Source organism: Povalibacter sp. (assembly GCF_036735925.1).
In the GTDB taxonomy this organism is placed as follows: domain Bacteria; phylum Pseudomonadota; class Gammaproteobacteria; order Steroidobacterales; family Steroidobacteraceae; genus Steroidobacter.
Genome location: NZ_DAINNK010000004.1, coordinates 56,589 through 146,924, shown reverse-complemented (window position 1 = coordinate 146,924; position 90,336 = coordinate 56,589). Strand labels below are relative to the sequence as shown.

The 90,336-nt window shown below is 64.5% G+C and carries 87 protein-coding genes and 2 tRNA genes (1 of these 89 cut by a window edge); 47 read left to right on the top strand and 42 right to left on the bottom strand.

Annotation, left to right across the window (positions count from 1 at the left end):
• The 3 genes from V7D81_RS02905 to V7D81_RS02895 all read right to left on the bottom strand — a co-directional run.
• The coding region (locus V7D81_RS02905) for an MAPEG family protein (protein WP_324314351.1) at positions 1-350 on the bottom strand (350 nt) is incomplete at its 3' end.
• Between the two features lie 85 nt (positions 351-435).
• Positions 436-600 (bottom strand): hypothetical protein, encoded by a 165-nt coding sequence (locus V7D81_RS02900; RefSeq protein ID WP_324314350.1) that lies wholly within the window; start codon positions 598-600, stop codon positions 436-438.
• A gap of 132 nt (positions 601-732) precedes the next feature.
• On the bottom strand, positions 733-2,289 hold the full coding sequence (locus V7D81_RS02895; protein ID WP_324314349.1) for a fumarate hydratase: 1,557 nt from the start codon (positions 2,287-2,289) through the stop codon (positions 733-735).
• A 123-nt stretch (positions 2,290-2,412) separates the two neighbouring features.
• Between V7D81_RS02895 and V7D81_RS02890 the strand changes: the two genes are divergently transcribed.
• Entirely contained in the window at positions 2,413-3,009 is a 597-nt protein-coding gene (locus tag V7D81_RS02890; protein ID WP_324314348.1) for a GNAT family N-acetyltransferase, read from the top strand.
• Between the two features lie 38 nt (positions 3,010-3,047).
• Here the strand turns inward: V7D81_RS02890 and V7D81_RS02885 are convergent, their stop codons facing one another.
• From V7D81_RS02885 to V7D81_RS02825, 13 genes are all read right to left on the bottom strand, one after another.
• A complete protein-coding gene (locus tag V7D81_RS02885; RefSeq protein WP_324314347.1) occupies positions 3,048-3,413 on the bottom strand; it encodes a hypothetical protein in 366 nt (121 codons plus the stop codon).
• 109 nt (positions 3,414-3,522) lie between these two features.
• On the bottom strand, positions 3,523-3,963 hold the full coding sequence (locus V7D81_RS02880; protein ID WP_324314345.1) for a DUF1841 family protein: 441 nt from the start codon (positions 3,961-3,963) through the stop codon (positions 3,523-3,525).
• A gap of 90 nt (positions 3,964-4,053) precedes the next feature.
• On the bottom strand, positions 4,054-4,782 hold the full coding sequence (nth, locus tag V7D81_RS02875) for an endonuclease III (RefSeq protein ID WP_324314344.1): 729 nt from the start codon (positions 4,780-4,782) through the stop codon (positions 4,054-4,056).
• A complete protein-coding gene (locus V7D81_RS02870) occupies positions 4,779-5,390 on the bottom strand; it encodes an Rnf-Nqr domain containing protein (protein WP_324314342.1) in 612 nt (203 codons plus the stop codon). The genes nth and V7D81_RS02870 overlap by 4 nt, the downstream gene beginning before the upstream one ends.
• Positions 5,387-6,034 carry an electron transport complex subunit RsxG gene (gene rsxG, locus V7D81_RS02865; RefSeq protein WP_324314340.1) on the bottom strand — a complete coding sequence of 216 codons (648 nt, stop codon included), beginning with the start codon at positions 6,032-6,034 and terminating at the stop codon, positions 5,387-5,389. Before rsxG ends, V7D81_RS02870 begins: the two co-directional genes overlap by 4 nt.
• Positions 6,018-7,061, bottom strand: coding sequence for an RnfABCDGE type electron transport complex subunit D (locus tag V7D81_RS02860; protein WP_324314339.1), 1,044 nt, complete (start codon positions 7,059-7,061; stop codon positions 6,018-6,020). The genes rsxG and V7D81_RS02860 overlap by 17 nt, the downstream gene beginning before the upstream one ends.
• Positions 7,058-8,554: an electron transport complex subunit RsxC gene (gene rsxC, locus V7D81_RS02855; protein ID WP_324314338.1), complete on the bottom strand. Its 1,497-nt coding sequence runs from the start codon at positions 8,552-8,554 to the stop codon at positions 7,058-7,060. The genes V7D81_RS02860 and rsxC overlap by 4 nt, the downstream gene beginning before the upstream one ends.
• Before the next feature lie 3 nt (positions 8,555-8,557).
• The gene (locus tag V7D81_RS02850; RefSeq protein WP_324314337.1) at positions 8,558-9,091 is read right to left on the bottom strand and encodes an RnfABCDGE type electron transport complex subunit B; all 534 of its coding nucleotides are present in this window, start codon (positions 9,089-9,091) and stop codon (positions 8,558-8,560) included.
• Positions 9,092-9,095: 4 nt separating this feature from the next.
• Positions 9,096-9,665 carry an Rnf-Nqr domain containing protein gene (locus V7D81_RS02845; protein WP_324314336.1) on the bottom strand — a complete coding sequence of 190 codons (570 nt, stop codon included), beginning with the start codon at positions 9,663-9,665 and terminating at the stop codon, positions 9,096-9,098.
• A gap of 21 nt (positions 9,666-9,686) precedes the next feature.
• Positions 9,687-11,807 carry a methionine--tRNA ligase gene (gene metG / locus V7D81_RS02840; RefSeq protein ID WP_324314335.1) on the bottom strand — a complete coding sequence of 707 codons (2,121 nt, stop codon included), beginning with the start codon at positions 11,805-11,807 and terminating at the stop codon, positions 9,687-9,689.
• Positions 11,808-11,966: 159 nt separating this feature from the next.
• On the bottom strand, positions 11,967-13,094 hold the full coding sequence (locus V7D81_RS02835; RefSeq protein WP_324314333.1) for a type IV pilus twitching motility protein PilT: 1,128 nt from the start codon (positions 13,092-13,094) through the stop codon (positions 11,967-11,969).
• Between the two features lie 22 nt (positions 13,095-13,116).
• Positions 13,117-14,211: a type IV pilus twitching motility protein PilT gene (locus tag V7D81_RS02830; protein WP_324314332.1), complete on the bottom strand. Its 1,095-nt coding sequence runs from the start codon at positions 14,209-14,211 to the stop codon at positions 13,117-13,119.
• A 178-nt stretch (positions 14,212-14,389) separates the two neighbouring features.
• A complete protein-coding gene (locus tag V7D81_RS02825) occupies positions 14,390-16,813 on the bottom strand; it encodes a HEAT repeat domain-containing protein (protein ID WP_324314330.1) in 2,424 nt (807 codons plus the stop codon).
• Positions 16,814-17,167: 354 nt separating this feature from the next.
• Here V7D81_RS02825 and apbC point away from each other — a divergent pair, with 354 nt between their 5' ends.
• Together apbC and dcd are read left to right on the top strand one after the other, a co-directional pair.
• A complete protein-coding gene (gene apbC / locus V7D81_RS02820) occupies positions 17,168-18,262 on the top strand; it encodes an iron-sulfur cluster carrier protein ApbC (RefSeq protein WP_324314329.1) in 1,095 nt (364 codons plus the stop codon).
• A 65-nt stretch (positions 18,263-18,327) separates the two neighbouring features.
• A complete protein-coding gene (gene dcd / locus V7D81_RS02815; RefSeq protein ID WP_324314327.1) occupies positions 18,328-18,891 on the top strand; it encodes a dCTP deaminase in 564 nt (187 codons plus the stop codon).
• Positions 18,892-18,993: 102 nt separating this feature from the next.
• Here the strand turns inward: dcd and V7D81_RS02810 are convergent, their stop codons facing one another.
• From V7D81_RS02810 to purM, 3 genes are all read right to left on the bottom strand, one after another.
• Positions 18,994-19,665: a DUF3108 domain-containing protein gene (locus V7D81_RS02810; RefSeq protein WP_442958329.1), complete on the bottom strand. Its 672-nt coding sequence runs from the start codon at positions 19,663-19,665 to the stop codon at positions 18,994-18,996.
• A 114-nt stretch (positions 19,666-19,779) separates the two neighbouring features.
• A complete protein-coding gene (purN, locus tag V7D81_RS02805; protein WP_324314324.1) occupies positions 19,780-20,457 on the bottom strand; it encodes a phosphoribosylglycinamide formyltransferase in 678 nt (225 codons plus the stop codon).
• Positions 20,454-21,485 carry a phosphoribosylformylglycinamidine cyclo-ligase gene (gene purM / locus V7D81_RS02800; RefSeq protein ID WP_324314322.1) on the bottom strand — a complete coding sequence of 344 codons (1,032 nt, stop codon included), beginning with the start codon at positions 21,483-21,485 and terminating at the stop codon, positions 20,454-20,456. Before purM ends, purN begins: the two co-directional genes overlap by 4 nt.
• Before the next feature lie 164 nt (positions 21,486-21,649).
• Between purM and V7D81_RS02795 the strand changes: the two genes are divergently transcribed.
• The 3 genes from V7D81_RS02795 to hda are packed head-to-tail and all read left to right on the top strand — an operon-like array spanning position 21,650 to position 23,929.
• Positions 21,650-22,630 carry a DUF2066 domain-containing protein gene (locus V7D81_RS02795; RefSeq protein WP_324314321.1) on the top strand — a complete coding sequence of 327 codons (981 nt, stop codon included), beginning with the start codon at positions 21,650-21,652 and terminating at the stop codon, positions 22,628-22,630.
• Between the two features lie 28 nt (positions 22,631-22,658).
• The gene (locus tag V7D81_RS02790) at positions 22,659-23,237 is read left to right on the top strand and encodes a CDP-alcohol phosphatidyltransferase family protein (RefSeq protein ID WP_324314319.1); all 579 of its coding nucleotides are present in this window, start codon (positions 22,659-22,661) and stop codon (positions 23,235-23,237) included.
• Positions 23,234-23,929: a DnaA regulatory inactivator Hda gene (hda, locus tag V7D81_RS02785; protein ID WP_324314318.1), complete on the top strand. Its 696-nt coding sequence runs from the start codon at positions 23,234-23,236 to the stop codon at positions 23,927-23,929. Before V7D81_RS02790 ends, hda begins: the two co-directional genes overlap by 4 nt.
• Position 23,930: 1 nt before the next feature.
• On the opposite strand, the gene V7D81_RS02780 is transcribed toward hda, so the two are convergent.
• Positions 23,931-24,281 carry a DUF2069 domain-containing protein gene (locus tag V7D81_RS02780; RefSeq protein WP_324314361.1) on the bottom strand — a complete coding sequence of 117 codons (351 nt, stop codon included), beginning with the start codon at positions 24,279-24,281 and terminating at the stop codon, positions 23,931-23,933.
• A 5-nt stretch (positions 24,282-24,286) separates the two neighbouring features.
• On the bottom strand, positions 24,287-24,880 hold the full coding sequence (gene wrbA, locus V7D81_RS02775) for an NAD(P)H:quinone oxidoreductase (RefSeq protein WP_324314317.1): 594 nt from the start codon (positions 24,878-24,880) through the stop codon (positions 24,287-24,289).
• Between the two features lie 173 nt (positions 24,881-25,053).
• Here wrbA and V7D81_RS02770 point away from each other — a divergent pair, with 173 nt between their 5' ends.
• Together V7D81_RS02770 and V7D81_RS02765 are read left to right on the top strand one after the other, a co-directional pair.
• On the top strand, positions 25,054-25,371 hold the full coding sequence (locus tag V7D81_RS02770) for a DUF4398 domain-containing protein (protein WP_324314315.1): 318 nt from the start codon (positions 25,054-25,056) through the stop codon (positions 25,369-25,371).
• Between the two features lie 31 nt (positions 25,372-25,402).
• On the top strand, positions 25,403-25,690 hold the full coding sequence (locus V7D81_RS02765; protein ID WP_324314314.1) for an acylphosphatase: 288 nt from the start codon (positions 25,403-25,405) through the stop codon (positions 25,688-25,690).
• A 190-nt stretch (positions 25,691-25,880) separates the two neighbouring features.
• Here the strand turns inward: V7D81_RS02765 and V7D81_RS02760 are convergent, their stop codons facing one another.
• Positions 25,881-26,447 (bottom strand): transglycosylase SLT domain-containing protein, encoded by a 567-nt coding sequence (locus V7D81_RS02760; protein ID WP_324314312.1) that lies wholly within the window; start codon positions 26,445-26,447, stop codon positions 25,881-25,883.
• A gap of 189 nt (positions 26,448-26,636) precedes the next feature.
• Between V7D81_RS02760 and pssA the strand changes: the two genes are divergently transcribed.
• The 6 genes from pssA to V7D81_RS02730 all read left to right on the top strand — a co-directional run bounded on the left by pssA (position 26,637) and on the right by V7D81_RS02730 (position 32,724).
• Positions 26,637-27,449 carry a CDP-diacylglycerol--serine O-phosphatidyltransferase gene (pssA, locus tag V7D81_RS02755; RefSeq protein WP_324314310.1) on the top strand — a complete coding sequence of 271 codons (813 nt, stop codon included), beginning with the start codon at positions 26,637-26,639 and terminating at the stop codon, positions 27,447-27,449.
• A gap of 3 nt (positions 27,450-27,452) precedes the next feature.
• The gene (locus V7D81_RS02750) at positions 27,453-28,259 is read left to right on the top strand and encodes a uracil-DNA glycosylase (RefSeq protein ID WP_324314309.1); all 807 of its coding nucleotides are present in this window, start codon (positions 27,453-27,455) and stop codon (positions 28,257-28,259) included.
• Positions 28,256-28,762, top strand: coding sequence for a ribosomal protein S18-alanine N-acetyltransferase (gene rimI / locus V7D81_RS02745; protein WP_324314308.1), 507 nt, complete (start codon positions 28,256-28,258; stop codon positions 28,760-28,762). The genes V7D81_RS02750 and rimI overlap by 4 nt, the downstream gene beginning before the upstream one ends.
• A 113-nt stretch (positions 28,763-28,875) precedes the next feature.
• Positions 28,876-30,471, top strand: coding sequence for a peptide chain release factor 3 (locus V7D81_RS02740; RefSeq protein ID WP_324314307.1), 1,596 nt, complete (start codon positions 28,876-28,878; stop codon positions 30,469-30,471).
• Positions 30,472-30,627: 156 nt separating this feature from the next.
• A complete protein-coding gene (locus tag V7D81_RS02735) occupies positions 30,628-31,911 on the top strand; it encodes an MFS transporter (protein ID WP_324314306.1) in 1,284 nt (427 codons plus the stop codon).
• 150 nt (positions 31,912-32,061) lie between these two features.
• On the top strand, positions 32,062-32,724 hold the full coding sequence (locus tag V7D81_RS02730) for a PEP-CTERM sorting domain-containing protein (RefSeq protein WP_324314305.1): 663 nt from the start codon (positions 32,062-32,064) through the stop codon (positions 32,722-32,724).
• A 64-nt stretch (positions 32,725-32,788) separates the two neighbouring features.
• Here V7D81_RS02730 and V7D81_RS02725 read toward each other — a convergent pair whose 3' ends face one another.
• The 5 genes from V7D81_RS02725 to V7D81_RS02705 form a co-directional block, all read right to left on the bottom strand.
• Positions 32,789-33,637, bottom strand: a complete 849-nt coding sequence (locus V7D81_RS02725; RefSeq protein ID WP_324314304.1) for a zinc-dependent peptidase — start codon at positions 33,635-33,637, stop codon at positions 32,789-32,791.
• 22 nt (positions 33,638-33,659) lie between these two features.
• On the bottom strand, positions 33,660-35,615 hold the full coding sequence (locus V7D81_RS02720) for a transglutaminase TgpA family protein (RefSeq protein WP_324314303.1): 1,956 nt from the start codon (positions 35,613-35,615) through the stop codon (positions 33,660-33,662).
• A complete protein-coding gene (locus V7D81_RS02715) occupies positions 35,612-36,586 on the bottom strand; it encodes a DUF58 domain-containing protein (RefSeq protein WP_324314302.1) in 975 nt (324 codons plus the stop codon). The genes V7D81_RS02720 and V7D81_RS02715 overlap by 4 nt, the downstream gene beginning before the upstream one ends.
• Positions 36,587-36,725: 139 nt before the next feature.
• Entirely contained in the window at positions 36,726-37,682 is a 957-nt protein-coding gene (locus tag V7D81_RS02710) for an AAA family ATPase (RefSeq protein ID WP_324314301.1), read from the bottom strand.
• Between the two features lie 291 nt (positions 37,683-37,973).
• Positions 37,974-40,754: a valine--tRNA ligase gene (locus V7D81_RS02705; protein ID WP_324314300.1), complete on the bottom strand. Its 2,781-nt coding sequence runs from the start codon at positions 40,752-40,754 to the stop codon at positions 37,974-37,976.
• Positions 40,755-40,863: 109 nt separating this feature from the next.
• Here V7D81_RS02705 and V7D81_RS02700 point away from each other — a divergent pair, with 109 nt between their 5' ends.
• Positions 40,864-41,628: a sulfite exporter TauE/SafE family protein gene (locus V7D81_RS02700; RefSeq protein ID WP_324314299.1), complete on the top strand. Its 765-nt coding sequence runs from the start codon at positions 40,864-40,866 to the stop codon at positions 41,626-41,628.
• Positions 41,629-41,744: 116 nt separating this feature from the next.
• Positions 41,745-42,197, top strand: a complete 453-nt coding sequence (locus tag V7D81_RS02695) for an acyl-CoA thioesterase (RefSeq protein WP_324314298.1) — start codon at positions 41,745-41,747, stop codon at positions 42,195-42,197.
• 128 nt (positions 42,198-42,325) lie between these two features.
• Here V7D81_RS02695 and V7D81_RS02690 read toward each other — a convergent pair whose 3' ends face one another.
• Entirely contained in the window at positions 42,326-42,757 is a 432-nt protein-coding gene (locus V7D81_RS02690) for a DNA polymerase III subunit chi (RefSeq protein ID WP_324314297.1), read from the bottom strand.
• Positions 42,758-42,761: 4 nt separating this feature from the next.
• Positions 42,762-44,243, bottom strand: coding sequence for a leucyl aminopeptidase (locus V7D81_RS02685; protein ID WP_324314296.1), 1,482 nt, complete (start codon positions 44,241-44,243; stop codon positions 42,762-42,764).
• A gap of 35 nt (positions 44,244-44,278) precedes the next feature.
• On the opposite strand from V7D81_RS02685, the gene lptF reads away from it, so the two are divergent.
• Genes lptF through V7D81_RS02670 form a run of 3 tightly spaced genes read left to right on the top strand, consistent with a single transcriptional unit; the run spans position 44,279 to position 47,082 of the window.
• A complete protein-coding gene (gene lptF, locus V7D81_RS02680) occupies positions 44,279-45,481 on the top strand; it encodes an LPS export ABC transporter permease LptF (protein ID WP_324314295.1) in 1,203 nt (400 codons plus the stop codon).
• Between the two features lies 1 nt (position 45,482).
• On the top strand, positions 45,483-46,550 hold the full coding sequence (gene lptG, locus V7D81_RS02675) for an LPS export ABC transporter permease LptG (protein WP_324314294.1): 1,068 nt from the start codon (positions 45,483-45,485) through the stop codon (positions 46,548-46,550).
• Entirely contained in the window at positions 46,540-47,082 is a 543-nt protein-coding gene (locus V7D81_RS02670) for an RDD family protein (RefSeq protein WP_324314293.1), read from the top strand. The genes lptG and V7D81_RS02670 overlap by 11 nt, the downstream gene beginning before the upstream one ends.
• A 149-nt stretch (positions 47,083-47,231) precedes the next feature.
• On the opposite strand, the gene V7D81_RS02665 is transcribed toward V7D81_RS02670, so the two are convergent.
• The 5 genes from V7D81_RS02665 to V7D81_RS02645 form a co-directional block, all read right to left on the bottom strand.
• Positions 47,232-48,284 (bottom strand): DUF4340 domain-containing protein, encoded by a 1,053-nt coding sequence (locus V7D81_RS02665; protein ID WP_324314292.1) that lies wholly within the window; start codon positions 48,282-48,284, stop codon positions 47,232-47,234.
• 10 nt (positions 48,285-48,294) lie between these two features.
• Positions 48,295-50,196 carry a GldG family protein gene (locus tag V7D81_RS02660; protein ID WP_324314291.1) on the bottom strand — a complete coding sequence of 634 codons (1,902 nt, stop codon included), beginning with the start codon at positions 50,194-50,196 and terminating at the stop codon, positions 48,295-48,297.
• A 1-nt stretch (position 50,197) separates the two neighbouring features.
• Positions 50,198-50,935: an ABC transporter permease subunit gene (locus tag V7D81_RS02655; RefSeq protein WP_324314290.1), complete on the bottom strand. Its 738-nt coding sequence runs from the start codon at positions 50,933-50,935 to the stop codon at positions 50,198-50,200.
• On the bottom strand, positions 50,928-51,659 hold the full coding sequence (locus V7D81_RS02650) for an ABC transporter ATP-binding protein (RefSeq protein ID WP_324314289.1): 732 nt from the start codon (positions 51,657-51,659) through the stop codon (positions 50,928-50,930). Before V7D81_RS02650 ends, V7D81_RS02655 begins: the two co-directional genes overlap by 8 nt.
• 555 nt (positions 51,660-52,214) lie before the next feature.
• Complete coding sequence (locus V7D81_RS02645; RefSeq protein ID WP_324314288.1) at positions 52,215-52,970, bottom strand: hypothetical protein; 756 nt, start codon at positions 52,968-52,970, stop codon at positions 52,215-52,217.
• 163 nt (positions 52,971-53,133) lie between these two features.
• Here V7D81_RS02645 and V7D81_RS02640 point away from each other — a divergent pair, with 163 nt between their 5' ends.
• Positions 53,134-53,880 (top strand): hypothetical protein, encoded by a 747-nt coding sequence (locus tag V7D81_RS02640; RefSeq protein ID WP_324314287.1) that lies wholly within the window; start codon positions 53,134-53,136, stop codon positions 53,878-53,880.
• Between the two features lie 34 nt (positions 53,881-53,914).
• Here the strand turns inward: V7D81_RS02640 and V7D81_RS02635 are convergent.
• Positions 53,915-53,990 (bottom strand) — tRNA-Glu (locus V7D81_RS02635).
• A gap of 80 nt (positions 53,991-54,070) precedes the next feature.
• Here V7D81_RS02635 and pcnB point away from each other — a divergent pair.
• The 5 genes from pcnB to panC all read left to right on the top strand — a co-directional run bounded on the left by pcnB (position 54,071) and on the right by panC (position 58,483).
• Positions 54,071-55,444 (top strand): polynucleotide adenylyltransferase PcnB, encoded by a 1,374-nt coding sequence (gene pcnB / locus V7D81_RS02630; RefSeq protein WP_324314286.1) that lies wholly within the window; start codon positions 54,071-54,073, stop codon positions 55,442-55,444.
• Between the two features lie 12 nt (positions 55,445-55,456).
• Positions 55,457-55,951, top strand: coding sequence for a 2-amino-4-hydroxy-6-hydroxymethyldihydropteridine diphosphokinase (gene folK / locus V7D81_RS02625; protein WP_324314285.1), 495 nt, complete (start codon positions 55,457-55,459; stop codon positions 55,949-55,951).
• 18 nt (positions 55,952-55,969) lie between these two features.
• Entirely contained in the window at positions 55,970-56,635 is a 666-nt protein-coding gene (locus V7D81_RS02620; protein ID WP_324314284.1) for a deoxynucleoside kinase, read from the top strand.
• A 166-nt stretch (positions 56,636-56,801) separates the two neighbouring features.
• The gene (gene panB, locus V7D81_RS02615) at positions 56,802-57,629 is read left to right on the top strand and encodes a 3-methyl-2-oxobutanoate hydroxymethyltransferase (protein ID WP_324314282.1); all 828 of its coding nucleotides are present in this window, start codon (positions 56,802-56,804) and stop codon (positions 57,627-57,629) included.
• On the top strand, positions 57,629-58,483 hold the full coding sequence (gene panC / locus V7D81_RS02610; RefSeq protein ID WP_324314280.1) for a pantoate--beta-alanine ligase: 855 nt from the start codon (positions 57,629-57,631) through the stop codon (positions 58,481-58,483). The genes panB and panC overlap by 1 nt, the downstream gene beginning before the upstream one ends.
• A 24-nt stretch (positions 58,484-58,507) precedes the next feature.
• Here panC and queG read toward each other — a convergent pair whose 3' ends face one another.
• The gene (gene queG / locus V7D81_RS02605; protein ID WP_324314278.1) at positions 58,508-59,602 is read right to left on the bottom strand and encodes a tRNA epoxyqueuosine(34) reductase QueG; all 1,095 of its coding nucleotides are present in this window, start codon (positions 59,600-59,602) and stop codon (positions 58,508-58,510) included.
• 51 nt (positions 59,603-59,653) lie between these two features.
• On the opposite strand from queG, the gene V7D81_RS02600 reads away from it, so the two are divergent.
• From V7D81_RS02600 to V7D81_RS02545, 12 genes are all read left to right on the top strand, one after another.
• A complete protein-coding gene (locus V7D81_RS02600; RefSeq protein ID WP_324314276.1) occupies positions 59,654-61,144 on the top strand; it encodes an NAD(P)H-hydrate dehydratase in 1,491 nt (496 codons plus the stop codon).
• On the top strand, positions 61,141-61,602 hold the full coding sequence (gene tsaE / locus V7D81_RS02595; RefSeq protein ID WP_324314274.1) for a tRNA (adenosine(37)-N6)-threonylcarbamoyltransferase complex ATPase subunit type 1 TsaE: 462 nt from the start codon (positions 61,141-61,143) through the stop codon (positions 61,600-61,602). Before V7D81_RS02600 ends, tsaE begins: the two co-directional genes overlap by 4 nt.
• A gap of 77 nt (positions 61,603-61,679) precedes the next feature.
• Entirely contained in the window at positions 61,680-62,996 is a 1,317-nt protein-coding gene (locus V7D81_RS02590; RefSeq protein WP_324314272.1) for an N-acetylmuramoyl-L-alanine amidase, read from the top strand.
• Positions 62,997-63,070: 74 nt separating this feature from the next.
• Positions 63,071-64,870: a DNA mismatch repair endonuclease MutL gene (gene mutL, locus V7D81_RS02585; RefSeq protein ID WP_324314270.1), complete on the top strand. Its 1,800-nt coding sequence runs from the start codon at positions 63,071-63,073 to the stop codon at positions 64,868-64,870.
• Positions 64,871-64,874: 4 nt separating this feature from the next.
• Complete coding sequence (gene miaA, locus V7D81_RS02580) at positions 64,875-65,846, top strand: tRNA (adenosine(37)-N6)-dimethylallyltransferase MiaA (protein WP_324314268.1); 972 nt, start codon at positions 64,875-64,877, stop codon at positions 65,844-65,846.
• Between the two features lie 159 nt (positions 65,847-66,005).
• Positions 66,006-66,263, top strand: a complete 258-nt coding sequence (hfq, locus tag V7D81_RS02575) for an RNA chaperone Hfq (protein WP_324314266.1) — start codon at positions 66,006-66,008, stop codon at positions 66,261-66,263.
• A gap of 95 nt (positions 66,264-66,358) precedes the next feature.
• Positions 66,359-67,702, top strand: coding sequence for a ribosome rescue GTPase HflX (gene hflX / locus V7D81_RS02570; RefSeq protein ID WP_324314264.1), 1,344 nt, complete (start codon positions 66,359-66,361; stop codon positions 67,700-67,702).
• A 31-nt stretch (positions 67,703-67,733) separates the two neighbouring features.
• Entirely contained in the window at positions 67,734-68,894 is a 1,161-nt protein-coding gene (gene hflK / locus V7D81_RS02565; protein ID WP_324314262.1) for an FtsH protease activity modulator HflK, read from the top strand.
• Positions 68,894-69,766, top strand: coding sequence for a protease modulator HflC (hflC, locus tag V7D81_RS02560; protein WP_324314260.1), 873 nt, complete (start codon positions 68,894-68,896; stop codon positions 69,764-69,766). The genes hflK and hflC overlap by 1 nt, the downstream gene beginning before the upstream one ends.
• A 48-nt stretch (positions 69,767-69,814) precedes the next feature.
• A complete protein-coding gene (locus tag V7D81_RS02555) occupies positions 69,815-70,006 on the top strand; it encodes a DUF2065 domain-containing protein (RefSeq protein WP_324314258.1) in 192 nt (63 codons plus the stop codon).
• A gap of 23 nt (positions 70,007-70,029) precedes the next feature.
• Entirely contained in the window at positions 70,030-71,322 is a 1,293-nt protein-coding gene (locus V7D81_RS02550) for an adenylosuccinate synthase (protein WP_324314256.1), read from the top strand.
• Between the two features lie 66 nt (positions 71,323-71,388).
• Positions 71,389-72,726: a glycerate kinase type-2 family protein gene (locus tag V7D81_RS02545; protein ID WP_324314255.1), complete on the top strand. Its 1,338-nt coding sequence runs from the start codon at positions 71,389-71,391 to the stop codon at positions 72,724-72,726.
• A 15-nt stretch (positions 72,727-72,741) separates the two neighbouring features.
• Here the strand turns inward: V7D81_RS02545 and V7D81_RS02540 are convergent.
• Positions 72,742-72,826, bottom strand: a tRNA-Leu gene (locus V7D81_RS02540).
• Between the two features lie 218 nt (positions 72,827-73,044).
• Here V7D81_RS02540 and rnr point away from each other — a divergent pair.
• The 8 genes from rnr to alr all read left to right on the top strand — a co-directional run bounded on the left by rnr (position 73,045) and on the right by alr (position 80,846).
• Positions 73,045-75,294: a ribonuclease R gene (gene rnr, locus V7D81_RS02535; RefSeq protein ID WP_324314254.1), complete on the top strand. Its 2,250-nt coding sequence runs from the start codon at positions 73,045-73,047 to the stop codon at positions 75,292-75,294.
• The gene (gene rlmB, locus V7D81_RS02530; RefSeq protein ID WP_324314253.1) at positions 75,291-76,028 is read left to right on the top strand and encodes a 23S rRNA (guanosine(2251)-2'-O)-methyltransferase RlmB; all 738 of its coding nucleotides are present in this window, start codon (positions 75,291-75,293) and stop codon (positions 76,026-76,028) included. The genes rnr and rlmB overlap by 4 nt, the downstream gene beginning before the upstream one ends.
• A 221-nt stretch (positions 76,029-76,249) precedes the next feature.
• Entirely contained in the window at positions 76,250-76,630 is a 381-nt protein-coding gene (rpsF, locus tag V7D81_RS02525; RefSeq protein WP_324314252.1) for a 30S ribosomal protein S6, read from the top strand.
• Positions 76,631-76,653: 23 nt separating this feature from the next.
• Positions 76,654-76,878 carry a 30S ribosomal protein S18 gene (gene rpsR / locus V7D81_RS02520; RefSeq protein WP_184329267.1) on the top strand — a complete coding sequence of 75 codons (225 nt, stop codon included), beginning with the start codon at positions 76,654-76,656 and terminating at the stop codon, positions 76,876-76,878.
• Between the two features lie 50 nt (positions 76,879-76,928).
• Positions 76,929-77,828 (top strand): hypothetical protein, encoded by a 900-nt coding sequence (locus V7D81_RS02515; protein WP_324314249.1) that lies wholly within the window; start codon positions 76,929-76,931, stop codon positions 77,826-77,828.
• 42 nt (positions 77,829-77,870) lie between these two features.
• A complete protein-coding gene (gene rplI, locus V7D81_RS02510; protein ID WP_324314248.1) occupies positions 77,871-78,320 on the top strand; it encodes a 50S ribosomal protein L9 in 450 nt (149 codons plus the stop codon).
• A 25-nt stretch (positions 78,321-78,345) separates the two neighbouring features.
• On the top strand, positions 78,346-79,770 hold the full coding sequence (dnaB, locus tag V7D81_RS02505; RefSeq protein ID WP_324314247.1) for a replicative DNA helicase: 1,425 nt from the start codon (positions 78,346-78,348) through the stop codon (positions 79,768-79,770).
• Positions 79,767-80,846 carry an alanine racemase gene (gene alr, locus V7D81_RS02500; RefSeq protein WP_324314246.1) on the top strand — a complete coding sequence of 360 codons (1,080 nt, stop codon included), beginning with the start codon at positions 79,767-79,769 and terminating at the stop codon, positions 80,844-80,846. The genes dnaB and alr overlap by 4 nt, the downstream gene beginning before the upstream one ends.
• Positions 80,847-80,951: 105 nt before the next feature.
• Here alr and V7D81_RS02495 read toward each other — a convergent pair whose 3' ends face one another.
• From V7D81_RS02495 to V7D81_RS02485, 3 genes are read right to left on the bottom strand one after another with little or no spacing between them, the layout of a single operon-like run.
• A complete protein-coding gene (locus tag V7D81_RS02495; RefSeq protein ID WP_324314245.1) occupies positions 80,952-81,716 on the bottom strand; it encodes an FHA domain-containing protein in 765 nt (254 codons plus the stop codon).
• Positions 81,717-81,760: 44 nt separating this feature from the next.
• Positions 81,761-82,579 carry a Stp1/IreP family PP2C-type Ser/Thr phosphatase gene (locus V7D81_RS02490; RefSeq protein WP_324314244.1) on the bottom strand — a complete coding sequence of 273 codons (819 nt, stop codon included), beginning with the start codon at positions 82,577-82,579 and terminating at the stop codon, positions 81,761-81,763.
• Complete coding sequence (locus V7D81_RS02485) at positions 82,579-85,143, bottom strand: CHASE2 domain-containing serine/threonine-protein kinase (RefSeq protein WP_324314243.1); 2,565 nt, start codon at positions 85,141-85,143, stop codon at positions 82,579-82,581. The genes V7D81_RS02490 and V7D81_RS02485 overlap by 1 nt, the downstream gene beginning before the upstream one ends.
• A gap of 160 nt (positions 85,144-85,303) precedes the next feature.
• Here V7D81_RS02485 and radA point away from each other — a divergent pair, with 160 nt between their 5' ends.
• Complete coding sequence (radA, locus tag V7D81_RS02480) at positions 85,304-86,656, top strand: DNA repair protein RadA (RefSeq protein WP_324314242.1); 1,353 nt, start codon at positions 85,304-85,306, stop codon at positions 86,654-86,656.
• A gap of 206 nt (positions 86,657-86,862) precedes the next feature.
• On the opposite strand, the gene V7D81_RS02475 is transcribed toward radA, so the two are convergent.
• The gene (locus V7D81_RS02475; protein WP_324314241.1) at positions 86,863-88,149 is read right to left on the bottom strand and encodes an HlyC/CorC family transporter; all 1,287 of its coding nucleotides are present in this window, start codon (positions 88,147-88,149) and stop codon (positions 86,863-86,865) included.
• A gap of 12 nt (positions 88,150-88,161) precedes the next feature.
• Positions 88,162-88,971 carry a cytochrome C assembly family protein gene (locus tag V7D81_RS02470; RefSeq protein ID WP_324314240.1) on the bottom strand — a complete coding sequence of 270 codons (810 nt, stop codon included), beginning with the start codon at positions 88,969-88,971 and terminating at the stop codon, positions 88,162-88,164.
• Positions 88,972-89,119: 148 nt separating this feature from the next.
• Between V7D81_RS02470 and ffh the strand changes: the two genes are divergently transcribed.
• Positions 89,120-90,336: the 5' portion of a signal recognition particle protein gene (gene ffh / locus V7D81_RS02465; RefSeq protein WP_324314239.1), read on the top strand. It continues 136 nt past the right edge of the window; only the first 1,217 of its 1,353 coding nucleotides appear in the window; it begins with the start codon at positions 89,120-89,122; its stop codon lies beyond the right edge, outside the window.

Genomic DNA, 90,336 nt, shown 5'->3' with positions numbered 1-90,336 from the left:
AACCGGCGGATCACCTTGTTGCTGGTGAGATGAATCCAGGTGTGGCACGCGCGCAGGGAAACGAATCCCCAGGCGCAGGCCAGCAGCAACAGCGTCGTCAGCTTCGTGATCGCCAGAAATCCGCACAGCACATAGAACAGCACGGGCACTTCGAACAGGTTGCGGAAGTGATCGGCGGACTGTGTGTTCTCCAGTTTCTCGGCCATTTGCTTCGACGTTGCGACCTGCTGCGGATGGATGCGTCGTGTGCGAAGTTCGCCCAAACGATCTGATCCGAGGCGCAGCCAGACGAAGCCCGTCAGGAAGGCGAGGACGGTAGGCGGCAGCAGGATGGCGTGGTCGAATGGCATGGGACATCCGTCAGGTATTTCTTGCCGTCAGCGGCGGTCATTTTCAGTTGGTGAGTGTCGCTCACCAACTGACTTCGTTCGGCGGTCAGCCACTTCCAGTAGTTGCGTGCTTTGATGTAGTCGGGTCGGTCAGAACAGCAATGATGTCCACCACCGAGAACCACCATTTCTCTGCGGCCTCATCCCACTCGGTGCGAACCTGCTGGCTTTCGAACAACTTGAGCCTGCCTTTCACCTCGATTCCTGCCATACGTCCTCCAGGTACGTCACGATGGCCTCAACCTCCACAAGAGGCCGGCTGAAGCCGGCCCCACAGCACAGCACAGAAAAGAATCGATCATCTTGTTCTCTTTTATGCGGTCTTTCGCGGCTGCTGTTCTTCTTATACGACCTTCACCGGAATCTTCCCGATCCGCTTCTGCCATTCCGCCGGCCCCGTCTCATGTACCGATGTGCCCTTCGCATCGACGGCTACCGTGACCGGCATGTCCTTCACGTCGAATTCGTAGATCGCTTCCATGCCGAGATCCGCGAAGGCGACGACGCGGCTCGACTTGATCGCCTTCGAAACGAGATAGGCGGCGCCGCCGACGGCCATGAGGTACGCGCGCTGGTATTTCTTGATGACCTTGATCGCTTCCGGACCGCGTTCGGACTTGCCGATCATGGCGATCAGGCCGGTCTTGCCGAGCATCAGTTCGGTGAACTTGTCCATGCGCGTCGCGGTCGTCGGGCCTGCAGGGCCGACCGCTTCGTCTTTCACCGGATCGACTGGACCCACGTAGTAGATGACGCGATTGGTGAAATCGAGGCCGGCGGGCAGCGGCTGGCCGCTGTCGATCAGCGTCTGCAGCCGCTTGTGGGCGGCATCGCGGCCGGTGAGCATCTTGCCGTTCAGCAGCAGGCGTTGGCCGGGTGTCCAGGCGGCGACTTCTTCCGGCGTCAGCGTGTCGAGATTGACGCGCGTCGCATCCGCCGATGCCTGGAACGTGAGCTTCGGCCACAGATCCAGATCGGGCGGATCGAGTTTCACCGGACCGGAACCGTCGAGGACGAAGTGCGCGTGGCGGGTCGCGGCGCAGTTGGGAATGACGGCGACGGGCAGCGAGGCGGCGTGTGTCGGATACGTCTTGATCTTGACGTCGAGTACGGTCGTGAGACCGCCGAGGCCCTGCGCGCCGATGCCGAGCGCGTTGACCTTGTCCATGATTTCCAGGCGCAGCGCTTCGAGCTTGTTCTGCGGGCCGCGTTCGCGAATCTCGTGGATGTCGATCGTCTCGAACAAGGACTCCTTCGCGAGCACCATGGCCTTCTCTGCAGTCCCGCCGATGCCGATGCCGAGCATGCCCGGCGGACACCAGCCGGCACCCATCGTCGGCACCGTTTTCAAAAGCCAGTCGACGATGGAGTCGGAGGGATTCAGCATCGTGAGCTTCGATTTGTTCTCTGACCCGCCGCCCTTGGCCGCGAGTGCGATCTCGACTTCACTGCCCGGCACGACTTCCATGTGGATGACGGCCGGCGTGTTGTCCTTCGTGTTCTTGCGCTCGAAATAGGGATCGTTGACGATCGACGCGCGCAGCATGTTGTCGGGATGGTTGTAGGCGCGGCGCACGCCTTCGTTGATCATGTCGGTGAGACTCATCGTCGCGTCCCATTGCACGTTCATGCCGACTTTCACAAAGATCGTGACGATGCCCGTGTCCTGGCAGATGGGGCGATGGCCTTCGGCACACATGCGCGAATTGACCAGAATCTGTTTGATCGCATCCTTCGCCGCGGGGCTTTCTTCCCGTTCGTACGCCGCCGCCATTGCGCGGATGAAATCCGGCGAGTGGTAGTAAGAAATGTACTGCAGGGCATCGGCGACGCTCTGGATCACATCGTTCTGGCGAATCACGCCGCTGGAATCTCGGGTCGGTGCTGGCTTGGCGGACATGGGCTGGGCACGGGAAATTGCGGGGCCGGCAATCTAACATCGGTGCCGGGAGGGTGGAAGAATGATGCAAATGCCTGCGGTTCTGCTGCAGGATCGCCCGATACGCAACGAAGAGGAGTCCCGATGATCGACCCCAGGCCCGTCGTGCTCGAACGATCCGGCATCCGGCTGGAACCGCTGACCGAAGAACATCTGCCGGGCATCGAACAGACGGCGGCCGACGGCGAGCTGTGGAAACTGTGGTTCACGGGCGTGCCAGGGCCGGGCGAGGTGCAACGCTGGTACGACCTTGCCATGACGGGCCTGCGCGACGGCACGCGACTGCCGTGGATCGTGCGCGAGCTGAGCACCGGCCGGATCGTCGGCAGCACCAGCTATCACGACATCGTGCCGGCGGTCGACCGGGTCGAGATCGGTTACACGTTCTATGCGCAGAGCCGGCAGCGCACCTCAGTCAACACGACGTGCAAGCTCTTGCTGCTGTCGCATGCGTTCGACACGCTTGGCTGCAAGGTCGTGGGATTGCGCACCGACAATTTCAATTTCCGTTCGCAGCGCGCCATCGAAGCGCTGGGTGCAAAGAAGGATGGCGTGATCCGCCATCATCAGTCGCGCAAGGACGGTTCGGTGCGCGACACGGTGATGTACAGCATTCTCGCGAGCGAATGGCCGGATGTGAAAAGGCATCTGGAATTGCGGCTGGCCAGACACCGACAGTGAAGCGGTGAGCGGGCGGAATCGCCGCTCACCGCTGCCTGTTATTGCTTCTTGCCGGTGAACTTGCCTTCGCCCATGCCGCCGAAGTCGACGGTGCCGCTCATGGTGTCGCCGTCGACCGTGCCCGTGTATTTCACGTCGAGGCCGGTGCCCTGCATTTCGAGCGTGTAGTTCAGCTCGAGCGCATTGCCCTTGAGCGTGCCCTTGACCGGCGTTTCGCCGCGCTGACCCTTGAGCGTGCCGGTCAGTTCTTCGCCGGACTGGGTCAGTGTCAGGGTCGATTCGCGTACGCCGCGCGGGCTTTCCACGCTCAGCGCCCACGTGCCGGCGATGTCGGCGGCATAGACGCTGGCCGCGGCGATGAGACTGGCTACCGATGCCAGCAAGGTCTTGTGCATGGTCTTCATGTCGTCCCCTGGATGTGAGTGATCGAAACCGGTGGGATTGCCCACGCTGCGCAGTGTGCCCGCGCCGCTGCAGGCGGCGACGGGCTTTGCGATTCTTTTTTTCCGCGGGCTATTTGATCGCCCGCTGTCGGGCGCGGCCGAGAAAGGCCTGTTCGTCCGGCGGCAGGCCGCTGCGTTGGGCCTCCCACAGCGTTTCGGCGAGACATTCGATCAGCTCGTGCTCGGCGTCGTGCGCATTGCCGGTTTTGCGCACGAGCGCATCGAAGGCCTGTCGCACGCCCGTGGGGCGGTCGGTGGCGAGCTGATCGCGCACGGCCAGGTGCAGTCCCATGTGCAGGAACGGATTCGATTGGCCGCCTTCGGGCGAGTAGTCGCGATCGAGCACGCTGTCGGGATCTTCGAGCGCGCGCTGGTACTCAGGATGCAGCTCGATGACGTCGGCGATCTGCATTTCCAGCGGCTGCATCGGCAGTCGCTCGCGTCGCTTGCGCCAGGCCTCGAGATAGGCAGCGCGGAGCTGGTCGCGGGATTGGGTATCGAAGAAGGGCATGGCGGGAGTTTACTGCTGCTTTCTTCTGTAGGTCAGGCTTCAGCCTGACAGTTCTCAGGCCGGCTGAAGCCGGCCCCACAGCAAGAACATTCAGCGGCTTCCCGATCGTCTGCTCTGCTTTCGTCCAAGTTGCGCAATCTTGCGCCGGATGGATTGCTTCTTTGCCGCCGCCGTTTGCGGCACCTCCTTCTTCGTCTTCTCCTTGAACTCGCACAGATCCGCGATCAGGCATTCCGGGCAGCCGGGCTTGCGCGCGAGGCACACATAGCGGCCGTGCAGGATGAGCCAGTGATGAGCGTCCTGTTTGTACTGCTCAGGCACGACTTTGTTGAGTCTCTCTTCCACGGCCCGCACGTCCTTGCCTTTGGCGATGCCGGTGCGATTCGAGACACGAAAGATGTGGGTGTCGACGGCAATCGTCGGATGACCGAACGCCGTGTTCAGGATCACGTTGGCGGTCTTGCGGCCGACACCTGGCAGTGCTTCCAGTGCTTCGCGCGACTCCGGCACTTCGCCGCCGTGGCGTTCGATCAGCAGGCGGCAGGTTTCGATGACGTTCTTCGCCTTGGTGTTGAACAGGCCGATGGTGCGGATGTACTGCGACAGTCCATCGACACCGAGCGCGAGAATCGCCTGCGGCGTATTCGCATGCCGATAGAGCACCTGCGTTGCCTTGTTGACGCTCTTGTCGGTGGCCTGCGCGGACAGGATGACCGCGACCAGCAGTTCGAACGGCGTGCGGTATTCCAGTTCGGTCGTGGGATGCGGTCGCGCCTGTTTCAGACGTTCGAAGATTTCAGCGATCTTGACTGCATTCATGGGCTGGGTTCATGCCGGTGTCGTAGCCAGTTGCGTGCCGCCAGCAGCACACCGAAGGCGATGAAGGCGCCTGGCGGCAGCATCGCCAGCAGGAAGCCCATGTCTGCGGGGAAGAGCTGCAGATCCAGCCCGGCTGCGCGCGGTCCGAGGGCGTCGGCAGCATCGTGGAACAGCGAGCCGCGTCCCACGAGTTCGCGCGCGAGGCCGAGCACGATGAGAATGGCGGCAATGAAGACACCGTAAATCAGCGCCGAGCGCCATGCAGAGATCAAGCCGGTCTGTCGGCTGCGGTCCGCGAGCGCGACGATCGCGAAGTTCACGGACAGCAGCGGCAGGAACACACCGAGCGAACCGCGCAATTCGTGAGCCGCCGCGCTCATCCACAAGCCGAGCAGGCTGACGAGCGCGGCGAGGACGAGCGTCGTCAGCACGTGATGCAATGGTGAAGCGATCGTGCGGGTCAGCCAGCCGGCCGTCGTGCCGATGAAGCAGGCAATGATGGCGGATACGCCGAGCGCGATCGCATTGGTTGCCAGATCGCTGGTGGCGAGTGCCGGACAGAGCGCGATCAGCAACCAGATCGACGATGGGCGGCTGGTGGTGTTCATTTTCCCGCTTCGGTGGCGAACAGCCGGTCGCGCTGCGATCCGTAGTATTCGAGCGCACGCCGCGTCGCCTTGACGATGGCGCGGGGCGTAATGGTCGCGCCGGTGAAGGCATCGAAATCGCCGCCGTCGGGACGCACGCTCCAGCGCTGCTGCGGCGGATCGGCGAGCGACTTGCCGCGGAAGGCATCGAGCCAGTCGGTGCGGCGATTCTCGAACTGGTCGCCGAGACCCGCCGTCTCCGAGTGACGCACGACCTGCACGCCCAGCAGCGTGCCGTCATGCGCAATCGCGACCAGCAGTTCGATCGGGCCGTGGTAACCATCGGGCGCCACGGTCTGGACGATCGCCGCGACCGGCGTGCCGTTCCTGAAGGCGCGATAGATCCACACCGGCTCGGCAATGCCGAGAATGTCGGGCGAGGTGACCTGGATGCGGTCGGCGAGCAGATCGTTGTCATGGCTGTCCGGCGGCACCAGGACATCGAGCCGTTCCAGCAGCCATGCCTGTTCGTTGCGACGCGTTCGTTCGTGCGTCGCGCTTTGCATCATCGCAACGAAGGCCGCCAGCAGTATCGCGACCGCGACCACGATGAGCACCGCGGTGGTCCGCTGCGGACGCCGGCGGGTTTCAGCGTTCGTGTCCATAGATCCTCGGAATGGTATAGCGGTCGATCAGCGGCACCGCGAGGTTCATGAGCAGCACGGCGAAGGCGACGCCATCGGCATGGCTGCCCCAGGTCCGGATGACGTACGTGACCAGTCCGATGCCGGCGCCGTAAACGAGTTTGCCCTGATCGCTGGTCGCGGACGAGGTCGGATCGGTGGCGATGAAGAAGGCGCCGAGCAACGTGGCGCCCGCGGTGAGATGGAACAGCGGGCCGGGATAGGTGCCGGGATCGATGGCGTACATGAATGCCGCCGGCAGCATCAGTCCGGTGAGCATGGCGACGGGGGTGTGCCAGCGGATGATGCGCAGCGCCAGCAGCCACACTCCGCCCGCGGCGATGCCGAAGTTGATCCAGTCCCAGCCGCGGCCGCCGAAGGGGCCGAAGATCGGACTCGCAACCGCTTCTTCGAGCGTGCGGCCCGAGGCCAGCTTGATCGCGCCCAGCGGCGTCGGTGAGGTGATGGCGTCCCAGCGCAGCGCATCGGGCAGATGACCCATGAGGATCGCGTGCAGCGTGTCCATGAATGGGATGTCGATGGTCTGCAAGCCCGCGACGTCCGGCGCCAGCCAGCGCGACAGATGCGTGGGGAAGGAGACCAGCAGCACGGCATAGCCGACCATCGCCGGATTGAACGGATTGGAGCCGAGTCCGCCGTAGAGATGCTTGGCGATGACGATCGCGAACGCGGTGCCGCTGGCGATCAGCCACCAGGGCGCGAGCGGCGGCAGACACAGCGCGATCAGCATGGCCGTGATGATGGCGCTGCCGTCGGTGAGGAAGGGGCGCAGCGGCTGACGGCGCAATCGTAACGCCACCGCTTCGGTGGCGAGCGCCGTCGCGATGCCGAGCGTCATCTGTACGAGGATGCCCGGCCCGAACACCACGACGTGCAGCGCCGTGGCCGGCAGCAGGGCGTAGATCACCAGCCGCATCACGCGGGCTACGCCCTTCGGTGCGACGTGCGGTGCGACGGTGTGCGGTGCGCTTGCCGTCGGGAACTTCATGACTTGCGCCCCGCCAGGTGCCGGCGCTTTTCTTCCAGCCGGGTGCGCTGTTCCTGTTCGATGCGCTGCAGGCGGTCGCCGCGCGCTTCGTAGTGCGCGCGTGCGGTAGTCGCATCACGACGGGCCCGCAGCGTTGCCAGCAGCGCGGGCTTGGCTTCGCGAAAGCGCTGCGTCAGCGGGATCTGGCTCGGACACACGTAGTCGCAGCAGCCGCATTCGATGCAGTCCATCAGGCCGTAGCGCTCGAGGTTCGCGAGGTCGCCGGCTTGTGCATGCCAGTGCAACTGCTGCGGCAGCAGTGTCGCGGGACAGACTTGCGCGCAGTCGCCGCAGCGGATGCAGGGCATCTCGGCGCCGCGCGGCTGCAGATCGGCGGCAGTGGCGGCGATGATGCAGTTCATCGCTTTGACCACGGGCAGCTGATCGCTGGTCAACGCCTGGCCCATCATCGAGCCGCCCATGATCAGCTGCTGCACGTCGGCAACGTAGCCGCCGCAATCGGCGATGAGACTGGCGACAGGCGTGCCGAGGCGCACTTCGAGATTGGCGGGTTCGCTGACGCCGGCGCCGGTGACGGTCACGATGCGACTGATCAGCGGTTCGCCATCGCGAATCCAGCGCGCGGCCGCGGCAGCGGTGCCGACATTCTGGACGACGATACCGATGTCTGCGGGCAGGCCATCGCTGGGAACCTCGCGCCCCGTGATGGCGAGGATCAACTGGCGCTCGCCGCCGGCCGGATAGATGTCGCGCTGAATGCTGATCGCGATGTCGTTGGTTTCCCGCAGCGCCGATCGCAAAGCCGCTTCGGCCTGCGGCACGTCATCCTCGATGGCGATCGTGCACTGCGTTGCGCCGGTGGCGTGTTTGAGGATGCGTGCACCGAACACGACATCGGCAGCGCGCTCGCGCATGAGCATGTCGTCGCAGCTGATCCAGGGTTCGCACTCGGCGCCGTTCAGCAGCAGGTGAATGCCGTCGACATCGGCCGATCGCGCCAGCTTGGCGGCAGTCGGAAACGTCGCGCCGCCGAGGCCGACGATGCCGCCGCGCGCGATGTGTGCGCGCAGGTCGGCGGCGGAGAGCGACGGATAGTCGACGGGGGATTGCGCGTAGCGTGCATCGCGGCCGTCGTTGGCGATCACGATGCTCCTGGCTCCTTCCCCCGCTTGCGGGGGAAGGTTGGGATGGGGGGCTGCGGTGCCGCCGTCGCCCCCTCCCTGGCCCTCCCCCGCAGGCGGGGGAGGGGATGACAGAATCGTTCCCGACACCGGCGAATGCAGCCACGCACTGATGTCGCCCTGCGGCTCGGCGATGGGCTGTCCCAGCAGCACGGCGTCGCCCGGTTGCACGATCGGTCGGGACGGCGCGCCGGCGTGCTGATCGAGCGGCAGGATCAATCGTTCCGGTACGGTCGCGGCGCGCAGCGCAAGCCGCGTCGAGCGCGTCTTGTTCGCGTCGAGCGTCAGGCCGCCCCGGATGCGTGCGCCCATGCGCTATCTCGCCGCCATGAGTGGCGGGAATTGCTGCATGCCTGCCGGCGCAGGACGCATGTCGATGCAGTCGACGGGGCAGGGTGGAATGCACAGTTCGCAGCCGGTGCAGTCGGCAGCGATCACCGTGTGCATGAACTTGGAACCGCCGACGATGGCATCCACTGGACAGGCCTGGATGCACTTCGTGCAGCCGATGCAGGTCGTCTCATCGATGACGGCGACCGCCGGATACACCGGCATGACGCCGTATTGCGGATCGACGGCGCGTCGTTCGCGTCGGAGCAGAGTCGCCAGCGCCGCGGCCGTGGTGTCACCGCCGGGCGGGCACTGATCGATTCCCGCTTCGCCGCGTGCGATGGCGGTTGCATAAGGCAGGCAGCCATCGAACGTGCAGCGCCGGCACTGCGTCTGCGGCAGCAGTTCGTTGATGCGTTCGGCGAGGATGTCTTCGCGCCGCTGCGTCGCGGGAAGCCACAGCAGCACCAGTCCCAGGCAGGCGGCAAAGGCGGCGGTGATCAGCAGCGCTGCGACCATGACGTCAGTCGCGGATGAGCCCGGTCAGTCCCATGAGCGCCAGCGCCATGAGTCCCGTCGTGACCAGGGCGATGGGCGTATCGCGAAACGCCAGCGGAATTCGCGCCGCGGTGACGCGGGCGTGCAGCGCGGTGAATGCGAGCAGCATGACGGCGAAGGCGGTGCCGATGCCGACGCCGGACCACAGTGCCGTCGTGATGTCGGCGAAGTCCGCCGACATCAATGCCGTAGCGAGCACGGCAGGGTTGCCGATCGCCACCAGAACGAATGCCGGACGGACGGGCGTCCAGGGTCCCAGTCGCGGCAGCAACAGTGCCAGCAGCGGCGCGAGGATCATGACGAGAATGACCAGCACGTAGGTCCGCAGATACGCGGTGTCGAACGGCCGCAGGAGCGCGTGTTCGATGAGGTAGCCCGCCGGTGCGATCACCGCAATCAGGATGAACGAGGCGAGCGCCCAGCCGATGCTGTTGGAATGCTCGTCGGTCTCCTCGAACAGCCGCGTGCCCAGCAGCGCCGGCGCGTAATGACTTGCCAGGACGGCACTGAGCAGGATGAGGAGGAGGGCGGACATCATGGTTTGATGCCGATCTCGCTACTTCACCTTCATGCCCGGCGTCGCGCCTGCATCCGGCGACAACAGGAAAATATCCTTGCCGCCCGGTCCCGCGGCGAGAACCATGCCTTCGGACGTGCCGAACTTCATCTTGCGCGGTTTGAGATTCGCCAGGACCAGCGTGAGCCGACCGGCGAGTTGCTCTGGCGTGTAGGCCGAACGGATGCCGGCGAACACGGTGCGTTGCGCGTCGCCGATGTCGACGGTGAGCTTCAGCAGTTTGTCGGCACCATCGACCGTCTCTGCAGCGACGATCTTCGCGATGCGGATGTCGAGCTTCGCAAAGTCGTCGACGGTGATTTCGGCAGCGCTCGCGGCTTGAGGCGTGGGGCCTGGGCCAGAAGCGGGAGCCTCTGCAGTTTTCTTCGCGGCTTCGTTGGCGCTTTCGAAAAGCGCGTCGAGCTGTTTCGGATCGACGCGCGTGATCAGCGGCTTGAACGTGCCGAAGTGATGGCCGGCGGGCAGCAGGCTCGCGGCGTCGCCGCGCTCGAACAGGTTCCAGTCGAGCGGGCCGCTGTTCAGATAGCCTTCCGCCTGTTCGGCCAGCGCCGGCAGGATCGGCTTCAGGAACAGCGTGAGCGCCTTGAACGTCGCCATCGACGACGCACAGATCTCGCCGAGCTTCTTCAGGTTGTCCGGATTGTTCGCCGCATCCTTCGACAGGATCCACGGCTTGTAGACGTCGATCTCGGCATTCACCGCGTCGGCGACTTCCATCGTGAGGCGGATGGCCTTGCCGAACTCACGCTCGTCGAAGGCGGCGCGGATCGCAGCCTGATGTTCGAGGGCTGCGCTGATGCCGCGCGATCCGGCGGGCAGTGGCGGCATGCGGTTGTCGAAGAACTTCGCGATGAACGGCGCCATGCGGCTGGCGATGTTCACGTACTTGCCGACCAGATCCGAGTTCACCCGCGCGATGAAGTCTTCCGGATTGAAGTCGATGTCCTCGACGTTCGCATTGAGCTTGGCAGCGATGTAGTAACGCAGCCATTCCGGATTCATGCCGACGTCGAGATAACGCAGCGGACTGATGCCGGTGCCGCGCGACTTGGACATCTTCGCGCCGGAGACCGTGATGAAGCCGTGCACGTAGACGTTGTCCGGCACTTTCTCGCCGGCGAATTTCAGCATCGCCGGCCACAGCAGGGTGTGGAAGTAGATGATGTCCTTGCCGATGAAATGAATCTGTTCGACGTCCGGCGCGGCGAGGAATTCGTCGAAGCTGCGTTCTTCGCCGTTCGCGCGGGCCTTGCCGCTGTCGAAGTAGTTCTTGAGCGAGGCGAGGTAGCCGATCGGCGCATCGAACCAGACGTAGAAATATTTTCCGGTGGCGCCGGGAATCGGGATGCCGAAGTAGGGCGCATCGCGCGAGATGTCCTTGTCGGTGAGCGCCTGATCGCCTTCGCCTTCCAGCCATTCGTTGGCCTTGTTCCTGACGGCCGGCTGCAGGCGCGGCTTGCCGTTCTGCTCGGCGTTGAGCCACTCGCGCATGAACTGCTTGCAGCGGGGCTCGGAAAGTTTGACGAAGTAATGATCGGAAGTGCGACGCACGGGCGTCGCGCCCGACAGCGTGGAATACGGGTTGATCAGATCGGTCGGCTCGTAAGCCTTGCTGCACACCTCGCAGGTGTCGCCGTACTGATCCTTGGCATGGCAGTTGGGACACTCGCCCTTCACGTAGCGATCCGCCAGGAACATGTTCTTCACGGGATCGAAGAACTGTTCGACGGCCTTGACGTAGACGAGCCCCGCCTCCTGCAGCTCGCGGAAGATCCGCTGGGTCAGCTGCGTGTTTTCGGGCGAATGCGTCGAATGCCAGTTGTCGAAGGCGATGTGGAAGCCTTCGAGATACTTCGGCCGGTCGGCAGCAATGCGCGTGACGAGCTGTTCGGGCGTGATGCCCTCGCTCTCGGCCTTGAGCATGATCGGCGCGCCATGGGCATCATCCGCGCCCATCCAGTGGACCTTGTTGCCGACCATGCGCTGGAACCGCACCCAGATATCGGCCTGGATGTACTCCATGATGTGGCCGATGTGGAACGGGCCATTGGCGTAGGGCAACGCCGTCGTGACGAACAGGTGGCGGGGGCGGGAAGTCATTGGGAAAGCAGGCAAATCCGGGGGAAAGCGGGGGCGGATTATGCCATGGAGGAAGTGACGAAGGTCACGAGGGTCACGGAAGTCACGAAGGTGGGAGAAGCCTCTACCCTCTGACCTTCGTCACTTTCGTGACTTCCGTGACCCTCGTGACTTTCTTCGTCACCCCACCTCTTTCAAATGCTCGAACTTGGCCTTGTTGATGGCCTTCTTGTAGGCCTCCTTGCCCGTGATCATGGCCTTGTCGAGCAGGTCCTGGATCGCCGAGTCCATGACCTTCATGCCGTGGGCGGCGCCGCTCTGCATGGTGTTTTCGAGCTGGTCGAGCTTGCCCTGGCGGATCAGGTTGGCGACGGCTGGCGTGTTCACGAGGATTTCCAGCGCCGCGACGCGCCCCGGCTTGCCGGCGCGCGGAATGAGCTGCTGCGAAATCACGCCGCGCAGCGAGGTGGAAAGCATGGCGCGCACGTGCGACTGCTTGTCGGCGGGGAAGGCATTCACCATGCGATCGACCGTCCGCGCCGCCCCGCTCCTATGCAGCGTGCCCATCACCCGAATGCCCATCTCCGCCGCGGCGACGGCGATGCTCATGGCTTCGTAATCCCGCAACTCGCCGACCAGGATGACGTCGGGATCTTCGCGCAGTGCCGAGTGCAGGGCGCTCGCGAACGAGGGGCTGTGATTCCCGATCTCGCGCTGGCTGATGAGGCAGTTCTTGCGCGGATGCACGAATTCGATCGGGTCTTCGATGGTGAGAATGTGGCCCTTCAGGCGCGCGTTCATGTCGTCGATCATCGCGGCCAGCGTGGTCGACTTGCCCGAACCGGTCTTGCCGGTGACCAGGATAAGGCCGCTGTTGACCTTGCACAGGTTGCGCACGGCATCCGGCATGTTGAGCTGGTCGAGCGTCAATGCCTTCGATGGAATCGCGCGGCACACGCAGCCGAGGCCATACAGGTGGCGCATCACGTTCACGCGGAAGCGCGAGACGCCGGGAATGATGTAGGCGAAGTCGGCGCCGTGCTTTTCTTCGAGCCGCAACTGTGCGGCGCGCGGCATGATCTCCATCAGCACTTCCTGCACGAAATCGGGCTTCAGCGGCTCCGGCCGTAGCGCATGCAGTTCGCCGTAGAGACGGACGCGCGGCGGATCGCCGGCGATGAAATGCAGGTCGGAGCCGTTGCGGCTCAGCACTTCCTTGAGGAATTCGTCGATCTTGCGCGGGACGTACTGGTTGGCCGTGGTGGCTGCGACCGCGCCTGGATTCGTGCCGGTGGGTTCGGTGCTCATGCTGACTTCGTCACTCCGTCGCTCAACCCGGCGCCAGATCCAGCTTCGGCAGCACGCTGGTATCGGTGACGTACCGCGCGAACAGCTTCTTGTCCGAGGCATAGACGTACGCATCGTCGGCGTCGATCTCTTTCGCCTGCACGCCTGCTAGCAGCGCTTGGTCGAGCATCTGCATGCCCAGTTCCTTGCCGGTCTGCAGCTGCGAAGGAATCTGATGGGTCTGGTCGGTCATGATCAGTTTTCCGATCGCGCGCGTGACGATCATGATTTCGCACATGGCCTTGCGGCCGCGCTGATCGGGCGTCTTGACCAGCACCTGCGTGACCACGGCGATCAGGCTCTGCGACAGGAAGCTTTTGGTCTGTTCGCGCTCGTCGGCCGGCAAGGCATCGACGATGCGGTCGATGGTCTTCACGGCGCCGGTCGTGTGCAGGGTGCCGAGCACGAGATGTCCAGTTTCGGCCGCGGTCATGGCCCAGCGGATGGTTTCCGCATCGCGCAATTCGCCGACCAGGATCACGTCGGGATCTTCGCGCATCGCGGCGCGCACGCCTTCGGCGAAGGAGGGCAGGTGCGTGTTCAGCTCGCGCTGGATGACCTGGCCCTGCTTGCTCTTGTGTACGAACTCGATCGGGTCTTCCAGGCTGATGATGTTGGCGCGGCGGGTCTGGTTGATGTGATCGATCATGGCCGCGAGCGTGGTCGACTTGCCCGTGCCGGTCGAGCCGGTCACCAGGATCATGCCCTGATGGTTGTCGCACAGCTTCTTGATGATCGGCGGCACCGCCAGCCGGTCGAGCGATGGCACTTCGGATGGAATTGCCCGGAACGTCGCGCCGACGCCAGTCTCCTTGCGGAAGACGTTGACGCGGAAACGGCCGCCGTTGGCGGAAACGTACGAGAAGTCGACGTCGTGTCCCTTGCGCAGCAGGTCCAGGTTGGGCCGGCTCATGATCTCGCCCACGTAGCCTTCGAGTTCGGCCTGGCTCAGATCGCGGAATTTGATCGGCAGCAGATCGCCGTACATCCGCAGCATCGGCGGCAGGCCGACGGCGAAGTGGATGTCCGAGCACCCCTGGTCGGTACCCAGCTTGAGGAAGGCGTCGATGCGGGCCATGCGGCGATTGACGTTCTGTAGCTTGTCTGCCGACAGACTACAGTGAAGCTGCCGCAATTCGCCAGACTTGAGGCCGGATCGCGGCCTTCGATCTGGCTGTAGGTCAGGCTTTAGCCTGACTTGCTTCGTGAAGAGGCCGGCTGAAGCCGGCCCCACAGAAGAGGGGGAAGAGGCTTTGCTACAGCGCCTTTTCCAGCGCCAGGCGCATCTCATCCATGCTCTGGAAGCGCTTCTGCTTGTCGACCGCCATCGCCTTCACGACGATGTCGGCAAGCGGCTTGGGCAATGAGGGATTTACCTCAAGCGGCGACCGGGCCTTGCCCTGCACGTGCTGGTACATGACGGACATGTGATCGCCGCGGCTGTAGGGCGGCTGGCCCGTGACCATTTCGTAGAGGATGACGCCGAGACTGTAGATGTCGGCGCGCTCGTCGACCTTCTTGCCCAGGATCTGCTCCGGCGCCATGTATTTCGGCGAGCCGATGACGTAGCCGGTCTTGGTGAGCTGCGTGTCGCCTTCCTTGTGCGCGGCGGCGACGCCGAAGTCCACGATCTTGAGCAGGCCTTCGTTGTTGATCAGCACGTTCGCGGGTTTCAGATCGCGATGCACGATGCCAGCCTGGTGCGCGACCGTCATGCCCGTGGCGATGTCGATGCCGTACTGCACGGCGCGGCGCAGGTCGAGCGGCTTTTCGTTGACGATCTCGCTGCCCAGCGTGTGCGACGGGAAATACTCCATCGAAATGGCGTAGTTGCCGCGCATGAACAGGAAGTCGTAGATGCGGATGACGTTGCGGTGCGTGATCTTGCGCGAGTAGCGCAGCTCGTGCACGAAGCGCTTCATCATCTCCTCGTCCTGCGACACGTTCGGGTTCAGGAACTTGAGGATCAGGCGTTCTTCGACGACGGTGTCTTCGACCAGCAGCACGGTGCCGAAGGCGCCCTTGCCGATCTTTTCGATGTACTTGTAGCGGCCTTCGAGGATTTCGCCGGGTTTCAGCGCGGCGATGTCGAGGCGCGCGGTGCCGATCGCCGATTCCTCGGCCTTCTTGATGACGGCATCGACGTCGCCCTTCTCGATGAGCAGCGTGCGTGCTGCGGCGGGCGTTTCCGCCGGAGCGCCCGGACGCGTGACGCGGGTCTGGGCCTGTGCGGCAATGGCGCTGCTGGCGTAGCGGCCGTCGATGTCGTCGACGGCCTGGATCGCGGCGTTGACGAGCGTCTGGTCCGTCGCGGTCGTGGTGATCGAATGAATGCGGCTGCGCACCGTGTCGGCGCGCTTGTCGTCGGCCAGGCGCGCCAGCGCATTGATGGCCTCGACCTTGATCTCCTTTTCCGGCCGGTCGAGCAGCTTCACCATCTGATCGACGACGCGCGCGTCGCCGATCTTGCCGAGCGCGCGGATGACCGCCGGGAGCGCGCGGGCATTGTCGGAATTCATGATCTCCAGCAGCACCGGCACCGCGCGCTTGCTGCCGATCTCGCCGAGGGCATCGATGGCGCGCTCGCTCACCCACCAGTCCTTGTCCTTGGTGGCTTCGAGCAGGAAGTTGACGGCGCGCTCGTCCTTGGTCTGGTTCAGGATCTCGATCGCGGCGCGGCGGACTTCCTCGTCCTCGTCCTTGATGAGTTCGATGACGGCGTCGACCACGCGCGGACCGCCGATCTTGCCGAGCGCGTCGGCGGCGCGCGTGCGCACCCACCAGTCGTCGTCCTTGATGACCTGCAGCAGGTGCTTGATGTCGCGCGAGGTGCCGAGGTGGTTCAGGACTTCGACGCCGGCGCGGCGGGCGTATTCGTTCTCGTCCTTCAGCACCTCGATCAGGTACTTCATCGTGTCCGGATCCTTGGCCCGGACGACGACGTCGATGGCGCGGTTCTGCACTTCGATGTCCGGATCGCGCAGCATGTGACAGACCGCGGCGATGTTGACGGGGCCGTCCATCTTGGCCAGTGCATTGAGCGCGGCCTGACGGATGAGCTTGTTGGAGTCGCGCAGCTGGGTCTGCAGCGCTGCCGACACGTCGGGCCGGTTGAAGCGCGAGAGGATGCCGATGATGTGCATCCGCGCGGTCGAGTCCTTGCCGTCGATGCGGCTGATGAGTTCGGGTACGGACGCGGCGTCCGTCAGCTCGCCGATGATGCGGAACAGGGCGGCCTTTTCGTTGGCTTCCTGGTTGTAGGCGTGCTGCAGCAGTTCGCGGACGCTGAAACGGTTCTTCTGGGCGGCGATGATCTCGATCACGGCCGGCTTGGAAACGTCTTCGCGGGAGAGCAGGTCGATCAGCAGCGATGAGCTGTAGTTGGTGCTGGCCGTGAGCGCCCACCCGACCGCGGCGATCGTGCGCGGGCTGCCGTCGATGAGACCCTGCGCCAGCAGCGGGAACGACTTGTTGTCGACCAGCTGCGCGAGGATTTCGACGTACGCGGCGGTTTCCTTCTTGTCCGCGGCGGCGACGGTGTCGAGGATTTTCGGGATGGCACCGGGACCGATCTTCGCCAGCTTCTGGAACGCCTTCTGGGCGTCCGGATGCAGCGGATCGCCGATGTTCCTGATCTCCGCAATCAGGCGTTCGGCTTTCAGGTCGGAAAAGAAACTCATCGAGTCGTCTCGGTATCCTTCGCGCTGCTGACCGGCCTTGGAGTGCGACTCTGATTCGCCCCGGTTTCTTGAGCCAGATCCTCGCGAGCGTAACCGCCTCTGGCTGGGGCGAAAATGAACCTTTTGTCCGGTGCATTAACGCGTTGCGCGGCATTATGCCATGTCTGCTGCGCAGCAACTCCTCAGGAAACATGAGAATTTCCCCGAATCCGGGAGATTCGTCACTCTTGCAATCGCGGGTCGGTGCGCCTGCGGTCTCGATTACAATGCGCGCCCGCCGCGATCCGGCTTTACTCGGTGCACAGGCACGCGACGAAGCCACTTCTGCGGCAGATTCCGTAACGGGACGATTGCATGACGACTGAGCGAGACGTGGCGGTGCGCCACCTTGTCGAATCCTTTCGCGAGCCGTACCTCGGCATGGAACTGGGGGCTGCGGGCGCCGTGGTCGGCGTCGCTGCCTCGCAGCCCGATGTCAACGTGCAGTTGCGGCTGGGTTTCCCGGCGAAGCGCTACGGCGCCGAACTGGCGAAGTCCTTGGGCGAGCGCATTCGCAGCCTGGACTGGGTGCGCTCCGTCGACGTGCAGGTCGACTGGCGCGTGGAGTCCCAGGCGGCCCAGGGCAACCTGCGCCCGGTCCAGTCGATCCGCAACATCATCGCCGTCGCCTCGGGCAAGGGTGGGGTGGGCAAGTCCACGACCGCTGCCAATCTCGCGCTCGCCCTCGCGCAGGAAGGGGCCGCGGTCGGGTTGCTCGATGCGGACATCTACGGTCCCAGTCAGCCGCGCATGATGGGGCTGGAGGGCGAGCGGCCCGTCAGCCCCGATCAGAAATCGATGCTGGCGCCCGAGGCGCATGGCATCAAGGTCATGTCGATCGGCTTCCTGATCGACGAAGAACAGCCGATGGTGTGGCGCGGGCCGATGGTCACGCAGGCGCTGGTGCAGCTGCTCGAAACCACACGCTGGGGCGAACTCGATTATCTGATCGTCGACATGCCGCCGGGCACCGGTGACACGCAGCTGACGCTGTCGCAGCGCGTGCCGGTCAGCGGCGCCGTCATCGTCACGACGCCGCAGGACATCGCGCTGCTCGATGCGCGCAAGGGGCTGCGCATGTTCCAGAAGGTGGAGGTGCCGGTGCTCGGGATCGTCGAGAACATGAGCACCCACGTCTGCTCGAACTGCGGTCACGAGGAACATATCTTCGGTGCCGGCGGCGGGCGTCGCATGGCCGAACAGTACGGCGTCGAACTGCTGGGCGAACTGCCGCTGGACATCCGCATCCGCGAGCAGATGGACAGCGGCACACCGACAGTAGTCGCCGATCCGGACGGCTCGCTGGCGCACGCCTACTTCGATTTCGCCCGCAAGACCGCGGCCCAGCTGGCCCGCCGATCGCTGTCCGCGGCTCCGGCGTTCCCGTCGATCCAGATCGAAGACACCTGATACCCGTTGACCGTCGTCTGCGCCCTCGTCACTCTCGCCACCTTCGTTACCTTCGTCACTCCTCTATGAGCATCAAATCCGACCGCTGGATCCGTCGCATGGCCGCCCAGGGCATGATCGAACCGTACGAGCCGGGGCAGGTCCGCGTCGCCAACGGCGGCAAGATCGTTTCCTACGGCACCTCGAGCTACGGCTACGACGTGCGTTGCGCGAACGAGTTCAAGGTGTTCACCAACATCAACTCGACCATCGTCGATCCCAAGAACTTTGATTCGGCCAGCTTCGTCGACCAGGTGTCGGACGTGTGCATCATTCCGCCGAATTCATTCGCGCTGGCCCGCACGGTCGAATATTTCCGCATTCCGCGCAGCGTGCTGACGATCTGCCTCGGCAAGTCGACCTACGCGCGCTGCGGCATCATCGTCAACGTGACGCCGCTGGAACCGGAGTGGGAAGGGCACGTGACGCTCGAATTCTCGAACACCACGACGTTGCCGGCGAAGATCTACGCCAATGAAGGCGTGGCGCAGATGCTGTTCCTGGAATCGGACGAAGTCTGCGAGACCTCATACAAGGATCGCGGCGGGAAATACCAGGGCCAGCGCGGCGTGACGCTGCCGAAGACCTGACTCGCTCTTGCTGTGGGGCCGGCTTCAGCCGGCCTTTGAAGAAGTCAGGCTGAAGCCTGACCTACAGTCAGAGGCCGGCTGAAGCCGGCCCCACAGCAGGAATCAAGGCCCGGTTTTCTCGACGCTCAGCAGCGTCATCACCGTCTCGACCTTTCCCTTGCGGATCTGCTCGGCACGGGCCGGCAGGTAGTCCAGCGATGGCACATGCCAGACGCGCGAGAGCCGGTTCGAATTGGCGCGCGTGCTTTCGTAGACGACGGTCTGCAGCGGGCCGAGTTTCGATTGCACCGTTTCTGATTGGCCGCGCGTGTAGGTGTAGTGGCGGATGCTGTCGCCGTTCACCATGGCGATCGTCCCCGGTTCCGCGCCGCCGGCCAGTGCGGCCATCACACCGATCTGGATCGACAGCCGGTCCTGCATTCCCGGCTCCAGTGCCAGCTTCACCGGCTCCCCTTCGTAGGTGCCGCTCACGGTATTGGCGTTCCAGTCGAACTGCAGCTTGCCGTCGCCTTTGGCGCCCGAGCGGCCGTCATTGGCTTCCCAGGAGAGCGGACGCAATCCCTGCGGGGTCAGTTCCAGCGTCGTGCGTTCGAAGGCATCGGAGCTGATGACGAATCGCGCCAGGGCCGAGGGGCTGGCGCGGGTTTCGAAGACGTAACGGTTCTGGCCTTCGTGCCGCCATTCCATGCGCAGCGTGCCGCCGCTGAGGCCGCGAAACGTGACGGCGTAAGTGGCGACGAACGGTTGCGGCACCGTCGGCTGGGCGTGGGACATCATTGCGAGCAGGAGCAATGCGCAGCCCGCGAAGGTCTGGCGAAGGAAGCCGGAAACATCGTGCCGCAATTCATTCTCCTTGCAGTGACCCGCATCCGGAGTCTGGAGGCGGCGTCAGGACGCGATGACGACCGGTGTCCGCAGCGCCTGTCCGTCCAGCCAGGGCTGTTCGCCCTTCAGTTCCAGCCGTCCGCGCGCAAACCAGTCGATCGCCTGGGGATAGATGCTGTGTTCCTGCCGCTGAACTCGTGCTGAAAGCGTGGCTTCCGTATCGGAGGCCAGCACCGGAACCGTCGTCTGGATAATGACCGGACCGCCGTCGAGTTCCTCGGTGACGAAATGCACGCTGACGCCGTGAACCGTGTCGCCTGCTTCGAGGGCGCGTCGATGCGTGTGCAGCCCACGGTATTTCGGCAGCAGCGACGGATGGATGTTGAGGATCCTGCCGGCAAACGGCCCGATGAAATTCGGCGTGAGGATGCGCATGAAGCCGGCCAGCACCACCAGTCGCGGCGCATGGGATTTCACCAGCGCAGCCAGTGCGGTGTCGTAGGCAGGTCGATCGGCAAAGCCTTTCGGTGACAGTGCGGCGGTCGGCAGGCCCAGGCTCGCGGCGAGCGCGAGTCCGGCGGCCTCGGGCCGATCGCTGATGACGGCGCGGATCTCGATGGGCAACTCGCCGCTGGCTGCGCGTTGCGCGATTGCCTGCATGTTGCTGCCGCGACCGGAGATGAGGATCACGACGGGAAGGCGCGATTCGCTCGTGCCGTTCCCCGAAGTCGATGGCGTCATCCGTGAATGACCACGCCACCATCGCCGCGCCGGATCTCGCCGATGACGACGGGCTGTTCACCGTGATCGCGCAGTAGTCTGAGCGCCTTGTCGACGTGCTCGGCCGCCACCGTCACGGTCATGCCGATGCCGCAGTTGAAGGTTCGATACATCTCCGCCGCGGCGATGCTGCCGGTCTTCTGCAGCCAGTCGAACACTTCCGGCCGCTGCCAGGCCTGGGCGCTGAGCAGCACTTCGAGACCGGCCGGAATCACGCGCGGAATGTTTTCCGTGAGTCCACCGCCGGTGATGTGCGCGAAACCGCGCACCGGCACGGCCTTCGCGAGCGCCAGCAACGGCTTCACGTAAATGCGCGTTGGGGCGAGCAGTGCGTCGTAGAGCAGGCCGCTGCCGAGTTTGGTGGCGGGCGTCGCCTTGCCGACCTGCAGCAGTTTGCGGATCAGTGAATAGCCGTTCGAATGCGGACCGGAGGAGGGCAGTCCGAGCAGCACGTCGCCGGGGCGCGTGCGACTGCCGTCGATGATGCCGTCCTTCTCGACGATGCCGACGCAGAATCCCGCGAGATCGTAATCGCCGGCGGCATACATGCCGGGCATTTCTGCCGTTTCGCCGCCGATCAGCGCGGCGCCGGCCTGCACGCAACCTTCGACGATGCCTTTGATGACGGACTCCGCGACGTCGATGCTGAGCTTGCCGGTCGCGTAGTAGTCGAGGAAGAACAGCGGCTCGGCGCCCTGCACGACCACGTCGTTGGCGCACATGGCGACGAGATCGATGCCGATCGTGTCGTGACGGCCGGTGTCGATGGCGAGGCGCAGCTTCGTGCCGACGCCGTCGGTGCCCGAGACCAGCACCGGCCTCTTGTAGCGGTCGACAGGAATTTCGAACAGCGCCCCGAATCCGCCCAGACCCGCCAGCACCTCGGGCCGCATGGAGCGCTTCACGGCCGGCTTGATGCGCTCGACCAGTTCGTCTCCGGCCTCGATGTCCACGCCGGCGTCTTTGTAGGTGATCGAATCGGAAGACATTGAAACCTCGCGATGATGGCTGCGGCGCACGCCCTTGCGGGGAGTTCGGGCTGCCGGGGGACTGCCGGGTATGAAATCGGCGTGTGGTATTTTACACGGCCACATCCTCCAGGCGGAGCCGCCGACCGTTTTCGATGCGCCCGACGAGTCCTTTCAGAAGCCGGTTGTTTTCCTTGATCGTGCTGTTCGTGGCCGGGCCGGCCTTTGCCGTCACGGTTCCCGATCTGTACGAGGCCTCGGTGCCGGTCACGTCGAATCGCGATGCCGCCTTCGTCGATGCGCTGCGCACGGTAGTGATTCGTGTGAGCGGCCGTGCCGATGCCGCAGCGCGTCTCGGTGGGGCGCTCAACAATCCCCGGCAGTACGCCCAGCGTTTCGGCTTTACGTCCGACAACATCCTGCAGGTCGCCTTCGATGACGTGTCCGTCGATCGCCTGCTGACCGAGGCCGGGCTGCCGGTCTGGGGGCGCGAGCGGCCGGCGACGCTGGTGTTGCTGAACGTGACGACGGCCGGCGGTTCGTCCTACTGGATCGATGCATCGGCCAGCTCCGCTGAGCGCGAAGCCATTGCCAGAGCCGCGCGGGTACGCGGTGTGCCCATCGTCTGGCCGGACATGACGACCCAGGACCGCACCCAGATCAATGCGGATGCCGCAGCCACCGGCGGCGACACCGCGGCGTTGCTGCAGACGGCGTCGCGCTACAACGCCAATGCTGCGCTGCTTGGAACGGCACGCAGCGATGGCGCCGGCGGACTGTCGGTGCGCTGGACCCTGGCGTCGGCCGACGGCACGGCAAATTCCAGCGGTTCGCTCGAAGACGGCATCAATCTCGCCGCCGATACGTTCGCCCGCGTGTATTCCGCTTCCGGGACGACTGTCGACAATCTCACCGTCGAGGTCTCCGGCATCAACACGCTGGGGGCCTATGCCACGACCCTGAACTATCTCGAAGGCCTGACGGTGGTGCGCGGGGTGGCCGTCGATCAGGTGCTGGGCGATACGCTCAGATTCCGCGTCGCCGTGCGTGGCGATGCGGCCACGCTGCGTCGGGCACTGGCGCTCGACGGCAGGCTCGTTCCGGCGACTGCGCTGGATACCCAACCGCAGTCCGCGGAGGGGCTGCGCTTCCGGTATCAGCCCTGAAGTTGCACGCAGCTACCGGCTACGACGGATGATGTTGCCCAGCCTGCGTTTCATTCCGAATGCACTGTGTTTCCTGCGGATGCTGCTGGTCATCCCGGTGGCCTGGCTGCTGTTCGAACATGAATTCCGCGCCACGCTGTGGCTGTTCGCCGTCGCCGCGGCCACCGACGGACTCGACGGTTTTCTGGCGAAGCGCTGCGGCTGGACGTCGGAACTGGGCAAGATCATCGATCCGCTGGCGGACAAGATCCTGCTGGTCGGCGTGTTCCTCACGCTTGCGATCATGGGGCTGATACCGCTGTGGCTCGCGATCGCGGCGATCGGACGCGATGTGATCATCACGGCCGGCGCCATTACCTACAACTCGCTGTTCGGCGACCTGCAGGGTCATCCGACCTGGATCAGCAAGCTCAACACGCTGTGCCAGATCCTGTTTCTGCTGCTGATCGTCGCAGCCCATGCCGTCGGCGATGTGCCGCAGACGGCCGTCACGATTCTCGGCGCGCTGGTCTTCGTCACGACGGTGGTCAGCGGAATCGACTACGTGGTGACGTATTCGCGCAAGGCGATTGCCGTGAGTCGCCGCCGGCGCGGCCTGCCGGCGTGAGCGGCCAGCTCGCTCTCGGCCTGAAGCTGCGCGACAGTTCCGTTTTCGCGAGCTACTTCGCCGGCCGCAATCAGGCAACGGTCGATGCGCTGCGTGCCGCGGCGATCGGCGCGCCGCCCACGTGCCTGTTCCTGCATGGACCGACGGGCGGCGGCAAGACCCATCTGCTGCAGGCACTGTGCGCCGAGGCGTCGCAGCAGGGGTATTCCGTTGCCTACCTGCCGCTGGCGGATGTCATGAGCATGGGGCCCGAACTGCTGTCGGGATGCGGAGAGATTGCGTGTGTCTGCATCGATGATGTCGAAGTCATCGCTGCGCAGCCGGCGTGGGAGCGGGCGCTGTTTCGTCTCCATCAGCAGCTCGACGAGCGTCAGGGCCGCCTCGTGGTTTCGTCGTCCCGTCCGCCTGCGGCGAGCGGCATCGAACTCGCCGACCTGCGTTCGCGTCTCGGCGGCGGACTGGTGCTGAGCCTGCAACCGCTCGATGAAACCGAACAGATCGCCGCCCTGCAGTTGCGCGCACAGATCCGCGGCTTCGACCTGCCGCTCGATACCGCGCAATACCTGCTGCGTCGTCTGCCGCGCGACATGGCCTCGCTGTGCGCGTTTCTCGACGAACTGGATGAAGCCTCGCTCGCCGCGCAGCGCCGGCTGACCGTGCCGTTCGTGCGCGAGATCGTCGACGCGCGCTGATTCAGCGCGGTCGCGTGGCTCGCAGATACGCGATCAGCGCCACGAACAGCAGCAGCGCCAGCGCCAGACAGGCGCCGGACCAGAGCCGACCGTGCGGATTCGCAACCGATTCGGTCAGACCCATCACGAAGTAGGGAATCACGCACAGCGTCGCCCAGGCATACGTGCGCCGCTCGCGACGAACGAGTCCGCGAAGCGGCGCGCACAGCGGCAGTATCAGGACCAGCGCGAGTACGGCTCGTCCTGCCGAGAGTCCGGCGCTCAGCGTCCACGACACTACCAGCGCGATCAGCAGGCCGATCAGGGTCAGCGTCAGCAATCGCAGCGTTGCTGCGGCCTGCGGCTCGCCCATCGCACTCACGCGCGCAACTTCGCGGCGAATTCGGCGACGCGCCGCCCGAGCAGTTGCGCGAGCGTCTTTTCTTCGTCCGACAACTTCGGCTGCATCTCGCCGAGCGCCACGTGACTTGCGCCGTAGGGCGAACCGCCACTCGTCGTGTGGTTCAGCGCCGGCTCGGTGTAGGGAAGCCCGACGATGACCATGCCGTGATGAAGCAGCGGCAGCATCATGCTCAGCAACGTCGTCTCCTGACCGCCGTGCATGGTCTGTGTGGAGGTGAATACGGCCGCAGGCTTGTTGGCCAGCACGCCGCTGACCCACAGCGAACTCGTCCCGTCGAGAAAATGCTTGAGCGGCGCGGCCATGTTGCCGAAGCGCGTGGGACTGCCCAGCACCAGGCCGTCGCATTCGCGCAAGTCATCGTGCGTGACATAGGGCGGGCCTTCAGAAGGAATCGCGGGCTGCGGCTGTTCGATGCTCGTGACCACCGGCGGCACCGTGCGCAATCTCGCACGCGCGCCGTCGACCGATTCGATGCCGCGACACACCTGCCGCGCCAGTTCGGCGGTGCTGCCTTTGCGCGAATAAAACACGACGAGAACTTCGGTCACGCGAAGAAACTCCGGGAATGGTCTGCGAATTGCGATTCCTGTTGCTGCGCGCGGCCATCGATGTGGGTTGAGCGCAACGCAACAGCCTCTGCAGGCGTGCGGGATTGTATTCGGGGTCGCCTTGACGGTGTAGGCTCGCGTTGTTACGGTCGGGCGAAAATTCCAGCCCAATCATGGCGTACTCCTCACTGCCTGCAATGCTGCGCGGTCTGTTGCTGACACTGCTGTGTGCGGCGGCAGCCGGGTGTGCGGGCGCGCCGGCTCAGGAGATGAGCAATGCGCGTCAGGCCATCAAGGCAGCGCGCGATGCGGGGGCCGATCAGGTCGCGCCGCAGACACTGAACGAGGCGCAATCGCTGCTCGAACAGGCCGAAGCGAGTCTGCAGAAGGGCGACTACAAGGGTGCGCGCCGCAGCGCCGTGGCCGCGAAGGGGCGGGCCACCGAAGCGCTCAGCGCCGCACAGCCCGTCAATCGCAAGGAATCCGGCTGACGCCCGGACCGCTGCGTTCCCGTCACTGCGCATGCCCGTTCTCGTCGCAAGACGGTGTTTCGTTTCCGGCCGCGTCCAGGGCGTGTTCTATCGTGGCTCGACCCGCCAGAAAGCCATCGAACTCGGCCTGAGCGGCTACGCCCGCAATCTTCCGGACGGCCGCGTCGAAGTGCTCGCCGTGGGCGACGCGACCGCCGTCGTATCGCTCATCGACTGGCTCGCCATCGGCCCGCCGGCAGCGCATGTTTCCAACGTCGATGTGATCGAACTCGACCTGGATGCCATCGATGACGTGCCTGTCGGCTTTGCTACACGGTAGGAAAAGAAGGTTTCACACGGAGATCACGGAGGCCACGGAGGTCGGAAGGGAGAAGAGAATTTTCCACGGGGGAAGAATGGGAACACGGGGAAAGAAAATTTCTGCTCCGAGACCCCGTGCTCCCCGTGTCCCCCGTGGAAAATTCTCTTCTTCTGCTCCGTGTTCTCCGTGATCTCCGTGTGAAACCTTCCTAGTCGTACCGCCAGCGGTTCGCGAGTCGTTCGAGGACGAGATCGGAGTAGTTGCGGCGTCCGACGCTGCCGTTGTAGCGCGCGAGGGCGCGCGTGTAGTCGCCTTTCTCGCGATCCAGGTAGAACTTGAGGATCGTGCAGCCCATGCGGATGTTCTGCGGGATGCGCACGAGCTGTTCATTGGTCATGCCGAGCTGGCGTGGCCAGAACGGCATGATCTGCATCAGGCCGACTGCGCCGGCATGCGAGACGGCCCAGCGATCGAAGCGGCTTTCGACATCGATGACCGACATCACCAGTCCCGGCGGCAGGTTCAGACGCTTCGCCTCGCAGTGCACGTGATAGAGGATCTCGGTGCGCTCGGCCTGATCGGCAACGATGCGCTTGAGTTTCGGCTCCATCACCGCGTGCCAGACCTGCTGGTCGTACTTGTCTTCGAAGCATCTGTCTGCGGCGACCGCCTGCTGCAGCAACTTGCCGAGTTCTGGATCCTGCTGGCGATCTGCCAGCGCCACGCCGCTCACGGCGCAGAAGCAGGTCAGCAGAATGAAACGCAGCAAGGTCATGACGGGCTTTCCGGGCACTGAGTCTCGTTAGTTGTACGCGTCGCGGGCCGCACCCTATCATGTCGAAAACCGCTGCTGAACCGTCGCCGGTGCCGCTTTGTCGCAGGCCCGGATGCGGATCAGGCAGGAACTCACGTCACGAGTGGGCAATTCCCCCGGCAACAGCCTCGCGTTGGGATTCGATTCGAAATGAATGCAGAACGGGATTCGGGAGAACTGCCGCCGGCCGCCGATGAAGCGGTGCGTCCGGGCCGCGGCGTGTACTGGCTGCCGAACCTGCTGACCACCGGCACGCTGTTCGGCGGTTTCTATGCGATCGTCGCCGCCATCGACGGCAATTTTTCGCGCGCCGGGACGGCCGTCTTCATTGCCATGGTGTTCGACGGTCTCGACGGTCGCGTCGCGCGCTGGACCAACACACAAAGCGAGTTCGGCAAGGAATACGACAGCCTGTGCGACATGGTCGCCTTCGGCCTGGCGCCCGCCATCCTCGTGTACCAGTGGGGCATCGAACGCATCGCCGACTACGGCCAGTTCTGGGAACGCTTCGGCTGGCTTGCTGCGTTCTTCTACGCCGTCGCCGCGGGCCTGCGCCTGGCGCGATTCAATTCGCGCGCCGCGGTGGCAGACAAGCGCTATTTCGAAGGACTGCCGAGCCCGTCGGCGGCCGGCACGGTCGCAGGATTCATCTGGCTGGTCAGCGAAGTCGAAGTCGATAGCCTGGCGCGGCTGGTGCTCGCATTCATGGTATCGATCGTCGCGGGCGCACTGATGGTCAGCAAGTTCGCCTACTGGAGCGGCAAGGAGCTGAACCTGCGCGGCCGTATTCCCTGGGTGTACGCGCTGGTCATTCCGCTCATCTACGTGCTTGCATCACTGGCCCCGCAATTGTCCCTGGCGCCGCAACTGCTGCTGGCCTTCTTCGGTACCTATGCGATTTCCGGCCCTGTGGTCTGGGGCTGGCGCAAGCTGTTCCGCAAGAAGCGCCACGCCGAACACTGATCGATGGACTCGCGACGACTCAACTATCTGCGCGCGCTCGACATCGACGTCTGGCAACGGCGCGAGCTGCAGGCGACGCGTGCGGAACAGCCGCCAGCGGCTGCAGTCCCGGTCGTTGCACCGCCGACGGTTGCCGCTGCTCCCGTCCGACCGCCGCGGCCGGTCGCTGCAGCACCGAAAGTCGAGACCGTCGTACCGCTGCGTTCCATGCCGCGCGACGATGCCGTCGCGGCGATGGGCTGGGACGAACTCTTCAACGCCGTGCGCACCTGCACGAAGTGCCCGTTGCATGAAACCCGCACCCAGGGCGTGTTCGGTGTCGGCGATCGTCAGGCGCGCTGGATGATCATCGGCGAGGCGCCGGGTGCCGACGAGGACCGGCAGGGCGAACCCTTCGTCGGCCGCGCCGGGCAATTGCTGAACTCGATGCTGCGGGCCATGGGCCTGGCGCGCGAGCAGGTGTTCATTGCCAACATCCTCAAGTCGCGGCCGCCGGGCAATCGCGATCCCAGGCCCGACGAGGCCGCGGCCTGCCTGCCCTACCTGTTCCGCCAGATCGAACTGGTGAACCCCACGCTGCTGCTGTGCGTCGGCCGCATAGCCGCACAAACCCTGCTCGAAACCGACACGCCCATCGGTAAACTCCGCGGCAGGTTGCACACTCTGCCGTCGGGACGGCCGCTGATCGTGACGTACCACCCCGCCTATCTGCTGCGCAGTCCCGCCGAGAAGCGCAAATCCTGGGCCGACCTGGTGCTGGCCATGCAGACCTTCGAACGACTGTCGGATGCAGCGGGGCAGACGACGTGAGCGCCGAACCCGATCGCTCAGCGGGCTTGCGCGACGTACGGTTTCGTCCCATGACGATTCCGGACGTGCCGCTGGTCGGCGCGGTCGAGCAGGCGTCATACCAGTTTCCCTGGAGCGAAGGCGTGTTCCGCGACTGCGTGCGCGTCGGCTACCTGTGCCGGGTAGTCGAGTTCCGCGGCGAGATCGGCGGCTACGGCATCATGTCGTTCGGCGCGGGTGAGGCGCACATCCTCAATGTCTGCATCCGCAACGACCTGCGCGGCTACGGCGTCGGCCGACAGCTCATGAACTACCTGCTCGACCGGGCCCGCGACGAATACATGCAGGACGTCTTCCTCGAAGTCCGCCCGTCGAACAAGGTCGCCATGGGCCTGTACGAATCCATGGGTTTCGAGCGCATCGGCCAGCGCAAGGGCTACTACCAGGCCGTCGGCGGCCGCGAAGATGCCCTGATCTACAAACTGGCGCTGGAGCCGAAGAGCGCGATTGAAGGACGGCAGTAGCTTCTTGTTGTGGGGCCGGCTTCAGCCGGCCTTTCGGGGAGTCGTCAGGCTGAAGCCTGACCCACAGGAAGACCGGCTACAATGCGCGCCCCGCGCTTCCTGCCCGATGACCCATGCCCGAGCTGCAAGACGAAATCGCCCGTCGGCGTACCTTTGCGATCATTTCGCACCCCGACGCCGGCAAGACCACGCTCACGGAAAAGCTGCTGCTGTTCGGTGGCGCGATCCAGCTCGCCGGTACGGTGAAGGGCCGCAAGGCCGCGCGGCATGCGACCTCCGACTGGATGGCGCTGGAGCAGCAGCGCGGTATCTCGGTGACGTCGTCGGTGATGCAGTTTCCCTACGACGGCCGCATGGTGAACCTGCTCGACACGCCGGGTCACGAAGACTTCTCCGAAGACACCTATCGCACGCTGACCGCCGTCGACTCGGCGCTGATGGTCATCGACTGCGCCAAGGGCGTCGAAAACCGCACCATCAAGCTGATGGAAGTCTGCCGGCTGCGCGACACGCCGATCATGACCTTCATCAACAAACTCGATCGCGAAGGCCGCGAGCCGATGGAGCTGCTCGACGAGATCGAGAAGATCCTGAAAATTTCCTGCGCGCCGGTGACCTGGCCGATCGGCATGGGCCGCGACCTGCGCGGCATCTATCACCTGCTGGAAGACCGCATCTACATCTATCAGGCGGCGGAGAAGGGCCGGGCCGGTACGGTGGCGACGATCGACGGTCTCGACAGCGCCGAGGCGGGCGAATTCCTCGGCGATCGCGCGCAGGCCTTCCGCGATGAAGTCGAACTCGTGCGCGGCGCCGCGCCGGAGTTCTCGCGTGACGAATATCTCGCGGGCCGCCAGACGCCGGTGATGTTCGGTTCGGCCATCAACAACTTCGGTGTGACCGAACTGCTGGCGACGTTCGTCAAGAATGCGCCGGGTCCGCTGCCGCGCCCGACGACCTCGCGCACGGTCGATGCGCAGGAAGAAAAGCTCTCGGGCTTCGTCTTCAAGATCCAGGCGAACATGGATCCCGGCCATCGCGACCGTATCGCCTTCATGCGCATCTGCTCGGGCAAATACAGCAAGGGCATGCGCCTGTTCCACGTACGACTCGGCAAGGAAATGCGCATCAGCGACGCGCTCACCTTCCTCGCGGCGGACCGCCAGCACACCGACGAAGCCTTCGCCGGCGACATCCTCGGCCTGCACAATCACGGCACCATCAACATCGGCGACACCTTCACCGAAGGCGAGTCGATCATGTTCACCGGCATCCCGAACTTCGCGCCGGAAATGTTCCGCCGCGTCGTGCTGCGCGATCCGCTGCGCATGAAGGCGCTGCAGAAGGGCCTCGACCAGTTGTGCGAGGAAGGCGCCACGCAGGTGTTCCGCCCGCTGCGCAACAACGACCTCGTGCTCGGCGCCGTCGGCCAGCTGCAGTTCGACGTGGTCGCCTTCCGCCTGCAGGACGAATACAGCGTGCAGGCGACGTTCGACAACGTGAACGTGTTCACCGCCCGCTGGGTGTATTGCAACGATGCGAAGAAGCTCGAAGAGTTCCGCACCAAGGCCTACGACAACCTGGCGGTGGATCACTCCGGCGCGCTGGTCTACCTCGCGCCGACGCGCGTGAACCTGCAGCTCACGCTGGAACGCTGGCCGGATATCACGTTCCGCGAGACGCGCGAGCATCTGGCGGCTGCGGCGTAGGACTCGGGTATCGCCAAGAAGAAGAGGAATGGCCGCAAAAAGGCGCAGAACACACAAGGTCAGAAAAGAAATTCTTCTTACCTTTGTGTTCTTTTGCGTTTTTTTGCGGCCGTTATTTCTTTCTCAGTTGCTTGTGGTTAGTTCCGGAGCGCTCGATTGAAGACGAAGCTGCTGAACAAGAACGTCGTTGCCTGGGCGCTGTACGACTGGGGGAATTCGGCGTTTGCGACCACGGCGATGGTCGTGTTCTTTCCGGTGTTCTTCAAACAGTACTGGAGCGCCGAGGTGTCGGCGACCGAGAGCACGTTCTGGCTCGGTATCACCAACGGCGTGGCGAGTTTCCTGCTCGCGATCCTGGCGCCGCTGCTGGGCACGCTCGGTGATCGCGGCGGATCGCGCCTCAGATTCCTGCTGGGTTTCACGGTGCTCGGCGTCCTGTCCACGGCGGGACTGGGGCTGGTCGCGCAGGGGCAGTGGCAATGGGCCGCGGTGCTGTTCGCGCTGGGTTCGATCGGCTTCTGGGGCGGCATCATCTTCTATGACTCGCTGCTGATCGACGTCGCGCCGCGCGAGCGGCTCGATACGGTGTCGGGCATCGGCTATGCGGTCGGCTATCTCGGCGGCGGTGTGCTGCTGGCGATCAACGTCTGGATGACGCTCGATCCCAAGTTCTTCGGCTTCGCGGATGTCACGGCCGCCGTGAAGGCATCGTTCATCTCGGCCGCGGTGTGGTGGGGCGTGTTCGCGATTCCGATCTTTCTGGTCGTGCGCGAGCAGGCGGCGGCGCCCGGCGACCCGTCGCGCTCGACGTTGCGCCAGAGTTTCGCGGAGCTGGCGGCGACGGTGCGCGAGGTGCGCAAGTACCGCGCCATCGTGTTCTTCCTGCTGGCGTACTGGATGTACATCGACGGCGTGAACACGATCCAGAAAATGGCCGTGGACTACGGCCTCGCCATCGGCCTGGAATCATCGAGCCTCATCCAGGCCATCCTGATGGTGCAGTTCATCGGCTTTCCGGCGGCGCTGCTGTTCGGCTGGATCGGCCAGCGCATCAGCCCGATCGTCGGCATCTTCACCTGCATCGCCGTCTACGCGTGCGTGACGATCTACGGCACGCTGCTCGATACGGCAAAAGAGTTCTTCATCATGGCCGCCGCCACGGGCTGCGTGCAGGGCGGCATCCAGGCCCTCAGTCGCTCGTATTTCGGCAGCCTGATTCCGCCGGGTCGCACCGGCGAGTTCTTCGGCTTCTACAACATGATGAGCAAGTTCGCCGCCGTGCTGGGTCCGTTGCTGATGGGCGTCACGGCGCTGGTCACGGGCAATTCGCGTACGGCGATCCTGTCGATCGTCATCCTGTTCCTCGCGGGCGGGGCGCTGCTGGTCGTCGCCGCGCGCCAGCCGAAGTCCGTGGCAGGCTCCGTTCGAGCGGCCGAGTGAAGTCGGGAATGTGTCGGGCCAGTTGACATGTCCTTCCCGGTTCTCCCTGTCGATAGTTCGTATGTAATTGATACTAATGCAGAAATTATGCAGGGCACGCCCCATGCATTATCCAAGGCGGAACAAGAAACTCATTACCGAGGTATCCACGTGAAAAGGAATCGATGGCTGGTCATGGTCGGACTGATGGCATGTGCCGCCAGCGCCCAGGCAGGTTTCATCCTGGTGGACTCCGCCAACGGCAGCTCCACGAGCAGCATCTCGCCGCTCAACGACTTCGTGTCCGAGCTGAACGGCAATCAGGTGACGAACTACACGCTCGGAACGTCACTGGGTGTGGATGCCGCCGGAAGCGTGACGTACTACTACTACGGCAAGGAAGCGGGCTACCGCAACGATTTCCAGGCCGGAGCGATCGGTCATAGCTCCGACTACGCGCCGCAGACGCAGAATCTGTTCGGCAACCCGCTCGCACTCGGCACGGTTCAGGTCGGTGCCGGATTGCTGGATTTCGGGTTCTGTTCTTTCAACGGTGGCGCCACGGCCTTCGGATGCCTCACGAACGCCGATAACGATCTTGTGCAGCTGAGCAATCCCTGGCAGTCGATTGCCATGAGCATCGTCGATAACGCCGCCTGGCTGTTCTGGGACGATTCCGGCGCAGGCCCCGATGACAATCACGACGACATGCTGATCAAGGCCGTGTTCACTCCGGCTACGTCCGTGCCGGAGCCGGGCACGCTCGCTCTCCTGGGCGTCGGATTGACGGGAATGATGCTGAGCGCGCGCCGGCGCCGTCAGCCGAAAGCCTGAAACAATCGTCGCTTGCAGCATGAAGAAGGCCCCGATCGGGGCCTTCTTCGTTTGTGCATCCGGATCAGGAAAGGATGGCCGGTTCTGACTCCCACCGCGCCGGATCCAGCCGGTAGTACTTGCGCAGCTGCCGATAGAGCAGTGGATGCTGCTGCTCCAGTTCCTGCGGCCTGCCGAAAAACACTTCGGTGACGACGGCGAAGAACTCCGCCGGTGCCGTGGCGCCATAGGGATCGATCAGGCCCGGAATCCCCACCTGCAGGTTGGCGCGCAGACGGTCGTATTCGTCCCAGAAGACGCGTGACCATTCGTGGAAATCGGCGGCCGTGGCGAGTCCCGGCGCGCCGTCCATGGTCTCGTCCTCCATGTCGAGATAGTGCGCGAACTCGTGCAGCACGACGTTGTGGCCGAGACTCGGCGCCTGTTCGATGTCTTCCCACGACAGGATGATCCGTCGCGAATCCCACGCCTGGCCCGACAGCACGCGCGCGCCCTCGCTGACCAGGCCGTCCGAGTGACTATGGGTTTCCGGAACGATGAAGGGCGTCGGATAGATCAGGATCGAATACAGATCGTCGTAGAGCCCGTCGCGCGGTACACCCGGCCGGTTGAGCACGAGCAGGCAGGCATTCGCAGCGATGACGACCTTCATGCGTTCGGTGACGTCGAGGCCATTGCAGCCGACGAAGGATTTCTGTCGCACGAAGATCTGGATCAGTCCGTGCAGGCGTCCGCGCAGCGGCGCGGGCAGTCGCGGGTACGCCGGCACTTCCTGTCGCATCCATTCCTGCCATTGCGCGGGCAACGGCTCGCGACTGAGGGCGAGCCGTCGTCGCGCCTGCAAGGCGGGCACGCCCAGCCACCAGAACAGGGCGCCGACGACGATCGCGATGGCCAGGAGGAGTGCAGGCATCAGCGCTCCATGGCTCCCGTCCTCATGCTTTCAACTGGCTGACGAGAAATTTCAGACGGCTGAGCTGGCTGTCGAGCGGCGCAGGACCGTAGCGCAGACCGATGTACAGCGAACGGATCTCTTCGATCTGCGCGGCCAGTACCGGCCGGGCCTGGGCGACGCGGCTCAGATAGTCTTCCGGGCCTTCGTAGGGCGCGCGCACGAATCCGTCCTTCGCCAGTCGTCGACAGAGCTGCGCATAGGTCTGGACGATCGGATCGCGCTCACGCGGCCGGTAACGCCAGGCGAGCCAGCCCGTCAGCGCAGCGAAGAACGTGGCCAGCGCGATGACCATCGCCATGCCGAGCGCTTCCCAGTCCGCGTCTTCGATACCGAACCATTCGAGCAGCGAGCGCTGCTGGCCCGCGCCGAACTCGACGATCTGGTTGTTCCAGAACGTGTTGAGCGCATCCCAGGCGAGCCGCATCTGCGCCAGCGCATCGAAACGTTTCAGCAATCGACCCGGCACCGGTTCGTCTTCGTCGAGGGCGGCGTCCATGCCTCGCTCCACGCGCTCCGGTGCGACCGCGGCGGTGGGATCGACGCGCACCCAGCCCTGGCCGTCGATCCAGATTTCCGACCAGGCGTGCGCGTCGGCCTGACGCACGATGAGGTAGTCGCCCATCGGGTTGTATTCGCCGCCCTGGTAGCCGAGTACCACACGCGCAGGAATGCCGGCGGCACGCGCCAGCATCGTGAACGCCGAGGCGAAGTGTTCGCAGAAGCCACGGCGTGTGTTGAACAGGAAGTCGTCGATGGAATCGGCTTCGAGCCGCGGCGGTTCGAGCGTGTAGAAGTACTCTTCCTCGCGGAACTTGTTGAGCACTGCCTCGACGAAGGCTTCGGGACTGCCGGCGCGCGCGTAGAGTTCCTGCGCCAGCAGTTTCGAGCGCGGATTGTGATCGCCTGCGCGCGTGTCGACATTGCGGGTCGTCGTGGGCAGTGGACCCTCGGTGCGGTAGCGGGGTCGCGATTCCAGCTGGAACGAACTCAGCGCCGACAGGCGGCCCATGGCGAACAGCTGGCGATCGGACCACAGTCGCGCCCGTTCGCGCGGCCAGTCGGTCACGGCCTCCAGGCCGAAGATCCAGGAGCGGTTGTTCGGTTCCTGCGTGACGGTGTAGCGATAGACGGGGCCGCTGGGCGTCACCGGTTGCTCCGGCAGGAACTGCTGCAGTCGTCGCCATGTCCGGCCGTCGAAATCATGCAGCACCGGTCCACGCCAGTAGCGCTCGCGCGGCGGCGGCATGTCGCCGTCGAATTTCACGCGAAACGCCGTGGCACTCGACAGGCTCAGTTCCGAAATATCGCCCGGCGACATTTCATCGTCGATGCCTGTGGCCGCCGCGCTGCGCCCCGGCACCGCCCAGAACTGACCCGGCAATCGCGGGAAGAACAGGAACAGCGCAATCGCCAGCGGCAGCGACTGCAGCACCATCTTGCCCGTCAGCTTCAACGCCTCGCGCATGCTCATCGGCGCGGTCTGATGCGTGCGCATCAGCGTGACGGTCAGCAACCATGCAGTCGCAAGCATCCAGGGCAGGCGCAGCAGCGACTGGTCGTAGAGGAATCCGGCGAACAGCAGGAAATAGGAAACGAACACTACGACGGTGAGATCCCGCCGGTTGGCGGTCTCGAACAGTTTCATGCCGCCCATCAGCACCAGCAGCGCCGTGCCCGCTTCCAGTCCATTGAGTGTGCGATAGCTGGCGAGCACGCCAAGCATCGCGGCGAAGGCGACGGCAATGCGAACCGCCTTCGGCGGCAGCTTCCAGTGGCGCAGCGCAATGACCAGTCGCACCGCCACCGCGATCAGCGCCAGCAGCACGATCCACAGACGCAGGTCGGGAATGTGCGGCAGCAACGCCAGCGTGAACGCGCCCACCACCCAGAGCAGCTGCTGCGTGAATCGGGGCGACGAATCGAGGGTCGCGCTCATGCGCTCGCCTCCTCGATGCCGAACAGCGCCAGCGCCGTCAGGCAGCGCTGGCGATGCGCCGGCCCGATGTTCGGAGGAATGTCGACACCCGGCAGCTTCACGCCGAAGGCATGGCCTTCCGCGTAGGCATCCTCGATCCAGCGACACAGCTGCGATAGCCGCGCCTCGGTCGCAAGACCCGGCAGACTCTCCCAGTCGAACAGATGGGACGTGACTGCCGTGCCCGCATACACCTTCACCTGCAGGCCCTGACCCCGCGCATACGCCTTCCACGCGACGTGGCGCGGCGAATCGCCGGGATGAAAGCTGCGCAGACCGGCGAAGTCTTCATCGCCGCGCGACGATTCCTGTGCTCCGCCGACATCGGTTTCCACCGGCGGCGGCGGTCGTCCGCGCGGCGCGGGCCGCGGATACACCACGCATCGCACGCCCATGTGCAGATAAGTCCAGGCCCGGAACAGACCGAAGGGGTGCCGGGTGGCGACGTCGAAATGTTCCAGCGGCAGCCAGCCGCGTTCGCGCGCCGGGACACGCAACGTGAGCACCGCACGCTCGCCGGACTCGATGCGAACCGGCGGTGCGAAACCGTGATCGTTGCCGATGGTCAGTTCGTGCCGCGCCAGCGGCGCATGGTTTTCCAGCGCGATGCGGAAGCGCGCCTCGTCGCCTGCGAAGACCGGTTCGCTGGCGGCGGAGGCGACACGTATCGCAGCGAGATTGCGATGACAGTAGTGCATCGCCGTGAGTCCGAGCGAACCCAGCACGAACGCGAGGCCGAGCGCGAGATTGTTGCCGTAGTTCATCGCGCCGAGAAACATCGCGAACAGCATCAGCGCGAACGCGAGGCCGAGGCCGGACGGCACGATGTAGATGCGGCGCGCCGAGATCTCCGTCGGATCCGGATCGATGCCGTGGCGCTTGCGGGCCCAGGCACGGGTTTTGTGGCGCAGCTTGGTGAGGAGCGGAAGCATCGGAGGGCGACAGGCGACAGGCGACAGGCGACAGGCGACAGGCGACAGGCTACAGGCTACAGGCTACAGGCTACAGGCTACAGGCTACAGGCAGACCCGTTCTCTGGCTGTCGCCTGTCGCCTGTCGCCTGTTTCCTCTTCATGGAACTGCCACCGCCTTCAGCACCCTCTCTCCAATCTCGCCCGCCGAAATCGCCGCTGCGTTATCTCGCAGCTTCAGTCGATGACCGACGACCCCCGGCAGCACGGCCTGGATGTCCTCGGGCAGCACGCCCGGATGGCCGTGAATCAGTGCCCACGCCTGCGCGGCGCGCAGCAGCGCAATCGCGGCGCGCGGCGACAGGCCCGACTCGAAGTGCGGCGATTCGCGCGTGTGACGCACGATCGCCTGCACGTAGTCGAGCAGTGCATCGGAGGCGTGTACCGACGGCACCATCGTCTGCATCAGCAGCAGTTGCTGCGGCGTGAGCATCGGCGGCAGTGTCGCCAGCATGTCGCGGCGATCCTGGCCGATCAGCAGTTCGCGTTCGAGCGTCGCGTCGGGATAGCCGAGTTCGATGCGCAGCAGGAAGCGGTCGAGCTGCGATTCGGGCAGCGGGAACGTGCCGATCTGATAGACCGGATTCTGGGTGGCGATGACGAAGAAGGGCGCGGCCAGCGGATAGGTCTGGCCGTCGACCGTCACCTGGTGTTCTTCCATCGCTTCGAGCAGCGCGCTCTGCGCCTTCGGCGTCGCGCGATTCACTTCGTCCGCGAGCACGAGCTGCGCGAAAATCGGACCCTTGTGGAAGCGGAATTCGCTGGCTTCGCGATCGAAGATCGACACGCCGATGATGTCGGCGGGCAGCAGGTCGCTGGTGAACTGGATACGCTGATAGTGCAGCCCGAGCGTTTCCGCCAGCGCATGCGCCAGCGTGGTCTTGCCGACGCCGGGAATGTCCTCGATCAGCAGATGCCCGCGCGCCAGCAGGCAGGCGAGGCTCAGGCGCAGCTGGTGTTCCTTGCCGAGAATGATCCGGCCGAGCTGTGCAATGGTTGCCCCGACGAGCTCGACGGGGTTTGCCTGCGTAATGAGTGTCGGAACCGGTGAATCCATGAACACTGCGCCTTTGGATTGGGTCGCCGGCTAGTGTCCCGGGTCGGGGTCAAAACGCAAGTGCGTGGGGCCGGAATTCAGAGTTCACACGGAGATCACGGAGGCCACGGAGGTCGGAAGGGAGAAGAGAATTTCCACGGGGGAAGAATGGGAACACGGGGAGCACGGGGAGCACGGGGAAAAGAAATTTTCTGTCCGAGCCCCGTGTTCCCCGTGCCCCCCGTGGAAATTTTCTCTTCATCTTTTCCGACCTCCGTGGCCTCCGTGATCTCCGTGTGAAACTCCGATTCCCTATCCCTTGAGCTGCCGCACCCGTCGTTCCTGTTCCTCGATCTGCGCGACTTCGGTCTTGAAATCGGCGATGCGCGCGCGTTCCTGTTCGACGACGGCAGGCGGGGCGTTGGCGACGAAGTTCTGGTTGCCGAGTTTCGCCTCGCACTTGGTGATTTCCTGCAGCGTCTTCGTCCTGCGCTTCGCGAGCCGCGACAGCTCCGCGTCAGGATCGTCGATCAGGCTCGCGAGCGGGGCATGGATGACCTGGCCTTCGATGAGTTGCATCGCCGTGGGCGGCAGGGTCGATTCGTCGGCAATGGCGTCGAGGCTGGTGATGTTGGCGAGCGAGCGGATCAGGTCCGCGTTGGCCGCGATCAGTCGCCAGTCCTCGTTCGACGCCGCCTTCACGAACACAGGAATCTGGCGCGAGCGCGCCACGTCGAGCTGGCCGCGGATCTGACGCACGCCGAGGATGACGGCCTTGATCGGCGCGATGGCATCTTCCGCCGCCTGATCGACGGGGAAGTCGGATTCGCGCGGATACGGCTGCAGCATGATGGTCTCGCCCTGGCGGCCCGCGAGCGGCGCGACGGCCTGCCAGATCTCCTCCGTGACGAAGGGCATCAGCGGATGCAGCAGTCGCAGATACGCTTCGAGCACTTCGAGCAGCGTGCGGCGGGCGCCGCGTTTCTGCGCCGCGCTGGCGGACTCCGACTGCAGCGCCGGCTTCGACAGTTCCAGGTACCAGTCGCAGTATTCGTACCAGGCGAACTCGTACAGCTTCTGCGCGGCGAGGTCGAAACGGTATTCGCCGAGCAGGCGGCGCACGTCTTCGACGGTCGAGCCGAGGCGCGAACGGATCCAGCGGTCCGGGATCGAGTACTCGATGTCGCCGCTGAGGCCGTTGTCCTGGCCTTCCGTATTCATCAGCACGTAGCGTGCGGCGTTCCAGAGCTTGTTGCAGAAGTTCTTGTAGCCATCGACGCGTCCCAGGTCGAAGCGGATGTCGCGGCCCATGGTCGCAAGCGAAGCGAACGTGAAGCGCAGCGCGTCGGTGCCGTAGGAAGGAATGCCGTCGGGGAACTGTTTGCGCGTCGCCTTCTCGATCTTGCCCTTGAGCTGCGGCTGCATCATGCCGCTCGTGCGCTTCGCCACCAGCGATTCGAGGTCGATGCCGTCGATCAGGTCCAGCGGGTCGATGATGTTGCCCTTGGACTTCGACATCTTGTCGCCGTTCTCGTCGCGGATCAGGCCGGTGATGTAGATCTCGCGGAACGGCACGTCGCCTGCGAACTTCATGCCCATCATGATCATGCGCGCGACCCAGAAGAAGATGATGTCGAAGCCGGTGACCAGCACCGAGGTCGGATAGAACTTCTTCAGTTCCGGCGTTTCATCGGGCCAGCCGAGCGTCGAGAACGGCCACAGCGCGGAGGAGAACCAGGTGTCGAGCACGTCGTCGTCGCGCTTGAGCACGACATCGTTGCGATTCAGTGCGCCTTGCGCCTGCTGCATGGCATCCGCTTCGGTGCGCGCGACATAGACATTGCCCTGGTCGTCATACCACGCGGGGATCTGGTGACCCCACCAGAGCTGGCGGCTGATGCACCAGTCCTGGATGTTGTTCATCCACTGGTAATAGGTTTTCGCCCAGTGATCCGGCACGAAGCGGATGCGGCCGTCTTCGACGGCTTTCGTCGCCGGCTCGGCCAGCGGTGCGATGCGCACGTACCACTGATCGGTGAGCCACGGTTCGAGCACGGCGCCGCTGCGGTCGCCGCGCGGCACCTGCAGCGTGTGCGGTTCGATCTTTTCCAGCAGGCCTTGCGCTTCGAGATCCGCGACGATGCGCTTGCGGGCTTCGAAGCGGTCGAGGCCGCGATAGGCTTCCGGCACCGCATCGTTCAGCGCGGCGTTGTGGTCGAGCACATTGATCAGCGGCAGATCGTGACGCTTGCCGATTTCATAGTCGTTGAAGTCGTGCGCCGGCGTGATCTTGACGCAGCCGGAGCCGAACGCCGGATCGACGTACTCATCGGCAATGATCGGAATCAGGCGCTCGGTCAGCGGGAGATGGATCTTCTTGCCGATGAGATGTTTGTAACGCTCGTCTTCCGGATGCACCGCGACCGCGGTATCGCCGAGCATCGTTTCGGGACGCGTGGTCGCCACCACGAGCTGTCCGGTGCCGTCGGCGAGCGGATAGCGCAGGTGCCACAGCGATCCCTGCTCGGGCTCCTGCATCACTTCGAGATCGGACAGCGCGGTGTGCAGCACGGGATCCCAGTTCACGAGGCGCTTGCCGCGATAGATCAGGCCTTCCTCGTACAGGCGCACGAACACTTCGGTGACGGCGACCGATAGTCCTTCGTCCATCGTGAACCGGTCGCGCGTCCAGTCGACCGAGTTGCCGAGGCGGCGTTCCTGCCGCGAGATCGTGTCGCCCGACTGCGCCTTCCATTCCCAGACCTTCTCGACGAAAGCTTCACGCCCGATGTCGCGACGATGCGTGCCGGCCGCATTGAGCTGGCGCTCGACCACCATCTGGGTCGCGATGCCGGCGTGGTCGGTGCCCGGCTGCCACAGCGCGCTGCGACCGTCCATGCGATGCAGGCGGGTGAGGGCGTCCATCAGCGTGTGCTGGAAGGCATGGCCCATGTGCAGCGTGCCCGTCACGTTGGGCGGCGGGATCATGATGCAGTAGGGCTCGCCGGTACCGCGCGGCGCAAACCAGCCGTTTTCCTCCCAGCGCTGGTAGATGCGCTGCTCGATGTCGCGGGGGCTGTAGGACTTTTCCATGGGAACTGTGCGAGTCCGGGACAAAACGGGGCGGCGATTATAGCCGCAGGTCCTGTTCCGGGCCGGACCGGTTTGCCCGGCCATCCACGGCTCCCCGATACTTCCGCGGATGACTGCCTCCGAACTCTTCATCGCCGCCGTGGCTGCCGCCGCGGCCGGCCTGGTCAACGCCATCGCCGGCGGCGGCACGCTGATCAGTTTTCCCGTGCTGCTGGGCCTCGGCGTGCCGCCGATCGCCGCCAACGTGACGAATGCGGTGGCGCTGTCGCCGGGTTATTTCGGTGCGACCCTGGCACAGCTCGGCCAGCTCCGCGGTCAGGAAAGGCGGTTCCGGATCTGCCTGCCCGCGGCGATTCTGGGCGGAATCGCCGGTGCATGGCTGCTGCTGCGGACCCATGAGCACACGTTCCAGAAGCTCGTGCCCTTCATGCTGCTGTTCGCGTCGCTGCTGCTGGCTTTCCAGAATCGCGTGCGCGAGTTCGTCGTGCGGCGCCTCGCTTCCGATGGCGACGGGCATGAAAACCTGGCGCCGGCGACCGTCGCCGTCATGCTCGCGAGCATCTACGGCGGCTTCTTCACCGCCGGCATGAGCGTCATCGTCCTGGCCGTGCTCGGCGCGACGCTGCACGATTCGCTGACCCGATTGAATGCGCTCAAGCAAGCCGTCGCCTTCAGCGTGAACATCGCCGCGGCCGTGTTCTTCGTGTTCTCAGGCCAGGTGCTCTGGATCGTCGCGGCCGCGATGGCCGCCGGCGCGGTCGTCGGTGGCATGATCGGCGGCCGTGTCGCCGGCCGGATGAATGCCGACCCGCTGCGCTGGACCGTCGTCGCCGTCGGTGCGGGACTCGCGGTTTATTACTGGGTCAGGGGTTGAGACGAAGAATCAAGGAATGGCCGCAAAAAGCGCAGAAGACGCGAAAGTAAGAAATCCGGAGTTCTGACCTTGCGCCTTTTGCGCTTTTTGCGGCCATTCTCTTCCGAGAGGTTCACATGTCTGCCGATCGTTTCCGTTACTACCTGCGTGTGCGCTACGGCGAATGCGATGCGCAGAAGGTCGTCTTCAACGCGCGCTACGCCGACTACGTCGACCTCGCGACGGCGGAATGGCTGCGGGCACTCGGCTTCGAGCACGAACTGCAGAGCGGCGAACTCGACTACCAGCTCGTCAAGCAGACGCTCGAATGGAAAGCCCCGGCGCGCTACGACCAGGTGATCGAAGCCTCCGTCGCGGCGAAGCACATCGGCAACACGTCATTCACGCTCGCAACGGAATTCCGCATCGCCGGCGCCGAGCCGGTCATCGCCACGGCCGAAACCGTCTATGTCCATGTCGATACCCGGACCCTGACGAAGCGCTCGCTGCCGCAGTCGTGGCGCGATGCGTTCCAGCGCGGTGCGACGGATACGGTGGATCATGCCGGGTGGCTGGGGATCAGGAAGTAAGAGGGGGATTGGTACGCAAAAGGCGCAAGGAAGAACGCAAAAGGCACAAGTTTCGAAAGTCCCAGAGAGAACTTTTTGCGCTTCTTGCGTTCCTCATTGCGCCTTTTGCGTACCAATCCTGTTCTTCCTCAAAGATTGTGCGTATCCAGCTCGCACCCGCGCTCGCGATACACCTTGTAGCGCTCGCGTGACAGCCGCTTGTTCTCGGGATCGACGTCGACGATCTCGGCGACACGTTCGAAGTGTTCGAAATCGTCGGGCAGGCGGTTGACGAGGTTGATCAGCAATTGTCGATGACTCTGCGGTGCGGCCGCTTCGCCGATCAGGACCACGACGCGTTCGTGCGATGCACCGTTGCCGGTGTTGATCTCGTGGGGAATGAAGGCGCGGTCGTTGAACGTCCACAGCAGTTCGTCGAGGCGCTGAGCTTCCGCCTGCGACGATGTCTGCACGTAGACCTTCAGATTCTGGTCGTAGGCTTTCTCCACCAGGCGGCAGGCGATGCGCAGGCGGGCATCCGGGCCCTCCTGCGACAGCACGTAGAAATCGACGCGGGCCACGCGACTACCGGTTGATCAGGTAGTCGACCAGCAACGGCACCGGGCGGCCCGTGCTCGACTTGTTGGCGCCCGACTGATACGCGGTGCCGGCCACGTCCAGATGCGCCCACTTGAGTCCTTCCGTGAACTTGGCGAGGAAGCAGGCCGCGGTGATGGCGCCGCCTTCGCGGCCGGCGACGTTCGCCATGTCGGCGAAGTTGCTCTTGAGTCCTTCGGCGTATTCCTCGCCGAGCGGCAGCGGCCAGGCGCGATCGTCGCTGCGGTTGCCGGCCTCCTGCAGCGCTTCGCTCAGTGCGTCGTCGTTGCTGAACAGGCCGCAGTAGTGACTGCCGAGCGCCATGACGCAGGCGCCGGTGAGCGTCGCGATGTCGATGAGCGTGTCGGGCTTGAAGCGGCGCGCGTAGGTGATCGCATCGCACAGGATCAGGCGTCCCTCGGCGTCGGTGTTCAGCACTTCGATGGTCTGGCCCGACATGCTCTTCACGATGTCGCCGGGCTTGGTGGCGCGGCTGCCGGGCATGTTTTCGCAGGCGGGTACGACGCCGACGAGATTGATCGCCAGTTCCAGTTCCGCGATCGCCTTGAACGTGCCGAGCACGCTGGCGGCGCCGCTCATGTCGAACTTCATTTCATCCATCGCGGGCGGCGGCTTGAGCGAAATGCCGCCGGTATCGAAGGTCACGCCCTTGCCGACCAGCACGACCGGCGCCTTGCTGCGCTCGGCGCCGTAGTACTCGAGCACGATCAGACGCGCCGGTTCTTCGGTGCCCTCGGTGACGGACAGGAACGAACCCATCTTGAGCTTGCGGCAATCGGCTTCGTTGAGCACTCGCGTCTTGATGCTGCGGTACTCGCGCGACAGGGTCTTCGCGGCATTCGCGAGATACGAGGGCGTGCAGACATTGCCGGGCTGATTGGCGAGGTCGCGCATGAGCGACATGCCGGCACTGATGCCGCGGCCGTGTTCGATGCCGCGTTCGACGCTGCTGCGGTCGCTGCGAGTCGCTGCGACACCGAATTTCGCGAGCCGCGACTTCGGCCGCTTGTTGGCCGTCTTGTGATCCGGAATGCGATACGCCGAGTTGCCGGCGACTTCCGCGGCGATGCGCGCGAGCGTGTAGGTGTCCGCGTCCTTCGCGCCGTCGAGTGCGAGATAGCTGACCGCCTCCCGTGCGTTCGTCTTGCCGATGGCCGTCAGCGCCGAGTTGAGCGCGCGTCGATACTGTTTGCGATTGAACGCGCTCTTGGCGCCCAGACCGATGGCAATGATGCGTTCGCACGGGCCGCCATCGAGATCCGCGAGCGTGACGACATCGCCGGTCTTGCCGCGCAGATCACCTTTCTTCACCAGCTTCGCCAGGCGTCCGCCGCTGCGGGCGTCGATCTCGGCTGCCGCATCGGACAGGACGCCTTTGTCGTACACGCCGACGATCGCGCATTCGGTGCGCTGCCGCGCGGGCGCGCTGGTGGTCGCAAAAAATTCCATGGGCCGTCCTCTTCTCAAGGTTTACGCAGGATGCCGTGTCGCTTAACGTATGCGCCGGCAGAACGAAGGCCGGAGATTGTATCCGCCCTGTTCGCGCTGAGGTATCCGCGCTGCGTACGCTCGATCGCTATGTCTTTCGCGAAGTCGCCGTCACCTGGCTGGCCGTGACGGTCGTACTGCTTGCGATCCTGCTGGCGAACCAGCTCGCACGCGTGCTGTCGCAGGCGGCCGCCAACGACTTTCCGCGCGAAGTCGTCTTTGCCCTGATCGGACTCACGACCACCGGCAACCTCTCGATCATCATGCCGATCGGTTTCTTCCTCGCCATCATGCTGGCGCTCGGCCGGCTGTATCACGAGAGCGAGATGGCGGCGATCCAGGCCTGCGGCGTGGGACCGGCGGGCCTGTTCCGGCCGATCACCTTGCTGGGCATCGTCATCGTGGCGCTGCTCGCCTGGCTGTCCTTCATCGCGATTCCGGCGGCGAGTGCGCGAGCGCAGGCCATCCGCGCCGAGGCGCTGCGCGATGCGCAGTTCGGACTGCTCGAACCGGGCCGGTTCCGTACCTTCGGCGGCGGCAACATCGTGTTCTATGCCGAGCGCGTGGACGAGAACGGCATCCTGCACAACGTGAACGTGTTCATCGAACGCCCCGTGAAGACGGATGAATCAGGCGACGCGCGCGAAGTGCAGCCTGCGAGCCGTTTCGAGATCTGGACGGCCACGCGCGCCGAGCAGCGCGGAGCGGGGCAGGCGGAGCAGACCTTCGTGCTCTATGACGGCGAGCGCTACGAAGGCGTGCCCGGCGAGGGTCAGTTCCGCATCATCAGGTTCAGCGAGGGCGGCATTCCGATCCGCCTGGGCGATCCGGCCGGCCGGGCCTCGAAGGCGGACATGAAACTGACGGCCGAACTGCTCGATTCGACCGACCTGAAGGACGTGGCCGAACTGCACTGGCGCATCGCGACGCCGGTGAGCGCGCTGGTGCTGATGATGCTGGCCGTGCCGCTCGCGCGTCTGCGGCCGCGACAGGGCCGCTTCGGCAGGATGGGCATCGCGATCCTCGCGTACTTCATCTACTACAACTCGCTGGTGGCGGCGCGCACCTGGATCGAAAACGGCGTGGCGCCGCAGTCCCTCGGCCTGTGGTGGGTGCATGTCATCGCGCTGGTCGCTGCGGCGTTGCTGCTGCTCAGGGCCTATCCGATCGGGCGCGTGCGGCCCGCGGCGGTGAGCTGACATGTCGCTGCTGTCGCGTTACGTGATGCGCAATGTCATCGGCTACACGCTGCTGGTGCTGCTGGTGCTGGCGGTACTGAACGGCCTGTACCTGCTCATCTCGCAGCAGGACGAAGTGGGGGTCGGCAACTACACCGGCGTGAGCGCATTGATGTACGTCGGCCTGAACCTGCCGCAGACGGCATTCGACATGCTGCCGATCGCCTCGCTCATCGGCGCGCTGCTGTCGCTGGGGAATCTCGCTCGTTCGCTGGAACTGGTGGTGATCCGGGCGGCGGGCGTGTCGGTGGTGCGCATCGGCGCGTGGGTGTTCGGTGCCGGTGTGCTGCTGATGGCGGCGACCTGGGCGCTCGGCGAGTACGTCGCGCCGCCGCTGGAGCAGTACGCGCGCGAGATGAAGACCTTCCAGAAATTCCAGGACTACAGCATGGCCGGCAACCGCGCGGCCTGGGCGAAGGACGGCGACACCATCCTGTCGGTGCAGCGCCAGAGCGCCGAGAACAGTTTCGGCGGCGTCTATGTATTCCAGTTCGATGCGCAGCGCCGGCTGCTGAGCGTCGGCAAGGCCGGCAATGCCAGCATCGACAAGCAGAACCGCTGGACCCTGGGCGACTATCGCCAGTCGAAAGTCGAGAACGATCGCATCGTTCCCGAGCAGCATGCCTCCGCGACCCTCGAGACCAATCTCTCGGCAGAGTTCCTCGGCCTTGCAGCCATCAAGCCGGATGCGATGCCGGTGCGCGCGCTGACGGGATACATCGCGCACCTGAAACGTAATGGGCTGGATGCGAATTCGGCCGAGGCTGCCATGTGGGCGCGCATCGCCCGCACGGTGGCCGTGTCCATCATCGTCGTGCTCGCGGTGCCGTTCGCGTTCGGACCGATGCGCTCGACCGGCACGGGTGCGCGTACGGTAGTGGGCATCATGGTCGGCGTCCTGTTCCTGCTGCTGGCGCGCCTGATGGACAGCAGCGGCGCGATCTTCGATCTGCCGCCCATCGTCGTCGGCTGGACGCCGACGGTGGTGCTGGCGCTGATCACTGGAGTTGCGGTGTCCCGTGTCCGCTGAGGTTGCGATGATCCAGACGCCTCCTGCCGGCCTCCTCAGGCGTCTCGGTGCGATGGTCTACGACTGCCTGCCGATCTTTGCCTTCATGGTCGTCGCCACGGTGCCGTTCCTGCCGTTCCTGAAAGGCCGCGTGCTGGTGGCGGAAGAGGTGGGCTGGCTGGCGCACCTGTATCACCTCGTGCAGATCGCCGTCGTCGCCGGATTTTTCATCTTTTTCTGGACGCGACGCGGCCAGACAGTGGGCATGCTCGCCTGGCGTCTGCGCCTGGAGCGGCACGATGGTGCGCTGCTTTCCGTCGGCGATGCCCTGCGGCGGCTCGGCGCCGTCTTCGTGCTGTGCGTGCCGTTCCTGATCGGCTACTGGTGGATCTGGCACGACTGGCCGAAAACGCCGCGCGTGGCGGCGAACTGCATTGCGCTCGCGCCGCTGGCGATTGCCTACCTGTGGATCTGGATCGATCGCGACAAACAGGCGTGGCCGGATCGGTGGACGAAGACGCGCGTGGTATTGCTGCCGAAGCGCGCCCGCTGAATTTCCTGTGGGGCCGGCTTTAGCCGGCCTCTGGAAAGATGTCAGGCTGAAGCCTGACCTACAGGCAGAGGCCGGCTGAAGCCGGCCCCACAGGCAGAGCAAATCCTTATGTCAGGGCCATTGGGCTGAAGCCGGCCCCACAGGCGGCCTTACTTCTTCACCAGCGAATCCGCCGGCTTGAAGATCAGCTCGTACTTGTAGTCGGCGATCTCGTACACCCAGCCCTGCAGGCGGGCATTGGTTTTGCCGGACTCTTCCTCGCTGCTCGCCTTCGGCGCATTGCCTTCACCATCGGCAGGCGCCTGGGTCTCGACGTGGAACTGCTTTGCCAGCGCATCGTCGTAGGACGTCTTCGCGGCGACATAGTGCTTGTCATCCTTCGAGAATCCGTCGAGTTCCACGACCAGGCCGTCGAACGTCCGGAAGGTCGCATGCGCGACGGACTTGTCGGCAGCGAAGTCCTGGGCCGGACGTACGTCCGAGAGCGTGAGGCCGGCGAGTGCGGTGGCCATGTTGTTCGCCGCGAACGTATCCGCTTCCTTGCCTTTCGGCAGCCCCGCAACCTTGAAGTCGGCATCGGCGCGTGCGGCCTTGGCGATCGTGTATGGCTTGCCGCTGCCGACGGTGATCGCCGCGGACTGCACGCGATCGGCGCCGATGTCGAGCACGGCAGTCTGCAGCCAGTCGTGCGGCGTCGCCGAGGCTTCGATGCTCTCGTTCGTCTGCCAGCTGGCCGGTTCGCCCGTGCGGCGAACATAGGAGCCCTTCGTGCCGGCGTTCTTGCCGACGATCAGATCGACAGGCTGTGCCGTGCCGACGAGTTCGACGCGCGTGCCGGCTGCCGCGGCGTCCGCGACATCCTCCACGCCGAGCGCAGGGTAGTTGTCCGGATTCGAGGTTTTCTCTTCGATCGACCTGGCGTCCGCCAGCGACTGCAACAGGCGCCGCACTTTCGCCGCATCGGCGGGATAGCTCGAGCGTTGCGCGACCTGCCAGTGCGATTCGCCGCGCGTGAGTTCCACGGCGGGTTCGTTGCCTGCCTTGTAGAGGCGGATCGCGGTGATTTTGTCGAGATCCTGCTTCAGTCCGGGATAGAGCAGATCCGATTTCTGCGCGGATGAACGTGGATTCGCCAGCCACAGGCCAGCGGCGAGCACGACGATTGCGATCAGGCCAAGGAGGGAAAGATTGCGTGACGTCATGGGAGCTTTCTCAACCGGTATGCGCCGCGGCCCGGCCGGCACGCAGCCGGCGCCGTCGCGTGATCGCGAGCGCAATGGCGGCGATGGCGATCAGGGTCGGGATCAGCGCGATGTTGATCAGTTTGAGCCGGGAGCCGAGACCTTCGATTTCCACGTCGAGGCTGCGGCGTACTTCGCGCAATTCCTTGCGGATGCGCCCGCGTTCCTGGGTGAAGCGGGTCAGCTCGGCTTCCTGTTCCGGCGAGAGCGTCAGTTCTTCCTGGTTCGCGCGGCTCGCCTGCAATTGAGTGAGTTTCTGTTCGGTGTCGCGCAGTTCCTCGTCGAGCTGCTTTTCGGTCGCGCGCAGCCGGTCGTCGGCACGGCGACGCAGTTCATCGACCTTCGTGAACGGGCGGAAGAAGCTCTGGCGGCCGCGGATGCTGATCAGATCCGAACTGCCGGCGAGGTTGTCGATGGCATTGGCGAGAAAGTCGCCGTTGTTCGCCCAGGCCATCATCATGCGCTGACCGAACACGTTCTGGGTGCGCACCCACAGCGGGTCGGCAAGGATGTCCGTGTCCGCGACCAGAATGATGTTCGCATCGCCCGCAGTTTCCTTCAGCGCCTGGCCGGCGGTGGCGCCTTCCGGCGCGCTGGGAAACGCGGACTTCAGCTTGCCGTGGATGCGCGCCGCGACAGCGTAACGCTCACCCGTTGCCTTGAAGCCATCGAGCAGCGACTGGCTGTCGGGCAGGAAGGCGAGTTTCGCCGCCGGTAGCAGCGCTGCGTTGGTGCTCGACTGGATCAGCGGTTCGAATTCGATCGTCGCGCCTTCCTTCCTGCCCAGCACGCCGGCCGTCATGACGTTGATGGAATCCAGCGCCGAGGTCACCACGTCCTTGCCGTTCATGCTGGCGCGATTGAAGCCGACGATGGCGATGTGCTGCGAGGGCGGCTGATTGGCCTGCAGCGACACGGTCAGGCCCAGTTCGCGATCGCCGAGGATCTGGCCCGGATCGTAGGTCACGCCCCAGGCATCGAGCAGCGGGCCGAGCGTCGAGGAGCGTCCGCCGGCCATGCCGCCCATCTGGGCCATCTGCGCCGCCTGCGGATCGTTCTCCGACTGCGGGTCCATGAAGGCGATCAGCTTGCCGCCGCGCATCACGAACTGATCGATCGCGTAGAGAGTCTTGGGCGACAGTTCGCGCGGATGCACGATCATCAGCGTGTCGATGTCAGGCGCGATCTCCGCAATGTCGGTTGCGAGGGTCTGCACATCGAACAGCTGATGGATCTGCGCGATGCTGGCCCAGCCCGGACGCATGCCACCGGAGGCGGGATCGAACGAGGCGTCGACGGGCAGGGCCGCGATGAGTCCGAGCTTGGCGCGCTTCGTGTTCTCCAGCCGATGGATCAGGCTGGCCACGTCGTACTCGAGAAACTCTTCCTTGTCAGGCTGGAAGAACGGAATGATTTCGCGTCCGTCGGTCGAGTTCGTGCCGGCGAGGCCGAAGTACAGTGATTCGCCCTGGCCGCCGAACGGCACGGCCTGCAGTCCGAACTCGGTGGCACGGTCTTCGTCCTCGGAGAACGGCTGCGGATCGACCACGTTCAGCCGCAGCTTGCCCTTCGAACGCTGCGCCATTTCTTCCAGCAGTTCCTGCACGCGCTGCGCGTAAGCGCGGATCTGCGGCGACTGCCGGCTCGCCTCCTGCGAGAAGAAGAAATAGAGATTGATGGGTTCCTGAAGCGACGCAAGGATGTTCTGCGTGCCCGGCGCGATCGAGTACAGCTTGCTCTCGGTGAGATCGAGCCGTGCGCCGCGCAGCGCGAACGTGAGCAGGATCGTCACGCCGATGAACAGCAGGGCCAGCGCCACCAGGGCGCCCAGGCCGAACACCTTGCGTCCGGCAGTCGATTTGTTGTTGCTCATGTCAGTCGGCCTTCTTCATTTCCAGCACGATGGCGGTCGCCGCCAGCCACACGACGATGAGCGTCGCGAAGTAGAGCAGGTCGCGCAGGTCGATCACGCCCTTGGCGACGGAGGTGAAGTGCGTGAGGAACGACAACGAGGCGAGCGCGTCGACGATCGTCTGCGGCAGCCAGCCGCTGAACACGTTGATGACCGGACCGAAGCCGGTGAGCAGGAAAAAGAACAGGCAGAGCACCGCGGTCAGGATGAAGGCGATGACCTGGTTGCGCGTCGCCGCCGACAGGCAGCTGCCCACCGCAAGGAAACCGCCAGCCATCAGGAAGCTGCCGATGTAGGCGCCGACGATGGTGCCGTTGTCCGGGTCGCCGAGATAGTTGACGGTGATCCACATCGGGAACGTCAGCGCCAGCGCGACGCCGGCGAAGGCCCAGGCCGCGAGGAACTTGCCGAGCACGGCCTGCCATAGCGTGACCGGCAGCGTCATCAGCAGTTCGATGGTCCCCGACTTGCGCTCTTCCGCCCACAGCCGCATCGACAATGCCGGCATCAGGAACAGGTACAGCCACGGGTGATAGTTGAAGAACGGCGCCAGATCCGCCTGGCCGCGCTCGTAGAAGCCGCCGAGGAAGAACGTGAACGCGCCGGTGAGGATCAGGAAGATCACGATGAACACGAAGGCCAGCGGCGTCGCGAAGTAGCTGGCGAACTCGCGTTTGAACAGGGCACAGACGTTACGCATGGGCGACTGCTCCCTGTGTAGTGATCGTGCGGAAGACATCGTCAAGCCGTCCGGACGGCGCGCGCGCGGCGAGCTGCTGCGGCGTGTCGTCGGCGAGGATGCGGCCGTTGGCGATGATGATGGCGCGATTGCAGACCGCATCGACCTCTTCGAGGATGTGGGTCGAGATCACGATGATCTTGTCCTTCGCCATCGCATTGATGAGCGTGCGCACTTCGTGCTTCTGGTTGGGGTCGAGACCGTCGGTCGGTTCGTCGAGGATCAGCACCGGCGGATCGTGCAGCAGCGCCTGCGCGAGTCCGACGCGGCGCTTGAAGCCCTTGGAGAGGGTTTCGATCGCCTGGTCCAGCACGCTGCCGAGCGCCAGGCGGCCGATCACGTCATCGAGGCGGCTGCGGCGCCGGTCGGCGGTCAGCTCGCGGATGTCGGCGATGAAATCGAGAAAGGCGCGGACGTTCATTTCGGCGTAGGCCGGGGCGCCTTCGGGCAGGTAGCCCATGCAGGCCTTGGCGGCGATCGGCGCGGAGTCCACGTCGTGGCCGCACACCCGGATGCTGCCCGAGGTCGGCGCGAGGAAGCCGGTGATCATTTTCATGGTGGTCGACTTGCCGGCGCCGTTCGGGCCGAGGAAGCCGAGCACCTCGCCCGGCGCCACCTGGAAGCTGATGTCATCGACCGCGGTGAGCGGTCCGTAGCGTTTGGTCAGATGATTGATCTCGATCATGTCGCTAGCGCTTTGTTCTTGATGGAAAAGCCTGTCGTGTGACCGCACCGTTTCCCGCGGAGTTCACGATGGCTCGTTGAAGTTTGGTGATTTCGATGGCGGGGTAGCCAACGAAACCGGCGGCGATTTTTCTACGGGGCCGCCGGAGTTTTCAAGAAATGTCGCGGCCGACGGCCGGTACATGACGTCGACTTAATCGCCGCCGTGCGGGTGAAGGCGCCCGGCGGGGATGGATTATTTGGCAGTGCGAAAAATCCTGAATTACCCCGCCCTGGCGTCCGACCGTCTCCAGAACCTCGTTTTTCCGGGGATTCTTGTGGAAGAAATCACATCGCGGCTGTTGTGCTGCGATACAGCAATCTGTATATTTGGCATCGCAAAATGACGCAGCGGCAGCCACCGGACGAAAGTCCGGGAACTGAATGAGCTCCGCCGGGTCAATGCACAGGTTGCTGACGGTTGTGACGATCCAGAGATGACACGACCGATTGCTCGAATCCCCCTGATTGGCCGGACTATCGCAAGATACCCGGCCTTTTTTTTGCCCGCGTTTTCCTAGCTCCTGGCGGCGCGCGCTTCGATATCGGCCTTGTGCGTGCGCAGGAACTTGCGGATCTCGGGGACCGCGGGGCGATCGGCAATGCGGCCGATGAGTTCGGCCAGTTCATGCCAGGGCTTGCCCCATTTCAGCAGGCGCACCGCATCCGCCAGCATTTTTTCCTTCAGGTCGGCGGCGACGGCCTTCGGGGCTGGCTCGGGCCTGGCAGTCGCTGCCGCGGGTCGACTGGCAGGCCTGGCTTCGGGACGGGATGCCGATTTCGCAACGGGCGGAGCCGCTTTCGGGGCCGGTGCTGTCGCGGCTTTCCCTGGCGTCGGAACCCGCAGCTTCGGCATTTCGCGGGTCGCATCGTCCGCCGGCCGAACCGTCCTGACCGGCGCGGTCTTGACGATCGTGGGCGCCTCGACCGTCTGGCTGGCGCCTGTGCCGGTGTTTGCCTTGTCCGGATCGGCGAGCGGCACGAAGCGCTGGATGTGCTGGATGCCGACGAGGTTCGCCAGAAAGGCCATCAGTTCCAGGGATTCGGCGAATCGACCGTCCCCCATGGCCTGCCGCGTCTCGCAGTGGGATTTCAACTCCAGGATCTTCTGCCGCGCCACTTCCAGTACCCAGCGGGTCGGCCGGTCGTGTTTCGGCCACGGCTGCACTCGGGCATAGGCCGCATCGCTGAGTTCGACGTATTTGAGGTGCAGATCGACGCTCGTCAGCCACTTGTCGATCTGCTCCGTGATGCGGCGATCCGCTGGGGTCATGACAGCTCCGGTTCAATGCGCCGGATTATGCAACGGCCATTTGCCGCCATTCTGAGATGGCGCTCCCAGAGGAAGGGCGAAAGCTGGGAATCCCCAACCCGAAGTAGCTCCGGACGGGGCTCTGCCTTAGGCTGGGCATCCGGCAGCTGACAGGGATGTGGCCATGCGCGAATGGATTGCAGGGGTGGCGTTGTGGAGCGTCATGGCTTCGGCGCCCGCACAGGGCGATTGCGACGGCATTCGCATCGACTACGAAGCGTCGATTCCTTCGATCAACACGGCGATGGCGCCCTGGTCGGAAATTCCACGGAATTTTCCGCAGGCGCGCGGCATCACGTCACGCACGATCCATGTGACGGCCGGGCGCCTCATCGAGATCCAGCGCGGCACCGCCATCAAAGCCACCATCAGCAAGGACATGCTGACGCCAGCGCCCGGTATTCACTTCCGCGACAGGGAAGGACGGGAAATCCTCTGGGTCGGCTACGAGCAGGTGCCGCTGCATCTCCTCACGATCCGCTCCGCCGACGAACGCATTCGCTACAGCAGCCTGACGGGCAAGGCTCGACGCACGGCGATCGACGAGCCCGACGATGACACCGCGGATGCGCTGCTGTCGCTGGAGTCGTCGGCCGAGATGATCGGCGAGCGCGAATATGCAGGGGCCCGCTGCATGGCGAAGCGCATTCCCATGCTCGGCGCCCGGACCGAGACCTGTGTGCGCCAGTATCACGGCTGGCCGGTAGCGCTGTACCTGCAGTTCGACATGCCGGAGAACGGCGGATTGCAGTGGTTTCGCGCAACGAAGATCGTTCAGGGCGCCTGCATGCCTGAGCACGAAGCCGCTGTGCCTGCCGATGCGCAGTTCGTCGACCGGCTCGCGAAGAAGAAACGCCGATCAGGCGCCTGATGAGCGTAAGCCCTTGATCGCGCACGAGAGGGAATGGCGCTCCCAGAGGGATTCGAACCCTCGTACCAGCCTTGAGAGGGCTGTGTCCTAGGCCTCTAGACGATGGGAGCGCAGATGAACCGTCCGGTAGGAACGCCGGCCGAGGCTGTATTATAGGCGGCGCTCTCACTGTCTCAAGCGGCGGCGCTCATTGAACGACCATACCTCTAAAGAACTTCCGACTGACACCGGCAAGCCGCTGATCGTTGCGCGCGATGGTCACCCGATCTCCCGGGCGAATATTTCCCCGAATGCATTGAAGGTGCTGTATCGGCTGAAAGAGGCCGGTTACCAGGCATTCCTCGTCGGCGGCGCCGTTCGCGATCTGCTGCTCGGCATCGAGCCGAAGGACTTCGACGTTGCCACCAATGCGCATCCGGATCAGGTCAAGCAGCTGTTTCGCAACTGCCGGCTGATCGGCCGGCGCTTCCATCTCGCCCACGTGCGTTACGGTTACGAGATCATCGAAGTCGCGACCTTCCGCGCCGCGCATACGCCCATCGACGAGGACAACAGCGTCGATGAAGGCGGCCATCGCGTGCTCGATGCGCGCGGCAGGATCCTGCGCGACAACCTGTACGGCACGATCGAAGAAGACGTCTGGCGCCGCGATTTCACCGCCAATGCGCTCTACTACAACATCGAAGACTTCTCGGTGTGGGATTACGTCGGCGGCGTGGCCGACGCGCGCGCCCGCGTGCTGCGATTGATCGGCGATCCGGAAACCCGCTATCGCGAAGATCCGGTGCGCATGCTGCGTGCCATCCGTTTTGCCGCGAAGCTCGATTTCGGGATCGAGGCCGCCACTGCGGCGCCGATCAGCAAGCTGGCGTGGATGCTCGATGGCGTGCCGCCGGCGCGGCTGTTCGACGAGATCAACAAGCTGTTCCTATCCGGTACCGCCGTCCGTGCCTTCGATCTGCTGGTGCAATTCGGACTGCTCGAACATCTGTTTCCTGATCTGGCCGGCGCCTTGCAAGAGCAGCCCGACAGCGCGGCGGCGCGGCTGCTGCGGCTCGGACTCGAAGGCACCGACGAGCGTGTGCGGGCCGACAAATCGGTCACGCCGACGTTCCTGTTCGCGCTGCTGCTGTGGCCCGCCATCACCCGGACCTATCAGAAGCTCGGCGCGCAGCAGGGCAGCGAAATCCAGCAGATGGCCAATGCGTGCGAACTGGTGACCGCGAAGCAGCAGTCGCGCATCGCCGTTCCCAAGCGCTTCACGCTGCCGATGCGCGAGGTCATCGCCATGCAGCCGCGGTTCGCCCTGCGTTCCGGTCGTCGCGCGCTGCGGCTGCTCGATCATCCGCGGTTTCGCGCGGCCTATGATTTTCTGCTGTTGCGGGCCGCCGCCGGCGAGGTCGATGCAGAACTGGCCACCTGGTGGACGGAAATCCAGACACTGTCGCCGGACGAGCGTATCGCGCGCGTCGAGCAGCGTCCGTCCGGTTCGCAGCCTGCGCATGCCGACGGTCCGCGTCGCCGCCGCCGTCGCCGACGTCATCCTGCGGCCAGCAATCCCTGACGCGCTGCTTCGATGTCCACGCTCTGGGTGCCGGCGTACATTGCAGTCGGCAGCAATCTCGACGATCCGCTCGCGCAGGTGCGTCTTGCCCTGGAAAAATTGCGGACACTCGCAGCGAGTCGCCTGATCCGCGTCTCGCGGTTGTATCGCTCGGCGCCGCTCGGCCCGCAGGATCAACCCGAGTTCGTCAATGCGGTCGCAGGAGTGCTCACGCAACTGTCGCCGCGCGAGTTGCTGCAGACACTCAAGCAACTGGAAGCGGACCTGGGGCGCGCCTCGCCGGTGGTGCGCTGGGGGCCACGCCGGATCGATCTCGATCTGCTCGTGCACGGCACTGCAAGGATCGAGGAAGCGGATCTCGTCGTGCCGCATCGTGGCGTCCCGGAGCGCAACTTCGTCCTGTATCCTTTGCACGATATCGCGCCGGACCTCATCGTTCCCGGACACGGGAGCGTTGCGAGTCTGGCCGCACGGGTTGGCGCCGCCGGACTCGTGCCACTTTCATAAAACCGATCCTGTCTCCGCATGGCCGAGAAACTTCCAACAGCGCCGCATCGCTACGTCGTGGTCGAAGGTCCGATCGGCGTCGGCAAGACCAGCCTTGCGCGGCGCCTCGCGCGCAGCTTCGGCAGCGAACTGATCCTGGAGCAGGCTGAGGAGAATCCGTTTCTCGAGCGCTTCTATCGCAATCCACGCGCGGGCGCGTTGCCGGCACAGTTGTTCTTTCTGTTCCAGCGCACGCGTCAGCTCGAAGACATTCGCCAGCACGATCTGTTCGATACGGTGCGCGTCGCCGACTATCTCATCGACAAGGACCGGCTGTTCGCGCGCCTGACGCTCGATGACGAGGAGTTCGGGCTGTACGAGCAGATCTATTCGCGCATGGCGATCGATACGCCCATACCCGATCTCGTGATCTACCTGCAGGCACCGATCGATATCCTGCTCGAACGCATTGCGCGTCGCGGCATCCGCTACGAGCAGCAGATCGATCGCGAGTATCTCGAACGTCTGCAGGAAGCATATGCGCGGTTCTTCCACGCTTATGACACATCGCCGCTGCTGATCGTGAATGCCGCGCAGGCGGACTTCGTGTCGAACGATCGCGATTACGAGCAGCTGTTCGAGCAGGTGCGACGCGTTCGCAAGGGACGGCACTACTACAATCCGCTGAAGAGCACGGCCGACTGACGACGGTATACACGGCGCCTCCGCGTTCCTGCATTGCGGTTGATGTTTGCAACCCCCTCGTTCATCCTTGGCGCCCGTCGGCCGGGGGTATGCATCTGCATCGGCTGCGTGGTCCTTCCGTGTCGTCACCGCTGACCTCTTCAGGCACGGACTCTGCGAGTCATCCATGTACAAGCACCTGCAAGAACGGTACGCGCCGCGTCCTCCGGTCAATGTGGCGACGCTGGAAAAGATGAAGGCCGAGGGCGAGAAGATCGCCTGCATCACTGCCTACGACGCGAGTTTCGCCACGCTGGTCGATGACGCCGGCATCGATGTCGTGCTGGTCGGCGATTCGCTGGGCATGGTGATCCAGGGTCACGACACGACCGTGCCGGTGACGTTGAACGACGTGATCTATCACTGCCGCGCCGTGGCGAAAGGCATGTATCGCCCGTTCCTGATGGCCGACATGCCGTTCATGACGTACTCGTCCAAGGAGCAGGCGCTCGACAATGCCGTGCGGCTGATGCAGGAAGGCGGCGCCAAGATGGTGAAGCTGGAAGGCGGCGCCGGGCAGGTCGAGATCGTCGAATTTCTTGCGAAGCACGACATCGCGGTCTGCGCGCATCTCGGGCTCAAGCCGCAGTCGGTGCACAAGGTCGGCGGCTTCCGCGTGCAGGGGCGCGAAGAGGCTGCGGCCGAACAGATGATGCGCGATGCGAAGGCGCTCGAAGCCGCAGGCGCCGATGTCGTGCTGCTCGAATGCATTCCGGCGAAACTCGGCACCGAGATCACGCAGGCATTGCACGTTCCCGTGATCGGCATCGGCGCAGGTCCGGATACGGACGGCCAGATCCTGGTGCTGTATGACGTCCTCGACATCACGGCGGGACGCAAGCCGAAGTTCTCGAAGAATTTCATGGCCGGTCGCGACAGTGCGCTGGACGCGGTCAAGGCCTACGCCGAAGCCGTCAAATCCCGCACCTATCCGGGACCGGAACACTGTTTCTGATGGATACGATCGTCCGCTCCGCAGAGCTGCGCCGTGCAGTGGCGCTATGGCGCAAGGCTTCCGAACGGGTCGCCTTCGTGCCGACCATGGGCAACCTGCACCAGGGGCACGGTGATCTCGTGCGTCGTGCGCTCGACGTTGCCGACCGCGTGGTCGTCAGCGTGTTCGTCAATCCGATGCAGTTCGGTCCGAACGAAGATTTCGCGGCGTACCCGCGGACGCCGGAGGACGATCGCCGATTGCTCGAATCGATCGGCGCCGACGTACTGTTCACGCCGGACGTCGACGAGATGTATCCGCGCGGGCAAGCCGTCTCGACGCGCGTGCAGGTGCCGGAGATCGACAGCATCCTGTGCGGCGCTTTCCGGCCCGGTCATTTCACCGGCGTCGCCACGATCGTCACGAAGCTGCTGAACCTGGTGCAGCCCGACGTCGCCCTGTTCGGCGAGAAGGATTTCCAGCAGCTCATGATCATCCGTCGCGCCGCGACGGATCTGTGCATGCCGATGGAAATCGTCGGCGTGCCGACGACGCGCGAGAGCGATGGCCTCGCCATGAGTTCGCGTAATCGCTATCTCTCCGCGGACGAGCGCAAGATCGCGCCGCAGATTCATGCGGCGCTGTCGCGTGCGCGCGAAGCGATCGAATCCGGCTCGCAGGATTTCGCGGCGCTGGAGCAGGCGGGCTTCGACGCGCTGAAGCAGCACGGCTTCCGGCCCGACTATTTCTCGATCCGTGATGCGGCGACGCTGGGTGATCCCGTGCCTGGCGTGGAGATGGTGGTGCTGACCGCCGCGCGAATCGGCCGCGCGCGCCTGATCGACAACGTCAGGGCGCAGCCGCCGCGTCGATAGTCTTTTCTGCCTGTGGGGCCGGCTTCAGCCGGCCTCAAAGAAGTCAGGAAGAATGGCCCGATGCTGGTCGAGCGCCCACGCGACATGTTCGCGAACCAAGGCCGAATCGTGATCGGCGCGTGCGCGCAATGCATGCACCACTTGTGCGGTTGACCGCGCATTGCCGAGTGCCACCGCAATGTTCCTGAGCCAGCATTCGTAGCCGATCCGCCGGATCGCGCTGCCTTCCGTACGCGAGAGAAACTCTTCTTCCGACCACGCGAACAGCTCCACGAGTTGTGGTGCATCGAGCCCGTGCCGGATCGCGAAGTCCTTCTCCACCGCGATGCGTGCGAACTTGTTCCAGGGACACACGAGCTGGCAGTCGTCGCAGCCGTAGATGCGATTGCCCATGGCCTTGCGGAACTCGACGGGTATCGATTCGCGCAACTCGATCGTGAGATACGAAATGCAGCGGCGCGCGTCGAGTTCGTAGGGCGCGACGATGGCCTGGGTCGGGCAGACATCGATGCAGGCGCGGCAGGTGCCGCAATGCCCGCTCGCCGGTTCGTCGATGGCGAGCGGCAGGTCCGTAAGAATCTCACCGAGAAAAAACCAGGAACCGGCGCTGCGGTTGATCAGATTGGTGTGCTTGCCGATCCAGCCGAGACCGGCGTCGCGTGCGAAGGCTTTTTCCAGGATCGGCGCGCTGTCGACGAAGGCGCGGTACTGCGTTCCGGCGCAGCGCCCGGAGATCCGGTCGGCGAGGCGTGCGAGACGGCTGCGCAATACCTTGTGATAGTCGCGCCCCAGTGCGTAGCGCGAGATGTAGCCGAGCTGCGGATCGGCGAGTACGTCGTCGGCCGGTGCGGCATCCGGCGGCAGGTAATCCATCCGAGCCGAGATGACGCGAATCGTGCCCGGCACGAGTTCGTCGGGTCGCGCGCGCTTGCGGCCGTGGCGGGACATGTACTCCATCTCGCCGTGGCGCCGCAGTTCGAGCCAGCGCATCAGATACGCTTCGTCGTTTTCCACGCCGATTGCGGCGATGCCGATCTGCTGAAACCCGAGTTCGCGCCCCCACTGCCGGATGTCGTCGGCGAGCGAATCGGTGGTGAAAGTGGGGAATTCTTCGGACATGGGGCAGACAGCGCAGGCGCGCGAAAGTAGCGTCAAAGTATACTGACGATCATGGCCACTCTGCCGCTCGCCATCCATACCGCCGCCCAGGTTCGCGAACTCGATCGTCATGCGATCGACGACCTGGGGATTGCCGGTTACACATTGATGACAGCGGCCGGCGATGCCGCGCTCACGACGCTGCGCAGCTACTGGCCCGCGGCGCAGCGGATCGTCGTTCTGTGCGGGCCGGGCAACAACGCGGGGGACGGTTATGTGCTGGCGCGACTGGCGCGCGCGCGGCGGCTCGATGTCGTCGTCATTGCACTGTCGGATCCGGCGTCGCTGCGCGGCGATGCGCGGCGTGCGTGGCAGGATTTCATCGCCGAAGGCGGCAGCACGCGCGACTGGTCGGACGATTGTCTCGAGAACGCGGAAGTCATCGTCGATGCGATTTTCGGCATCGGCCTGTCGCGCAATATCGACGGTGCGATGGCGCAATGCATCGCGCGCGTGAACGAGGCGGCCGCGCCGATCCTGGCGATCGACATTCCCAGCGGACTCGACGCGGATACCGGCCGCATTCTCGGCGCGGCGATTCACGCGGAGCGGACGCTGACGTTCCTCGGTCTGAAGCAGGGCTTCTATCTCGGTGACGGTCCGAACTGCACCGGCACCGTCATGTTCGACGGGCTGGAAGTGCCGGAAGCCGCACTGGCGCACGCGCAACCTGCGGCGCTGCGAATCAGCGAAGACGCGCTGGCGCGCCTGCTGCCGCGACGTCGGCGCACGACGCACAAGGGACAGCAGGGCCACGTGCTGGTCATCGGCGGCGGAGCCGGCATGGCAGGTGCGGCGCGTCTTTCCGGCGAGGCTGCGCTGCGCGTGGGCGCGGGTCTCGTGACGGTGGCCACTCGTCCCGAGAACGTCGCGGCGATCGTCACGCAGCGTCCCGAACTCATCTGTCGAGGGGTGGAGAACGCAGCGGATCTCGCCGCGTTGATCGAGCGCGCCGATGTGATCGCCGTGGGTCCGGGACTGGGGCTGGACGCCTGGGCTCATTCCGTTGCGAACTGCGCCTTTCACAGCGACCTGCCCACCGTGATCGATGCCGATGCGCTGAATCTGCTGGCGCAGTCGCCCTGCAAGAGCGATCGACGCATCCTCACGCCGCATCCCGGGGAAGCCGGGCGCCTGCTTGGCATTTCCAACGCCGACGTTCAGGCGGATCGCATCGCCGCAGCGCGCGCCATCGTCGAGCGCTACGGCGGCACGGTCGTCCTGAAAGGGGCGGGCACGCTGGTCGTCGAACGCGATGCGCTGCCGTCGATCTGCGATCAGGGCAATCCCGGCATGGCATCGCCCGGCATGGGGGATGTGCTCACAGGAGTCATTGCCGGCATCGCCGCGCAGACTGCCGAGCTCGCCGAGGCGGCGCGAGCGGGCGTGCTGGTGCATGCGATGGCCGGCGACATGGCCGCGCGGCGCGGCGAACGCGGCCTGCTCGCCAGCGATCTCTTCACGTACCTGCCGACATGCGTCAATCCGACTCAGCGCATTTGAAAGTCGCTGACGCCGACGCGATGCGCGCCTTCGGTCGTGCGCTCGGCAATGCCCTGTCGACGCAACGCGCGCGCGCGCTCGTCGTCACGATCCGCGGCGAACTGGGCGCGGGCAAGACCACATTCGTCGGCGGTGTTCTCAATGCGCTGGGATTCCAGGGTTTCGCGCGCAGTCCGACCTATACACTGATCGAGCCCTATGAATTCGCCGGCCGACAGGTTTTTCACCTCGATCTGTATCGACTCGCCGATCCCGGCGAAGTGGAAGCGCTCGGACTGCGCGATCTGCTGAACGACGATGCCGTGCTGCTCATCGAATGGCCCGAACGCGGTGCGGGTCTGATTCCACCGGCGGATCTGGCGTTGACCATCGACTACGCGGCCGAGGGGCGTGTCCTCGATGCGGCGGCGCACGGACAGGCGGGCAGGGAATTGCTGCAGCGGCTGGTTCAGATGTGACGAAGCTCCAGCATTACGAGCTATCCCCATAATTTATATTGAATTAATTTGGCGGCCGGGAGTACATTACGGCCACCATGAGGATGGCGCCGTGTGAAATGACACTCCGGGCGGTTTTTCGAACCGCGTGCGGTGTGTTGTGCGCGCTGTTCTTTGCTTCATTTGCCGTCGCTGCGTCGGATGTCACGGTCAAGGACATCCGCCTGTGGGCCGGGCCCGATAGCACTCGCGTCGTGTTCGATCTCTCGGGTCCGGCGCGCTATTCGTTCCTGACGCTGCAGAACCCGGAGCGCGTCGTCGTCGACATTCAATCGGCGCGGCTCGAGAACGCGAATCTCGCCATGCCCGAGGGGATGGGCTTCGCCAAACAGTTGCGTGCGGGCGTGCAGGGCGCCGATCTGCGCCTCGTCGTCGACCTCACCGGACCGGCGGCGCCCAAGGTGTTCACCGTCGATCCGCAGGGAGGCCTCGGCCACCGGCTCGTGCTCGACCTGATGCCGGGAAGCGGCGCCGCAGCGAATGCGGCCGTACCGGTCGTAGCGAAGTCGGCTCCGCTGGCGCCCGTCGTCACGACGCCGACCGTCATCAAGTCGGCATCGACCTCGGGACGCGACATCGTGGTCGCAATCGACGCCGGTCACGGCGGCAAGGATCCCGGTTCGCTCGGCGGTTCGGGTACCCGCGAGAAAGACATCACCCTGGCCATTGCGCGCCGGCTCAAGGAACGGATCGATCGCGAGCCCGGCATGCGCGCCATCCTGACGCGCGATGGCGACTACTACCTGGCACATCGGTTGCGCATCAAGCGCGCACGCGATCAGCAGGCGGACATGTTCGTGTCGATTCACGCGGACTCGTACACCGACCGCTCCGTCGTCGGTTCGTCCGTGTACACGCTGTCGGCGCGCGGTGCGTCGGACGAGGCGGCGCGCTGGCTGGCCGAACGCGAGAACGCGTCGGATCTGATCGGCGGCGTGACGCTCGAAGACAAGAGCGACGTGCTGGCTTCGGTGCTGCTGGATCTGTCGCAGGGCGCCAGCATGAGTGCCAGCCTGGTGGCGGCCGACAATGTCATGAACGAACTCGACCGCATGGGCAACGTGACCCGGCGCGGCGTGAAACAGGCGGGTTTTCTGGTGCTGAAGTCGCCGGACATTCCCTCGATGCTCGTCGAGACGGCGTTCATCTCCAATCCGCGCGAGGAATCGCGCCTGAAGGATGCGCGGCATCAGCAGCGGCTGGCCGAAGCGATCCACGCCGGCGTTCGCGCTTACTTTTATGACAATCCGCCGCCGGGCACTCATTTCGCGCAACAGCGCGAGCAGCGCGACGGCAATCGCATTGCCGCCGTCGATGAAGGCGGCGGTGCCGCAGGCGTTGGCCGCGCCCGCTGATCCCGGGGAATTGCCGCTCCGGCCGACCGTGCCCGCCTGATATCCTCGCGACCTCGTTCATTCCGGTCGCGTTCATGCCGATTCGCATTCTTCCAGAGCAGCTCATCCATCAGATCGCCGCGGGCGAGGTCGTCGAACGACCGGCGTCCGTGATCAAGGAGCTGATCGAAAACAGCATCGATGCCGGCGCGACGCGGGTCGATGTCGACATCGAAGAGGGCGGCGTGCGCCTGATCCGCGTCCGCGACAACGGCGGCGGCATCGAACGCGAGGAACTGGCGCTGGCGCTGTCGCGGCATGCGACGAGCAAGATCACGACCATCGACGACCTGGAGCGCGTGGCGACGCTCGGTTTTCGCGGCGAAGCGTTGCCGAGCATTGCGTCTGTCTCGCGCATGCGCCTGACGTCGCGCGCGGCCGGCAGCGACACGGCGTATGCGGTCTCTGCCGACAATGGCGTGCTGAGTCCTGTCGAGCCCGCGCCGCATCCGCCAGGCACCACCGTCGAAGTGCGCGATCTGTTCTTCAATGTGCCGGCGCGCCGCAAGTTTCTGCGCGCGGAACGCACAGAGGCACAGCACATTGCACGGGCGATCGAACGGCTGGCGCTGTCGAGCTTCAAGACGGCGTTTTCGCTGACGGTCGGCAAGAAACTGGTGGCCGAATATCCGGCCGCTCACTCGCAGATCGAACGCGAGCGTCGCGTTGCACAGATCGTCGGCGATGAATTCATGGCGAATGCGCTGTTCGTCGAGCATGACTCCGCCGGATGCAGGCTCACTGGCTGGCTCTGTCAGCCCACGTATGCGCGTGCGCAGCCGGACCTGCAGCACTTCTATCTCAATGGACGCACGCTGCGCGATCGGGTGATCGCCAGCGCGATCCGTCTCGGCTATCGCGACGTCATTTTCGGCGGGCGTCATCCCGCGTACGTTCTGTTCATCGAAATCGATCCGACGCAGGTCGATGTGAACGCGCATCCGGCCAAGCTCGAAGTCCGTTTCCGCGACGGCCGTCATGTGCACGATTTCCTGTTCCGGACGGTCGAGCGTGTGCTGCGCGATACCTACGCGGGTGCTTCGACTCCTGCGCCGGCGCCAGCCAGCATCGATACCTTCATGCCTACGACGACTCCGGCCGGTACGTGGCCCTCGCGAGGACCGCAGTACGCCGTATCGAACCGTTCGTTCGGTAGTCAGTCTTCACTGGGTCTGCGTGTTGCTGAACCGCCAGTTGCGGCTTTCGCGCCAGCTGTCGATCCGTTGCCCCAGGCAGCCATATCGACCGAGACGCCGCCGCTCGGATTCGCACTGGCCCAATTGCACGGCGTCTATATTCTTTCGCAGGCGCCCGATGGGCTCATCCTCGTCGACATGCATGCGGCGCACGAACGTACGACGTATGAGCGCATGAAGGCCGCGCTGGGCGACGGCGCATTGGCGAGTCAGCCGCTGCTGACGCCGCTCGCAATCAGTGTGTCGCAGGCGGAAGCCGACGTTCTGGAAGAACATGCGGCGATGCTGTCGACGGCCGGTCTGGAGATCGAACGGACCGGTCCAAGCGGTGTGCAGGTGCGCGCCATTCCCGCGTTCCTCAAGGCGTCGCATGTCGATGAGCTCGTACAGCGTGTCGGCGCAGATCTCGTCGCCAATGGCGCGACGCGCGGTATCGAAGAAGCGCTGAACGAAGTGCTGGGCACCATCGCCTGTCACGGCGCCGTGCGAGCCCATCGCAATCTCACGATCCCGGAAATGAATGCCTTGCTGCGCGAGATGGAGCGCACCGTGCGCAGCGATCAGTGCAATCACGGCCGTCCGACCTGGACGTACGTGAGCATGGGCGATCTCGATCGCATGTTCCTGCGCGGCAGGTGAACCAATGACGCCACCGCGTCCCAGGCCGGTCGCGCTGATCATGGGGCCGACGGGTGCGGGCAAAACCGACCTGGCGTTGGGCCTGGCCGAACGCCTGCCGGTCGATATCGTGAGCGTCGACTCGGCGATGGTGTATCGCGGTATGGATATCGGCACGGGCAAGCCCGCGCCGGAGGTTCTGCAGCGATTTCCGCATCGTCTGGTCGATATCCTCGATCCCGCCGAACCGTATTCCGCCGGTCAGTTCGTGCGCGACGCTCGTGCAGCAATCGAGGAAAGTCACGCGAAAGGTCGTCTGCCATTGCTGGTCGGCGGAACGATGCTTTACTTCCGTGCGTTGCGGCGGGGGTTGGCCGAGTTGCCGACGGCGAACGCGGAAGTCCGGGCCGACATCGACCGGGAAGCGGCGCGCCGGGGCTGGCCGGCAATGCATGCGGAGCTGGCGCGGATCGATCCGGCAGCGGCGGCGCGCATCCAGCCCGGCGACGGGCAACGTATTCAGCGGGCAATCGAGGTCTACCGACTGAGCGGTCGTACCCTGACGGAGTTGCATGCGGCGACGGTGGTGCCGGATCCCGCATTGGCATTTGCTGCTTACGCTTGGGTGCCAGGCGATCGTGAAAAGCTTTATGCCGCCATTGCCGCCCGATTCGACGCCATGATGAGCGCCGGATTTTTGACGGAGGTCGAAGCACTGCATCGCCGGCACGATCTGCATGCGCGGCTGCCTTCGATCCGTTCGGTGGGCTATCGACAGCTCTGGGAGCATCTGGAAGGCGCCGTGTCGCTGGAACAGGCGCGGCACGACGCAATCATTGCGACGCGGCATCTCGCCCGACGCCAGTTGGTGTGGCTGCGGGCGGAGAATGAAATTGAATGGATCGATGCCCTTGATCGGCGCGCGACCGACACCATGCAGCACGCGATGGCGTCGCTGTGCGACGTCGTTAAGAACGTGTCGGGAACTCAGTATTAAACGAAGACCCGATCTGGAAACGAAGGCCTCTATGCTAGACTGCGGCACTGCAACGAACGCGAGGATCGGGTTCGTGAGCTGTCCTCCGGCTGCATGGAAGTGGTTCTGCCGGAAACGTTCGTACACAATAATTTCGGAGCAATAACAAGGAGATAAATGATGGCCAGAGGGCAATCATTACAGGATCCGTTCCTGAACACTTTGCGCAAGGAGCGCGTTCCGGTCTCCATTTACCTGGTGAACGGCATCAAGCTGCAAGGTCAGATCGATTCGTTCGATCAGTTCGTCGTTCTGTTGAAGAACAGCGTCAGCCAGATGGTTTACAAGCACGCGATCTCGACGGTCGTCCCGGCGCGCAGCATTCGCGTCCCGACGAGCGATGAGGACGGTGCGGAAACTTCTGCGCCGAGCGAGTGAAACCGGACGAATGATGTCGAAGGCGAGTGACTCGCGGTGCGCTGGTGTGGTTGCGAAGAGTGCTGGACGAATGACCTGGCGAACGGAGAAGCCGGTTGTTTGAGCGTCCACGCAGCGGCGAACGCGCACTGCTGGTTCGTATCGGATTCGGCCAGCCTCCGTCGCAGGATGAACTGACGGAACTCGAGTCTCTCGCCACTTCGGCAGGTGCCGAAGTGCTGGGCGTCATTACCGGTACGCGACGCTCCCCCGATCCACGACTTTTCATTGGCAGCGGCAAGGCGGAAGAAATCCACACCGCGGTGAAGACGCTGGCCGCCGATCTCGTTGTCTTCGATCATCCTTTATCGCCGAGCCAGGAGCGCAATCTCGAAGCGCTCCTGCAGTGTCGGGTCATCGACCGGACTGGTCTGATCCTCGACATCTTCGCGCAGCGCGCCCGCACCTTCGAAGGCCAGCTGCAGGTCGAGCTGGCGCAGCTCAAGCATCTGTCGACGCGGCTGGTCCGCGGCTGGACCCACCTGGAACGTCAGAAGGGCGGTATCGGTCTGCGCGGCCCGGGCGAAACCCAGCTCGAAACCGATCGTCGGCTGCTGGGCAATCGCATCAAGACGCTGAACGCGCGGCTCGACAAGGTTCTCACGCAGCGCGAAACCACGCGTCGCGAACGCAAGCGCGCCGCGATACCGACCGTGGCGCTGGTGGGTTACACGAACGCCGGCAAGTCGACCTTGTTCAACCGGCTCACCGGTGCGGATGCCTTCGCGGCGGATCAGCTGTTCGCCACGCTCGATCCAACGGTACGTCGTCTCGAACTTCCCGACGCCCGCTACGCGCTGCTGGCCGATACCGTCGGCTTCGTGCGCGACCTGCCGCACGAACTGGTGGCGGCGTTCCGCTCGACGTTGCAGGAAGCGCGCGAGGCGACGTTACTGTTGCACGTGGTCGATGCGGCCGATCCCGAGCGCAGCGAACGCATCGAACAGGTCAATCGCGTGCTCGAGGAAGTCGGCGCAGGTTCGCTGCCGCAGATCGAGATCTACAACAAGGCCGACCTGGTCGGAGAGCTGCCGCGTGTCGAACAGGCGGCCGAAGGACATGCCCGACGCATCTGGCTGTCGGCCCAGACCGGTGCAGGAACCGACCTGCTGGTCAATGCCATCGGCGACTTCCTCGGGCCCGAGATCGTCCATGGCCATGTGGTGCTGGCACCGCGATACGGCCGTGCGCGGGCGCGATTCTTCGCCGCCGGTGCAGTAGTCTCCGAGCAGACGTTGCCGGGTGGCGAGACGGATCTGGAAATTTCCATGCCCCGCCGGGCATTTGAAGACCTGTGTCGGACTGAGGGATTGCCCGATACGGGCCTCGATCCATCACAAACTTGTGCCCCCGGCGAGCCATTCCTACAATCGCGCGTTCCGACCCGCTGGCTCAGCTGATTTTTTTCCCCCGGAGAGTGACCGAGTTCTTATGGCCTGGAATGAATCCGGCGGAAATTCCGGCGGCAAGCGCAATAACCCCTGGGGCGGTGGCGGCAACAAGCCGGACCAGGGTCCTCCCGATCTCGATGAAGTCGTGCGCAATCTGCAGCGGCGCTTATCGGGGATCTTCGGTGGTGGCGGCGGACCGCGTGGCACGGGTGCGTCACCCGCTGCCCGGGGATTCGGCATCGGCACCATTGCGGTTGTCCTGGTACTCATCTGGGCATTTACCGGCCTGTACCAGGTCGATGCGGCGGAACGCGGCGTCGTCCTGCGCTTCGGCAAGCACGTCGCGACCACCCAGCCGGGCCTGCGCTGGCACCTGCCGTGGCCCATCGAAACGCGACAGCTCGTCAACACCCAGACCATCGAGAGCTTCAGCGAAACCACACGCATGCTGACGGCCGACGAAAACCTCGTCGACATCAATCTCGAAGTCCAGTATCGCCGCGCCGAGCCGCTCGACTACGTGTTCAACGTCGAATCGCCGGACACGACGCTGCGCGAAGTCAGCGAAAGCGCGATCCGCGAAATCATCGGCCGCAGCAAGCTGGACTACGTTCTGGAATCCGGCCGTCTCGACATCGTCGTGCGAACCAAGGAGCTGATCCAGCGCACGATCGATGCCTACAAGACCGGTATCGAGGTGACCTCGGTCAACCTGCAGGACGTCCGGGTGCCGAACGAGGTATCGCCGGCCCAGCAGGACGCCATCAAGGCCCGCGAAGACCGCGATCGCTTCTCACTCGCTGCGCAGGCGTATGCGAACGACATCATCCCGCGTGCGCGCGGCGCCGCGGTCCGCGAAATCCAGGACGCGCATGCCTATCAGGCCCGCAAGATCGCCGATGCCGAAGGCGAAACGCAGCGCTTCGGCAAGCTGCTGGCCGAATACGAGCGTGCGCCTGCCGTCACCCGCGAACGCCTCTACCTCGAGACGCTGGAGCAGGTGCTGAAGTCGAGCAAGAAGGTGGTGCTCGATACGTCGGGGGGCAGCGGCAATCTCATTTATCTGCCCATCGACAAACTGCTCGAGCAGCAGGGCAAGCGCCCGCGCGTCGAGACGACGGAAGCGGCTGGGACATTCGAGTCTGGTGCGACGGGAACCGGCAATCAGGCTGTCGAGCGCCGCACGCGAGGAACACGCTGATGGCGAATCGTGCATTTCTTGGCTTGATCGCCGTTGCTGCGGTGGCCTTGCTGATGGCCATGTCGGCTTTCACCGTGCGCGAAACGGAGATGGCCATCAAGTTCCGTTTCCGCGAAATCGTCGAGGCCGACTATCAGCCCGGCCTGCATTTCATGATCCCGATGGTCAATGAGGTGCAGAAGTTCGACAAGCGCGTGCGCACCGGCAATGTGCCGCCGGAGCAGTTCCTGACCAGCGAAGGCAAGATCCTGCGCATCGATTTCTACATCAAGTGGCGCATCCAGGACGTGGCGACGTTCTATACGTCGACCTCCGGCGGCGATTCCAAGATCGCTGAAGCGCGTCTCGGCGCCATCGTGAAGGACGGCATCAAGGGCGTGATTGCCCGCCGCACGATCCAGCAGGTCGTGGCGGCCGAGCGTGCCGAGTTCACGGGCGAAATCCTGAAGCTGGCGGAAGCCAATGCTCGCGGCCTCGGTCTGCAGCTCGTCGACGTGCGGGTGAAGAAGATCGATCTGCCGGAAGAGGTCAGCGAGTCGGTGTTCAACCGCATGCGTCAGGACTTCGATCGTCAGGCGAAGCGCCTGCGCGCGGAAGGCGATGAAAACGCCGAAAAGCTGCGCGCCGAGGCGGACCGTCAACGCACCGAAATTCTCGCCGAGGCCTATCGGGAAGCTGAGGGCATCCGCGGCGAAGGCGATGCGAAATCGACGGAGATTTACGCCCGCACGTATTCCCGCAACGCCGATTTCTATTCGTTCTATCGCAGCATGGAGGCTTATCGCGAAGCGATCGGAACGGACAGCGACGTGCTGGTCATTTCGCCGGACAGCGAGTTCTTCAAGTACCTCAATCGTTCCACCAGGCGTTGAGTTGTCGACGGCGCCTCGGCGCGATTTACGGCGTGTTCCGAGGCGTGCATGAACTGGTCTGACCTGCTGGCAGCGTTTGCGCTCTATCTCGTGCTCGAAGGCATCATGCCGTTCGTCAATCCCCAGGGAATGAAGCGCTTCATGCTGACCATGGCGCAGTTCGCCGATCAGCACCTGCGTCTCTGGGGTTTCATCAGCATGGCGGCGGGGCTGGTGCTCCTGTACGTCGTGCGTTCCTGAATCATCATTTTCTGCGTGCTCCTATGAACAAGAACGTTGTCGTGATCGGCGCCCAGTGGGGCGACGAAGGCAAGGGCAAGATCGTCGATCTGCTCACCGATCGCGTGTCGGCCGTCGTGCGTTTCCAGGGCGGACACAACGCAGGTCACACGCTCGTCCTCAACGGACGCAAGACCATCCTGCGACTGATCCCGTCCGGCATCCTGCACGATGGCGTGACCTGCTTCATCGGCAACGGCGTGGTGGTGTCGCCGAAGGCGCTGTTCGAGGAAATCGGCGAATTGCAGCGCGCAGGCATCGACGCGCCGAAACGCTTGCGCATTTCGGAGGCGTGTCCGCTGATCCTGCCGTATCACGTGGCCCTCGATCAGGCGCGTGAAACGGCGATGGGCGCCGCCAAGATCGGCACGACGGGACGCGGCGTCGGTCCGGCCTACGAAGACAAGGTCGCACGCCGCGCCATCCGCGTGCAGGACCTGTTCGCCCGCGAACGTTTCGCCGCCAAGCTCGGCGAAGTGCTCGATTACCACAACTTCGTGCTGCGCAATTACTTCAAGGTCGAGACGATCGATTTCCAGAAGACCCTGGACGAAGCGCTGCAGTTCGCCGATCAGCTCCGGCCGATGGTTGCAGACGTATCCGCCGAGGTGAACGCATTGATCCGTGCGGGCAAACGCCTGCTGTTCGAAGGTGCGCAGGCCGCGTTGCTGGACGTCGACCACGGCACGTATCCCTTCGTGACGTCGAGCAACTGTGTGGCGGGGCAGGCATCGGCGGGTGCCGGCGTCGGTCCGCAGCATCTCGACTACGTGCTAGGTGTGGCCAAGGCATACGCAACCCGCGTCGGCAGCGGACCGTTTCCCACCGAACTCGACGACGAAGTCGGCGAACACCTGCGCGTCAAGGGCAATGAATATGGATCGGTGACGGGGCGCCCGCGGCGTTGCGGCTGGTTCGATGCGGCCGGTCTGCGTCGCGTCGTCGAACTCAACGGCGTTTCGGGGCTCTGCATCACCAAGCTCGACGTGCTCGATGGCCTCGATACCGTGCGCGTCGCGGTGGGCTACAAGGTGCGCGGCGAGCGGCGCGACATGCTGCCGGTCGGTGCGGAGGCGCTGGCCATCTGCGAACCGATCTATGAAGAGCACGCCGGCTGGAAGGAAAGCACGTACGGCGTGAAGTCGTTCGATGCATTGCCGGCCAATGCACAGGCGTACCTGCGCCGGCTCGAGCAACTCGTCGGTGCACCCATTGCCATCATTTCCACGGGCCCGGATCGGGCCGAGACCATCATTGTCCGTAATCCGCTCGACTGATCCCGCGCGCCATGACGCCTCATCGCGGACAGGAATTCCCCGGTCCGCGGTTGCCTTGAATCTGCCGTGATTCATTCCCCGGATACACGGCGCGAACTCCTCAAAGGTCTGTTTGCTGCAGCCGTCGATGCCGCACGCGGCGATCGCGTGATTTCGGCTGCGTCGTGCGTAGACGCCAATCGCTGGATTTATAGCGGACCAGGTGAATCCTTCGAACTGGCGCTGCCGACCCGAACGGGACGCGTCATCGTGATCGGCGCGGGCAAGGCAGCGGCCAGCATGGCCGCGGCGATGGAAAGAGTGCTCGGCGAGCATCTCGACAGCGGCCTCGTCATCGTCAAGGCCGGCGGTGCGTTGCCGTTGCGACGCATCGAGTGTCGTGAAGGCGGGCACCCGGTGCCGGATGAGGCAAGCATTCGTGCAACCCGCGAACTGCTCCATCTTGTCGACGATGCGCAGCCGGAAGACACGGTATTCCTGCTGCTGAGCGGCGGCGCCTCATCGTTGCTGTGTCTGCCGGTCGATGGCATCACGTTGGTCGAGAAAGCGACGGCGCATCGCCTGCTGGTGAACAGCGGCGCTTCGATCGCGGAGATCAACGCCGTGCGCAAGCATCTGTCCGCGGTGAAGGGCGGTCGATTGCGGCTGCGATGCCGCGCGACGACGTTCTGCACGCTCGCCATCTCGGATGTCATCGGCGACGATCCGTCGACCATCGGTTCCGGGCCGAGCGTTGCCGATGCGACGACGTTCGACGATGCTCTGGCGGTTCTCGACAAGTACGGTCTTAATCGCATCATGCCGGCTGCAGTCATGGCGCATCTGCGCCGAGGCGGCGGAAAAACGCCGAATTCTGGCGATGTGGATGCGCGTCACTATCGCGTGATCGCCGGCAATGCCAGCGCGCTCGATGCAGCGGCCGCGTTTGCCCGTGGTCAGGGCTGCGATGTCAGGATTCTCACCGCCGCGATGCAGGGACATACCCACGACGCAGCACGCGAGTTCGCGAAGACGCTGCGAGAACTGACGGCAAAGCGAACGGCAGGCGATCCGCCGCTGATCGTGCTGGCGGGCGGGGAGACCACGCTGCTGGTCACCGGTCGTGGCACGGGCGGTCGCAATCAGGAGTTCGCACTCGTCGCAGGTCTGCATCTGCAGGGCACGCACGACATCACCCTGCTCGCCGCCGGCAGTGACGGCACGGATGGCCCGACCGATGCGGCCGGAGCGTTCGCCGATGGAGCGACATCACAACGTGCCGCCGCGATCGGTCGCGACCCGCAGGCGAGCCTCGACGACAACGACGTCTACCCGCTGCTCGAAACCATGGGAGATCTGTACCGGTCGGGTCCGACCGGTACGAACGTCATGGATCTGGTGGCCGCCGTGATCGGCGGAACGTGATCTGCTGGAATCGAATGGTGCCCAGGAGAGGACTCGAACCTCCAAGGATCGCTCCACTGGTACCTGAAACCAGCGCGTCTACCAATTCCGCCACCTGGGCAAGGGAGGGAAGGGGCCGGGCCCCGCAAGGCGCGCAAATCTACCGATGACACCCCGGAGTGTCAATGAACACCATCGACGCCGGCGAAGTTAGTCCAGAGAGCCGACGTCGCGAACACGCGCTTAGGTGAAGTCCTTAAGCGAACCGCGCATCCTTGCGCATTCATCGATCCCGCAAGACGCGCGCACTGTGCGTCGCAGGGATCCCAACCAGTTGTTATGAAACGTAAAACCAAGACAAAGAAAGCATCCCCGGCCAAGAGCCGGAATCCTGCGCGGTCGCGTCCGACTGCGCGTCCCCCAGCGGCAGACGCGAAATTCGCCGTCGAGCCCGCGCTGACGCAGGCCGGTCGGCCGCTGTTGTTCGACGAGCTTGCCGTTCGCGTAGGTGCCACGACGGCGCCGAAACGCAAGCGCCTGCAGGCGCAGCTCGATGCGTCGTTGCATGCCGGCGAGATCGTCCGCAATCGTCGCGACGAATACTGCCTGCGTGAGTTCCTGACGTTGACGGTCGGCACGGTCAGTGGCCATCGCGACGGACACGGCTTCGTGCATCCGGACGATCGCTCGCCGCCCATCATCCTGTCGTATCGACAGATGCGCGAAGTCATGCATGGCGACCGGGTCGCCGTGCGCCTGAGCGGCACCGATCATCGCGGTCGTCCGGAAGGCAGCATCGTCAAAGTGCTCGAACGCGGGACGACCGAAATCGTCGGTCGCCTGTACGAAGAGTCCGGAATCAGTTTCGTGATTCCCGACAACCCGCGCATCGGTCACCGCGTGCTGGTGCCGCGCGGACGCATCGGCGACGCCAGGCCGGGCCAGGTCGTGCTGGTCACGATCGACGAACAGCCCTCGAAGACCGCGCAGCCGCTGGGCCACGTGGTCCGCGTGCTGGGCGAGCACACGGCGCCGGGCATGGAAACCGACATCGCCATCCATTCGCACGGACTGCCGTTCGAGTTTCCCGCAGAAGCAGTGGCGCAGGCGGAGGCGTATGGCAGCGCCGTCAGTGTTGCGGCGAAACGCGGCCGGGAAGATTTGCGCGATGTCGGTCTGGTGACGATCGATGGCGAAGACGCGCGCGATTTCGACGACGCCGTGTGGTGCGAGCCGGTGCGCGGCGGCTGGCGCCTGATCGTGGCGATTGCCGATGTCGCAAGCTATGTATCGCCGCATTCGCCGCTCGACCAGGAAGCGCAGCATCGAGGTACTTCGGTGTATTTCCCGAACCGCGTGCTGCCGATGCTGCCCGAGGCCCTGTCGAACGGCCTGTGTTCGCTCAATCCGAAAGTGGACCGGCTGTGCCTGTGCTGCGAGATGCGGGTCAATGCACAGGGCAAGATCACGCGCTCGCGATTCTTCGAGGGATTGATGAACTCGAAGGCGCGCCTCACGTACACCAAGGTGGCCGCGTGGCTCGCGAATCCGAACGCCGCGCACGATGCGGACGTGATCGCCAACGGCGCGACGCTGCGCAATCTGCACGATCTGTTTCGTGCGCTCCATGCCGCGCGCCTGCGGCGCGGTGCGCTGGAGTTCGACGCGCCGGAATTGAAGGTCCGCTTCGATGCCGAAGGTCGCATCGCCGCCTTCGTCGAACAGCCGCGCAACGATGCGCACCGGCTGATCGAGGAATGCATGATTTCCGCGAACGTCGAAGCGGCGAAGTTCCTGCGCAAGCACCGCATCCCGACGCTGTATCGCGTGCACGGCCAGCCGGAAGAAGATCGTCTCGAGAAGCTGCGCGAATTCCTGCGCGGATTCGCCATCGAGCTGCCGCGTGATCGCGATCTGGAGCCGCAGGACCTGAACGCGGTGCTGCAGCGGATCGTCGGCAACGAAGAGGCGCATCTGATCCAGACCGTGGTCATCCGCTCGATGCCGCAGGCCAGCTACCAGCCGGAAAACATCGGCCATTTCGGTCTGGCACTGGCGGAGTACGCGCACTTCACGTCGCCGATCCGGCGCTATCCGGACCTGCTGGTGCATCGTGGCATTCGCCATGTGCTGCGCGGCGGCAATGCCAGTACGTTCGAATACGGTCCGGCACGCATGGTCGAACTCGGTCAGCAGACCTCGTTCACCGAACGGCGCGCCGACGAAGCCACCCGCGATGCCATGTCGTGGCTGAAGTGCGAGTACATGCAGGACAAGATCGGCGAGGAATTCGATGCACTGGTCACCGGTGTGGTCGACTTCGGTCTGTTCGTGCAGGCGAAAGGGCTGCAGATCGACGGACTCGTGCACGTCAGCTCGCTGGGGGCCGATTACTTCTCGCGCGACAAGTCCGGCTATCGGCTGGTCGGTGCGCGCAGCGGCCGGGTTTTCCGGCTCGGCGATCATCTGCGCGTGCGCCTGATCAATGTGATCATCGACGAACGCAAGATCGATTTCGAACTGGCAGAAGCCCGTTCCGCGCCGCCGATGGTGCGCGGGCCGTGGGCGCGACGACGGGGCAGGCGATGAGCGACGAGGCAATCGTATTCGGGCTGCACGCGGTGCGGACCCTGCTGCAGCAGCATCCGCAGAAGGCTTCGCTGCTGATCCTGCAGAAAGGCCGGGAAGACGCGCGCGTCGCTGAAGTGACGAAGCTGGCGCAGGCCGCGGGCGTCCGTATCGCGCATCGCGATGCGGGTGAACTGGACCGTCTCGCCGCTGGCGATCGTCATCAGGGTGTGTGCGTGCAGATCAAGTCCGCAGGTGTACTGGGCGAAGGCGCACTCGATGAACTGCTCGACAAGACCTCGACACCGCTGCTGCTGATCCTCGATGGCGTGCAGGATCCTCACAATCTCGGTGCCTGTCTGCGTACCGCGGACGCCGTCGGCGTGACGGCGGTGATCGTGCCGCGCGATCGTGCGGCGGGCCTGTCGCCGGTCGTGCGTAAAGTCGCTTCCGGCGCTGCGGAGACCGTGCCGCTGATTCAGGTCGTCAATCTCGCGCGCACGCTGCGCTGGCTCAAGGACCGGCAGGTGTGGATCGTCGGCACCGACGATGAGGCGCCGAAGACGATCTATCAGACGGACCTCAAGGGGCCGCTGGCCATCGTGCTCGGCGCCGAAGGTCCAGGTCTGCGGCGGCTGACCAAGGAGAATTGCGATGCGCTGGTCGGCATCCCGATGAAGGGCGTAGTGGAAAGCCTGAATGTGTCGGTGGCGACGGGCGTCGTGCTGTACGAGGCATTGCGGCAGCGGAGCTGACTGCCTTCTTCGTGTAGGTCAGGCTTTAGCCTGACTCTGGAAAAGCCGGCTGAAGCCGGCCCCACAGGAAGCAAGAAGGCTTGGTTGCGCCGTGGAGGGGCCTTCCGCTACCATTCGCGCCCGTTTTGCGCCCGGGTTCCGGGCACAGGCGGTCAATCGTTCCGTAACTCCTTGCTTCACCGGAATTAATCACCCGGGAAGCATCCCCATGAGGAGCAGCAATGCGACATTATGAGATTGTGTTTCTGGTCCACCCTGACCAGAGCGAACAGGTTCCGGCTATGCTGGAACGCTACAAGGGCATGATCAGCGCCGGCAACGGCGTCATTCACCGCCTGGAAGACTGGGGCCGCCGTCAGCTGGCGTTTCCCATCAACAAGATCCACAAGGCGCACTACGTTCTGCTGAACATCGAGTGCGACGGCAAGACCCTCAACGAACTGACCGGCGCGTTCCGCTTCAGCGACGCCGTCCTGCGTCATCTCGTGATCAAGATGGACAAGGCCGTCACCGAACCCTCGCCGATGGCGAAGTCGGCTGACGAATCGCGCGATTCGCGCTTTGCCGATGACGAAGACGATTCGCCGTCCGCGTCCGCCTGATCCGCTTACCTGAGGTTACTGCCATGTCCCGCTTTTTCCGCCGCCGCAAGTTCTGCCGTTTCACGGCCGAAGGCATCGAACAGATCGACTACAAGGATCTGGGCATTCTCAAGGCCTACATCACGGAAACCGGCAAGATCGTGCCGAGCCGTATCACGGGCACGAAGTCGCACTACCAGCGTCAGCTCGCCGTCGCCGTGAAGCGCGCGCGCTACCTGGCGCTGCTGCCGTACACCGATCAGCACTAAAGAACCGTCGTCGAGAGGCGCGCCGCGCTTGACGCCGGCGCGCTGATTCCATGCATCAAGCAATCGCAGCCTGGCTGACCGAACGCCCCTGGCGAGCGGCACTCGCTGCGGCCATCTGCGGCACGTTTTCGCTGCAGATGCTGATGCCCTTCATGGTGCTGGCCGGCGCGATTCCCGTGCTGGTCGCCCTGAAGGTCGAGTCGAAACAGGCATTGGTGGCGGCAGCGACGGCTGCCGCTGCAGCCATCTGGATCGTGGTGTCGCTGGCGCCGGATGCGTCCTGGTTGATTGCCGGCGTTCTGATCCTGATCTTCGGGCCGGTGCTGCTGGCGCTGCTGCTGAAACAGACCGGTTCGCTGAATCTGTGTTTTCAGGTGGCGGTCGCAGCGGTCGCGGTTGCGGTGCTCGGCGTGCATCTGGGCCTGCCGGATCCGGCCTCGGTGTGGGTGGAACTGCTGAAGCGCGTCATCGAGTCGATGGAGAGCGCCGGTCTGCATTTCGCTGGCGATACCGACGCGATGATCGCGATCTGGTCACGCACGATGTGGGGCGCCCTGGCGGCCCTGACATTGGCCACCCTGCTCGGGGCGCTGTTCCTGGGCTGCTGGTGGCAGACGTTGCTGGATTCGCCGGGCAGGTTCGGTGCAGAGTACCGGCAGCTGCGGCTCGGGCGTGTGCTCGGGCTCGCGGTGACGGCGCTGTTCGTCGCTGCGTTTCTGTCGGACTCGGCGCTGATCGCGTCGCTGGCGTGGGTGGCGTTCACGGCCCTGTCGTTCCAGGGACTCGCCGCCGCTCATCGCAGCAAGGCCGGCGGTCGCCTGAATCGCGGCTGGCTGGCGGCGATTTACGTATTGCTGATCGTGCCGTTGTCGATGTCGATCACGGTGCTGGTGCTGGCGATCTGGGGCTTTGCCGACAACTGGCTGCGTCCCCGGACCCAGACGGTCTGAGAAGGCCAGGGTTGTTCAAGTTCTTGAAGGTGTAGGTGTCCTATGGAAGTCATTCTGCTGCAGAAGGTTGCGAACCTCGGCAACATCGGCGATCGCGTCAAGGTGAAGTCCGGTTACGGCCGCAACTTCCTGCTGCCCAAGGGCAAGGCGACGCTGGCCACGGCCGATAACGTCGCGAAGTTCGAATCGCGTCGCGCCGAGATCGAAAAGGCCGCGAAGGTGGAACTCGATGCCGCGCAGGCGCGCGCCACGAAGTTCGAGGGCTTCAAGCTCACGCTGACCGCGAAGGCGGGCGGCGAGGGCAAGCTGTTCGGTTCGGTCGGCACCACCGACATCGCCGACGGTCTGCGTAAGGCCGGTCACGACGTCGAGCGTTCGGAAGTGCGCCTGCCGCACGGACCGATCCGTCAGGCCGGCGAGCACGTCGTGCAGATCCATCTGCACACCGACCTGACGCTGGACCTGCCGGTCGTCGTCATCGGCGAAGAGTAAGAGCCGCAGCGCGGCGGCCGCAGCGATGGCGGAGAGCGACGCCAAGATCCCGTTCGGCGGTTCACGCTGGGCGCGCGAGAAGGCGATCGTCGACGACATCCGGGTGCCGCCGCATTCGGTGGAAGCCGAACAGGCCGTCCTCGGCGGCCTGATGCTCGACAACCGCGGCTGGGATGCCATCGCCGACCGCGTCACCGCCGACGACTTCTATCGTCGCGATCACCAGCTCATCTTTGCCGGCATCGCCGATCTCGCGGCCCGCAGCGAGCCGTTCGATGCGGTCACGCTGTCCGAGGCGCTGGAGCGCAAGGGACAGTCCGAAGAGGCGGGCGGCCTGATCTATCTCGCCGGCCTCGTCCGCGACACGCCCAGCGCCGCCAACATCCGCGCCTACGCCGAGATCGTTCGCAATCGCTCGGTCCTGCGCAAACTCATTTCGGTCGGCGGCGCCATCGCCAACAGTGCCTACGATCCCGAAGGGCGCGAAGCCAGCGAGATCGTCGACGAAGCCGAACGCCTGGTATTCGAGATCGCCGAGAGCGGCGGCAAGGCCGGCTCGGGCTTCGTACCGCTCCGGAACGAACTGGGCACCATCATCGATCGCCTCGACATGCTGGCCCAGAACAAGGGTCAGCTCACCGGCGTCAGCACGGGATTCAACCGCCTCGACGAAATGACGGCAGGCCTGCAGAAGGGCGATCTCGTCGTGATCGCCGGCCGGCCTTCGATGGGCAAGACCACTTTCGCGCTGAACATTGCCGAGAACGCCGCCTTCGGCCCGAAGAAATGCAAGGTCGGCATCTTCAGCATGGAAATGTCGCGCGACTCGCTGGCCTTCCGCATGGTGTCCTCGCTCGGTCGCGTCGACCAGAGTCACCTGCGCGTCGGCAACATCGATGGCGAGGAATGGTCGCGCGTGAACACTGCGATCAGCATGATGAAGGAAGCGCCGATCTTCATCGACGACACCGGTGCGCTGACGCCCACCGATGTGCGCGCCCGCGCCCGCCGCCTCAAGCGCGAGCACGGACTCGACCTGATCGTGCTCGACTACCTGCAGCTGATGCAGGTGTCCGGCAACACGGAGAATCGCGCCACGGAGATTTCCGAGATTTCGCGCTCCCTCAAGGCGCTGGCGAAGGAGCTGGGCGTGCCGCTCATCGCGCTGTCGCAGCTGAATCGCAGTGTCGAACAGCGCACGGACAAGAAGCCGGTGATGTCGGATCTGCGCGAGTCGGGCGCCATCGAGCAGGACGCCGACCTGATCATGATGATTTATCGCGAAGAGGTGTACGACAAGAACACCACGCGCAAGGGCATCGCCGACATCATCATCGCCAAGCAGCGTAACGGCGAGATCGGCGAATTCCCGCTCACCTTCCTCGGCAAGTACACGAAGTTCGAAAACTTCGCGCCCGAGTATTCCTACGGCGACGGTCCGCAGCGGTGAGCTTTCCCACCGCGACGCTGGACGGCGACGCGCTGCGACACAATCTCGCCGCGGTTCGCCGCCTCGCCGCCAGTTCGCGCGTCATGGCGGTCATCAAGGCCAATGCTTACGGACACGGCATCGTCGAGGCCGCTCGCGCGCTGGCCTCGGCCGATGCCTTCGGCGTTGCGCGCATCGTCGAGGGGCTCACGTTGCGTGCGGAGGGCGTCACGGCGCCGATCGTGCTGCTCGAAGGCGTGTTCAGTGCCGATGAACTGCAGCAGGCTGCGGCGAACGATTTCGAACTGGTCGTGCATTCGCTCGAGCAGGTGGCGCAGCTGGAGCAGTCGGGCGGTCATCGCTTCGATGTCTGGCTCAAGCTCAACACCGGCATGAACCGGCTCGGCGTCACGCCGCAGCAGTTCGATACAGCCCGACAACGACTGCAGCGTTGTGCCGCCGTCGGACGTGTTCGCCTGATGACGCATCTGTTCGGTGCGGAAGAGGCGGGCGGCGCCGGCACGCGCAGCCAGATCGGTCATTTCCTGTCGCTCGTGTCCGGTCTGAATCTCGAGCGCAGCATCGCCAACTCGGCGGGCCTCCTCGTCTGGCCGGAAGCGCGGACCGAATGGGTTCGCCCGGGGCTCATGCTGTATGGCATTTCGCCGCTGCCGCACCGGGATGCGGGCAGTCTCGGGCTGCGACCGGCGATGACGCTGACCACCCGGCTGATTGCCGTGCAGCGTGTGTTGACGGGCGAAGGCGTGGGCTACAACGCGCTGTGGCGCGCGCCGCGCGATTCGCTCATTGGTATTGCCGCCATCGGCTATGGCGACGGTTATGCGCGCAACGTACGCAGCGGTGCGCCGGTGCTGGTCAATGGTCATCCGGCGCAGGTCGCGGGGCGCGTGTCGATGGACATGACGGCCATCGATGTCAGCGACGTGCCGAACGCGAAGATCGGCGACCCGGTGGTGCTGTGGGGCGACGGTGTGCCCGCGGAGAAGGTGGCGCCGTACGCCGATACGATTGCGTACGAACTCGTTTGCGGAATTGCGCAGCGGGTGACGCGGGTGTGGAAAGCGGAGGCCGGCTGAAGCCGGCCCCACAGAAGATTTTGGTGTGGGGCCGGCTTCAGCCGGCCGTTGCGGGAGAGTCAGGCTGAAGCCTGACCTACAGCAGGACAAGGATCCGGGAAGGGATCAGCTCTCGAAGAATCCCATCTTCACGCCCGCCAGCAGGATCACATCGTTGTCCTTGAGCTTGCGTGCCTGTTCGCCGGTGCCCTGGCCGTTGACCAGCGGATAGTCGCCGGGCTTGCCGCTGTCGACGTGCACGATGAAGAAACCATCGGCGCGACGCGTGATGGCTGCGACCTGTACGCCAGGACGACCCAGCGTCGTGAGAGCCTTGTTCAATTCGAGTTCGCGGCCGGCAAACGCGCCGCTCAACACCTGCAGCTTGGCTTTCGGCAGCGCGACCGGGTGTTCGCCGGTGGCGCTCGTCGGCGCCTGGCGGATCGCTGTGGAGGAGGAAGATGACGCCGGAGCAGCTTTCGGTGCCGGCGCTTCCGGAGCAGGAGCGATTGCCGAGGCCTTCTTCGCTGCTGCCGCAGCGACTGCCGAGCCCGGCGTGATGATCATGGTCTTCTCGAACTCGTCCTGTTCGGAATCCAGGCTCTGGGTGTCCACGAAGCGCAGCTGATGGTGACCGACGGTGACGACGTCGCCGTGCTGCAGCGCATGCTTCTTGATCAGCTTGCCGTTGACGTAGGTGCCATTGGTGCTGTTCAGGTCCTCGAGGAACGAGTCGTTGAGGATGTTGATGACCAGGGAGTGATGTCCGCTGACAGCCGGGTTGTCGATGCGGATGTCGTTATCCGGCAGGCGACCCACCGTGTAACGTTCCTTGTTCATGTTGTATTCGGCCATCACCTGGCCATCCAGGCTAAGGATCAACCGTGCCATGTCTTGTGCCTCGTCCCCAATGTGTTGCCGATCGGCGCAGCGAACTAGCCGAACCAGCGCAGGATTTTGTCAACCACGCCGTTCTTTGCTGCGAACGAGTCGACAACTTGAGCAAGAATAATCGAGACGTTGTCGCGCCCGCCGTTGTCGTTCGACAACTGAATCAATTGCTTGGCAACCGTTTCGAGACTAGCACTGAAGGTGCTTATTGTTAAGTGGATGTCGTCGTCCTCGACCATGTCGGACAGGCCGTCCGAGCAGAGGACGTAGAAATCGCCCTTTTCCGCGGGATGTTCGTGCAGTTCGACGTCGACGGTGGGTTCGACCCCCAACGCCCGCGTGACGTAGTTCTTGTTCGTGGCCCGCGCGGCCTCGGCCGGGGAATAGAAGCCCCGATCGACCAGTTCCTGCAGCAGGGAATGGTCCATGGTCATCTGTTCGAAGCGGTTGCCGCGCATGCGGTAGGCGCGCGAATCGCCGACGTGGGCGATGGCCACCTTGTTGTTGAAGAACAGGCAGGCGACCACCGTCGTGCCCATGCCTTCGCACTGCGGCTGGGTCTTGGCCGTCTGATAGATGATCTTGTTGGCCCGGGCGATGGCGTCGCGCAGCACGATGCTGGGGCGCTGCATGCCGGTCTCGGGATCTTCCGTGTTCATGTCCTGGTGTTCGATCGCTTCCTTCACCAGGCCCACGATGGTCTTGACCGCGATGCCGCTCGCGACTTCGCCGGCGTTGTAGCCGCCCATGCCGTCGGCCAGCACGAACAGGCCGATGTCGGCATCGACGCCGATGGTGTCTTCGTTGTGTTCGCGAACGCGACCCACATCGCTCAGGCCGACTGAACGGATCTTGCCGCGCATCACGGGATCAACCACTCATGTTCGCCGGCCGGCGCTTTCTCGGGCTCCATGCCCCGGGTGCAGGCCTTGAGGTCGGCCGCGAATTCGGCGCAGGTGGGATAGCGATCGTCCGCCGACTTGGCCAGCACGCGGTCGATGATGGCATCGATGCCGTCGGGCAGTTCCGGACGGATCAGCCGGATCGGGGTGTGCGGCTCGGTGGCAATTTTCTGCATCAGTCGCGGCATCGATTCGGCGCGGAACGGCAGTTGACCTGTCAGCAGCTGATACAGGCTGATGCCCAGAGCGAACTGATCGGAGCGACCGTCGAGGTTGCGTCCTTCCAGCTGTTCCGGCGACATGAATGAGGGTGTGCCCAGGACGATTCCGGTTTTAGTTCGGCTTGTATCGGTCAGTCGTGCGATGCCGAAGTCCGTGATCTTCAGCTCATCCGTCTCGGCATTGAACATTATATTAGCCGGTTTGATATCGCGATGAACCACGTTCTGGCGGTGCGCATAGTGCAGCGCCTCCGCGGTTCTGGCCACGAGGGTCATCACGGTTTTCGGCGGCAGCAGTTTTGCGCTGTCGGTATACGAACTCAGGTGCTGGCCGCGCAGATATTCCATGGCGATGTAGGCCAGGCCCTGATCTTCGCCCGCGTCGTAGACGGTGACGATGGCCGGATGATTCAGTCGCCCGGCCATCTCGGCTTCGCGGAAGAAGCGGGCCCGGGCTTCTTCCAGATCCTGTTCTTCGAACTCGTCCGCCAGCGGAATGGCCTTGATCGCCACGACGCGATTGATGTTCGGATCGCGACCCAGGTAGACCACGCCCATCGCGCCCTTGCCCAGTTCGCGTTCGAGTTCGTAGCGGCCCAGTTTGCGGCCGAGCGACGGTGGGCTCTGCTCGCCCCACGGATCCTCGCTCCAGTCTTCGACTCGCGGTGCAGGTGTCGGTGGCCAGGCTTTAGGCTTCTCCACGGCGGGTTCGCGGGCGGGCCGTTCCTCTGCGGTGACGCGCGCGCGTCGGGCGCGCAGGTCGCGATAGTTCGGATCGCGGGTCGCGATGTGGCTGTAGACCGCGGCGGCCTTCTGGTTCTGGCGTCGTCGCTCGAAGTCCATCCCCAGGAAATACAGCAGTTCCATGGTCGGCGCGTCCAGCGGGCAGCGACGATAGGTTTCGAATGCCAGGTCGAGTTGCCCCTGGCGCTGGAACGTCTGTCCGAGCGTTCGCAGGTTGCTGTTCGGGTCCGGTGCCGCGCCGGGCTTCACGTTGGCGCGACGCACGATTTCGCCGAGCGCATACAGCGCATAGCCCGCGATGGCCGCCGCCGCGGGGACGACCAGCTGCACCCACAGATGCGTGGAGGCGAGCAGGCCTGCTTCGCTGATGCCGAGAATGGCGACGACCAGGATGGTCGCCAGGGCACCGAGTCCCGGTCCGGCCGCAGGCAGGATGAGTGCGGCGAACAGGATGATGGCCAGCGCCACCAGCCATTCGGCGAGAATCGATGAGCCCGGATGCCGGAACGACGCATCGCGCAGGATGCTGTTCACGGCGCTCGCCGTGATCACGTTCATCGAAGCCTGAGGGCCGGCTGCTGTCGTGAAAGTGCGGTCGGCATCGTTCACGCCCACCAGCACGATCCTGTCGCGCAGAGCGGCCGCCGGTACTTCCCCGTTCAGCACCTCGACATAGGAGTAGTGCGTGAGCTTCGGCGACGTGCCGGCAAAATATTGAGGACGAGTCAGCAGCGCACCTTCGATCGGCAGCGACCGGGTGCCGACCTGCGCGGCGTCGCGCGCGTCGAACGTGATTTCGGAGGACAGTGCCTTCGCCGCAATGACCGTCGCCAGCGACGGCAGCAGGGCATTGCCGATCCGCACCGCTGCCGTATCGGTACGCACTACGCCATCGACATCCACATCGAGATGCAGATGGCCGATGGCCGATGCATTGCCGGTGAGCTGAGCGGGCAGCGGTTGCGACACCTTCGCAGTCAGCGCCGCCTGCAACGCCTCCGCCGAACCCGCGACGAGAAACTGCGTCGGCAAGGTTGCATTGCCGGGCGCGCCATCTTCGATGCGTACCTCGATGGGCAGCAGCACATTGCCGTGCATCTTCATGGCGGCGGCGAGCTGACCTTCGGGATCGACCGAGTTGCCGCCGGCCCTGAGCAGTTCGCGCAATTGCATGGCCTGTGCGGAATCGCCGAGATTCGATGCTTCCAGCAACGCAAGCGCGGCGCGCACGCGTTCGGTTTCAGTGCCTGTGGGCGCGGCCGACAGCGGCATGGTGAATGCCACGATGCGTGCACGCGCTTCATGCAGTTCCCGCAGCAGATCGGCATGGACATTGTGCGGCCATGGCCAGGTGCCGAGTTCGGCGATGCTGCGATCGTCGATGTCGATCAGCACGATGTCCTGCGCATCCGGCGTCGCGGACGCGCGCTGAGCGCGGTCATAGGCCGCAAGTTCGAGCGGCGTGAAGGGCGAGGGCGCGAGCAAAGCTCCGATGGCGATCACAGCAGACGCTGCGATGCCGCCCGGTAGCCAGGAATAACGCGCCAGTCTCGATGCCACGGACACCCCATCTTTGATCTCGATGGAGTATAGACGAACGGCATATGCCGAATTGCCGGTGGCGTCACACCCTGCAGGCGCGACGGACTGTGATCTTCCTCACTGAATCGTCGGGCCTGAGGTAGGCTCACGCTTTCCCTCGTGCGATTCAGCGGTGCCCATGGCGAAAACCCGGCAAGTCTACGTATGCGACCAATGCGGCAACGAAAGCCTGCAATGGCAGGGATTGTGTCCATCGTGCGGTGCCGGCGACACCCTCAAGGCGGTGACCTTGGCGCGGGGCAGCAATGACCGCAAATCGCTCGCCGCCGCCAGCGGCGCGCCGCAGCGGCTGTCGCAGGTCGTGAACCGCGACGATCCGCGGATCGCCACGGGTCTCGACGAACTCGACCGCGTACTGGGAGGCGGACTGGTGCTCGGTTCCGTGACGCTGCTGGGCGGCGATCCCGGCATCGGCAAATCGACCATGCTGCTGCAGGCGGGCGATGCGCTCAGCGCCGCGACGTCGACGCTCTACGTGACGGGTGAGGAATCATTGCGGCAGGTGAGCCTGCGTGCGAAGCGTCTCGGCATCACCGCCGATCAACTGCAACTGCTGGCCGAGACTTCGCTGGAGACGATCATCGAGCAGGCCCGCGCGCTCGATGCGCGCGTACTGATCATCGATTCCATCCAGACCATGCACGTCGCCGATGTCGAGTCCTCGCCGGGTTCGGCGACCCAGGTGCGCGAAACGGCGGCGGCGCTCGTGCGCTTTGCCAAGTCGACCGGTGTGTCCGTGCTGATCATCGGTCACGTCACCAAGGAAGGCGTGATCGCCGGCCCGCGCATCCTCGAACACATGGTCGACACCGTGCTCTATTTCGAGAGCGATGCCGGCAGCCGTTTCCGTCTGGTGCGCGCGGTCAAGAATCGCTTCGGCGCCGCCAACGAGGTCGGCGTGTTCGCGATGACCGAGCAAGGCTTGAAGGAAGTGAAGAATCCTTCCGCGATCTTTCTCTCGCATCATTCGCGCCCGGTTGCCGGCAGTGCAGTGATGGTGGCGCGCGAAGGCAGTCGTCCGATGCTGGTCGAAGTGCAGGCGCTGACCGACGAAGCGCAGGGCATGAACCCGCGTCGCGTCGCCGTCGGTCTCGATTCGAACCGGCTCGCGCTGCTGCTTGCGGTGCTGCATCGGCATGGCAATGTGTCGAGCGCGGGTCGCGACGTCTTCGTCAACGTCGTCGGCGGCGTGCGGATTTCGGAAACCGCCGTCGATCTGCCCGCCGTGCTTGCCGCCGTTTCCAGCGTTCGCGATCAGCCGCTGGCCGGCAAGCTCGTGTGCTTCGGCGAGATCGGCCTCGCAGGCGAAGTCCGTCCGGTGCCCTTCGGCGAAGAACGGCTGAAGGAAGCAGCCAAGCACGGCTTCGAACGCGCCATCGTTCCCGAAGCCAACAAACCGCGACGACCCATCGACGGCCTCGAGGTCATCGGCGTCGAGCGGCTGGAGCAGGCGCTGCGTTCCGCGTTCTGAAGAATCCGGAGTTTCACACGGAGTTCACGGAGAACACGGAGAAGAGAAGAAATATCTCCACGGGGGACACGGGGAGCACGGGGTTCCGAGAGAAAGAAGTTTTTCCTTCCCCGTGCTCCCCGTGTTCCCATTCCTCCCCCGTGGAAACTCTCTTCATTTCTTGTTCTCTGGCTCCGTGTTCTCCGTGAACTCCGTGTGAAGCCTTCCTACCCTTCTTCCGCCGTCTCTTCCGTCACCGGCCTGATGCGGGCGGTTTTCACCGCATTGTCCACGGCCTGCAGGATTTCGATCGACAGGCCGCCGATCTTCAGCGACGTGCCCGGCTCGGGAATGTTTTCCAGGTATTCCAGGATCAGTCCATTGAGGGTGCGCGGACCGGTGACGGGCAGCGACCAGCCGAGCGTGCGGTTGAGGACGCGCACGTTGACTGCGCCATTCACCACGTAGCTGCCGTCGGCGTCGCGGTGGATGTCGCGATGCAGGGTGCCGGGGTCGCTGGTGAATTCGCCGACGATTTCTTCGAGGATGTCTTCGAGCGTGACCAGTCCGCGGATGTCGCCGTATTCGTCGACGACGAGGGCGATGCGGCGGCGGTCGCGCTGGAAGTTCTGCAACTGCACGTCGAGGGTCGTGCCTTCGGGAACGAAGTACGCCTCGCGCTCGCGGGCGATGCTCAGCAGGATCTCGCGCGACAGCGCGCCGTGCGCGAGCGCATGGGCGACCTTCTTCATGTGCAGCATGCCGACCACGTTGTCGAGATTGCCTTCGCACAGCGGCAGGCGCGTATGCGGCGTGGTGCGCAGCAGGTCGAGGATCGAATCCCAGTCATCGTCGATGTAGACGCTGGAGATCTCGCTGCGCGGGATCATGATGTCTTCGACGGTCACCGACTGCAGTTCCAGGATGCGCGCCAGCATGCGCTGGTGCGTGTGGGCGGCGGCGAAGCCGGACGGCGCATCGGCGGGATCGGTGCTCAACGCCCGGCCGGCGGCGGGTGCGATCCCGATGCCGCGCTGCAAGCCGTTCGACAGTTTTTCGATCAGCCAGGTCAGCGGCTGCAGCGTGCGGAAGAGGCCGGCGCACAGCCACGAAGCCGGCAGCGCAATGCGTTCGGGAAAGCGTGCGCCGAACGCCCGCGGCACGAGATCGCCGAAGACCATGATCAGCAAGGTGATGCACGCAACGCCCAGCGCGAACGTCACGGCCATGCCGGAGTGCGCGGCCACGACGCCGGCGATGGCGGCGGCGCTGGCGTGCAGCAGCGTCCGGCACAGCAGGAACGTCATGGCAACGCGGTCGGACTGGGCGAGAAGAAGCTCGATCCGCCGCGCCTTGCGATTGCCGATGCGCGCGAGATTGCGTAAGCGGTAACGATTGAGATTGAGGAAGGCGGCTTCGACCGCCGCGACCAGCGCCGACAGGGCGATCAGCACCAGGATCGTGATCGTCGGGGCCGCCCAGACGACGGGCCAATCGATACTGTCAGGTTCCAAGTTCGTACGACCTCAACCCCAGTGGCGTCCGAGAATGGATTCCAGGACGAGCTTGGAGCCGAAGTAGGCGAGCACCAGCAGCGCGAAACCGCTGAGCGTCCAGCGCACAGCGGTGCGACCGCGCCAGCCGAAGCGCCAGCGACCGAACAGCAGGATGGCGAAGACGATCCAGGCCAGGCACGAAAGGATCGTCTTGCGCGACAGGTTCTGTGCGAACAGGTCCTCGACGAAGATGAAGCCGCTGAACAGCGCGAGCGTGAGGATGGCGAAGCCCGCGCCGATGGCCTGGAACGTTGCCGCTTCCAGCGCTTCGACGGACGGCAGGCTCGACAGCCAGCCCAGCGGCTGGCGATTGCGCAGGCGTCGATCCAGCAGGGCGAGCGCGATGGCCATGGCCGCGGCCGTGGCGAGGAGCGCGTAAGCGATCGTCGACAGGACGATGTGCGCGGCGAGTTCCCAGTTGTGTTCCTTGAGCGCGAACGAGCGTGCGCCTTCGTCCGTGGTGGCGGCGAAGATGCCCACGGCCGCCAGCAGCACGGCGCCGATGCCGGCGAAGCGCGGCCGCTGCCAGGAAGCGGCGAGTGCGATCACCGCCATGATCAGGCCGATCAGGGAGGCGGTTTCCGCCACCGACAGCGCCAGCTGCGGCGCCGAGAACATCGCCTGCCAGAGGAACACGGCGTGGACGATGACGGCGAGCACGCCGAGCGCCAGTCCGGTGACCCGCTGGCCGCGCGCGGAATGACGTTCAGCGCGATACACACTGGAGGCCAGCCAGACGGCGCAGGCCAGGTAGCAGGCGAGCACGACGATGGAAAACACGGGGAGCGTTGTTCTCTGCTTGAGGGGACGGGCTGCAGGCGACAGGCTACAGGCTACGGCCGGAGAGGACTAGACGACTTCAATCTTCCGTCTGCAGCCTGTCGCCTGTAGCCTGTCGCCCTGCCTTTTTCCTCCCGGATCCCCGCCGATGTTCGACAAACTGACCGAACGCCTGCAAGGCGTCATGGAAAGCCTGCGCGGTCGCGGGCGTCTGACCGAAGAGAACATCGGCGACACCCTGCGCCAGGTGCGCATGGCGCTGCTCGAAGCCGACGTCGCGCTGCCGGTGGTGAAGACCTTCATCGAATCCATCCGCGGCAAGGTCGTCGGCATGGAGATCGAGAAAAGCCTGACGCCCGGTCAGTCGCTGATCAAGATCATTCACGACGAACTGATCGCGCTGATGGGCGCGGGCGTGCGTCCGATCAATCTGCGGGCGCAGCCGCCGGTCGTGATCCTGCTCGCCGGCCTGCAGGGTGCGGGCAAGACCACGTCGGCCGGCAAGCTCGCGAAATGGATCAAGGAGAATGAAAAGAAGAAGGTGCTGCTGGCGAGCACGGACGTCTACCGTCCCGCCGCCATCCTGCAGCTCGAACGGCTCGCAAAACAGCTCGACGTCGCCTTCTATCCGTCCGATCCGAACAAGCCGGCGCTGACGCTGGCGCGCGAAGCGCTGTCCGAAGCGAAGCAGTCGCTGTACGACGTGCTCATCGTCGACACCGCCGGCCGCCTGCACGTCGACGACGAGATGATGGGCGAGATCCGCGACATCAGCGCCGCGGTGAGCCCGACCGAAACGCTGTTCGTCGTCGACAGCATGGCGGGTCAGGATGCCGTGAATGCGGCGCGCGCCTTCGGCGACGCGCTGAGCCTCACCGGCGTCGTGCTCACCAAGACGGACGGCGATGCCCGCGGCGGCGCGGCCCTGTCGGTCCGCCAGATCACCGGTCAGCCCATCCTGTTCATGGGCACGGGCGAAAAGACCGACGCCCTGGAAGTCTTCCAGGCCGAGCGGGTGGCCTCGCGCATCCTCGGCATGGGCGACGTGCTGGCCCTGGTCGAGAACGTCCAGAAGACCGTCGATCGCGAACAGGCCGAAAAGCTCGCCCGCAAGATGAAGTCGGGCAAGGACTTCGACCTCGAGGATCTGCACGACCAGCTCCTGCAGGTCGAGCGCATGGGCGGCCTGAGCTCGCTGATGGACAAGCTGCCGGCTCACCTCACGGCAAAAGCCGGGCAACTCCCCCAGGGCAATGAAAAGGAGATCAAGCGCCAGGTCGCCATCATCCGTTCCATGACGCCGGGGGAGAGGAAATACCCGAAGAACATCGATGCCTCCCGCAAGCGCCGCATCGCCGCCGGCTC

Coding starts and splice junctions, on each gene's coding strand:
- V7D81_RS02600 (WP_324314276.1), top strand. CDS start 59,654: ATGGCCACTCTGCCGCTCGCCATCCATACCGCCGCCCAGGTTCGCGAA.
- V7D81_RS02645 (WP_324314288.1), bottom strand. CDS start 52,970: ATGACCCCAGCGGATCGCCGCATCACGGAGCAGATCGACAAGTGGCTG.
- rsxG (WP_324314340.1), bottom strand. CDS start 6,034: ATGGACACGAACGCTGAAACCCGCCGGCGTCCGCAGCGGACCACCGCG.
- nth (WP_324314344.1), bottom strand. CDS start 4,782: ATGAATGCAGTCAAGATCGCTGAAATCTTCGAACGTCTGAAACAGGCG.
- V7D81_RS02495 (WP_324314245.1), bottom strand. CDS start 81,716: ATGGCACGGTTGATCCTTAGCCTGGATGGCCAGGTGATGGCCGAATAC.
- rpsR (WP_184329267.1), top strand. CDS start 76,654: ATGTCCCGCTTTTTCCGCCGCCGCAAGTTCTGCCGTTTCACGGCCGAA.
- purM (WP_324314322.1), bottom strand. CDS start 21,485: ATGTCTTCCGATTCGATCACCTACAAAGACGCCGGCGTGGACATCGAG.
- V7D81_RS02660 (WP_324314291.1), bottom strand. CDS start 50,196: ATGAGCAACAACAAATCGACTGCCGGACGCAAGGTGTTCGGCCTGGGC.
- V7D81_RS02890 (WP_324314348.1), top strand. CDS start 2,413: ATGATCGACCCCAGGCCCGTCGTGCTCGAACGATCCGGCATCCGGCTG.
- V7D81_RS02725 (WP_324314304.1), bottom strand. CDS start 33,637: ATGCCTGCACTCCTCCTGGCCATCGCGATCGTCGTCGGCGCCCTGTTC.
- V7D81_RS02710 (WP_324314301.1), bottom strand. CDS start 37,682: ATGGATTCACCGGTTCCGACACTCATTACGCAGGCAAACCCCGTCGAG.
- rlmB (WP_324314253.1), top strand. CDS start 75,291: ATGAGCGACGAGGCAATCGTATTCGGGCTGCACGCGGTGCGGACCCTG.
- V7D81_RS02880 (WP_324314345.1), bottom strand. CDS start 3,963: ATGCCCTTCTTCGATACCCAATCCCGCGACCAGCTCCGCGCTGCCTAT.
- V7D81_RS02555 (WP_324314258.1), top strand. CDS start 69,815: ATGAACTGGTCTGACCTGCTGGCAGCGTTTGCGCTCTATCTCGTGCTC.
- V7D81_RS02490 (WP_324314244.1), bottom strand. CDS start 82,579: ATGCGCGGCAAGATCCGTTCAGTCGGCCTGAGCGATGTGGGTCGCGTT.
- V7D81_RS02515 (WP_324314249.1), top strand. CDS start 76,929: ATGCATCAAGCAATCGCAGCCTGGCTGACCGAACGCCCCTGGCGAGCG.
- V7D81_RS02640 (WP_324314287.1), top strand. CDS start 53,134: ATGCGCGAATGGATTGCAGGGGTGGCGTTGTGGAGCGTCATGGCTTCG.
- V7D81_RS02720 (WP_324314303.1), bottom strand. CDS start 35,615: ATGAGCGCGACCCTCGATTCGTCGCCCCGATTCACGCAGCAGCTGCTC.
- lptG (WP_324314294.1), top strand. CDS start 45,483: ATGTCGCTGCTGTCGCGTTACGTGATGCGCAATGTCATCGGCTACACG.
- V7D81_RS02685 (WP_324314296.1), bottom strand. CDS start 44,243: ATGGAATTTTTTGCGACCACCAGCGCGCCCGCGCGGCAGCGCACCGAA.
- V7D81_RS02810 (WP_442958329.1), bottom strand. CDS start 19,665: ATGTCCCACGCCCAGCCGACGGTGCCGCAACCGTTCGTCGCCACTTAC.
- purN (WP_324314324.1), bottom strand. CDS start 20,457: ATGACGCCATCGACTTCGGGGAACGGCACGAGCGAATCGCGCCTTCCC.
- V7D81_RS02590 (WP_324314272.1), top strand. CDS start 61,680: ATGAGGATGGCGCCGTGTGAAATGACACTCCGGGCGGTTTTTCGAACC.
- V7D81_RS02620 (WP_324314284.1), top strand. CDS start 55,970: ATGGCCGAGAAACTTCCAACAGCGCCGCATCGCTACGTCGTGGTCGAA.
- V7D81_RS02665 (WP_324314292.1), bottom strand. CDS start 48,284: ATGACGTCACGCAATCTTTCCCTCCTTGGCCTGATCGCAATCGTCGTG.
- V7D81_RS02655 (WP_324314290.1), bottom strand. CDS start 50,935: ATGCGTAACGTCTGTGCCCTGTTCAAACGCGAGTTCGCCAGCTACTTC.
- V7D81_RS02790 (WP_324314319.1), top strand. CDS start 22,659: ATGATGTTGCCCAGCCTGCGTTTCATTCCGAATGCACTGTGTTTCCTG.
- V7D81_RS02770 (WP_324314315.1), top strand. CDS start 25,054: ATGGCGTACTCCTCACTGCCTGCAATGCTGCGCGGTCTGTTGCTGACA.
- V7D81_RS02780 (WP_324314361.1), bottom strand. CDS start 24,281: ATGGGCGAGCCGCAGGCCGCAGCAACGCTGCGATTGCTGACGCTGACC.
- V7D81_RS02765 (WP_324314314.1), top strand. CDS start 25,403: ATGCCCGTTCTCGTCGCAAGACGGTGTTTCGTTTCCGGCCGCGTCCAG.
- V7D81_RS02650 (WP_324314289.1), bottom strand. CDS start 51,659: ATGATCGAGATCAATCATCTGACCAAACGCTACGGACCGCTCACCGCG.
- rsxC (WP_324314338.1), bottom strand. CDS start 8,554: ATGGGCGCACGCATCCGGGGCGGCCTGACGCTCGACGCGAACAAGACG.
- V7D81_RS02870 (WP_324314342.1), bottom strand. CDS start 5,390: ATGAACACCACCAGCCGCCCATCGTCGATCTGGTTGCTGATCGCGCTC.
- dnaB (WP_324314247.1), top strand. CDS start 78,346: ATGGCGGAGAGCGACGCCAAGATCCCGTTCGGCGGTTCACGCTGGGCG.
- V7D81_RS02750 (WP_324314309.1), top strand. CDS start 27,453: ATGGACTCGCGACGACTCAACTATCTGCGCGCGCTCGACATCGACGTC.
- metG (WP_324314335.1), bottom strand. CDS start 11,807: ATGACTTCCCGCCCCCGCCACCTGTTCGTCACGACGGCGTTGCCCTAC.
- rplI (WP_324314248.1), top strand. CDS start 77,871: ATGGAAGTCATTCTGCTGCAGAAGGTTGCGAACCTCGGCAACATCGGC.
- hflK (WP_324314262.1), top strand. CDS start 67,734: ATGGCCTGGAATGAATCCGGCGGAAATTCCGGCGGCAAGCGCAATAAC.
- queG (WP_324314278.1), bottom strand. CDS start 59,602: ATGTCCGAAGAATTCCCCACTTTCACCACCGATTCGCTCGCCGACGAC.
- miaA (WP_324314268.1), top strand. CDS start 64,875: ATGACGCCACCGCGTCCCAGGCCGGTCGCGCTGATCATGGGGCCGACG.
- V7D81_RS02860 (WP_324314339.1), bottom strand. CDS start 7,061: ATGAAGTTCCCGACGGCAAGCGCACCGCACACCGTCGCACCGCACGTC.
- apbC (WP_324314329.1), top strand. CDS start 17,168: ATGACGACTGAGCGAGACGTGGCGGTGCGCCACCTTGTCGAATCCTTT.
- V7D81_RS02885 (WP_324314347.1), bottom strand. CDS start 3,413: ATGAAGACCATGCACAAGACCTTGCTGGCATCGGTAGCCAGTCTCATC.
- dcd (WP_324314327.1), top strand. CDS start 18,328: ATGAGCATCAAATCCGACCGCTGGATCCGTCGCATGGCCGCCCAGGGC.
- mutL (WP_324314270.1), top strand. CDS start 63,071: ATGCCGATTCGCATTCTTCCAGAGCAGCTCATCCATCAGATCGCCGCG.
- V7D81_RS02900 (WP_324314350.1), bottom strand. CDS start 600: ATGGCAGGAATCGAGGTGAAAGGCAGGCTCAAGTTGTTCGAAAGCCAG.
- V7D81_RS02715 (WP_324314302.1), bottom strand. CDS start 36,586: ATGCTTCCGCTCCTCACCAAGCTGCGCCACAAAACCCGTGCCTGGGCC.
- folK (WP_324314285.1), top strand. CDS start 55,457: ATGTCCACGCTCTGGGTGCCGGCGTACATTGCAGTCGGCAGCAATCTC.
- V7D81_RS02830 (WP_324314332.1), bottom strand. CDS start 14,211: ATGGCCCGCATCGACGCCTTCCTCAAGCTGGGTACCGACCAGGGGTGC.
- V7D81_RS02895 (WP_324314349.1), bottom strand. CDS start 2,289: ATGTCCGCCAAGCCAGCACCGACCCGAGATTCCAGCGGCGTGATTCGC.
- V7D81_RS02700 (WP_324314299.1), top strand. CDS start 40,864: ATGACTGCCTCCGAACTCTTCATCGCCGCCGTGGCTGCCGCCGCGGCC.
- rpsF (WP_324314252.1), top strand. CDS start 76,250: ATGCGACATTATGAGATTGTGTTTCTGGTCCACCCTGACCAGAGCGAA.
- V7D81_RS02695 (WP_324314298.1), top strand. CDS start 41,745: ATGTCTGCCGATCGTTTCCGTTACTACCTGCGTGTGCGCTACGGCGAA.
- rnr (WP_324314254.1), top strand. CDS start 73,045: ATGAAACGTAAAACCAAGACAAAGAAAGCATCCCCGGCCAAGAGCCGG.
- panC (WP_324314280.1), top strand. CDS start 57,629: ATGGATACGATCGTCCGCTCCGCAGAGCTGCGCCGTGCAGTGGCGCTA.
- V7D81_RS02825 (WP_324314330.1), bottom strand. CDS start 16,813: ATGAGTTTCTTTTCCGACCTGAAAGCCGAACGCCTGATTGCGGAGATC.
- V7D81_RS02705 (WP_324314300.1), bottom strand. CDS start 40,754: ATGGAAAAGTCCTACAGCCCCCGCGACATCGAGCAGCGCATCTACCAG.
- radA (WP_324314242.1), top strand. CDS start 85,304: ATGGCGAAAACCCGGCAAGTCTACGTATGCGACCAATGCGGCAACGAA.
- V7D81_RS02850 (WP_324314337.1), bottom strand. CDS start 9,091: ATGGTCGCAGCGCTGCTGATCACCGCCGCCTTTGCCGCCTGCCTGGGA.
- hflC (WP_324314260.1), top strand. CDS start 68,894: ATGGCGAATCGTGCATTTCTTGGCTTGATCGCCGTTGCTGCGGTGGCC.
- hfq (WP_324314266.1), top strand. CDS start 66,006: ATGGCCAGAGGGCAATCATTACAGGATCCGTTCCTGAACACTTTGCGC.
- V7D81_RS02740 (WP_324314307.1), top strand. CDS start 28,876: ATGCCCGAGCTGCAAGACGAAATCGCCCGTCGGCGTACCTTTGCGATC.
- pssA (WP_324314310.1), top strand. CDS start 26,637: ATGAATGCAGAACGGGATTCGGGAGAACTGCCGCCGGCCGCCGATGAA.
- V7D81_RS02760 (WP_324314312.1), bottom strand. CDS start 26,447: ATGACCTTGCTGCGTTTCATTCTGCTGACCTGCTTCTGCGCCGTGAGC.
- panB (WP_324314282.1), top strand. CDS start 56,802: ATGTACAAGCACCTGCAAGAACGGTACGCGCCGCGTCCTCCGGTCAAT.
- V7D81_RS02835 (WP_324314333.1), bottom strand. CDS start 13,094: ATGAGCACCGAACCCACCGGCACGAATCCAGGCGCGGTCGCAGCCACC.
- V7D81_RS02845 (WP_324314336.1), bottom strand. CDS start 9,665: ATGTCCGCCCTCCTCCTCATCCTGCTCAGTGCCGTCCTGGCAAGTCAT.
- V7D81_RS02550 (WP_324314256.1), top strand. CDS start 70,030: ATGAACAAGAACGTTGTCGTGATCGGCGCCCAGTGGGGCGACGAAGGC.